Genomic DNA, 115,343 nt, shown 5'->3' with positions numbered 1-115,343 from the left:
TTTTTTAATCTTTTCTATTTGATTAGCTACAAAAGTACCCTCATCAGTATCTGAAAATGCTCTATATATCTTAATTTTATTTCCAGCTTCTTGTTCAGTTCTTAATACCTTACTCTTTCTAGTTGAATTATTTACTATAACAACATTGGCTGCATTTAAAATATTTGCTTTTGAACGATAATTTTGCTCAAGCTTTATAACTTTAGCTTCTGGATAATCTTTTTCAAATCCAAGGATGTTTTTAATATCTGCACCACGCCATTGATAAATGCATTGATCATCATCCCCTACAACACAAATATTTCTATATTTAGCTGCAAGTAATGTTACTAATTCATATTGAGCTCCATTTGTATCTTGATACTCATCTACCATTATGTATTGAAACTTTCTTTGATAAAATTCTAATGTTTCAGGATTCTTTTTGAATAACTCAACAGTTTTGAAAATTAATAGCAATAGGTAAGCTTTTGAGGTTATCTCCATTTAATGTCTTCGACCACTTTTCCCCTGCTTCACACCGTACGTGAGACTTTCACCTCATACGGCGTTCCATCATTCTTATTTAGCGATAATCACTTTACTATTTCCGATTTTGTTACGCAATTTATTTAGTTTCTTTAAACCTTTGTCGTCTAAATTTAACTCATTTAAATATTTTGCAATCACATCTTCTCTTACAACATGGACTAATTTGTGTACACTTTTTTGAATTATTACCAAGTTTTTATACTCATTATTCTTTCTATTCATATCAATATGGTGCACCTCCATGTTAAGAGGATTAATATTTAGTCCTGACACAGCACATTTTCCGCTTTGAGCCACGAACAATGATATTCTGTTGTCATTAAATTCAGTAGGGTTATTTTTATTTGTGCTTTCCATAACCCACTTAATCGTATTACTACTTATTTTTCCTACCTTTTTATGTATCAAATTCCTACCCTTTTCTGTGTAATCACATATTTCTTGACTAAAGCACATAGGATTTCTCATCTTCACACCTGTTATAGGAAATATTTTTACATTTGCCACATTAACTACGCCATTTTTGTAGTTAGAGTAGTATTTATCAAATGCTTTACTAGTAACACCCTTTTTACTAAAAACTTTCTTTAACCGGTTGTATAAGGTTCGATTTATGGAATATCCAATCTCTCTAAAATCATAACTAACATTGTTGGCTACACTATAATAATTGTGTATACCTAAAACCGCTGCGTTGTATTTTACCACAGTCTCGCTCTTAGTATTCTCTGCTATATCTTTTATTTTTGATTTTAAAGTTTTTCTTATCTTCTTTTTAGCTTTTTAGCTAACATTTGACTTAATTACGAGTCTACCGTTTTTCTTCTTTAACTTGAATTTAAACCCCAAAAATTCACTATTATTCTTTCGCAAGTTTGTAATTTTACTCTTCTCTTCACTTACTTCTAGACCCAATCTTTCATTTAACCAACTTTTGGTTGCTATGAACACTCTCCTTGCATCATCATAGTTACTACACATTATTTTAAAGTCGTCAGCATATCTCACTATAAACATTTTTTTCAGATTACTTTTTACTTTTATAGCATTAGCAGTCCTTTGTCCATACGGTTTGTTTACGTCTGCTGACTTATATCTCACCGTATCCCTTTTGAAGTTTATAGTCTCCCATTGATTACTAATCCACCAATCTAATTCGTTTAAAACTATATTCGCTAGTAAAGGGCTTAATATACCCCCTTGTGGTGTTCCTTTCGTCGGAACCCCAATTCCTTCTATCTCTGCTTTTAATATCTTTTTAATTACACATAATAAGTTCTTATCTCTTATGCCCAAAGACCAAATTTGCTTCAATAGTTTGCTATGATTAACATTATCAAAGAACCCTTTAATGTCTATATCCACACAGTAGTGTAAGTTAAACATGTTAGCTAACGCTAAAAATCTTCCTACCGCATGCTCTGTTCTCCTATTTGGTCTAAATCCATAGCTATGCTTATGAAATTTAGCTTCGCATATAGGCTCCATGATTTGCTTAATGCATTGTTGAATTAGTCTATCTTCTATCGAGGGTATACCTAATGGTCTAGTTTTCCCATTTTCTTTTGGTATCTCAACCCTGCGAACTTTATGTGGTTTATATCTTGTTAACCTATTTCTAACATATCTAATTACTTCTTCTGAACTCATATTTTGAATATGTCTAATCGTATGACCGTTAACTCCCTTAGTGTTTCCACCATTATTATTCTTGATACTTCTATATGCTAACATTATATTGCTCTCTGAAGTTATCAAACTCATTAAGTCTTTAAACACTTCCCCTTTTTGACTTCTTTCATATAGTTCGTCAAATAAGTCTTGTGTATCATAATATTCATTAAATCGTAAACTATTTCTCTTTTGCGTTTTAAAACTCGTTATAAGTCAATCTTCCTCTCTTTTATTATTTATACATAATCTTTGAGATTGGATTTCTTTTAGTCATATTAGAACCTTATAATATAGTAAATAATATATTCTAAATAAGAATTGACTAAAGGCTATCGCTCCGTAGTTTATTATCCCTACCTCATTGCTACTATGCCTTCACTCTCACTAGCATAAAACTTAGTTATGTCTTCCTAAGTAACGTATCATAGACGGTAATTTTCTCCTCGTTGCTAGCTTTCCACGTTCCTGTAATTTTATCTGTACATATACCCTTAGGTTTCCACTTTAGACCTACTTGCTTGATAGTGCCTATAACACTATAAGGAATTTCATAACGACCAATTTTACTTTACCTCACAAGTTGCACTCATGTGCCATTCACATTTCTATGAATTCTTCGTATAGACCCGTACATTCGCAGATTCGTCAGTCCCTACTTAGGACATTCTAACCATAGGTATTTTATAGACCTCAGACCTATCAGCACTCGACCACCTCTGGTTCGCATTTCGTGTAATCTTACTCTCCAATACTACTCATATTAAATTTCTTATTACTTACGGTGTTTCTCAGCCATCTTCACCGAGCTTACCACCCCTTGTAAATTACCTTACAAGACGCAGTTCGGAGTATTAAGGAGTCGTTTCAAGGCGTTACCCTATCATTCCGACTATCAAATTACAAGTTCTATTGTAAATTTACTTCTACAACGCTTAACCTTTTCAGTTAAGAACGTGTCGCACAATCATCAAAATCTAATGCATTATTTTCTTTTAATCTTTTTTGATACATTTTATAAACTTCAGCAATTTTCTTTTCTCTAAAGTTTGATTCATGTTGTCTATAATAAGCATCAGCACTTTGCATATTATCTTTTGCTCTACTTATTTTACCCATTATTTCTTGTTCAGTAATTTCTTTATCATTAATTTGAAGAAGTTTTATACATTCCTTTATAAGAGTTTTTTGATCAGTTGAATCATATATAGTAAAATTCTTTTTATATCCAAGCTTTTCAATTTCTCTTCTTAATATTCTCACACAAGTAGAGTGAAATGTAGATATCCACATATCTTTAGCTCTTTCACCTATAATTTTTTCAACCCTCTCTTGCATTTCCCTAGCAGCCTTATTAGTAAATGTAATAGCTAATATTTTATATGGGAAAATATTAAGCTCCTCTATCATATGTGCCATTCTATAAGTTAAAACTCTAGTTTTTCCTGAACCCGCTCCTGCTAAAATAAGTACAGGACCTTCTACAGTTACTGCGCCTTCATATTGTTCTTTGTTTAATAAAGCTTTTAAATCCAAAAGAACATCCTCCCTTCAACATATAAATAAAATACCTTCTAATTTTAATCGAACGTATAATCTATCTAAAATTTATTATAACATAACAGTATATATTATTTCCTGAAATTTAAAATTTAATTGCCACATGTGGCATTATTTGTCTAATATTAATAAATTTATAACATATTATACAGATACATAATATGTAAATAAAAAATTACGCAAAAAAAACGCAACCCTTGGGGCTAGGTTGCGCTTCAGCAATAAGCAATAAATAAAAAGGGGGCTATTTAATTCCTTTTATTTATCCTTGCATTAATATTATAGTAAAGAAAAATTCATATTGCAATACTTTTTGAAAAATATCTTGCTTATTTTTATTCAATATGAATGTTTTTACATCATGTATAATCTCTAAATTAAAAACTCTTTAAAATTGCTAACTCTTCTTCTGTAAGTTCTCTATACTCTCCTTCTTCTAAATCTTCATCTAAAGGTAAAGTTCCAAATTCCACTCTTTTTAAATAAATAACACTTTTACCAATAGCTTCAAACATTCTTTTAACTTGATGGAATTTTCCTTCTTGAATTGTTACAATAATTTCAGAACCATCTTCAGATGCATTTAATATTTCCAATTTAGCTTCTTTACATAAATATCCATCATCTAAAGTAATACCAGCTTTAAATTTAGCTATATCTTCTTCTGTAACCTTCTTATCTATTTTTGCATAATAGACTTTATCAACTTTCCACTTTGGTGAAATTAATCTATGATTTAGTTCTCCATCATTAGTTAATAATAATAATCCAACTGTATCTTTATCTAATCTTCCAACTGGGAATGGTTCAAACACTTGATGATCAACTTCTAGTAAATCAATAACAGTTTCATCCCTATTATCATAAGTTGCTGATACAACACCAGCTGGCTTATTCATCATTAAATAAATAAACTTTCTATAAAATATCTCTTCGCCATTTATTACTATTTTATCATTTTCAGGGTCAACCTGCATTCCACTATCTTTAGCTATTTCCCCATTAACTTCTACTAATCCATTTCTACAAATTTTCTTAAGTTCTTTTCTTGTGCCATAGCCTAAATTAGCTAACACCTTGTCTAATCTTTCCATAAAACACCTCGTTAAATTTTCTCTATGTACTTTACTTCTATAGCTTATTCTATTATTAATATTGTACAAATGCAACAAAACAAAAGTCATCTCTATATGAAACTTACTCTCTTAATTCATATTAGAAATGACTTTTATTTTTTATTTTACTTCAAATTCTATTAAATCATAATCTTCATATGGAATATTTTTATGAAAACTTTTAGCTAAAACTAAAACTCTATAATTTCCTTCTTTAAATGGAACAAAGGTATAATATGCCTTTCTACTATAACCTTGTGACAATACCCATTCACCATTTATCATTATATAAAATTCATAACAAACTTCTTTTCCACCATGTGATTCAGCTTCGAATGTAACCTCTTCTCCCACCTTAAAGCTATTAGAATAAAGCTTAAGTTTAGTAGAATTAATAGGGGGCACTTCATGTACATAAATTGAAACTTCCTTTTTACTATCATATTCTTCTGTAGAGTTTAAATTTTTTGCATAAATCACAAATGAGTATTTACCTGGACACTTTGGTTTTATCTTTATTGATTTTTCTGATATAAATCCTGTATTTTCAACCTCATATCCATTAATTTTTGTAACAAACTTTACTAATACATCTTTTGTATTTTTAACAATTGCCTCAATATTAATTACATCATCTACTAAGTAAATTTCTTTACTATTTAATAATATATAATCAATATCTGCTGCAACATAAGATTTTGCTTCTATAACTAATGAAGTTGATGCATCACATTTTCTTGATGAAAATTCATCTTTAACTCTTATATCTATTTCATACTTTCCTGCTTCTGTTGGTATAAAATCAACCCAGTTATTTAATCCATATTCAATTGCTTCTTTTTGTATTCCATCTTTATAAACTACAAATTTATAAAGTGGTTTTGTTCCACCACTAGACTTAACTTTAATATTTATAGGCTCTCCAATTACACATCTTCTTCCTTTATTACATTTAACCTCTGATATTCTAACAGGCTTTTCACCTTTATTAAAAATTTCATATTGTATAGAAGTTACATCTTCATAATCTCCTTCAAAAGATATATCCTTTACTTTCAAAGTTATTTTATACTTACCTTCACCCCTTGGTTCCCAAACACATTCATTTCCTCTAATATATCCACTATCATCACAAACTGGCCCCTCTATTATATACCTATATAATAATTCTCTTCCTCCACTAACATCTGCTATTAAATTAATAACAGTACCTACTGCTTGTGGTGATTTAATATCACTTTTAAAGCTTTTTATTTTTACTTCTTTATAAGGATCAACATTATATAATATTATTGCTCTATCATCATAAGGTTTAGATGAAAACATATCCCTTACTAAACATAATAATTTATATTCACCTGGAACCTTTTCCTTAAATGTAACTATGCTTCTTGATGAAAAATCCTGAATACAAATAACTTTTCCTTCCTTATTTACCTTTAAAAACTTATATAATAACGGTCTATTTTCTTGATAATTAACCTTAACTTTAAAAGCTAATTCCTCATTAATTAACTTATTATTAGTTAAACATTCAAAATCAGTTATTTCTATTTTTTCTAATTCTACAACTTCAATTTTTATAGTAGTAAAATCATCAACATTTTTTTTTGAATTAATTCTTTTACATTCTACTAATATTTCAAAGCTTCCAGCTTTTATTCCTGTAAAAGTGAATTTATCTTCAGTACTATAATCTCTTAAAATTTCCCAATCATTTTCACCATTAATCCAAAATCTATATAAAACTAACTCTTCATCACATCCTACACTTATTGTAGTCTTATCACCTACATTTATTTTATTACGTGAAACCTCGACTTCTCTTATTAATTTTTTATTATCTATTACTTCATATTCTGATTTTCCAAGATAATCATATGATTTTTTAGATTTACTAGATTTACCTTGTACCATAATCATATATTTTCCTGGTTTAGAAGGCTTCCAATTACAAATATTTTCACTTGAAAAATCTTTTATAGTTTTCCATACACCTTCTAACCCCTCTATAAATTTATACTCAACATCATCATTTTCAGTTAAAAAAGCTGCAATATTTACATTTTTATTTAAATCAGCAGGGCTTTTATTATCAAAGTCAATTACTACCTCTTTCACCTTTTCTTCCCCCTTACCCTCATATGTATAGTTAATATTTTCTCATTTTACATAAATTTCTATTATAATTATACTATTTACTTTTAAAAATAAAAACTGAAATTTGTCTATGAAAGTATAAAAAAAAGAACAAACTGTAGATATTTTTCTACAGTTTATTCTATATTTTTCTTTTAACTAAATTTAATTAATAAATTTTAACTATTTAAGTCTTGCTTCTAGCTCAGCCTTTAACTCTTCAAATCCTGGCTTACCAAGTAAAGCAAACATATTTTTCTTATATGCTTCAACTCCTGGTTGGTCAAATGGGTTAACACCTAATAAGTATCCACTAATTGCACAAGCCTTTTCAAAGAAATATATTAATTGTCCAAAATAATAAGGATTTAATTCTGGAATATTTAAAATCATGTTAGGAACTCCACCATCACAATGAGCTAATAATGTTCCATTAAATGCTTGTTTATTAACAAAATCAACTGTTTTACCAGCTAAGAAGTTTAATCCATCAATATTTCCTTCAACCTCTTCTATAGTAAGTTCTTTTGAAGCCTTTTCTACATTAAGAACAGTTTCAAACATTATTCTGCTACCATCTTGAATAAATTGTCCCATTGAATGTAAGTCTGTTGAGAAATCAACTGCTGCTGGGAATATTCCTTTTTGATCCTTCCCTTCTGATTCTCCATATAATTGTTTCCACCATTCATTAAAATAATGTAATGAAGGTTCATAGTTAACTAAAACCTCTACATTCTTACCTTTATTATATAATGCATTTCTCATTGCTGCATATTGGTAACATTCATTTTCTTTTAATGATGGATTAGAATACTTTTCTCTTGCATCTGTAGCACCTTGCATCATTTCATCAATGTTAATTCCAGCAACTGCAATTGGTAATAAACCAACAGCTGTTAAAACCGAGAATCTTCCACCAACATCATCAGGAACTACAAAAGTTTCATATCCCATAGTATCTGCTAATCCCTTTAATGCTCCTCTTTCTTTATCAGTAGTTGCAAATATTCTTTCCTTAGCTCCTTCAACTCCATATTTCTTTTCCATGAAGTCCTTAAACATTCTAAATGCTATAGCTGGCTCAGTAGTTGTACCAGATTTAGATATAACATTAACTGAAACATCTAGCCCTTCAATAGCTTCAAATAAATCAGTAATATATGTTGAGCTTATATTGTTTCCTACAAAGAATACCTTAGGTGTCTTTCTTTTATTATTTGGTAACATATTATAGAAGTTGTTTGTTAAAGCTTCTATAGCAGCTCTTGCTCCTAAATATGATCCACCAATACCAATAACTATTAATACATCTGAATTTTCTTTAATTTTTTCAGCTGCAACTTTAATTCTTTCAAACTCTTCCTTATCATAATTTACAGGTAGGTCTAACCATCCTAAGAAGTCATTTCCTGCACCTGTCTTTTCATGCACTGTAGTGTGTGCATAATTTACCATACCTTCCATCTTATCTAATTCAGATAAAGATGCATATGGTTGAACTTTTGATAAATCTAAACTTAACCCATTTCTCATAATTTTACCTCCGAATATTGTGGTACTTTTGACATTACTTATTATATCATAATTTATATTATGCTACCATTTTATCACAATAAATTAAATATTATTTTTACAAAATTATATTTATTTCCCTTGTATACTTATATACTATTAATAAATCAAAAAATTATTTTCCCTAATATTAATAATAATTAAATATAATTTAAATATTCATTTAAATTAATGCAAATTTGAAATTATTCTACTTTTAATTATTTAATAAATTTATAGCTTTTTGTACATTTACATCATTTAATGACTTTGCTTTTCCAATTGTTCCTCCTAATTTTGACCATACATAATTATGAACTTTTACCCCATTAGAAAAATCACCATTATTCCATTTATTTAATTCTTTATTAAGATAATCATCTCTTCCATTTAACTCATATAAAACTTTCTCAATTCGCTCCTTTGTTATTTCATCTTCACCCCACTTATTCCCGTCCTCAGGTATTATTATAGTATTTGCCATACGGTGAACTTCTTCATATACTATATTAATATCTACTTGTTGACTTTGTACACTTTCTTCACCTTGAATATTTTCATTTGTATTATTATTTAAAGTATCTTTTGATTGATTAGACGATTGAGAAACCTTATTTACTGCAAAATTAACAATTTCATATCCATTTATCAATAAAACAGCAACTATAGAACATGATAATATTAGTATAATAATAATCATTATAGCCTTTTTACCCTTTGCTATTTTTTCTTCATATTCATCATCTTCTTTATAATCACCATCATCACATTCATTATTTTTATCTAAATTTTTTGTTTCAATTTTATCGATATTTTCATTTTCATTATCTTTTAACTCCTTAAATTCTTCTTTACTTTCTTTCTTATACTTTCCCATAATGTTATACCCCTTAAATTTTTAATAGTTTCAATTAATACTTTTTTTTAATTTTTCTATTTTAGATTTAACTTCTTGAATATATTCCTCAAAACAAATTCCCCTTTCCATAATTTCCTTTGCTATATCAATATCTCCAATATATCTAAAATGCCATGGCTCATAGTTATATCCAGTAATATTTTCTTTTCCCTTTTGATATCTAAGAATAAATCCATATTTATAACAATTATTAACAAGCCATTTAAATGTATCTGTATTTTCAAAACCTTCATCTAAATAAGGATAATCTGTTTCAGCTATATCAATTGCTAATCCTGTTTGATGCTCAGATGCTCCTGGTTCTGCTGTATATTGTCTAGTTTTTTCTAATCCTTTTAATTCTATCCTTGAATTATATAAATTTTCTTGAACATAATAACTTCTATATCCAGATACTGCTATCATATTAATATTTTGCTTTAATGCATCATCAAACATTTTCATTACTGCTTCATTTGTTCTCTTATCTAATTTCTTACATTCAATATAATCTTCAAATGGAATATCAGCTTTAACTAATGTGCTTGGTTCATAATCAGCTTCAAGTTTATTATTTTGATTAACAAGTATAAATAATTCATTATTTAAAATTTCCTGTAACTTTTGAATTTCTATTCGTATACTTTCTTCTTCTTTTAAGCTTATATCTCCTTTTGATAATAAAATTTCTTGTTGATTTTCATTGTTTTTATTTAATTTTCCCCCATTGTTAATATTTATTTCATTTTTTTTCACACTATCAATTCCAATTGAAACCACAATAACAATAATTATGGAAATAAGCATTATATTTAATGTACTATCTCCCTTTTTTATATCCATACCAGTCTCCTAACTAATATTATTTTTTTACTTATCTCTTATTATAATAATACTTTCGCTCATATTTTTCCATTACTAAAAAAAAAGCAGATAAGAATTTCTCCTACCTACTTTATAATATTCAATATAAATATTATGCTTATCTAATAATATTAATTATTCAAATTCAATAGTTGCTGGTGGTTTACCTGTACAATCATAGAATACTCTATTTACACCATTAACTTCATTTACTATTCTAGTTGTAACCTTTCCAAGCACTTCCCATGGAAGATCAGCTGATTCAGCTGTCATGAAATCACTTGTAGTTACTGCTCTTAAAGCAATTGCATAATCATAAGTTCTTTCGTCACCCATAACTCCAACTGATCTCATATTAGTTAAAGCTGCAAAGTATTGCCCTATAGATTTATCTAACCCAGCCTTAGCTATTTCTTCTCTATATATAGCATCTGCATCTTGAACAATTCTTACCTTTTCAGCAGTTACTTCACCAATTATTCTTATTCCAAGTCCTGGTCCTGGGAATGGTTGTCTATATACTAAATGTTCAGGTATGTTTAATTCTAATCCAGCTTTTCTAACTTCATCCTTAAATAATAATCTTAAAGGCTCTATTATTTCTTTAAAATCAACATAATCAGGAAGTCCTCCAACATTGTGGTGAGACTTAATTACTGCTGAATCACCTAATCCACTTTCAATTATATCGGGATAAATTGTTCCTTGAACTAAGAAATCAACTGCTCCAATCTTTTTAGCTTCTTCTTCAAATACTCTTATAAATTCTTCACCTATAATTTTTCTCTTAGTTTCTGGATCCTCTACTCCAGCTAACTTTTCATAGAATCTTTCTTGAGCATTAACTCTTATAAAGTTTAAGTCATATTGTCCTTCTGACCCAAATATAGCTTCAACTTCATCACCTTCATTTTTTCTTAAAAGTCCATGGTCAACAAATACGCAAGTTAATTGCTTACCAACTGCTTTTGATAAAAGTACAGCTGCAACAGATGAATCAACTCCACCTGATAAAGCACATAATACCTTACCATTTCCAACCTTTTCTCTTACTTCTTCAATTGTTTTTTCAACAAATGAATCCATTTTCCAATCTCCAACACAATTACAAATGTTATAAACAAAGTTAGATAACATCTTAGTTCCCTCTTGAGTATGCATAACCTCTGGATGGAATTGAACTGCATATAAATGTTTATCTGCACATTCCATAGCAGCTACTGGACAAACAGGAGTATGCCCTATAATTTTAAAACCTTCTGGAGCTCTTTCTATATAATCAGTATGACTCATCCAACAAATTGTTGATGGTGCAACATCTTCAAATAATTTTGATTCAACATCTACATCAACTTCAGTCTTACCATATTCACTTACTGGAGCAGTAGCAACACTTCCTCCTAGTACATAAGACATAAGCTGAGAACCATAACAAATGCCAAGTATAGGTATTCCTAATTCAAATATAGCCTTATCACATAAAGGAGAATTCTCTCCATATACACTATTTGGTCCTCCAGTAAAAATTATTCCTTTTGGATTCATTTCCTTAATTTTTTCAACACTTAAATTATAAGGATGAACCTCACAATATACATTACACTCTCTAACTCTTCTTGCAATTAACTGATTATATTGACCACCAAAGTCAAGTACTAATACTAATTCTCTATTCATTAGAACCCTCCTAATGTTTTTTCTTTATTATCTCGTAAAATTATACATTTTTCAACAAAAATATAAACATTTAACTAATTTATAGCTAGTGACAAGTTATAAGTGGCAAATGGCAAGTTAATGATGAAACTCCTTAATGAATTTCTTAAATTTTATACTTTCTAAAATTCAGCACAATCTGAATTTTTTCCTTAACTTATCACTTATCACTTGCCACTAACTTCTAACTATTTTCTAGTTTTCTCTTACACTATAATTTGGTGCTTCTTTAGTAATATTTATATCATGTGGATGACTTTCTCTTATTCCTGATGCTGTTTGAACAACAAATCCTGCATTTTCAAATAAATTTTCTAAAGTTGGAGCCCCTAGGTATCCCATACCTGACTTTATTCCTCCAATTAATTGGTATAATGTATCAGCTACTGGACCCTTATATGCAACTCTTCCTTCAACACCCTCTGGAACAAATTTCTTAGTTCCATTTTGGAAATACCTATCAGAAGAACCTTTTGCCATAGCTCCTAAAGAACCCATTCCTCTATAAACTTTATAACTTCTTCCTTGATATATTTCCATTTCACCTGGAGCCTCTTCACATCCAGCAAGCATTGATCCCATCATACATACAGATGCTCCACCAGCTAACGCCTTTACTATATCTCCTGAATATTTAAGTCCTCCATCAGCAATTACTGGAATTCCATATTTTCTTCCTTCTTCTGCACAATCCATAACTGCAGTTAACTGTGGAACTCCTACACCTGCAACTATTCTAGTCGTACAAATTGAACCTGGTCCTATACCAACCTTTACACAATCAGCACCTGCTTCTATTAAATCTCTTGTAGCTTCTGCTGTTGCAACATTACCAGCAATTACTTGAAGTTCAGGATACTTAGATTTTATTTTTTTAACACCATCAATAACTCCCTTTGAATGACCATGTGCGGTATCTAATGTAATAACATCTACTTGTGCATTAACTAATGCATCAACTCTTTCCATCATATCATTAGTTACTCCAACAGACGCTCCACAAAGTAATCTGCCCCTTGAGTCTTTTGCTGCATTTGGATAAGCCCTAACTTTTTCTATATCTTTTATTGTTATAAGCCCTTTCAAATTATTTTCAGAATCAACTAAAGGTAATTTTTCTATTTTGTGTTTTTTTAATATTTCTAAAGCTTCTTCTAATGTAGTTCCTTCTGGAGCAGTTATTAATGGACTTTTAGTCATAACATGCGATACTATCTTGTCATAATTTGTTTCAAAAACTATATCTCTATTAGTTATTATTCCAACTAGCTTAGTTCCCCTTGTTACTGGAACACCAGAAATTCTATATTGAGACATTAATTCTAATGCTTCTCTTACAGTATGATCTTCATTTAAAAATATCGGGTCTGTTATTACCCCATTTTCCTGTCTTTTTACCTTATCAACTTCTTTAGCTTGATCTTCAATGGTCATATTTTTGTGTATTATTCCAATTCCGCCTTCTCTAGCCATTGCAATTGCCATTTTAGATTCAGTAACTGTATCCATACTTGCACTCATTAACGGTATATTTAATGTTATTTTTTTTGTTAATTTAGTTTTTAATGAAACTTGATTTGGTAAAATTTCCGATTTATTTGGTACTAATAATACATCATCAAATGTATACGCTGTTTTTAATATTCTTGCCATTTCTACACTCTCCTACCATACTTATTTTTATCTATATATTTAATAAATTTATTTTATATGTAATTACTAATTATGAAGCTTAACCAAAATAAAAAAGCATATTAAGTTCATTATTTACAAGTGAACATTAATATGCATTCAACCTATATATTATTCGTATATAAGTAAATATATCAAATTCACTCATAGATGAAAATTTAAGGTTTTCAGTAGAAACACCCTGCCATATCCAAGGTTTATATGAGTCATTTTATTATTCGTGTTTTTTCATTTTTTATTATTATAATTTATGAAATTTCCATTGTCAATATAATAAATTAAAACATACTTAAATAAATATTTTCTAAGGTACTTCCATATAAGCAAGCTACTGTCGCACCAATTGCTAAATATGGTCCAAAAGCAATTTCATCCTTTTTATCTTTTAAATTTAAAAATAAAATTACTAATGCTACTACTCCACATAAAACTATTGCTAAGAATAAGGTAACTATAATTCCTCTTTCACCTAAAAATAATCCACATATAAAAGAAATATCAATATCACCCTTTCCCATTCCTTGTGTTAAAAGCACTATAAAATATATAACTCCAAATCCTATAAATGCTCCAAGTATATAATCTAATTGTATAACTCCACTTTCACTCGAATTTAATAATGCAAATAATACTCCAAATATTACTCCAAAAATAATTGTTGAATTATAAACATATTTAGTTTGCAAATCAATCATTCCTATTACTATTAAAAGTGAAATAAATAAACAAAACTTAAATAAATTTAATGTAAATCCAAATTTAAAATAAATTAATAAATATAAAATTGCATTTAACACCTCAATCATAGGATATTGAATTGAAATTTTTTCATTGCAATTTCTACACTTTCCTTTTAAAAAAATATAACTCACTACTGGAATTAAATCTACTTTCCTTAATTCATATCCACATTTAGTACAATGTGATGCTGGAAACACAATTGATTTTTCACTTGCTATCCTATAAATACATACATTTAAAAAACTTCCTATTACCAACCCTAAAATTATAATAAAAAAGATTTCCATTATTCCTCCTAAAAATAACCTCACAAATTTTTTATCATTAGTTTTATTATTTTTTTTATATTATAACCATTCTTAAAATAATAAAACAAAAAAATAAAAATAAGGTTGACACTAACACTATTTAAGTTAATATCAACCTTATTTTAAATATTAATTTTTATTTAAATTAATACATTCCGTCCATTCCACCCATTCCTGGTGCACCTGGCATTGGAGCTTCTTTTTCTGGTATATCTACAACTGCAGCTTCAGTTGTTAAGAATGTAGATGCTACAGAAGCAGCATTTTGAAGTGCACTTCTTGTAACTTTAGTTGGGTCAACAATTCCTGCCTTAATCATATTTACATATTCATCATGTAATGCATCATATCCCATTCCTGCATCACTATTCTTAACTTTTTCAATAATTACAGAACCCTCAAGTCCTGCATTAGTAGAAATTTGTCTCATTGGTTCTTCTAATGCTCTAACTATAATATTGATACCAACTTGAGTATCAGCAACATCAGATTTTAATTCTGCAATCTTATTGATTACATTAACATAAGCAGTTCCACCACCTGGTACTATACCCTCTTCAACAGCAGCCTTAGTAGCAGCTAAAGCATCTTCTATTCTAAGTTTTCTTTCCTTAAGCTCAGTTTCTGTAGCAGCTCCAACCTTAATTACTGCAACACCACCAGCAAGCTTAGCTAATCTTTCTTGTAATTTTTCTTTGTCAAATTCTGAAGTAGTTTCTTCTATTTGAGTTTTTATTTGACCAATTCTTTCCTTGATAGCATTACTATCACCCTTACCATTTACTATTGTAGTATTTTCCTTAGTGATTTTAACACTTTCTGCTTGGCCTAGCATATCTATAGTAGTTTCCTTTAAGTCTCTTCCTAATTCTTCAGAAATTACTTGACCACCAGTTAATATAGCTATATCTTGAAGCATTTCTTTTCTTCTATCACCAAATCCAGGTGCTTTAACAGCTACACAGTTAAATGTTCCTCTTAATTTATTAACTACTAATGTAGCCATTGCTTCTCCTTCAATATCTTCAGCTATTATTAATAACTTCTTACCAGCTTGAACTATTTGCTCTAATACAGGTAATATTTCTTGTATATTACTTATCTTTTTATCAGTTATTAATATAAGTGGATTATCTAAAACTGCTTCCATCTTTTCTGTATCAGTTACCATGTAAGGAGAAATATATCCTCTATCAAATTGCATACCTTCAACTACATCTAATTCAGTTCCCATTGATTTAGATTCTTCAACAGTAATAACCCCTTCATTTCCTACCTTTTCCATAGCATCTGAAATAAGCTTACCTATTTCATCATCTGCAGCTGAAATAGCAGCAACTCTAGCTATATCCTCTTTACCATTAACAGGCTTAGATATTTCTAATATTCCCTTAACAGCTTCTTCAACTGCCATTCTTATACCATTTCTAAGTAACATAGGATTTGCACCAGCAGTTACATTTTTTAACCCTTCTCTTATAATAGCTTGAGCTAAAAGAGTAGCTGTTGTAGTACCATCACCTGCAACATCATTAGTTTTTGTTGCAACTTCTTTTACTAGCTGAGCTCCCATATTTTCATATGGATCTTCTAATTCTATTTCTCTTGCTATTGAAACACCATCATTAGTAATAAGTGGTGAACCAAATTTCTTATCTAAAACTACATTTCTTCCTTTAGGTCCTAAAGTTACCTTTACTGTATCAGCAAGTTTATCAACACCAACTTGCATTGCTCTTCTAGCTTCTTCACCAAATTGTATCATCTTTGCCATAAAAAATTACCTCCTAATAAATTACTCTACTATTGCTAGTATATCGTCTTGTTTTAATATAATATATTCTTCGCCTTCAACCTTTACATCTGTTCCAGCATACTTTGAATATAATACTTTATTTCCAACTTCAACATCCATAGGCACTCTCTTTCCTTCAACTAATGCCCCTGGTCCTATTGCAACAACTGTAGCTTCTTGTGGTTGTTCCTTAGCACTTCCAGTTAAAACTATCCCACTTTTTGTTGTTGTTTCCGCTTCTAATTTTTTTATTACTACTCTATCACCTAATGGTCTTATATTCATAAATAAACCCTCCTATATTTTTTTTTAGCACTCACTAATATAGAGTGCTAATACCTTTATATTTATAATATAATTTATAAAGTAATCTTTCAACAATTACTTTCTATATTATTACCTTACTAAGGCCAAATATTACTAATTAGACTAATTTATTTTTAATTTACTTTGTTTTCCATTATTTTTCTTACTATTACTTTTACTACTAATATATTAATATTTTATTTAGTTGTAAAATACAGTATTTAGTTTAAATTTATAAAAATTTAATATCTTAAAATTATTTTTCTAAATCAGATTCTCTTTCTAAATTTACTCCTTCAAACTCCTCAAGAGTTTTATTTTTAAGTACAGACTTTATAGTAGTTCCATTATTTATTTTAGTAAATGCAACTTTAGCTCTCATTGGTGGTGCAATTACACCCGCACCATTTATACATCCACCTTCACACATCATTCCTTCAATAAAGTTTCCTGGAAGTCTTCCTACCTTAGCAAGCATCATAGTTTTCTTACAGTCAAGTCCTGATGTTGGTATTGGTTTAAATTCAACTTCATCAACACCACTATCAGCAATATAATTTTTAATAGCAGCAGTTAACCCTCCAGAAGCACCAAAATTTCTTCCAAATACAGATGCATCATTAACATTTTCCTCTTCACATTCAAATGGATTAACATTAAAAGCTTCAAACAAAGCAAGTAATTCTTCAAATGTTAAAACATAATCAACAGCATCACTTACTCCTAATCTAACAGCTTCACTTTTTTTAGCAGTACAAGGACCTATAAATACAACTTTAGCATCTGGTTCATTTTTCTTTATATATCTTGCAGCTGCAACCATTGGTGATACAGTTCCTGAAATTTTATCTTTTTCAGTTGGATTAATCTTTTCAATAAAATTTAAGAATCCAGGACAACAAGAATTAGTCATGTACTTATCTCCTCTTTTCATTCTTTCAACAAATTCATTTGCTTCATGAACAGTTACTGCATCTGCACCTAATGCAGCTTCTATCATTTCTTCAAATCCTAATGTTCTAATAGCATTTCTAATCTTACCATAATTCATAGTTGGACCAAATTGTCCTGTTATTGCAGGCGCTACTACAGCATACATTTTTCTCTTTCTTGCAAGTCTCTTTGCAACTGGAACAATTAAGCTCTTATCTGAAATTGCTCCAAAAGGACATGCTCTCATACAAGAACCACAATTAACACATAATTCTTCCTTAATCATAGCTCGTCTATCATTAGGATTAATATCTAATGCTCCTGTTGGACATGATCTCTTACAGGGTCTCATAACTTCTGATATTGCATCATATGGACATGCTTTTTTACATGAACCACATTCCTTGCATAACTCTTGATTTATATATGCTCTTCCATTAACAATTGTAATTGCCCCAAAATTACATGCTTCTTGACATCTATGAGCAAGACAATTTCTACAAGAATCTGTTACATTAAATTTATTTATAGGACATCTATCACATGCTGCCTCAATAACATATATAATTTGTTCATCTGGTCTAATATCAATTAAATCCGGTTCTGGATTATCACCATTTGCTAAATATCCTGCAGCAAGCTTTGCCCTTTCTAAAACAATAGCTCTTTCCTTATAAACACAACATCTATATTGTGCAACATCCCCCTTAATAACTTCATAAGGGACCTTTTCAATACTTTCTAAACTAATTTCATCATTTTTTGCAAGTCTTGCAACTTCTGTTAACACTTCATGTTTTAATTTTTTAAGCTGAGTTTCAAACTTAAACATCTCACCACTCCCCCTGTATTGTATACCACTTTTAATTATACAATATTTTACCATTTATTCCATCTATTTAATGATGTCTTAATAAATATTTTTACATATAAACTTCAACACTAATCATCAAATATTTATTTTTTTACTAATTAATTAATAAAAAAAGTAGCAATGATTTTTTGAATTCAGCTGCTCCCTGTCTACTTAACAAGGAGTAGTTCAAATTTTTCATTACTACTTTTTCCTAATTATTTAAAATAACTTTAATTTATCTAGTTTTAAAACTTTAATAAATTTTATTATCATTTTTTATTATAAAATCAACTAATGCATCTTTTATATTCTCAATTAATTTACAATCAACTATAGACATATTATCATCTTCAGTATGTACAATTTCTGTAATTCCATCCTGCCCTATTATTAATGAAGCATCATTTGCCCTTCTAAATGACATGTGATCGCTACTTCCAACAATTACACCCTCTTCATTCATTGCATAAGGAACAATTTCATAATAAACTTCATTTTCATCTAAAACTTCAATAAAATCATCATATAACTCTTGAGATAATGGATCATTATTTTTTACTGCTAATCCATTATTTCCCCTAACCCCAATGCAATCAATATTTATATCATACCATTTATCATATTTATCTCTAAATTCACTTACAAATTTTCTGCTTCCTATTAATCCAAGCTCTTCAGCATTAAATGCAGCAAAAATTATATCATAAGGCGGCTTATTATCATTATAATAAGCTGATAATTCCTTGGCTGTTTCAAGTAAAGTAGCCACACCAGATGCATTATCTATTGCTCCTTGTATTTTATTAACTGAAATTTGTTGTGACTCAGTATTAGTAGCAGCTTCTTCTAATTTACTTCTTATTGTTACATGATCAAAATGAGCCGAAATTACAATTGCCTTAGAACTATCTTCACCTTTAATCACTCCAATTATATTATCAACCTCATTTTTATTATCCCCAGCAGGATTAAAAAAAGACCTCATTTCATTATTTAAATCAACAACTTCAAGATAACTTTCATCATTAAATGGCTCCAATCCAATTGCTTCATAATAATTTTGTATAAATTGAGCTGATTTAGTATTTGCATCAGTTCCTACTAGTCTTGATAAATATTCTTCACTAGTAAGCTCATTCATTATTGCTTCAATATTTAACTCTTCTGCATTGCTACCAGGCTCTTCATAAATCTTTTGTTCTTTTGTTAATATACCTTTACTAAGTACACTTTGACTTAAATTACTTCCACATCCAGTAAAAATTAAACTTGCTATTAATGCACTAGAAATTAATGATATTAACCTTTTTCCTAAATACATAGTGACCTCCCATAAATATGTTACTTCACTTTATATTTACCCTATTATTCCAATAATATACGCTTAATTCAACACTATTCTACTTTTATATTATTTTCTCTTGCATAATAAAATAAGTATTGTTGAGCAAGTCCTGCTAACTCTCCAAACTTTTCTCTACCAAAGACTCTTATTTTATTTAATGACACATCTGGTGCTAAATAAAAATGTATCATTGCCCTCTTTATCCAAACATCTACTGGAAATGCTGAATGCTTACTCATTGAAAATAACATTATACAATCAGCCACTTTTGCTCCAACTCCCATAAAGTTTTGAAGTGCCTTATGGCATTCATCAACAGGTAATGATTTTATATATTCTAAATCAAATTGTTGTAATTCATCATTTAATGTTCCATTCCTTTTAGCTTCATTTGCAGCATTTACTTTTGCAATAGTATCTACTATGTATTTACTTCTAAAAGATGCACCTGTTTCTTTTATTTCATCTAAAGTTGCTTCTTTTAATTGTTCAGGAGTTGGAAAAGCATAATATACATTCCCATTATACTCAATTTTATCTCCCCATTTTTCAGATATTTTTTTAATTGTCTTCATTATTGAAGGAATACTATTTCTTGCTGAAATTATAAAACTTATTAACATTTCAAATGGATCTTGATTTAATATTCTTATACCATATCCAAATTCAACACTTTTTCTTAAAAGCTCATCTTTCGATAATTCTTCCTTTATTTTTTCATAATCAACATTTAAATCGAAATAATTTTTCCAAATTTCATTAAAATCCTTCATATTAGTATTAATAATTGTTACTGTACTTCCATTTTGAATTACTTCAATTACTCTTCTATATGCAATTATTACATAATTTGTATCACTAATTCTTTCCCATCTAAAGCATTGTCCACACTCAAGTATTTGCTTTATATTAAAGTCTTTTACATTTTCTAATATTATTGTGTTATCTTTTTCTATTAAATTTGTATAATTCATCCTTACACTCCCTGTTATAAAAAAATATAAATCTTTTCTTTATATTTTTTATTTTTTCTAACTTAATATTTTTATATTCTATAAATAATTCTTATTAAATGATAATATTTATTTTTTATATTATATTAATAAATCAACTTTTTCAACATTATCCTATATTGCTATTATTTATACTAAAATGAAATTATTTTTTATATTTAAATATATAAATGTAATTATTTTATCTATTTATAGAATAAATCGAACTATATTCATTTATTATTTCTTGCAACAATTCTGCAGATACCATCATCATTTTTGAACACCTATTTTCTAAATCATAATAGTTTTCTTTTAATGATATACAATCCAATGAATTCATCTTCATATTAAATTCATTTAAAAATTTACTTGTCATTTCCTTTACATGTGGACTTTTATGCCCCCTATCATTTGTAAACATTAATGCTAAAACTGATATAGCTCCAGTTGCTGCACCACACACACTTCCAATTGCCATTCCACCACCAAAAGAAGCCATAGTCATTAAAGTTTGTTTTGAAATATTTAAATCATATTCTTCATTTGCTGCTACTAACATACACTCTGCACAATTTAAATCATATTTTTTATCATAATATTTGTTAACTAAATCAACTAACATAATATACTCATCCTCCAATATTAATAAATTTCTATTATATATTTAATTTTATTAATACTTATTATTTATGTAAAGTTTATAAATAATAAGGAGTAATTACCTTCTAGCAATTACCCCTTATCAATTATAAATTAAGCATTATAGTTATAGAATCCTCTTCCTGATTTTCTTCCTAACCATCCAGCTCTAACATATTTTCTTAAAATACTGCTTGATCTATATTTTGTATCTCCTGTTTCATTATATAAAACATCCATAATTGCTAAGCAAACATCTAATCCAATTAAATCACCTAATGCTAAAGGTCCCATTGGATGATTTGCACCATATTTCATAGCTGTATCTATATCTTCTACTGATGCAATTCCTTCTTGAAGAATAAATGAAGCTTCATTAATCATTGGAATAAGTATTCTATTAACTACAAATCCTGGTGCTTCTTCTACTTCAACAGGCTCCTTTCCAATTGCTACAGATAACTCTTTAACTGCATCAAAAGTTTCTTGTGATGTAGCCATTCCTCTAATAATTTCAACAAGCTTCATTACTGGAGCTGGATTAAAGAAATGCATTCCTATAACCTTTTCTGGTCTATTAGTCGCTGATGCAACTTCTGTTATTGACAAAGAAGATGTATTTGAAGCTAAAATAGTTTCTGGCTTACAAATCTTGTCTAACTCTGCAAAAATTTCTTTCTTAATTTTCATGTTTTCAATTGCAGCTTCAACAACTAAATCGCAATCTGCAGCTAAATTCATATCAGTAGTTCCTGAAATTCTAGATAAGATATCTTCTTTAGTTTCTTCAGTCATTTTTCCTTTTGAAACTAACTTTGATAATCCATTATTTATTCTAACTATTCCACTTTGAACAAGTTCATCTTTTATATCTCTAACTATAACTTCATACCCCTTTTGAGCAAAAGCTTGAACTATTCCAGAACCCATAGTTCCTGCTCCTAATACAAAAATCTTTTCCATAATAACCTCTCCCCTTTAATACAATATTTAATTATGCCCATAAGTGCATACATTTTAACAGTTAACAGTTTCTACTGATACTTCTTTCATTTCTTTAAGTCTATTAATCATTTCTGGAATTACTTTATTTAAATCTCCAACAATTGCGTAATCTGCAACCTTCATTATTGGAGCTGTTTCATCCTTATTAATAGCAATTATCATATCTGATTCTTGCATACCAGCTACATGTTGAATTGCTCCTGAAATACCACAAGCAATATAAATAGAAGGTCTTACTGTTTTACCTGTTTGTCCAACTTGGTAATCTCTTTCTATCCATCCCTTATCTACAGCACCTCTTGAAGCTCCAACAACTCCTCCTAAAACATCAGCTAATTGTTGTAAAAGTTCGAAGTTTTCCTTAATTCCAACACCTCTACCACCTGCTACTATAACCTTAGCTTCTCCAATGTCAACGATATCTTTATTAGCTTTAACAACTTCTAATACAGTAGTTCTAATATCTGCTGCATTTAAATTAACATTTACATTTTCTACATTAAAATCATATTTCTTTTCAGTAAGCTTTGAAAATACTCCTGGTCTAACTGTTGCCATTTGTGGTCTATGATTTGGACAAGCAATTGTTGCCATTAAGTTACCACCAAATGCAGGTCTTGTTGCAAGTAAATCCCCATTAGTAACATCTACTGCTAAAGATGTACAGTCAGCTGTTAATCCTGTTGAAAGTCTTGCAGCAACTCTTGGACCTAAGTCTCTTCCTATAAAAGTAGCTCCAATAAATAGTATTCCTGGCTTTCTTTCATTTACTAAATCACAAATAACCTTTGTATATCCATCAGTTGTATACTTATCTAATTCAGGATGCTCAGCAACTAATACTTCATCAGCACCATGTTCACCTAAAGTATCTGCTAAATCTCCTACATTATTTCCTAATAATACTGCAGTAAGCTTAACTCCTAATTCATTAGCTAATCTTCTACCTTCACCTAATATTTCTAATGAAACCTTTTGTAATTCTCCACTTCTTTGTTCAGCAAATACCCAAACACCATTATATTCTGCCATATTCATCTTCAATTACCCTCCCATTATCTTAAATATAGTGTTTTTCCTGTAATTTTCCTAAAACATATGCTACTGCTTCTGGAGCTGATTCTTTAACAATTTCTCCAGCACCTTTAGCTTCCTTAGTCATAGACTTCTTAACCTTTGTAGGAGAACCCTTTAACCCTAATTCTTCTGCAGGTACATCAAGATCATCTGCAGTCATAATCTTAATTTCTTTATCTACCGTATCAAAGATATATTTAACGTTCATATATCTTGGTTTATTTAATTCTTCAATCGCTGTTAATAGTACAGGTTCTTGAACTTTTATTAATTCATAACCATCTTCTAAAGCTCTATTTACTAATACTCCATCTTCTTCAATCTTAACATCTTGTACGTATGTTACTTGAGGAATTCCTAAATGTTCTGCTATTTCTGGCCCTACTTGAGCAGTATCTCCATCAATAGCTTGTCTTCCACCAAATATTATATCGTAATCTAATTTTTTAATTGCTGCTGCAATAGTTTTTGAAGTTGCTAATGTATCAGCTCCTCCAAATGCTCTATCTGTTAAAAGAATAGCTTCATCTGCCCCCATGCATAAAGCTTCTCTTAAAGCATTTTTTGCTTGAGGCGGCCCCATACTAACTACAGTTACATGAGCTCCATGATTATCTTTTAATTGTAATGCGGCTTCTAAAGCATGCTTATCTTCTGGATTTATTATTGAAGGAACACCATCTCTTATAAGAGTTCCTGTTTTTGGATCAATTTTTACAACTGTTGTATCTGGTACTTGTTTTAAGCAAACTACTATATTCATTATCAAATGCCTCCTTCTATCTTAATGCTGCGCCTGAAATAACCATCTTTTGAACTTCTGAAGTTCCTTCATAAATTTCAGTTATCTTAGCATCTCTCATCATTCTTTCAACTGGATAATCCTTAGTGTAACCATATCCACCATGAATTTGAACAGCCTTAGTTGTTACTTCCATAGCTACTTCAGCAGCAAATAACTTAGCTCTTGCAGCATCAACTCCATATGGAAGTTTATTTTGTTTAAGCCATGCAGCCTTATAAACTAAATGTCTTGCAGCTTCTATCTTTGTATTCATTTCAGAAATCATCCATTGTAATCCTTGGAATGCTGATAATGATCTTCCAAATTGCTTTCTTTCCTTCATATATTTAACAGCTTCATCATAAGCTCCTTCTGCAATTCCTAAAGCTTGAGCAGCTATACCAATTCTTCCCCCATCAAGAGTTTTCATTGCTATACCAAATCCCTTACCTTCTTTTCCTACTAAGTTTTCCTTTGGAATTACACAATCTTCAAATATAAGTTCAGTTGTAGAAGATGCTCTAATTCCTAACTTGTCTTCTTTCTTACCAATTGAGAATCCTGGGAAATCTTTTTCAACTATAAATGCAGATATTCCTCTAGTTCCTTGAGACTTATCAGTCATTGCAAACACTATAAAAGTATCAGCTACTCCACCATTAGTAATGAATATTTTTGATCCATTTAAGATATAATTATCTCCCTCTAAAATAGCTGTAGTTTGTTGTCCAGCAGCATCTGTTCCTGCTCCTGGTTCTGTTAAACCAAATGCACCTATTTTTTCTCCTTTTGCAAGTGGTACTAAGTATTTTTCCTTTTGTGCTGGAGTTCCATTTTCATATAATAACGAAGCACAAAGTGAAGTATGAGCTGAAAGAATAACCCCTGTTGTCGCACAAACTTTTGATAATTCTTCAACAGCTATTATATATGATAATACATCGCCGCCAGATCCACCTAACTCCTTAGGGAATGGAATACCCATCATGCCTAGCTCGCCCATTTTCTTTACATTTTCCATTGGAAATCTTTCTGTTTCATCGATTTCAGCAGCTATTGGTTTTACTTCATTAACTGCAAATTCTTTAACCATTTGTCTCACTAACTCTTGTTCTCTAGTTAATCCAAAATCCATTACTTTTTTACCTCCCTGTAATACCATCTTTATGCGTGAAATACAAAATTTTCTGCAATACACATCTATATATTTAAATTTAATTTAATTTACTTGTTTTTAAAGTTCTTTTCTCTTCTTTCTAAAAATGCAGTCATTCCTTCTAATTGGTCTTCTGAATCAAAGCATTGTCCAAAATCATTTGCTTCAATTTCAATTGCTTTATCTATATCAACTTGCATTCCTCTATTTATTGCATCTTTGCATTGTCTTACTGCTATTGGAGCATTTGCACAAATAACATCTGCCATTTTCTTTGCTTCATCCATTAAATTTTCTAATGGAACAACCTTATTAACTAATCCAATTCTTAATGCTTCATCAGCCTTAATCATTGCACATGTGTAAATCATTTCTTTAGCTTTTCCTAAGCCAACTATTCTAGGTAATCTTTGGGTTCCACCAAACCCTGGTGTAATTCCAAGTCCAGCTTCTGGTTGAGCAAACTTAGCTTTTTCTGAAGCAATTCTAATATCGCAAGCCATTGCTAATTCACAACCTCCACCTAAGGCAAATCCAGATATCGCAGCTATAACAGGCTTATTTAAACTTTCAATTTTTCTAAAAACTTTATTACCTAAAACCCCAAATTCTTCTCCACCTTTTGCATCTAAATCCTTCATTTCTGCTATATCAGCTCCAGCAACAAAAGATTTTTCTCCTGCACCTTTAATTATTACACAATAAATATTATTATCATTTTCAATATTAGTAATTGCTGAATCTAGTTCCTTTAAAGTTTCTGAATTTAAAGCATTTAATGCTTTAGGTCTATTTATTGTTACAATAGCTAATTTACCTTCCTTTTCAAGAATTAAATTTTTTAATTCTTGTTCTAAAATAACATTTTTGATTTCCATAAATTCTTCTTCCCCTTTATACCCATTTTTTCACATAAACACCCTTTTCTTTGTTATATTATTAACAAATCAATTCAAAAAAACATTCTTTTTCCTCATCTTTGGTTAGAAGATTCTGAATAATCATAACCTACTTTTAATTATAATATCTAATTTTACCATTTGCAATTAATATTTTACTATTCGGTATAAATATTACATTTTTTCAATTTATTTCTTGTTAATGTTTGGTTTAACTATCTTAATTTTATAATTTCAATTATAAAATTAATAAAACATTTATTAATTTATATAAACTTTTAAATGTTATCAATCTTATAGTTTTAAATTTTCATATACATTAATATTGATAACTTTAAGCTATGAAAAATTTTATACTTTTGTAGATAAAAAAATAACAAATTAAAATTAAGTTTTTTCAAAACTTTTTTTTAATTTGTTATTTTTTTAAATTTATTCTTATTTCATTAAATATACTAATGTCAATAAACTTTCAGATAAATGAACATTTTCAACCTTAACATCGTCTGGTACTACTAAATCTACTGGTGCAAAGTTCCATACTCCTTTTATTCCACCCTTAACTAAAAGGTCACAAACCTTTTGTGCATTAATTCTTGGAACACAAATAATTCCAATATTAATATTATTATTTTCTAAATAATTACCTAATGTATCAATATCCTTTATTTCTACATCCCTTATTCTCATTCCAATAAGTTTTGGATTTGCATCAAATATTCCATCAATAGATAATCCTAATTCTGAAAATCTGCTATAATTAGCAATTGCTTGCCCTAGGTTACCAGCACCTATTATTACTCCAGTATATTCTTTATCCAACCCTAAAATTAAGCTAATTTGTTTATACAATTCCTTTACATTATAGCCATAACCTTGTTGCCCAAAATCCCCAAAATTATTTAAATCTTGTCTAATTTGAGATGCTGTAAATCCTATTTTTTCACCTAATTCTTTTGATGAAATTCTATCTACATCATTTCTCATCAGCTCTTTCAAATATCTATGGTATTTTGGTAATCTTTTAATTACTGCCATAGAGACATTTTTCTTTTTTTCCATAGTATATGAATCTCCTTAATCTATTCAATAATTTTCCTTTTACTAAACTTTGATAATATAATAACATACTTTTCACTTTTAATCTATTAATTTAATAATTTGTAAAAAATTTTATTTACATTATAAAATTTCATTTTTTTCTATTTTTAAATTTAATTAATACTATATTAATAAATATAGTATTAACAATTTTAATATATCTTATTATTTTTCCTAAAAACAGAGACTTATGTATAACGTAGCAGATGCGTTATACATAAGTCTCATAAATATTCGTAGTCAAGCTTAAAACCTTTCTACTTTGCAACAAGAGCTAAAATGATCTTGTACACCATTCCCTTTTGCCTAAAATTTTTCTGGACTTATTTAATTATAATTATCTTATTATAATTTGTCAATATTCATCGAATTATCCTCATTGAATTTAATACTGCTAATAAAGTTACTCCAACATCTGCAAATACAGCAGCCCACATATTTGTTAATCCTGCTACAACTAATATCATAACAACAACCTTTATAAATAATGAGAAAATTATATTTTGCCATAATATCTTATTTGTTTTTCTTGATATTCTTATAGCATCTGAAATAGATTCTATTTTATCTTTCATTAATACTACATCAGCTGCTTCAATTGCCGCATCAGATCCTACTCCTCCCATGGCAATTCCAATATCTGCTCTAGCTAAAACTGGAGCATCATTAATTCCATCACCAACAAATAATACTTTACCATTTCCTACTTTTTTATTTAAAACTTCTTCTAATTTATTTACCTTATCACTTGGTAATAATTCAGAGTATACTTCATCAATTCCAATATCATTTGCAACTTTTTCAGCAACTTCCTTACTATCTCCAGTAAGCATTACAGTCTTTTTAATTCCTGCATTTTTTAATTCTACTATTGCTTCTTTTACATTTTCCTTTATTTCATCTGAAATTATTATATTTCCTTTATATTCTGAATTAATTGCAATATGAACTATAGTCCCAATTGTATTTACTTTATCATAAAAAATATTATTTTTAATCATTAATTTTGAATTTCCTAATAAGACATTTTTCCCCCTTATTATTGCTTCAACACCATGACCAGCAACTTCTTTATAACTTTCAATTTCATTTTTATTAATTTTCTTTCCATATGCTTCTGCAATAGATACTGCAATTGGATGGTTAGAATTTGCTTCACCTAATGCTGTTATTTCTAATAATTCATCTTTACTAATATTTTTTGCGTTAATGCTTGTAACCTTAAATACACCTTTAGTTAAGGTACCAGTTTTATCAAATACTATTATTTCACTTTCCTTAAGTGCTTCTAAATAATTTCCCCCCTTAACTAATACACCTTTCTTAGATGCTGCACCTATACCTGAGAAAAATCCTAATGGAATTGATACTACTAATGCACAAGGACAAGATACAACTAATAAAGATAATGCTTTATATAACCACTCTGAAAATACTGCACCTTTAATAAAAATAGGTGGAATAATAGCTACTAACACTGCTACTAATACAACAATAGGTGTATATATCTTTGAAAACTTTGTTATAAATTTTTCTGTAGGAGCCTTTTTATTTGATGCATTTTCAACTAATTCTAATATTCTTGCAACAGTTGATTCTCCATACTCCTTAGTTACTCTTACTTTTAAAACGCCACTATTATTTATTTCACCTGATAAAATTTCATCTCCAGCTTTAATTTCACGAGGCACTGATTCACCAGTTAATGCTGAAGTATCTAAAAAACTTTCTCCACTTAAAACCACTCCATCTAATGGAACCCTTTCTCCTGGCTTTATTAATATTACTTCATTTAAACTTACGTCCTCAGGAGATACTTTAACTTCATTATTACTTCTTAAAACATTTGCATAATCTGCTCTAATATTCATAAGAGAAGAAATAGATTTTCTTGACTTATTTACAGCATATCCTTGGAATACCTCTCCAATTTGGTAAAATAGCATTACTGCAACAGCTTCAGGATATTCACCAATAAAAAATGCTCCAATTGTAGCAATACTCATAAGGAAATTTTCATCAAATATTTCACCATTAGTAATATTTTTTAATGCAGTTAAAATTACTTCTCCACCAATTACAAGATAACTTGCAATAAATAATATTATAGATACCGAATTATTATTTCCATTGTAAGCTAATGCAACTAAATATATTAATGTTCCAATTATAAGCATTATATTTTCTTTTATATACTCAATTACTCCAGCATTATTTTCACTTAAACCATTACTATGTGTATGATTATGTGTCTCATTTTTATTAATTTTTGTTTTTTCAGTACATTTTTTTACTTCACCATTTTCAAAACTTGTAGAACAACAGCTATCTTTACATTCACTAGTTGTATTTTTAATTACCGTATTATTTAATTTTTCCTCTACTTTTACATCTGGCTCTAATTTTTTAACAATTGATTTTATTTCATTTATTATTTCACCCTTTAAGCTTTCTTCTTTTATTTCAGCTATTAATAATGTTGTTGAAAAATTAACAGTTGCTTCTTTAACTCCATTAATTTTATTAACTTTAGTTTCTATCTTATTAGCACAATTTGCACAGTCTAATCCATTTAAAACTAACCTTATTTCCAATTTACTATCCCTCCCATAAAAATTTTATATTTTAAAATCTCTATACTTATTCAGTAATATGATGTAATCCAGCATCAAATATTTGCTTGATATGTTCATCATCTAATGAATAATAAATTACTTTTCCAGCTCTTCTAAACTTAACAAGCCTTGCTGATTTTAATACTCTTAATTGATGTGAAATAGCTGACTGACTAATATTTAATAATACTGATAAATCACATACACACATTTCTGATTCAAATAATGAGCATATTATTTTTATTCTAGTACTATCACCAAATACTTTAAATAATTCGGCTAAATCATATAATGTTTCTTCTTTAGGTAATTTATTTTTAACATTTTCAACTACCTCCTTATGAATTACGTTACATGAACAAGATTCTGATTTATTTTCCATATTAATTTCACGTCCCTAACTATATTGTTTATATTAAAAATAATTTTATAAATTCACCCCATAAACATATGAATAACTGTTCATATGTTTATACTTTTATTATATGCTTATCTTAGTAAATTAGTCAACATTTTTTTAGAAAACTTTAACTTTATTTTTTATCTATAATTTATGAAAATAAATACTTATATTAAAGTAACTTTTATTTTAAATTTATAATTTTATATCCTTTAACTTATCTTTTGTAAAATCTTATAAAAAATCCTATTTAATAAAATTATCTCTATATAACATTTAAATTACTGTATTTTTATGGTACAATAATTATATAAACCTACCAGGCATAAATAGGTTTTTAAACAAGGGTAGTCTGCTAATGCCCTTGTTTTTCTTTTATATAAAACAAATTAACTTTTACCTATTGATTTATAATTTTTATCATACATATTTTCTTTTATATAAATAATTTAACCCCAAAAGAAATAAATTACTTTTGGGGTTAAATTATTTATATTATTAAATTTTACATTAAATATTGAATTAATATTGTTGCTAATCCTAAGAAAAAGAAAAATCCTAAAACATCAGTAAATGTTGTAACAAATATTGATGATGCTAATGCAGGATCCACCTTAAACTTCTTTAAAACAATTGGAACTAAATATCCTGTAATAGTAGCTACTATCATATTTAATATCATTGCAACTCCAATTACTATTCCAAACATGAAATTACCTTCCCAAATAAATCCTAAAATTCCTATAATAACTCCAATTACTATTCCTGATACTAATCCTACCCCAACTTCTTTTAAAAATACTTTTTTCATATTTTTAAAATTAAGTTCTCCTAAGGCTAATCCTCTAACTATTATTGTAAGTGTTTGTGTTCCTGCATTTCCACCCATTCCTGTAACTATTGGCATAAATGTTGCCAAAGAAACTACAGTTTGAATTGTTCCTTCAAAAAAGCCAACTACTGCTGAAGCTAAAATTGCAGTAAATAAATTTATAATTAACCATGGTAATCTACTTTTAACAGAATCCCTTAATGCCCCATCAACCTTTTCACCTTCATCTACTCCACCTAAACGATGTATATCTTCTGTAGTTTCATCTCTTAATATTTGCATAACATCATCAACTGTAACAATACCTAAAAGTCTATTATAACTATCAACTACAGGCATTGTTAAATATCCATACTTTTCAAATCTATGTCCTACTTCTTCTTGATCAGTGTTAAAAAGTACACCTTCTACCTTTGTATGAATTATATCTGATATTTTTGTATTGAAATTATGAGTTACTAATTCCTTTAATGATATTACACCCTTAAGTCTATCAAAACTATCTACCACATATAAATCATAAATATTTTCACTTTCTTCACCACAGCTTTGCAGATACTTTAATGTTTCCTCTACAGTCATATTTTCCTTAAGTGAAACAAATTCTGTTGCCATTATTCCTGCTGCAGTATCTGGATCATAACTTAATAATTGACGTACCTTTCTTGAGTCTTCATCTGTCATTTTTGCTAATATTTTATTTACTTGTTCTTCATCTAACATTCCAAGTAAATCTGTTAATTCATCTGATGACATTTCTTCAACAATATTTTTTTGCTTATTTTCTGAAAATTCCATTAAAATTAAATATTTTTCATCATCTTCAGCTTCATCTATAATATCTGCAATTAATTCTTCTGGTAATCTATTTAAAATATCTTTTTTATCTTTTGGATAATCACGTAAAACATCTAGTATATCTACTGGATGAATATTTTCTTCATATTTAATAATACTAGATTGTGGTGCATGCAATAGAAATTTTCTAAGCTCTTCTTTATTCATATTTAATTTCATGGCATTTCCTCCCAATTTATATATAGGAAGTTGTAAAATTTTTCTTATATAAATTCTATAATTCCCTTTCCTAGTTTTCCAATTCTAGCTAATGAATATACATCATATCCTTTTTTATCTAAAATATCTCTTCCTGGTTGGAATGATTTTTCTATTACTATTCCAACTCCTCCAACTTTAGCTCCTGCTTCTTCAACTAATCTTATTGCTCCTAATGCAGCTTCTCCATTAGCTAAGAAGTCATCTATTATTAATATATTATCATCTTCTGAAATGTAATCCTTAGATAAAGTTAATTCATAATCTGATCCCTTAGTAAATGAATGTACAGTAGTTTGATATACATTTCCATTTAATATCTTAGAAGATTGCTTTTTTAATGTAACCATTGGAAGTTCCATTTGCATTGCAGTCATTACAGTAGGTGCAATTCCTGAACTTTCTATTGTAAATATTTTTGTTATTCCATGCTTCTTATAATACTCTTTAAAACAACTTCCTATTTCATACATTAATTTTGCATCTACACCATGATTTAAAAATGAATCAACCTTTAAAACTGTTTCGCTTAATGCTTTTCCATCTTGTAATATACGTTCTTTTAAACTTTCCATTTGTATTATCTCTCCTAAATTAACATTAATAAAAAAATAACACTTCTAAATATATTAGAAGTGTTGAATATCCAATTTCACATAATTTTATGCATTTAACAACACCTCGTAGTCTGCTAATTAAGGTCAGCAGGTAGAAACTTTCGGACCGATTACCGATTTTATACGAGTTATTTTTACAAATTCACTTATTGGTATTATACCATGAAGATTTTCTTTGTAAATACCATTTTTTCTTAAATTTATTAATGTTTTAGTTATATTTAATAAAAAGATCTTATCAAATTTATTTCAAATAATTTAATTTGATAAGATCTATACCATTTTATTTATAAATTAATACTTACAAATTATTGTTGTGTGTTCTTCTATATTATCGTAAATAGCTTTTGCTACACCATATGTCATATTTACACATCCATGTGAACCATTAGTCTTGTATATTGATCCTCCAAATTGACTTCTCCAACTTGCATCATGAAGTCCAATGCCCCCATTGAAAGGCATCCAAAAGTTTACTGGTGAAGCATATCCTTGCCCCCTTAACACATAGTCTTTTGCTTTCCAATCTAACTTATATACACCTGCTGGAGTTGCATGACCTTGACTTACATTGCCTGTTACTACATTTCCTTGAGTTATAACTTCACCATTCTTATAATATATTACAGTTTGATTTGTTAAATCAACTTCAACAAATGTATTAAGAACATATTCATCAGTTGCAGTTGGTGTTTTGAATGTTAAATCCTTAGTTACAGATTTTCCACTTTTAATTGCATCTTCAATTTCTGAAATAGTTGTATTTCTATCTACATAATAAATTCCTGGAGTTGTACTAATTTTAATTTGTTCACCAGACCATCTAGTAACTGTTCTTGTTTCTCCAATGTTATCATACTTGTCTCCTAATTGGTTTGTATATTCTCTAATAGCATCTTCATTTAAAGAAACATTAAAATCTTCTCCTACAACTATCCATTGACTAATCATATTACCATCAATATTCTCAGAATTTCCATTAACATTAAATGTTATTTTTGCCTTTACATATTTATCAGCAGTATCTTTTGCTGCAATAACTTCCTTTGATTTAGATGTATAAATAGGACTTTCATAACATCCTTCTTCATCTAAATTTAATGTTTTATTTGCACTTATTATTTTTTCTAATATTTTTGAATTTAATAAATCCCTATTTACTTTATTTCCTATATCTTCTTTTATTATTTCATATTTACCATCATTATAATTAAGCTTTGCATTAACAGGATTAGTTACCATACTTTCGTTAAGTGCATCTAATTCTGAAATATATTTATTTAATAAACTTTCATCATAATTAATTCCATCAGTAAACTCATAATTTTTATGTCTAAATATTGATGATATCCATAAAAATGGATTTTGACTTTTTAATATTCTATCAATATCATTAGAAAAATCATATTTAAGTGATATACTTTCTCCAGTTATTGTTTCTGTTTTATTATTTCTTTCTTCAATAGTAAGAACATATTCATTTGCATTATCACGCATTAATTCTTGAGCAGATTTATTACTTTTTCCTGATATACTTATATTATTAATTGATGTTCTAAAGAAAAAATGACTATTAAAATACAATGTCATTAATAAATAAACGCCTAAAATACAAGATAAAACACAAGTAGTTATAATTAATCCCTTATTTGAAGCATTTTTCTTATTTCCTTTTAATTCATTATTTCCATTAGGTTCTGTGTCTAAATCTACAGTAGATACTTCAATATTTTCCTTTGGATCAACTTCATTTATAACATTACTATTTAATACTTCTGTTTCTTTTACTATTTTATTTTCATTTAATTCATTTTTTGTATTAATAACTTTTTCATCATTTAATTCATTTTCTTTTAATTCTAACTCATTAGTATCTTTTAAATTTTCTTTATTTAATAACTCATCTAATTTTTCAATATACATATTATAGTCTTTAATACTTAACTTATTTGCAAATAAAATTAAATTTTCCTTTGCCTTAACTATACTATCATTTGTACTAGTATTTAATGTTTTATAATATTCATTTAATAGCTTTTCTTTATAATTATGAATATTGTTATATCCTAAAAATTCACCTAATCTTTCTAATTCATTATCCTTATCTCCATACTTATATAATAATGCTTTATATATATTTTCATTATAAGGATTAAGTTGTATTATCTCTTTAATTGTTGCAATTTCTCTTCCCTTTGAAACTTCATTTTTCAATAATTCTTTAATTAATTTGTTAGATTTTTTCATCTTTTTTATATCACTATAATTTTCTACATCTTTTACATTATTATCATTTAAAAAATCTATAATTGCAAAATTAATATTAAATATACTTTCCATCATTGAATTTGAAAGCTTATCTAAAATTTCATTAGAAATATTGGATTTAATTTTTTGTTCATTAAATTCTATTTCTTTTTCTTTAATTTCATAAGGAGTTTTTATTAATCCTGAACTAATATTTAACTTAGGTAATATTATATTACTTTCATCTTTAGATGACTTCTCATTATTTTTTATTTCATTTATTGTATTTTCCCAAGTATAATACTTTAATAAATAATAATCTTTAAAAAATTCATCTTCATTTATATTTTTTACATTAAAATCCTTTATAATACCAATAGCTTTTGATATATATTGTTTTAAATATTCATATCCAAAAGCTTCTGCATCCTTTTTTACTTGTTCATTATCATTAAATTTTTCTTTGAATTTATTTCTAAATGTAGAAACAGAGTTAAGAGCCTCTTCTAAAAATATACCCCTTATTTCATTTAATTTAACAAATTCATTTGAAAAATTAATATTATCATTTAATATCTTAAAGTTCATACCTTCCTCCCATATATAGCATAAAACTTGTTATCTCACTACTTTCTTTTACATTTATAATAATATTACCATTTTGTTAATTTATTACAATTTTAACATACTTTTAAGATATTTGGTATTTATATTTCACACTTTAATCAAATAAATTTTAAATTATTATGTAATACTATAAATTCTTTTTTTAATTTAATATTTTATAATATATTAATTTTCTATATATAGTTGTGTTATATTAAATTATTGTTGACAACATTTTGATATAACACAACTATATAGTAATAAAGCTACATTAATATACTTCACCTTCTCCCTTAAACTATAAATTTTACTTTTTAAATTAAAATATAATAAAATTTTTAACTTACTTCAAATAAAATCAATTACAAATAAGCCATTATCAAATTTAGACAATAGCTTCTTTCTAAATTAAAACTTATCATTTAAAATTTATATTACTAAGTAATTTTTAAATACAAATAACCTTTTCTTTTATTTTATTCCAAGATAAATAAGTATTAATTTCAGCCTTTACATTAATATTAAAATTAATTTTTTCTATTATTGAATTATTCCTTGTATATTCAATACTATTTTTATATTCAAAGGCTCTCCAATTTAAATAATGATCTAAATATTTACTTGCAACACCTTTAAATTTAACTAGCCACCATTTTATTTTATTAGAATACCCCTTATCAATTTCATTAATTTCCTCTTTATTAATCTTTACCTTATTAACTACATTAAGTGCTCTACAAAAGTTTTTTAATCTTCCATTTATAAATCCTACGGTATAAGCTTTTTTATCTAGTCTTGGTATAAGATTATCCCTTAATTGATTAGCTCCAAAAAACTTTCTTCCTCCCATAATTGGAAGAATTTCAATTTTATCATTTAATGCATTTATAACTATAATTTTATCTCTCTTTTCTTCATGGAACTTTCTATCGCCCTTAAAATTTTCCAAAGTAACAAATTGAGTAAGCTCAATATATGGCCCTGATATTTTTTCTTTATAATTTTTCCTAACTAAATCATGTAAAAATCTATGTCTCCAAAAAAATGCTGTAACTAGTGTAATTCCAGTCTTTGCAGCACAAATCCTCAAGGGTAGCCCTTGTATAAAAAATTCAAAATACTTTTCGTAATTTTTTCTAAACTTTTTAGAATATCTAAAAGGATTATTTATGCTGGCTGTAAAAGTCTTTTTGCAAAGTTCGTTTTTACATCTAAATCTTTGATGCCCATTAAAAAAGCCAAACTTTATTATTTTTTCACCCTTGCAGTAAGGACATTGTTTTCCTTCTTTAATTTTATTTTCTTCAACACTCTTATAATATTTCTTGTAATTTAATTGTTCATTGCTTAATTTAGGACTAGTTTTAATTAAAGTTTTATAAAATCTACTATTTATCATAATCATCACCAGTTATGATTATTAACTTATCCTCATAAACTTAAACAAAATTTTAGTAACTATAATATATAAATTTTAAAATAATAAAAAATATCAGTAACTCAATTGAATCGTTCCCTATCAAGTAGACAGAAAATAATTCAAAGATTGAACTACTGACATTTTTATTAAGCAACAATAATATTACTATCTTCATTTACTTCATATTTTTTAATATTTTTTCTTCCAAATAATAAATTTAGTACTAAAGCAGTTATAGTTCCTATTGATATTCCTGATGAAAATACCATCTTAAGTCCTTCTGGAAGCTGTCCAATAAATTCTGGTCTAAAAGTAACACCTAAACCTAAACCAATAGATGTTGCAATTATTAATAAATTGGTATCATTAAGCTCTATTTTACTTAATGTTTTTATACCTGATGCAGCTACAGTACCAAACATAACTATACCAACTCCCCCTAAAACAGGTTGTGGTATTTCAGTTATTAAAGCTGAAATCTTAGGAAGAAACCCAAGTATAACTAATATAAAACCAGCCATAACTGCAACATGTCTACTAGCCACCTTTGTTAATGAAATAACTCCAACATTTTGGCTAAATGAAGTATTAGGAAATGATCCAAGTACTCCTCCAATAATACTTCCTATTCCATCTGCTAAGACACCTGCTCCTACTTGCTCTTCTTTCATCCCTATATTTGAACTTTCTCCAACAGCTTTTAAACATCCTACAGTTTCAATTGTAGTAACAAAGTATGCTGGTAAAAATGCTAATACAGCTTTTAAATCAAATTTTACCCCATACTCAAATATTCTAGGAATAGATACCCAACTTGCTTCTTTAATAGACGTAAAATCAACCATTCCTAATGGTATACAAATTACATATCCTATAATCATTCCTATAAGTATAGAAGCACTACTTATCATTCCTTTTCCATAAATATTTAATATAAGTGTTATAATCAAAACAATCCCTGCAATACTTATATTTTTTAAATCTCCATAATTTACTGCCCCTGATCCACCTGCAGCCCAATCTATTGCTACTGGCAATAAAGTTAATCCAATTAAACATACAACTGTTCCTGTAACTAAAGGTGGAAATAATTTCATTAATGGTTTTATGAAAAAACTTAAAATTATTTCTAAAAATGCACCTAATATAGTTGCTCCAATTATTCCTGGTAAACCTAAAACAGTTCCTACTGAAATAGATGGTGATACAAAAGTAAAGTCAGTGCCCATTATACATGCTACCCTTGAACCAATTTTTCCTACACCCCTAGCTTGTATTATTGTTGCTAATCCAGAAGCTAATATAGTTGCACTTATTAATGCAGTTGTAGTTTTTACATCTAATCCAAGAGCACTTGCTATTACTAATGGAACAACTATTATTCCTCCAAATGCTGCAAATATATGCTGAATTCCAAATATAATTTTCTTTGAAATGCTCGGATTATCATCAACACCATAAACTAACTTACTGTTATCTAAATAACCTTGTTCATTGCTCATTTTTTAACCATCTTCTTTCTTTTAAAAAATTATTATAATAAAGTAGCCATCGACACGCCCACTTCTAAGTATAAAACTTATAGCTTTGAATCTTTAAGTTCATTGCTATAACTAGCTTTACAACTTCAAATATTTTAATATCTTCCTAAAAATAAAAATAAAAGCAGCACCTCAAATTAAATTTGAGGTGCTGCTTAAAATATAAATATTTAAATACTATTTATTATTTATAAACACAACTCCTCGTAGTCTGCATATTTAAGGTTAGCAGGTAGAAACTTTCGGACCATATTACCGATTATATACGAGATTATTTTACTCTATATACACATTATAGATACGAACATTTAATATGTCAATAATAAATTTCGTTTGTGTTTTCTTGTTTATTCCATATTTGTGATGTATATACTCCTTTTTTTCCTGAAATAAAAACTTATAATATACAAACCATAAGTGCAAAAATCATGTTATTAAATCCAAAAATCCCTAAATACATCATAAAAGCTGCTAATGGAGTATTGTTTGCTCCAGAAAATACCCCAACAACTCCTAGTGCTACAACACTTTCATTTATATTTTCAACTATTCAAATATAAAAAAAATTAAAATATATTTTTATAAAAATCATCTTATATTTCAATAATAGCTTTATTGAAATATATAGTTACTTATGATAAAATCAAAAAATAGGGAATGAAGTACTCCCTTGATACTTATCAAAACCGCTTAACAAGCTAATGACTTCTACAACCTTTTTTGTTGTAGAAATCATTAGCTTTTTTTAATTTTATTTTAGGAGGATTATTTATGTTAATTAAGTTTTTAATAATTATAATTAGTTTAATATTAATAGGTATATTAGCTAATTACAGTGGAAAATTAGTAGAACTTATAAAACTTCCACCCCTTATAGGAATGATTTTATTAGGAATGTTTATAGGTCCATCATTTTTGAATATTATCCCTCAATCAACTTTAGATATATCACCATATATTAAAGATATTGCCTTAGTAACAGTATTATTTATAGGTGGATTAGGAATAAGTATAAATCAAATGAAGCAAATAGGTAGACCTGCCATTTTATTAAGTATAATACCTGCAACATTAGAGGGATTAACAATTGCTTTTTTATCAATGCTACTTCTTAATTTTACTTTTATACAAGGTGCAATATTAGGATTCATAATAGCTGCTGTAAGTCCCGCTGTTTTAGTACCATCAATGGTTGATTTAATTAAAAAGAAAATTGGGCAAGATAAAGCTATTCCTCAAATGCTTTTAGTTGGTGCTTCTGCTGATGATACTATAGCAATAACTTTATTTACAACATTCTTAGGAATTTATTTATCTAATGTAAATGGAAAAAATATTTCAATAACAAAAGAATTAATTTCAATACCTGTTACTATTTTAATTAGTATATTTTTAGGATGGATTCTTTCCATTTTAACAAAAAAAATATTATCTATTTTCAAAAGCATTAACTTCAAAATTTGTTTTTCTTTCTTAATTTGCTTATTACTTAGATTTGTAGAAAATACCTTTAGCTTAGAATTATTTAATTCCTTATTAACTATAATGATTTATGGATTCTTTTTAAGTGCACTTTTAGGTGACATAGCTATTAAGATTCAAGATGGAATAAATGTTGTTTGGAAATATGGAAAACTTTATTTATTTGCATTTGTAGGAATGGCTATTAATCCTTATCTTGTTGGAAAATATTTATGGATAGGAATACTTATGCTAATTATTTCTTTAAGTATAAGATCTATTGGTGTGTTAATTTCATTAATTGGAACGGATTTATCTTTTAAAGAAAGGATTTTTTGTATAATTGCATATTTACCTAAGGCAACTGTTCAATCTGCTAAGGCTGGAATCCCATTAAAGATGGGTGTAGCTGGAGGAGAAATAATGCAAGCTTTAGCCATATTAAGTGTTTTAATTACAGCTCCTATTGGTGCCATTGGAATTAGAATTACTTCTCCAATACTCTTAAATCAAGGAGTAACTAATAAGAAATCTCAAATAATTTAAAATACTAAAAGTTTATAACTCAAAAGGGGCTGTCGCACTAGAACTTTTATACACAATATATTGTTTTAAAAAATAAAAATTAATACAACATATTGTAGTATTTATTCTTAATGCGACATCCCCTTTACTAATTAATATAAAAAATAAAAGTACAAAATTGAATTTAACATAAAACCCAACTTCGTACTTTTAACCTTCCATTAAATAAATGCTCCAAATTCAGGAGTTTCATTAATATCATTAAGCAAATGCTTAATTTCCTGATCCTTATCTTTATCCATAACAAGTATAACATCTCCTGCATCAACTACAACTAAATCTTTAACTCCAAATCCAATTATAAGCTTTTCATTCCCTCCAAATATGGAGCAATTTTCACAATCCTGTATATAAACATTATTGCTTATTTTATTATTTCTATACTCATTTAAATATCTGCTTAATGCATTAAAACTACCGATATCATCCCACTTAAAGTCTCCTTTGATTACATAGGCCTTTCTTGTTCTCTGCATTACTCCAAAATCTATAGAGATTCCATCAATTAATCCATATTCCTCTCTTGTTACTTCTTCCTCATCTTCTTCCCCTATATGCTGATATATATTCATTAATGATTTATACATCTTAGGAATATATTTTTCAATTTCTCTCAATATAACATCTGCTCTAAAAACAAACATTCCTGAGTTCCATAAATAAGTTCCCTTTAATAAAAAATCCTTAGCTACTTCAATATTAGGCTTCTCAGTAAATCTTGCTATTTTATAAGCTTGAGCTCCTGATGGTATCCTTTCTCCCATTTCAATATATCCATATCCTGTTTCAGGTCTTGTTGGATTAATTCCTATTGTTACAATTCCTCTACGCCTATTGGCTATTTCAATAGCTTCTGATAGTGTATCTAAATAAGCCTTTTGCCCCTCAATATGATGGTCAGAAGGTAATACTACCATTACAGCATCATTATCTTTCTTTAACAACTTAATAGCTGATAACCCTATACAAGTAGCAGTTGTCTTATTAGGTCTATTGGTTCTCTACTCTATAATTAACAATATATTACTATGATATTCTTGCATATTTAAAATAAAAATCAACTTTCTTTTTGCCACCTTCAATTTCTGTTACTTCGATTCTATCTATTAATGCTTCAACTAAACTACGATCTATTTCATCTAAATTTAATAATCGATCTATTTCATCTTTATATATATCATAATAACAATTGTATTCATTTTTACTATTTATTTTTTCTAATTCACTTTTTCTTTGTAACAGTTTTTCTTGTTTAACCTGTATATCCTTTAATATATTATTTGAATTTCTTTCATTTATTAATCCATTTAATCTATCAGAATATACTTGATTAAATTTTACATCTAATGAATCTAGTTCTTTATTAATATTATTCAACTCTTTTTCAAAAGAATTCTCTATTTGAATTTCATCTATTTGTTCATAATACTTGTCCTTATTTATTGTTTTTTTTATATCATCTTGTACAGATTGTTTCATCATATTTATTAAATCCTGAGCCTTTACACTGTGTGGAGTACATCTTTTAGCGCCCATCTGTGAACTTGTACATTTATATCCCTCATATTTCTTTCGATAGGACATACTGCCACCACATCCATTACATTTTAATACTGTTGAAAAAGGATGAATATTTTTTCCTTTGTATCTGTAATTTCTACTTTTTCTTAATAGCCTTATTTCCTGAACCCTTTCAAATGTATCTTTATCAATTATGCCCTCAAAACTTCCGCCATCAATCCATTCGGATTTATCAACCCTTTTTATTTTCTTACTCTTATAACTCACTTTCTTGTATTGTCCTTGTAACATATATCCTGCATATTTGGCATTATCTAAAATACTTATAATTGTATTAGCATTCCATAGTCTAAATTTAGTACGTCCAAAATTTTCTATTCTAGTACTTGGGGGAGCAATTCCTTTATCATTAAGATAACTTGCAATTTTTCCTCCTCCCCATCCCTTTATATAAAGCATATATATTTCTTTTATAACCTCTGTAGTTTCATCATTTGCCGGAACAAGAATTTTCTTTTTAATTTCTCCTTCAAAAACATCTTCTATTCTATATCCATAAGGTGGTTTGGATGCAATTGAAGACCCTCTCTCCATTCTTGACTTTAATGAACCTTTAATCTTTTTACTACAATCTTTTATATACATTTCATTAAAAACATTCCTAAACGCTACAAAATCATCTAGTTCATCTCTTGTGTCTACATTATCGTGTGCAGCAACATATCTTATATCTTTAATCTTAAATTCCTCTTCTATTAAATTACCAGCATTCAAATAATTCCTAGACAATCTTGATAAATCTTTAGTTAAAACCATATTTATTTTACCTAAATCAATATCATCTAACATCTTCTTTAATGCATCTCTATTTAAATTTGATCCTGAGAATCCATTATCTTCATAAATATCTATAATATTATATTTTGCATTTTTATCACTTTTTCTTCTATCTTCAATCCACTTTTTTAAAATAGCAACTTGTTCTGCTACTGAAGTTTCTTGTGATTCACTAGCACTTGATACCCTTGCATAAATTCCTACATTCCATATTTTCCTCATTTTTTATCCACCTCATTACTTTTAATATCAGTGGATAGATAGTATTCATCTTTATTATAGCGCGTTATACTACCATTTTTTATACCCATAGTTACTATTTCTTTTTTTTGCTCAATTAATTTATCAATAATCGCTTCTAATTTTATTCCTTTGTCATTATAGAATAAATTAAATTCTATATTACTCACTTAAACACTCCTCCGAGTATATTACTACTAATATTAATTTTAATAATATACTCTCCATTTTATTCGTTTCTAAAGAAGTTTATATAACATTAACTTCTTTTTCACACTTAACAATAAGTGAGTTTTTTTATTTTGATAAAAATTTTTTCATGTAATTTATTCCAATTTTAATTTGTAATGAAAATTGGAATTTTTTTTTATTCCTTCAATAATATGAGTGACCAAATACAAAGAAAAGAGGGCATTAAAAAATTTAAAATTGAAGGAGGTGAAATAATGGATACATTAAAATTATTTTTACAAATTAAATTGGATGTTAATTTACTAACATCTAAAAAAATTAAATGGAATAAATTTAGAAGTGAAAAAGGAACAATTTATAACTGTAATTACAATGGAGTTAGATTAGTTTATTACTATAATAAATTTGCTCTTACCTTAGAAACTTCTGTAACTAAGTTTTTATATGGAGACAATAGTGTAGATTTTAATTTAAATAATTTAGATAAGTTATTTAAGGAATTAGACTTTACTATTAGAATTGCAACTAGCCAAAAAATTATAAGCGTTAAAAAGTGGACAGTAACTAGATTATATTTGGTAAATAATTACTTGTGTAACAATGAAAATGATAAGATGGTTTATTTAAATATGTTAAATGGACTGTTTTTTTCTAATTGTAAAAAACACAATATAAACATCTACCCAACTTCTATCCACGCACATAATAAATCTATTGTTTATAATATGTATAGTAAATCTCATGAGAATAACTCTTGTGATAACAGAATCTTAAGAGTTGAATTTCAATACAAAAATAAATCTCTAAACAGATTAAAAAATACAGGCTATGTTACAAGTAAAAACTTTGAAGATGTTATTAGCAACACATCTTCTCTTAATAATATTTATCAAAAAACTTTATGTAGATTAGGATTAAATAAGAAGTTTTTAACGAAAAGAGAGTTAGAATTGTTTCTTAATAAACTATATAAAAATAACCTTATTAAGGAACGTCTTTTTAGAAATATGTATAATCACTTTATTACTGAAAGTATTAGTATATCAGCGACAACTTTAAACTCTTATAAAAAGATTTTGTCTAAATATAATTATAGTCATTTATTATTAGATAATAGACCAACTAAATATATTGATTTTTTAAGATTTAATTTATTTGACCAAACAAGACCTGATTTTAATAAAACAAATATCTTATATTTATTACTTTTATTATTAACTATAGAAGTAAAAACACCTTTTTATTTTACAAAATCACAAAATTATACAAATCAAATTTTTAACTTTCCTGCTTTTTTTGATGATGGCTGAATTGAAATAGTAAGTATTAACACTGACCTAATAACATACTTATCTTTTTTACAATTTAATAAACCTTATAGAGGATATAATTCTATTAATTTAAAAATTAATAAGGAGTATATCCTATTTGTGTTTCCCTTTGAATCTAATTTAATCTTTTAAGAAATAATTCTATCTCGTTCTCTTCTGAAACCTCTTTAAATCCGCCTCTCTCTAGAAATTCTTCTTTAGTCATATTATTTTCTTTAATATAAGTCTTTGCTTTTACATTTAACTTAGTTAATTCTGGTATGCTATATTTAATAAATTCTTCATTTGTTTCTATTAATAACTCATCTACTCCAAAATACCAATCAATAATTTCATCACTCTTTATATTTACTCTATATATTATTTCACTCTTTAAAACAAGTTGTAATAATCCATACTGCATAGATTTAACATTCCCATTTCGCTCAAAATACCAACTACTTAAAATATGTGAATCTCTTATCAATACTTCTGGAGTAATATTTATACACTCCCCCTGTAAGTTCCATGTAAGCATTCCATTTACTATTTCACATGAATTTATAAATATATCTACTTCTTTAAGTTTCTTATATTTTTCTATAATTTTATCTGCATTATATATGCAACATACTCCATTATTTAAATAGATCTTTACTGTATAATCTTCTCTTGGTTCTAATTTAATTATTTTAAAATCATCATTCATCTCTATACTCCCTTTTATAAAATATTTTAATATACTATTTCACATTCTCCTAACAACTAACTTTTCACCAGATTTTATACTGTATTTTTTCAATCAACAATCTACTTCTACTTTATTGATCATTTAAGCCTCAATAATAACTTTATCATTATAAAATTCAATAAAAATATCTTTAAATCAATTTAAATGCTATTAAAGTAATTTATACCTAATGAATAGCATTTAAATGAGTATTTTTTAATAATTAAGGCATTACCGATACTAAAAGAGACATTATCCAAATACATTTGGACGTTACCTTCTCTATAAGAAAACCGATTTTTGAATCTATTTTTTGTGTTTACATTTACCTTAATATTATATTTACAAAGATTATTTCAAATTTTATTAATAAAAATTTGAAATAATGTATAGTTTTAAAAATAATATATTATATACCTAGGAAACTATTTTTCTATTTAAATAATTAAGTACTAACATAAGTTAATACTTTTATAGATGTATATTTTTATAATAACTTAATTTAATAACTAAATATTTACTTATTAAATTAAGTTACTATTAATCTAATAAAATAAGGAGGTGTACTAATAATGGAAAGTACATATTTTAAAATAAGCAGAGATAACGTAAAAAGTTTAACTATTAATATAAATGACACTATACTATCATTACCTTCTCATATAAAAAAGGGGGTACACAATTTAGCCTTAGAGCATATGATGGAAATATTTATTTACAGCGTAAATGTTGTGAGTGTAAAAAAGTATTTGATGTTGAAATTTTTGATACTATTGAAAAAATATTTTTACCTATAGAGAATAGTAAAATCAAAGTGACAACTAATAATTTTTATAATGACAGATGTATTCATTGTCAACGTAAAAAGGATACTAAGAGTTTATCAATAGATTTTTCTACACCTGTAAAAAAATTAACACCTACATCCGATTCAGAATTATGTCAATTAAATATACTTATTAGCGCTAGAGATAAACAACAACTTAAACTTTACAGTTTATTACAAGGACGAACTTTAAAAGAAGAAGTATCTAACGCCATTAAGTTTTATATAGAACATATTGAAAAAAATGAAAATCCATAAGTAGTATTACTTACTTATGGATTTTTTCAGACTGTTGACAAAGTGTCATCAGTCTTTATTTTTATCCAAATATGTAATATAATTTAAAATATATAAATTTGTTACATAGAGGTTTTATTAATGATAAACGAAAGAAAAGAAGCACAAAGTGAAATAGAAGTAGTAATGTTAGAAGAATTAGTCCCACAAGACCATTTATTAAGGAAAAGTGATAAATATATAGATTTTTCATTCATTAGGGATTTAACTAGGGATTTGTATTGTCATACAAATGGTCGACCAGCTGTTGATCCAGTAGTATTATTTAAAATGTTATTTATAGGATATCTTTATGGCATACGCTCCGAAAGGCAGTTAGTTAAAGATATAGAAGTAAATTTAGCATATAGATGGTTTTTAGGATATTCAATTACAGAGAAAATTCCAGATTCATCTACAATAAGTCAGAATAGAATTAGAAGATTTAAAGGTACTGATATTCCACAGAAAATATTTGATAATATAGTTTTTCAAGCTATGGAAAAAGATTTAGTTGGATGTAAAATTCTTTATTCTGATTCAACTCATATAAAAGCAAATGCTAATAAAAGAAAGTTTGAAAAAGTTGAAGTAGACGTAACTCCTAAGGAATATATAGAACAGTTAGATATTGATGTTAATGAAGATAGAGAGAATCATAATAAAAAGCCTTTAAAACCAAGAAAGTTCAAAAAAGAAACAAAAGAAATTAAGAAAAGTACAACTGATCCTGATAGTGGATATATGATGAGAGATAATAAACCCGAAGGCTTTTTTTATTTAGACCATAGAACTGTAGATAGTAAAAATAATATAATTATAGATGTTCATGTTACCCCTGGTAACGTCAGCGATAGCGAACCAATATTAAAGAGAATAGATAGAATTAAAGAAACATTTAATATAAAACCTAAGTATCTTGGTTTAGATGTAGGATATTCAACTAATCCTATTTTTAAAGGAATAATAGATAGAGATATAATACCTGTTGTTGCATATAGACGTTCTCCTCATAAAAAAGGAATGTATACAAAGAATAAGTATATATATGATTATGATAAAGACATGTTTGGGAAAATCATAAAGACGATAATAAAAATTTTCTTAAAACCGAGAAGGGAAAAGGTATTTACAATAGAAGAAAAGAAACGGTTGAGCGAAGCTTCGCAGATTCAAAAAATCTGCATGGGCTTCGCTATGCTCGCTTCCGTGGACACGAAAAAGTGTCCGAACAATGTCTGCTAACTGCAGCAGTACAGAATATGAAAAAGATAGCAACAAGACTATCTTTGTTATTTTCATATTATATTAGTAATTTTAATTATATTATGTATTTCAAACTTTATCCACAACTAGTAAACAAAAACCCTCTGCTTTTTTAACAGGGGGGTTTTTCAACAGTCTGTGAATAATAGCCTTTAATAAAGGCTATTATTCTTCACTAATCTCCTTTATCATTTTAAACCACTCGACTATTTCTTCATAGGCTTCTATTTCAATCAGTGAATCTTTAGTTATCTCCTTTGCAACTCTACCATTTAAAATACTTTTTATAGCCGAAACCTTCATGCCTTTACTTTGACCATATTTTGATGTTACTAATTCAGGTACATCTATGACACTCCATATTTGTTTTTTTTCTTCTTCAATTTCAATCTTTAATGTCTCTTCTATTAATCTAGGTGGTATATAATTCTCCATTTCTAATCTCATAGTATTTATCCCCCACCTTCTACCATCAGGGTTATTATTCATTTCATTTACTTTTTTAACATAATCATCGACATCACTATCATATATATGAAACTCCTTTACATTAGAGTCTTTAAAATAATTTTTATCTATCCATACTTTCAAATTCCCACCTATCATAGGTATTAAAGGTATTTGCTTTTTTTCTAAATCTACTATATCTTTAAAACACTCCAATTTAGATATATTTTTTAAAAATGATATATCATTCTCACCTTCTACACATATAACTAGTTTAGATTTTATATCAGGTAATATACCTAATGTTTCTATTACTCCATTTATCTTATCATTTTCATCATTAATGATACAAGGTTCTTTATTTTCATTTCTTTTTATAAATATTATTTGATTAGGTCTTACCATCTTTGCGATTTGAGGAGTATGTGTGGTAATAATAATTTGATGATTAACATCATTAGATATCTCTTTAAATGATTCAATAATCATTTTTTGATAATCTGGATGCTGCGCTGTCTCTGGCTCTTCTATAGCATAAATAGTGCTTGTCTTGTTAGTTTCATTCATCAACCTATCTGCTTCTGCCCTAAAATAACTTAATAACATAAGTCTTCTTACTCCACTACCTCTTTTATTAAGTGGTATTCCTCTTCCATCAATCAACTCAAATGAAAAAACACTATCCCAAGGCTTCATATTAAGTTCTGTCGTCAATTGACTAGCAATGTCTGCATCCATCTCTTGTAGTTTCTTTATTGTATTGTCACCTATAGTCTTAACTGCATCTTGTATTCTTTCTGTTATACTATCTAACTCACTTTGTATTTCCTTTAATGCACTTTTAGTTGCTATTTTTAACGGATTTTGAACTTCTGAATCTGAATCCATATTACTTCTATCTGATTTAAACAAAAAGAACATTGGTAATGAATTATTTATTCCACTCCAAATATCTTTGATATCCTCCTTAGAAATATCTATTAATGTCTCACTAAAATCACATGAATTGTCTATGTAATATTTATATATACATTTTCTAATATCTGAACTGACTGTTTTATTTATTTCACCATAATTATTTATTTCATCTTTAATTGAATCCATAACTTTTTTTAACTCAGAAATCTTCATATTAATTAAAGGCTTATCACTTATATTAGGATAAAACGCATTTATATATATCTTTAAATCTGATGCTCCAATTTTCTCTTTAGAACAATTCCATACTTTAGTTATCTCTAATAATCCCTTTTCATTTAAAAGAAACTCCTCTTCCAAACTAGTCCTTCTAGTTGAATCTAAAACTATATCATCATATACCTCAAAAACACATGTAATCTCTATAGTTTTATTTTGTTGCTCATCAATATTTAAATCATTTACTTCCATTTTAACTTTTGAATTTGAAGCACTATTAAAAAATATATCTAAAGCCTCCATTATTGTAGATTTTCCAATATCATTTTTACCTATAATAACATTTATATTTCCATCAAAATCTACTGATATATCTTTATATCCTCTAAATCTCTTTATTTTTAATCTCTTTAATTTCATCTTTATCCTCCAATACCAAATATTACTCTTTATCATCAATATCCATATTTTATACTTTATCACATTAAAATATCTTTTTTACATATTTATTATATATAATTCCACATATTTTTTCATTAATTATTATAATATAATTACATAGGTGTTTCTATGAACAATATATTAGATAAAAATAGTAACACTTTAAAAGGTGCTGCTATCTGGCTGCGTACAATATCTCAAGATGTCGGATTAGAAAAACACGATAAAAAAGTTGTAATACAAGCATTTTATGATTTCTTAGATTCCTACCCTGAATTATCAAATACAATTTCTGAATGTGAATCAAGAAAGATAAGAAGGAATCTCAAAATAGTTAAATAAAAAAACTGTAAAGAATTTATCGTTTTTTATTATTTAAAGTTTATTTATATTCTTCAATAAGGAACACTATTTGAGATGCAACTAAATTTATTTGCAATTGTGCTTGTGCTTTGGTAACAAGAATTTCATTAGTTCCTTTACCATGAGGTCCTAATTTGTTTCTTATTGTTAGTGTTGGACTTATGATTCCCTCATACCAATTGGGAGATTGGCTTTTCTCTATAATATTTTTTATCAATGGTAATCCTGTTGCATTCTCTTTATACTCCCACTTTTTAATTGAACTAATTATCTTCATCACACTTTCTAAAGCACAACAACAACTTGCAATAGATTCTTTATATCTTTTATGTTTATAATGCTCCAATCCTTCTAAAAATTCATTATTCGCATTTTTAAATCTATCATCCGTTAATAATTTTATAACAGGTTCTATTATCTCTGAATTAATAAAAATATCTTCCTTACATATTATTATAGGATATGTAGTCGATTCTAATTTCCTCCAACGCTCTTCAGAAATCCAATATTCTTTATATGGTGTAAGTTCAAATTTTACATCTTCAATTGTAAATACATAATTAATATCTTCTATTAATTTATTTTTCTTGTATTCCCCAACCTTAGAAAATTCATATGTCCTAAACATATCCTCTATAAAATCTAGAAATATTTCACCCTTACAATTTAATAAAAAGTTTAATACTCCATTAGCACTTCTTGAGTTGCTAGTAACTATATCAAATTTCCCACTTCTAAACATTAAAGTTTTTAATATTTCCTCACAAAAACTATCTATACTAAACGGATTGCCACAATGATGCCACCCACTATCATTATAGTTATTTGGCAAATTTATTAATAGCATAAAAATTCTATTTCTTACTTCACAACTTATTTTTATTTCTTTACCTATTTTATTTCTTTTTGAAAACACATTGAATATGTCCTTTATCTTTAACATAGAACCCCTCTTTATCATTTAAATTTTTAATACGATATTATTTCCCATTAATTTTATTATATAGAAAAAACCAACTATAAACTAGGTAGTTTACTTAATACTATCTATCCACTTTTATTATCTAGAACCTATGACCTTCATAAAGCAGTTTCCTTATTTTCAGGTTCAGTAAATATATTTTTAGAATTAACATCAGATAACTCACCTCTTATTTTACTTAAATAATCTTGGTTAGTTATCACATAAATATTATCCTTCTTAATTAAAGGAGTAATTCTTTCAACAGTATTTACTAAAAAACTCTTATTATTAATAACCTTTAAGAATTGCTTTGGTTGATTTGCCCTTGATAAAGGATATAGCCTTGTACCTTTTCCCCCTGCTAAAATTAGCGCGTATATCACACAATTCCACTCCACGTAGTACTATGCTTTATTATATGAGTGATTTTTCACAATTGTGAAATCTTAATATGAATATATAATATAAGCCCATTTAAATTTTCAAAATCTAAACTTTCACAATTGTGAAGTTTTAGCATTACTTCATTATCCTTTTAACTAAATTCAACTTATTTTTATAAGGTGCAAATCTAATATTAAATTCAATAAAAGTTCCTCTTTTCATAACAGATTTATTATGAGTAAATGTTTCAAAACTTTCTTTTCCATGATACTTTCCTACTCCACTACTTCCCACTCCTCCAAAAGGTAAGTTAGGATTAGCTACATGAATAATAGTATCATTTATAGTAACTCCACCAGATGTAGTTGATGTTAAAACATATTTTATTTTCTTCTTACTTTCTGAAAAATAATATAATGCTAAAGGCTTTTCTCTATGATTTATAAACTTAATTACATTATCCAAATCCTCATAAACCAATATAGGTAATATAGGTCCAAATATTTCATCACTCATAAGAGGTGAATTTAAATCTGGTTTAATTATTAATGTTGGCTCCATATATAAATTATCTTCATCTATATTTCCTCCATAATAAATTTTTCCATCATTTAAATACCCACTTAATCTTTCTAATGACGATTTATTAACTATTCTAGGGTAATCTTCACTATTCCTTACATTTTCACCAAATTGAATCCTTATTTCATTTATTATTAATTTTAATAATTCATCTTTTACAGATTTATGCACACACAAATAATCAGGGGCAACACAAGTTTGTCCTGCATTTAAAAATTTTCCCCATACAATTCTTTTAGCTGCAAGTTTCAATTTTGCATCAGAATCAACTATACAAGGACTCTTTCCTCCAAGTTCTAATGTTACTGGAGTTAAATGTTGTGCTGCCTTTTGCATAACTAACTTCCCAACTCTAACACTACCAGTAAAAAATATATAATCAAATGGTTTGTCTAAAAGAAGTGAAACAGTTTCTTTTCCTCCTAATGGATTTACTACTCTTAAATATTCCTCTGGAAAATTTTCATTAATTAACTTTTCCAATAATAAAGCTATATTTCTTGAATTTTCAGATGGTTTTATTATTGCTGTATTTCCAGCTGAAATAGCCCCAATTAATGGAGCTATAACTAATTGAAATGGATAATTAAATGGCCCTATAATCAGTGTTACACCATATGGCTCTTTATATATATAACTTTTAGATGGATAATAAACTATAGGAGACTTTCTTTTCTCTTCACTACTCCACTTTTTTACGTTTTTTATATGAAAATTAATATCATCATATAAAATTCCTACTTCAGTTACATATCCTTCAAAATTTGATTTTCCTAAATCTTTTTTTAATTCACTTAAGATTTTATCTTCATTTTTTTTAATTATATCATTTAACTTTTTTAAGTTTTTAATTCTATAATCAACATTTATAGTTTTTCCAGATTCAAAAAATTCTTTTTGATTCTTAAATATTAAATTTATATCTTCCATAAAATATTCTCCATAATATATTTATACTTTATAATACTTCATAATACTTCATATTTTCTTTAATAATCTTATTAGGTATAACAAATTCTGAAATTCCTGATGCATAAGGAGCTATTTCATATAATTCAAAATAAATTACAAGCTTCTTATTTTTAATATAAAAATTTTGATTTTCATTTATTCCATTAAACCCATCTTTTCCAGTAAAATATCTATCTGGATCCTTTTTTATTTGTCTTGAAATTTCATTATTTATTACATCTTTATAAAGAAAATCTTTTTTAAAAATATCTTCAAGCTTCAATTCATTGCCTGTTGCAACATCTATATTATATGCAACTCTATTTGTAATTCCATGAGCTCCCCCAGTAAATTGATAATAATCTATATAAAAACTTATAATATCATCTTTATTAGTAATTTTATATCTTGCATATAATTGATAACTTATTAACGGTGAAGGATTATCTTTAAAATACTCATCTGCTATCCCCTTAGCCTCCCCTATCCAAAGTTGTGTCCACTTTATAATCTTATCATTAATAATCTTTTCTTTTTTATTATTATTTAACCCCTTTATTTGTGGAATTATTACATTAATATCTAAATAGTTATTTTTAGACTTATATACTTTATCCACAATTTCAATATTAGAATTATCCTCAGTTATACAGATAGTTTTTAACATAGCCTGTGGATAACTAATATTTATTGTTAATATTGTTAATATTATAAAAATGCATATTTTTAGGCGTTTCATAAAACAATCCTCCTCTAAATTCGCTAATAATCACACTCTTTTTATTATTATCTACAATATTGTTAATAATTATTAACTTATATATCAACAAATTTTTAACAAGTTATCCACAGACACTTGTGGATTATGTGCGTAACATCTAGTTTTTGTTAATTTTATAATTTTTTTCATATTTTTAACTATATTCTTTTATAAATTTATAACTTAAGCTTATTTATACACAACATAAAAAATAAATCTTAATTTAAAATAAAACTCCAAAAAAAATAGGAACTATCGCACTAAAACTTTTATACACAATATATTGTTTTAAAAAATAAAAATCAATACAATATATTTTAGTATTTATTCTTAATGCGACATCCCCATATTATAATACTTATTTTCTTAATTATTACTATTGATCAACGTCCTTAGTTTTACCTGATGTTAAAATAAGTTCATTTAAGCCCTTAAGCTCATTATATGTAAGCTCTCTCCATTTTCCAATTTTTAAATCACTTAAATTTATATTCATAATCCTAATTCTTTTAAGCTTTACAACTTCATACCCTAAAGATTCACACATTCTTCTAATTTGTCTATTTAAACCTTGAGTTAAAATTATTCTAAATGTATTATTTCCTTCTTTTTTAACATAACATTTTTTTGTAACTTGCCCTAAAATTCTGATTCCGTTACTCATTTTTTTAACAAATTCATCATTTATAGGTTTATTAACAGTTACTATATACTCTTTTTCATGATTGTTTCCAGCCCTTAATATTTTATTAACTATATCACCATCATTAGTCATTAATATTAATCCCTGAGAATCTTTATCTAATCTACCTATAGGAAATATTCTTTTTTTATGATTTACAAAATCAACAATATTGCCCTTTACCTTATGTTCTGTTGTACAAGTAATTCCTACTGGCTTATTAAGAGCAATATAAACTAATTCCTCTTCCTTAGAAATTAATATTCCATTAACTCTAACCTTTTGTCCCTTTGTAACTTTAGTTCCCATTTCAGCTTTAAGTCCATCAATAGTAACTAATCCACTTTGTATTAATTTATCTGCTTCTCTTCTTGAACAAAAGCCTGATTCACTTATATATTTATTTAATCTTACACTATCCCCTCTATCATTATGAACAATTACATTTTTATTTTTTACTGACTTTTGTTTCATATAAACCTTCCTTTGTTTTTATTTTATAAATTTTTAGACCCTTAGAGTCAAAAACTCCAAAGGCCTAACCTTTATCATTCTAATTTACCTTATGCTCTAGGCCCGAATTATTAAATCTAACCTTTAAATTTTTTCTATAAATAAAATCTTCTGTTTTTTCCAATGAGTTGTGCTTTAATTCCTTTCCTGTAACTGTTACAACTATACCTGTTGATTTTACCATTTGATTTTCATTAGCATATTCTATAATCTTATATATTGCTGTATCAATGCTTTGATCTAAAAGATTAGTTTCCTCAATTAACTTTGCTCCTTTTTCTGTTGAAGATGAAATATTTAAAACCCTATTAAATCCATTTATATCTAACTTTATAGTAGAAGTTGTGTCAATTACTATTGTTCTGGTAACAACATTATACCTATATATTATCGCCATTGAAAAAACTAATATAAATACAACTAAAATTGATATATATATTTTAACATCTTTTAGTGTCTTTTTTTCATTAGCATTAATTTCCTGACCTATTAATACATCTTCATTTAATTTAACCTTTTTAAATTCACCTAAAGCTGTAAGAAGAATTGCATCTTTTTTATTTTTCCATACAACAATACCATTAACAGTTAATCCAGCTTCATATTCTACTATATCTTTTACATCACTATTCTTACTATCATCAACACTAGTTTCAACCATTTGTAAGTAATCTTGAATATTTTTATATTTATCATTTCCAAAAATTAATGTATAAACAATTATATAATCCCTATATTTCTCAAGAAACTTCTTATTAACTCTTGTAAACATCTGTAACTTACTAAATGGTATTTCAATATTATTTATAAAACTATCATATAGCTCAAAATTAGCTGCTATATACATTGATATAGTTACCAACTCATTTCTTTGAGAATAACTTACTTCTCTTGAAATTAAATCTTTTATAAGAACCTTATATTTTATTAATTCATCTACTAAGATATTAATTTCTTTGCCTCTTTCTCCTATTACATAATTACCAATTAAAAATAAAGGCTTTACTGATGAAAATTTATACTTACCGCTTTGAAATTTATCCATTTATTCCCCCTAGTTATCATTTCTCACTTTTATCAATAAGTCTTCCTGTTACTATAACCCTTCTCTTTGATCCAATAGTACATGTTATCAATGTAATTTTTTCATAATCTGCAGTGTCTAAAACTTCTACTTGCTCTGGTTCTACAATAAAACTTTCATCAACTTCATATGTATATTTTCCACTTTTAGTAGTTACAATTACCTTATCTCCAGGCTTAACCTTATATAAATTTATAAAAGCATCTGTAAAATCAGAAACTCTATGTCCTGCAACTGAAAAATTTCCAACCTCTCCTGGCATTGCTGATTCTGGAAACTTACCTAAAAAATACTTTATTACATCTTCAGTTACCCCTTCGACAACAGGCTGCTTTAATCTAATTGATGGAATTTCCATTATTGCTATAGGAGTATATCCATTTATTGAATCTAAATTTACATCCTCATGACTTTCATTATTTGTATTATCTTCTTTTAACTGATTTTCAAAACTCTCTAACACTTCATTTTGCTTATTAGAAGTAACCATTTTCTTATAAACTACTGTACCTATTATACTAACCCCTATAAGTATAAGCAATATACCTATAAACCTTCTAAACTTATCCAATAAATCAACCCCTTAATTAAATTTTATCTTTATTTCTCTAAATTTGTACATATATAATTTTTTCTACATATATTATAACATAAGGACTAAAAACATTAATATATTTTAATGTAAAGTATATGGGGGGAGTTTTTTATGAAATATAATAAGGATAATATTATTTATATTGATTTTACATTTAAAAGGAAAAAAATTAATTCTAAGCCTCATTTATTTTTATATAAACTTTACTCAAGATTGATAAAAATTTTTCCATTTAGATTTACATCTAATAAAAATAAAAATCAATCTATATACACAAACAGAAAAACATCAAATTATTAATTTTTATTATCCCATTATTATTTTGAAATAAAATCTTATGTTAAAATATATATAATACATTTAAATCTTTAATATTATTATTGCTTTGCAATAAAATTAATAACTATATTTTAATGAGGTGATTTGATGAAAATAGGAATGGGATATGACGTACATAAATTAGTAGAAAATAGAGATTTAATTTTAGGCGGAGTTAAAATTCCATATGAATTAGGATTACTTGGTCATTCTGATGCTGATGTACTTTTACATGCTATAATGGATTCTCTTCTTGGAGCTTCTGCTTTAGGAGATATAGGAAAACACTTTCCTGATACAGATGAAAAATATAAAGATATTTCAAGTATTGAATTACTAAAACATGTTGGTAAGCTCTTAGAACAACATAACTATATAATTGGAAACATTGATGCAACAATAATAGCTCAAAGACCAAAAATGGCACCTCATATACCTGATATGAGAAAAAATATAGCTAATGCATTAAACATTTCCCTTGATCAAATAAATGTTAAAGCCACAACTGAAGAAGGTCTTGGCTTTACTGGAGAAGGTCTTGGAATATCTTCACAAGCTATTTGTTTAATTCAAAATAAAAATTAAGTTTTATAACATTAATTATAATCAATAAACTTAACGAATTAAAAATTAAAAGTGGTAAGCTATTAACTTAATTCTTATAACTTACCACTTTTTATATGTAATTTATTCTTAAAATTTTTTATAATTTCTTAGATATAAAAAAAGAAGTAATAAAAATTACTTCTTCTTGGTGCGCCATCAGGGGATCGAACCCGGGACACCCTGATTAAGAGTCAGGTGCTCTACCAACTGAGCTAATAGCGCATAAATGGAGCGGGTAGTGGGAATCGAACCCACCTTTCCAGCTTGGAAGGCTGGAGTATTACCGATATACGATACCCGCATACTTGACAATATAATTATACTTAATAAAAATTATATTGTCAATATTTTATATAACCTCAGTAAGATTTTTTTGTAATACGTTTCTAAAAAGCTCCCCTGATTTTCTATCAGTTGTTGCATTTTTACATATATCTAACCATGTTTTAAGTTCTTTATCAGTTTTCTTATTAATTTCTTCTTGTCCACTTGACATATAGCTTGATTCTAAAACAAATTTTCCAAGCTCCTCTGAAGTTTCAAACATTTTTATATAAAGAAATTCCCTACTATCACCATACCACGTCCTATTAAATTCTCTTAAAAATTTTTTTACTTCTCTTATAGCTTTATCATTTGGAAAATCCCAAAATCTCTTTAAATCAGAAACATTTTTTCTCATTTTATCTGCTTCTTCTCTTGTAATTTTTTCAGAACTTTCACCATCATTTATTATTTCCTCTACTGGCTTTATTGGAACGTATGAAATAGGACCATACTTACAATTTATCCAAGTATAAAATGCTTCTTGTAAAAAAGAATATTGTATATATCCAATAAATACTTTAATATTAGGGAAATATGCCCATATACTATTTAATCCACCATATTTAGAAAAAATCAAAGTATGCATATAAACACTTTTATCAGTAGGCAAATTTTTCATAAACATATGACCTCTTATGGTCCTATTTTCCATAATAAAGTTTTTCCAATACTCAAAAGAATTATAATTTTGTCTCATACTATCACCTTCCTTAACAATGTTAAATATAATATATTATATTTATAATACACCACTTAATGGTACTGCATAACTTATATTTATTCATCAGTATATTTAATATTACATTTATAATATACCACTTAATGGTAGTTCTAATCAACTAGAAAACGTTTTTATAAAATGTAAATTTGATATTTTACTTTATTTAGAATATAATATAAGTAGATATTTATATAATTCTAAAGAATTAAAAGGGGGCAATCTATTGTACAATTGTGAAATATGTGGAGATAAAGCTGATGTTCATCATATAGTTCATAGAAGTGAAGGTGGTTTTGATATTGAACTTAATTATAAGCATCTTTGTGCTTTTCATCATCGTGGTAAAAATGGTCCACATCAAAATCAATTTGTTGATCTTCAATATAAAATTGAGATGCAAAATAAATTGTACAATACTTTAAAAAAGGAATATTATTCACCAAAAGAAATTTCTCAAATCTTAGGAGTTCATAATAATTCCTTAAAAAGATTACTAAAAAATTTAAAAAGATATAAGGAAGGCTATAAACGTGATGATATAATTTTTACTCTAATGGGTTGTGTGAAATATAATATAGATACTCTAGAAGAATTAGCATTAGATTTATTGGTTGAAGTTTTATAATAATTATACGGAGTTGTTTTGCTAAAAATTAGTGTACAACTCCTTTTTCATATAAAATAAAAAAAGTTAACTATTTCTAATTAACTTTTTAATAATTGGGTTTCTTATCAATATGGAGCGGGTAGTGGGAATCGAACCCACCTTTCCAGCTTGGAAGGCTGGAGTATTACCGATATACGATACCCGCATATTTCATTTTAGTTATTTCTGAATAACTAACCTCTTGAACAATTATCATTATATTCTATAATACTAACCTTGTCAACAATTTTTTTAATTTTTTTATTTTTATATTATATTTTGTACGCAATTATAACTTGTTTTATTCAAATATCCATATCTAATTGCACAAAGTAATCTTTTGTTAGCTTTAAATCAATTGATATAACTAGCTTTACAAATTCAAATTTTTATAATTTCCCATAAAAAAAAGATGTGGCTGTCGCACTAAAACTTTTATATACAATATATTGTTTAATATTATTTAAAAAAATAAAAATCAACAACAATATATTGTAATATTTATTATTAATGCGACACCCCCATACTTTTAATGAATTATTCAAATTTAAATATTAATTCAAATTTTCCTGTAACACTTCCACCAATAAAATTTTTACCATGTTTACTTGTAAAACCTATACTAGCTTCTTTTGGTGTATCACTTCCAGTTTCTTTAGCTGGTAATACACCTAACTCTTTGTTTATCACATTAACATTATCTCCAATAAACTCTTCAATTGTTCCAGTTCTTAAACTTGGCTCTTCTGAGTCTTCTGGAAAATCTGGATTACCTGTATTACTATTTTGTTTATTTGTTGATAACCATAAAGGATTGTTTGGTTCATTATAATTTGACTGAGCTAAGGATTTATCCTTTATATAAATACCCAATGCCATTTTTGTCATGGAATCTTGTTCACTCATGTTATCCCAATCACAAGAATTTGGTCCTACAATTTCAAGTTCACCAGAATTAACTTTTTTAGCAAATGATTCAACTTTAACTCTTACTGGACTAGTATTATTATTCTTTATTTTTAGTACTCCAGATACAAATTGATCATTCTCTTGACTTCCATCTTCATTTGGTATTAAGTTTGTTACTATTTGAAATGGAAGTTTAGTAGGTACAGTTACATTTATAGTTCTAACAACCTGTATATTTATTTCCTTTTCTGTTGAATTTCCATATAAATCAGTTGCCCTATACCTTGCTTTATAATTACCTTCAATGCTAGGATTAACATCATTGCTTAAAAGTTCTAATATAGTTTCTCTTTCATAAAGAGAATCATCTTCATCAGTTGCCCTTACAGCTTTCTTTAAATATTCATTAATAGCTTCTGATTTATTATCTATTGAATCTAATTCTATTATCGTCTTATTAGTTGATTCAATTTTGGGCATATCATATACAATTATTGTACTTGACTTTCTAGCAGTACGATTATTACTATTAGTAACTGTATATATAGCTTCATATAAACCAACAACATTAACATTTACATCCGAATAATCAAACTCTATTTGGTTAGTAAGTGGTCCATCAATACTATCATCTGCTGTTACACTTCTTTTTAGTTCTTCATAATTTATTTCTGTACCCTTTAATACTTTTTTATCCATTACTCCCATTATTCTAGGTGCTGATTTATAAATTGCTTCTAAGCCATTTGGTGTTAATTTAAAAACAGCTTCAAGTAAGTTCAAACTATTATCTACACCATCATAATAATTTTCTCTTGCTCCTTCTATATTACCCTTTATAAGCAATTTTTTAGGTGTTCTATGAGTCATAGTTAACGTGTCACCATATACATAATTAAAGTCATTAAATTGATTTAAAACACTAGCATCATTTCCATTTTGATTTCCATTTAAGGTAATTAATCGTTTCCTATTTCCTTGTTCACTTTTTAACTCCATTGTAAATACAGTAGTTGATACTGTACTATCAAGTAAAGTTGTATTTTTATCAACTACAGCAATACTACCACCATTATTTCCATTTGGAGTAATTTTAATCTTAATAGGTATTTTTTCTGGTGCTACTAATTCTATTAAATTTTCATTTACATTTAATTTATCAACCTCTGGCTCCACATAAATTGCCCTTAATCCAGAATCAGTAATTTTAAACACAGTATTTACAATATTTTCTGGATTTTGAACAAAATCAGAGTAATCTTCAGCAGAATTTCTAACTGGTCCATTAATAGAAAAATATTGTGGATGTCCTGCGTAAATTTCAATTATTGTATTATACGGAATCTTCATATTTTGAAGTGCTCCTAAAACTTGAATACTTGGTCTAGCACTTCCCATTAACTCTAAGTTTTGAGTAAGAGTATAATCACTGGAACTACTTGCTGTTGTTCCCTCTCTAGGTTCATATACCTTTATTCCATAATATTTAAAATTAGAATTACTAGATGCAAAATATTCCAAACTATTGTTAACTGTAAAATTTAATTTAACACTATTTTCATCACTAGTATCTTTAATAAAACTTAAATTCAATCTATCATTTAATCCAAATTTAATTTTATCTTCAAAGATACCATTTTTCAAATTTACTATTCTTTCAGCAGTATTACTTCTTCCCCAAGAATCTGTTACTATATACTGTAAAACATTTCTTCCTACCCTTTGCTCACCTTCTACAATTACTTCATCTTTAACTTTTTCAATTTCATCTTCTTTACCTACAGATTTATTTAAATTAATTTCTTCACCATTATTAGATGGATTCCAAATAACTTTTACATTACTCTTAGTTAAAATATCATGGTCATCAAAAATCTTTACTCCCCTTAAATAATTAAAATCATCTCCTTTAATCCCATCAAATACTTCTTCATTTCTATTTTCAACAATAATACCATTTAATTTAACTTTTTCATCTATTTGTATTACTGGTGCATTATTATATACTGCTTCTAATCCTAAATCAGTAAACTTAAACCTAACATTTTTTATTTTATCAATATTAGTAACTCCATTAAAATAATCAATTTCTTTATTTACAACAGTTCCTAATATCTTTATACACATTTTATTTAATTCAGTTACATTTTCTATAGCAATATACTGTCCATCTTCGTATATAAAATTTTGTATTCCACTTTCCTCATTATATAACTTTTCTTTTATAGTAGTTGCATTATCGTTACCCAAAATCTCTATAGATTTTAATTCATTACCATTAAAATCATAAATTTTTATAGTTGCAAAAATATCACTTAAGCTATTTGGATTAAAAGTAGTATTTAATTCTTCATTAGTATTAACCATAATTTTATTTTGATTATTTATATTATCTCTAGCAAAGCTTATAGAAACTCCTTCTATTCCATCAATAGAATAAATATTTATTATATTACTATCCATGGCAGATCTAATTTCAATACTTCCTGGCTTTGTAGCACTTCTACCCCAAGAATCTTCAGCAATATATGTTATATTTTGTATTCCTAATGTATCATAATCAACTTCATCATCATTTATAGTTACTTCATTTCTACTTATTTTATCATGATCATCAGTAACTTCTATATCACTTGGAACAAGTAATAAACTTCCCTTATAATATGGAATAGGATCATCTCCACCTATTATCTTAGGTGCTTCATTATAAACATACTTTAATCCATTAGATAAAATCTCAAATCTTCCATTTTCCATTTTATCCTTACTTGATAAACCCTCAAGTTTATTTTGCTCACTATTTATTATTTCACCTTGCAACTCTAAAGTTTCGTTTGGCTCCTTAGCCCATATACTCAAAGCATAACCTTCTTCATAAGAAAAATTATTAATTTTACTTATTATAGAATTATCAATCAGTTGATTTCCCCTTAATGCAATAGTTCCCAAGTTCTTTCCCACAGTATCATAAGCATTTATTTCAAACACTTGATTTTTATCAATAAAATTAATACTAGTATTAAGCTCATAATCTAATACTCTAAGTTTTTTTTGTATTGAATCAAAACTTATTATAAGTATATTATTTCTATTATCATCTCTTACATTAAGCTTTATATTTTCCAAATTATTTCTAGGTAAAACTGTTATTGTCCTATTAATAACTTCTTTAATTCCCCAGCTATTTGAAATGATATATTTTACAATATAAACCCCTTCCCTTAACTTTTTAAATTGTGTCTTATCTTGATTTTCTGTTCCATTTTCAATTACTTCATCACTAAAATTCACATCACTAACTTCAGTTACTACTTCATCTATACTAATTGTATAATCCTCATTATTATCATCATTAACGTTTACAGTAATGCCACTTAAAAGATTTAAAGTATCCCCTCTTTTTATAGTTAAATTATCTACACCAGTTACACTTAAAGGTTTTGGTGTCATTTCCTTAAGGCCATCATCTGTTATCTTAAATCTAACATTAGAATAATTTTGAATATCTCCAAATCCATTTAAATACTTTTCACTATATATATTATTTTCATCATTAGATTCAATTATAACACCACCTATAATTCTTACAGTTGTAGATGTTTCTCCTTTTAAACTTATAGTGTCATACTTGCTAAATGATACATTATTTAAACTTGCTAACTGTAATTCATCATGCTCATTATCACCATTTAAAATCACTTTAATTTTTTCATTTCCCCTTAAATCTCTTAAAACCATCTCAAAATAATTATTTTCACTTAACTTATAAACATTACTTGTTTCATTTTGTAATATATCACTTCCTCTTAATACAAACTTATTTTCATTAGTATCAAAAATAATTTTAAATGATAAGTTTCCATCTACCCCATAAACTTCTATTTCATTTTCTCTTACCTTTGATTCCACATTTATGCTAGCTTCTTTAAGAGTTGCCCTTCCCCAAGTATCATAAAGTTTATATTCCACTTTATAAGTTCCTAATTTGTTAAAATCATAATTACATATATTAGGATTTTCATTTAAATGTGTTACAAGATTATCATTTACATATACAAATACAAATTCTTTAGAAATATTTTCATCTATTTCATCACTTACATTTATATCTGCTAATAAATCTATAACACCTTTGCTAATAGTTCTGTTCTTTCTAACTCCTTCAATATTGGGCGCCTTATTATACTTAGCTATTAATCCATCATTACTTACTTTAAATCCAGTATTTTTCATATAATCTAACTTATTATCATCATCCATATTGTCATTTTCTCTTGGCTTATCACCAAATATAGTTCCAGTAATTTCAATGCAAGATAAATTACTTCTATATACTCTTATAATATCCCCATCAGCATATTGCAACTTATTAAGCTCTATTAATTTAGGAGAAGTACCTCTATCATTACCATTTAAAGTAATATTAGCTTTTTCATTTCCCTCTGAATCTTTAATTTCAATAGTAAATGCAACATCACTTAAATTATTTACAGACAACTTTTCATTACTTTGATTAAATACCTTATATGTATTTTTAACTGTATCAAATCCAATTTCAAAAGCTAATTTTCTATTAACATTTTCTGAATTAATTATATTTAAAGTATTATCACCTTCTAAATTAATACTTTCATTTTGACTTATAGCTTCATTACCTTCTTGCATATTATTAACTTCTGAAAATATTTTAAATATATTTTTATATAAATTAGGTCTTACTGTAATTTTTCTATTTACTATTGTAGTTTTATCCCAACGGTCAGTTGCAGTATAAGTTACTGTATAAGGTCCCAATTGATTTGTATTAACAATATCACCTGAAATACTTGTTCTTAAATGACCACTATCAAAATCATCAGTATAAGTTACACCCTCACCACTAACAAATTCTTCACCTTGATAAACATCCTTATCTTCAGCTCCATGTATCTTAGGGCCTTCATTATATATAGATTCTAATCCATCAGGAGTTAATCTAAACACAACATTATTCATATTATCAATATCATTAACACCATCACTATAATCTTCCCTTGCATTTTTTATTTTACCTTTTATAATTGACCTAGCTGGTTCTATATGCCATAAATATAAACAATCATTATACTCAAAAGGAACATTATTCCAATTCCTATCGTTTTCTCCATTATTAGAATTAGTAGTGGACATATATGTTGAACCTTCCTCACGCCCATTAAACTCTGTTCTTTTTTTAATATGTCCATCACTTCCTATAAGAACCATTTTATAAACTACTTCATTTCTATCTGATAAAACCATTGTTTCTGTTACATCAACTACTTTAAACATTTTTTGTTCAAAATCAATTTGAATTTTAAATGGAAACTTTTCTGGTGCAACTGGACCAAATACAACTTTATTATTTGTTATATTATTTTCATCTGGATTAGTATATATTGATTTTAATCCACTTTTTGTAATCTCAAATTTTACATTAAGTAAGTTTTCTGGATTTTGTACACCATCAGTATAATTCTCTCTTTCATCAGTTACATTACCTATTATAGAAAATCTATTTGGATGTCCATGATAAATCTCAAAATAATCTCCATATTTAAATGTATAATCCTTTAAAGTTTGTAAAGTACTATCTGTAACTCTTTGTGATACATCAATGCTTATTTGTGGAACAATAGCAGTTGCCCCAACACCATTTTCATTTGGTCTATATACTGCAATTTTTACATAACCACTAACTCCCCCATTACCAAAAGACTTATTATAAGTAATTACATTTAATTTATTATTTTCATGATTAAAACCAATTTTTATTATCTCTCCATTTTCACCATTAAATATAATAGTATTTTTATCAACACCATTTTTTATTATTAAACTTCTTTCAACGCTACTTTCTCTTCCCCAGCTATCTTGAACTGTTAATCTAACTGTGTTATTTCCTATCCTTAAATACTTCTTCTCTTCCTCTACAAACTTCTCTTCTTCTGTTTTTTCCTCAACATTACCGTTACTTAACCTTCCATTATCCTGTTCATTATTTTCAAGATTATATCCCTGAACTGTGGAGCCATTATCCTCATTGCTATCTATAAAACTAACCTTTATTTTATTATTATCAATAATATGATTATTTTCAGGATTATCCCTATCATCAACAACTTGTATATTTTCTGTGTAATTAATAGGATCACCTGCATATACAGTAAGAATATCATTACTTAAAAACCTTATTTTAGGTGGCTTATTATAAATAACATGTATTCCATCTTCTGTTAAATTAAATCTAACATTATCAATATAATCATTACTAGTTATAATTTGAGAATAATCCTGCTCTCCATCTCCATCTTCACCCAATTCATTATTTCCTGTCATATATCCATTTATTCTTAACCTAACTAAATTACTGCTCCATAAACTAAAATAATATCCATCATAAACAGTAATATCTTCTAACCTTTTTTCAACTTCTTCCACATCCCTTGATTCTGCTTCTGTTAATTGAATTTCACCAACCTTTTCTTCATCAACATTAAATACAGTTAACTTAAATACAATTTCATTTTGTTGTTCTTCAAAATTCTCTTCATTAACCATACCACCTTTTACATCAAATATATTTGATATTGGATTATAATTAATAGAAAACAACTTATTATTGCCGTCTGCACTATAAAATTCAATATCATTTGATGCAGATTTTGATATTACAGATACATTCCTTTGATAAGTAGCACTTCTTCCCCAAGCATCAGTAACCTTATAATTTAAAATAAAATCCCTAATTTCATCAGTTTCTACATAATCATCACTACTTTTATTAAAAATCTTAAACTTAAATTTTTCTTTAGCTTTACTTTCATCTTCTCCTTTAAGTTTACGTCCATCTACATCAGTAATTTCTATACTGCTAAGACTTATTTCATCTGTATCATCTTTTACTTCAATCCCATTAGTTGCAACTTCTTGAGTTATATCATCATTTTTATATACATATAAAATTTTATTTAACCCTATAATTACAGGTGCTTCATTATATATAACTTGTAACCCTTCAGATTTAATTTCAAATCTAGTATTTTCCATCTTTTCTTCATTTTCAAATCCATTTAAAATAATATCTGATTTACCAGATATAAATATCCCATCTTTTGAATCATAACACCATAAAGAAATATATCTAAAGCCTTTATATGATAAATTGTTAATCTTATTAACTACTTCATTATTTAATAAATCAGAATTAGTTAAACTTATAATAACTTCCTCTTCACTTTCACTATTATTTCCATTAATTTTAGAGCCTTCAGCTTTATTATCCTTAATAAGCTTAAACTCAAATATCTTATCATTTTCCTTTAGCCTACTTGGAACCTTACTTTTATCAATTTTATCTACTACAAAATGTTTATTTTCATCATCAAATCTAATAGTTAATATAACTTCATCAGTTTCATCATTTTTAATTGTTATATAATTATATTCTAAAGGACTATATGGATAAACAGTTATCTTTCTTTTTATCATAGAACTTCTACCCCAGCTATCCACAACACTATATTCAATTTCCTTTTCTCCAATTGTATTAGTATCAAAATCGCCAATTACAACCTTTTCATTTAAAGTATTTCCATCATGGTCATCTTCCACTCTTAAACCTTCCATTAATTCCTCTCTACTTAAACTTCCATTTCTATTAACTTCTAAATTAATAGAAGAATTTATTATAAACCTTGGGGCTTCATTATAAATATAAGTTAATGTACTTTCCCCTATTTCAAATCTTACATTTTTCATAAAATCTGAATTATCAATTCCATCACTATAATCTTCACCATTTTCCCCTTCATCTTCACTTGATGAATTTTTGTCCACACCACTAATAACTATATTTTTAGGATTATTTGACCATAACTCTATACAATCACCTATAGCATATTGATAACCATCAAATCTTTTTAACATAGACCTTAAATTATCAGTTCCCTTAATATTTAAAGTCTTTTGCAATACACCATCATTTGTATATATCCTTAATTTAAATATAGATGATGATACAGATAAATCTATAGCTTCATCTTTTACATTATCTAAATCATCAACTAAAAATTGATTTTTTACAGAATCAAACTTTATTTTAAATAAACTTTCATCACCATTTTTAAATTCTATAAATTTTTCATCAAGAGGATTTGTTGATTTAACTATTAACCTCATTTCAGCAGTATTAGACTTTCCCCAACTATCAGTAACAGTATAAACTATAATTTGCTCTCCTACCTTAGAAGTATCAAAAGAGCTATAAGTTATTGAAACAACTTTTGAATCTAAATTATCCTCTGTAAATTCATCAAAATCATCAGTTATTTTTCCATTTTTTATATAATTTAATGGCTCAAAATCTGTGCTTCCTCTTATTATTTCAACAGGTGCTAAAGGTGCTATTTGTGGAGCTTCATTAATTACCTCCTCCAATCCACTATTTTTAATTCTAAATCTACGAGTTGAAATATCCTCTTGTGGTACCCCTTCATTATAATGCTTAACTTCATTAGTACTTACTAAATCACCAGATGAATTTTTACTTAAAACCCTTATGTCTCCATTTATTTTAAGCTTATCTTGAGATTCTGCATGCCATATTCCCACATAATCTCCCTCTTCAAAAAGATAATTTCTTATATCATTTAATTTATCAGTATCACTCTTATCAGTACCTAACAACGTAACTGATGATTTTATATTCATATCTTTATCATATAACACAAATTTAAAATACTCTCCATTTATAGAATTACTCATTTGTCTTCCATCTTCATCCATTATTTGAATTTGATTTGCTATAGTATCAAACCTTAATCTAAATCTTCTAACTTCAGTATCATAATAAGGAGTTCCTTCTACTATAATTTCATTTTGTGTTAATTGGTCAGAAGCATTTTCTATATTTACATTATTAGGGGTAGGTAATTCTTTATCACTAATAATTTGTTCTTCCTGATTTTCAGGTTCATCTATTAACTTTGAAATACTTTTAGGAAATATCCTTCTTGACCCAATAGTTTTTCTTCCCCAACTATCTATAGCAATATATCTAACTTCTAATATGCCATCTTGAAGCTGAATTACTTCAATTTCAAGCTTAGAATTATCAATAATTCCATCATGGTCATCCTTTACTGATATTCCTGTAAATATATCATTATTAGGATTTTCAGAATCTATAATATCATTAAGACCACTTATAACTGGAGCTTCATTATATATTGAATTTAGATGGTCATCAGCTATTTCAAATCTTACATTTTCAATATAATCATAATTATCAATGCCATCAAAATAATTCTCTTTTTCTTTAGTTATATCACCTTGTATATTACCAGTAATCTTTAATACATCCTTTTTATTTACAGGTATTATTTGAACAAAATCACCAATTTCATAACTTAAATTTTTTAATGGTTCCAATTTTTTAGAATTTCCAGTATCACTACCATTAAGCTCAATTGCAAGCTTTTCCTTTCCCTCCTTATCATAAAGCCTTATTTTATACATTACTTCTTCTGGAGTTTCTTCTGATATATTTTTATCCAATTGATTTTCTACAGTAAATTTCTTTTCTAATATGTTAAATCCAATAGAAAATAATAAATCATTAGTTTTATTAATATATGCACTAAATTTAACTTTATCAAGCCCTAATTCTTCTTCATTATTTTGAATACTTATTTCTGGGCTTTCTCCTTTAATATTTTCATCATAATTATTTATTATTTTATTATTATAATTACTGCATATTTTTTCATTTTTACCAACAATGCTTTTTTCAATAGCTGATGTAATTATGCCTTCAGGTAAATTTTCTATAAACAATATAACTATACAAACAATAATAATTAATCTTTTTTTCATATATTAGATTCTTCTCCCTTCCATAATATATAAACTTATAATCTTATTATTTCCCTAAGTTACTAATTTTCTTCATTTTGTTTTAAAATTAGACAAAAAAAATGAAGTTGAATTAAATTGAATTTTTTAATTCAATTTAATTACAACTCCATAAATTTTAGTTAATTATTCAAATTTAAATATTAATTCAAATTTTCCTGTAACACTTCCACCAATAAAGTTTTTACCATGTTTGCTTGTAAAACCTATACTAGCTTCTGCTGGAGCAGAATCTCTCGTTTCTCTTCTTTGTAGAACTCCTAATTCTTTATTTATTACATTAACTTCATTTGCATTAGTATCTTCAGTTGTTCCAGTTCTTGAACTTGGTTCTTGTGAATCATCTGGAGAATCTGGGTTAGCTGTATCACTATTTTGCTTGTTTGTTGATAACCATAAAGGATTATTTTCAGTATTATAATCTGACCCTGTTAATGAATTATTCTTTATATAAAGGCCTAATGCCATTTTTGTCATGGAATCTTGTTCATTCATGTTATCCCAATCACAAGACTTTGGATCTACAATTTCAAGTTTTCCTGAATCAGCTTTTTTACCAAATGATGCAACGCTAACTTTTACTGGACTTGTATTGTTATTTTTTAATTTTAATACTCCAGATACAAAGCCATTAGTTGTTTCATCTACTGTTGAGTCTTTATCTTCACTTGGCATTAAGTTTGTTACAACTTGGAATGGAAGCTTAGTTGGTACTGTTACATTTATAGTTCTAACAACTTGTATTTCTTTTGTTTCTGTTGTTGACCTTCCATATAAATCAGTAGCAATATACGTTGCTTCATATTTACCTTCTTTATTAGGATTAACATTATTACTCTTAACTTCTAACTTTGTTTCCTTACCATAAAGTTCATCGTCTCCATCACTTACATCTACAGCTGTTTTTAAATAATCTTTAATAGCCTCCTCTGAATCATCTATAGAATTAAGTTCTATTGTTGCTTTATTATTTTTCTCAATTTCAGGTAAGTCATATACAGTTATTGTACTTGATTTTGTTGTGGTACGATTATTACTATTAGTAACTCGATATCTGTATTCATACATACCAACTTTATCGGTGTTTATGCTATTATCATCTAAATATTCTATATCTTCAATTGTTCCATCTATATTATCCTTAGCAGTTACACTACTTTTTAATTGCTCGTAATTTATAGTTCCACCCTTTATTACTTCCATATCTAATATTCCCATTATTTTAGGTGCTGATTTATAAGTTACTTCCATACCAGTTGCAGTTAACTTAAATACTGCTTCTGTAAGATTTAAACTGTTATCTACACCATCAGAATAATCTTCTCTATTACCTTTTATATTACCTTTTATAAGAACTTTTTTAGGTGTTGTATGAGAAATAGTTAATGTATCTCCATATTCATATGTTAAATTTCTAAATTTCTCTTTAACACTATTATGATTACCATCTACATCTCCTTTAATTTCAACTACTCTTTTAGTGCTTCCATTAACTCCTTTTAATTCCATTTTAAATACAATACTGTCTACTCCATTCTCTATTCTTGTAGCATTACTATCTACAATAGAAAAACTTCCTCCACTACTTCCATTATTACTAACCTTAATTTTAAGTGGTATTTTTTCAGGAGCTACTAATGAAATTAAATTCTCATTATCATTTATACTATCAGTTCTTGGAGTAACATAAATAGCTCTTAATCCTTCATTTGTAATTTTAAATACAGTATTAACAAGATTTTCTGGATTTTGAACTTTATCCGAATAATCTTCTTTTCCATTTCTAATAGGTCCATCAATAGAGAATAACTGAGGATGTCCAGAATAAATTTTAAGTATTGTTCCATAAGGAACTTTTAATTCATTAAATGAGTTTATCTCATCTTGAACATCTTGTGGTTTCTGATTTCCTCTAAAAACCAAATTTTTAAAACATGAATATCCATTAGTTCTATTGTTAGATAAAGTATTATCAGGTACCCATACCTCTATCTTATAATACTCAAAATCAGCATCACTTGTTGCAAAGTAATTATTATTGTCATTTGCCGTTAATTGTAATTGAACTTTTTCTTCAGTATCATTTGTAACTTTATTAAATTTTAAACTTAATTTATCATCCCCATAATTACCATTACCAAATTTAATATTATCTTCAAAAGCACCATTTTTTAATTTTATATTTTTTCTTTGCGCAAAAGTAACTCTTCCCCAAGAATCTGTTACTTTATAATATAGTATATTTTCACCAACTTTTTGTTGACCATATACTTTTATTCCATTTTCTATGGACGTAGGCTCTTGTTCTGAACTTTCTGATGAAGCAGTTTTTTCAGTTGTTTTATAATCATTTGTATCACCTATAAACTTTTCATTCCACTTAACTTCTACATTTTCTTTAGTTAATGTATCATGGTCATCAAATAAAGTTACACCTCTTAAATAATTAAAAGTATCACCTTTAGTACCATCAGCATCTTCCTCATTAGAAATTTCTGTTCTTTGAGATGAATCTCCTCCTATATTAGAATTAGTTTTTCTTTCAGTACCATCTAATTTAATATTTTCATCTATTTTTATTACTGGTGCATTATTATAAACTGCTTCTAATCCTAAGTCACTAAACTTAAATCTAACATTTTTAATTTTATCAACTTCACTAACACCTATGTTATAGTCATCTTGCTTATTAACAACAGTTCCTTGGATTTTTACAGAACTTTTTGTTGCCTCAGTTACACCTTCTATAGCAATATATTGCCCATTAAAGTATTCAAATTCATTATTATTTAAATTACTTCCCCCCTGAGAGCTTTCATCATCTGTATCTTCCTGATCATCTTTTCCTGAATCTGAGCCTGTATTAATTTGTGCTTCTTCTTCAACCTCATCTTCTTGATCTGGATTTTCACCATTATCTTTATTGCTATTTTTCAATGCAGCTTCTATTTTTTCTTTTGCAGTTATCCCAGTATCTTTTCCTAAAATATCTATTGATTTTAATACTGTTCCATCAACATCATAAATTTTTATTGTCAAGAATGTTTGTTCAGAATTATTTGAGTCAAATTTCTCATCCTTTTTTGTTCCTAACTCAACTTTAATTCTATTTTTATCACCTTCTCTAACAAACTTTATAGAAAATCCACTATTTTTAACAGTTTCATTATCTGGAGTTGTAGGTCCGTCAGAAGCACTACCTGAAGTATTATTTCCACCTTCTGGAGCTTGAGTTATTCCATCTGTTACTGTTCCTCCAGTCTCTGGATTAGGATTAGTACCTTCACTAGTATTTCCATTTTCAATACTTCCACTATCACTTTCAATTTCAGTAGTTCTAGTTTGAGGTGATTCTCCTTGTGTAGTATCTTCTGGATTTGGATTAGGTTGTTGTATACCTTCTGATGTAGTTCCACTAGTTGTTGAATTTTCTTTTGGATAAATATCTATACTATTACTATCCATAGAAGATCTAATTTCAATTTTTCCTGGTTTTGTACCTTTTCTTCCCCAACTATCTTCAACAACATATGTTATATTCTGAAGTCCTAATTTATCATAATCAACTTGGTCATCATCTATCGTTACTTGGCTAGAACTTATATTATCATGGTCATCCTCTACCTTTAAATCACTTGGTATACTTAACAAACTTCCCTTATAATATGGTATTGTTTGCTCTCCACCAGTAATTGTAGGTGCATTATTATAGATATACTTTAATCCATCACTTAAAATTTCAAATCTACCATTTTCCATTTTATCTTTTTTATCATCTAATGAAAGACTTGTTTTATATATACTTTTTTTACTTTCTTCCGTAGAATTATTATCAACTTTTATAGTACCTTCTATATTTATTCTATTTTCTAATTCTTTTGACCAAACACTTAATGAATAACCTTCTTCATAACTGAAAGCATTTATTCTATTTATTATTTCTTCATTTATAGTTTGATCTCCCTTTAAAGCAATAGTTCCTATTGTTTTTCCTAATGAATCAAATGCATTTATTTCAAAAACCTGAGAGCTAACTAAATAATTAATACTTTTCTTTTTATATTCTATAACTCTAAGTTTTCTTTCTATAGAATCAAATCCTATTACAAGTATGTCTTCTCCCTGATAATCTTTTACAGTTAACTTTACAGCTTCTAAGCCTGTTCTAGGGTCAACTGTTATTTTTCTATCAACTGTAGTAGTAGCACCCCAGCTATTTGTAACAGTATATTTTATAGTATAAGTTCCTTCTTTTAATTTAGTAAACTTAAATTTATCTTGAGATGTGATTCCATTTTGATTTGAATCATTAGTATCGCTTTCATCATCTGTTATAATCACTGCTTTACCATTAGATGTTATTTCTTCTACTGTTAATTCATAATCCTCATTATTTTCATCATTAACATTTACTGATACACCTTCTAAAAGATCTAAGGTATCTCCTCTTTTTATAGTTATAGGATCTGCTCCATTAATTCTTAAAGATTTTTTTGTCATTTCTCTAAGCCCATCATCAGTTATTTTAAATCTAACTTCTGAATACTTTTCAACTGTATCAAATCCATTTGAATAGTTGGTAGTAATTGATTTAGTGTTTACTTCTGAAACAACATCTCCTTTAATTTTTACAACTTCTGGAGTTTTACCATATAAACTTATAGTATCATATCTATTAAATTCAAATTGATGTAATGCTTCTAGTTGCTTCCTATCATGATTTTCTTCTCCAGTTAATGTCACCTTTTTTCTTTCATTACCTTTGGCATCTCTTACAATCATTTCAAAATATTTTTCACTATTTGATTGATCTGAATATGTATCTATTGTACCTTCTTGATCATTACTTTCTTCTGATGAAGAATCATTCTCTGTATTATTTTTACCTTTTAATACAAATTTATTTTTATTTGTATCAAATGTAATTCTAAAAGCTAAATCATTATTAGGTCCATAAACTTCAATTTCATTTTCTCTTACTTTTGATTGTACATTTATTGTAGATTCTTTAAGCGTTGCTCTACCCCAGCTATCATAAAGTTTATATTCTACTTTATAAACGCCTACTTTATCAAAGTTATAATTACATACATCTACTTGCCCTGATTCATGTTCTACCAATTCTTCATTTACATATACAGATACATATTGTTTCGAAATCTCTGTATCAATATCATCACTTACATTTATTCCATCTAATAAATCTACAGTACCTTTACTAATAGTTTTAGTTTCTTCAACCCCAGTTATAATAGGAGCCTTATTATATTTAGCACTTAAACCATCATTACTTACTATAAAACCTGTGTTATTCATATAATCAAATTTATTATTAGCATCATTCATATCATGCTCTTCTCTAGGAATATCTCCAGTTATAGTTCCAGTAATTTTAATCCCTTTTAAATCACTTCTATATACTCTTATAATATCCCCTTCTTCATAAGTTAAATTATTAAGTGCTAATAATTTAGGGGAAGTACCTCTATCATTACCTGTTAAAGTAACTTTTATCTTTTGATTTAAATCTGAACTCCTAATTTCAATTGTAAATGCTTCACTTTCCATATTATTTATGGACAGCTTTTTATCTGTAGTATTATATACTTTATATTTATTAGTAATAGTATCAAATCCTATTTCAAATACCGGTGTTCTAGTATTATTTTCAGGTGTATTTTCTCCTGGATTGTTTGACCCAGAATCCGTATTTCCAGAGTCTCCAATATCCGAATTTGAACCCCCTATACTAGGTTCTTCTGGAATTGATTGAGATGAATTATCCTCATCTATTGAATCTTCACTTTTAGTAGTTGTTGATGTGTTATCACTCTCAGAAAATACCTTAAATACATTTTTATATAAATTAGGTCTTACTGTAACCTTTCTATTTACTGTTGTAGTTTTATTCCAACGATCTGTTGCAGTATAAGTTACTATATGTACTCCTGGTTCATTTGTAGTAAAATTATCACCTGAAATATTTTTTGTTAAATTATCATTATCATGGTCGTCTGAATAAGTTACTCCTTCACTAGAATTAAATATTTCACCAATATATATATCCTTATCTTCTACACCTTCTATTTTAGGTGCTTCATTATATACAGATTCTAATCCAGTTGCTGTTAATCTAAATATAACATGGTTCATATTATCTATATCATCAACACCATCACTATAATCTTCTCTTTCATCTGTTATAGTTCCTTTTATAATAGATCTTTTAGGCTCAGCATGAGATATGTATAAGTAATCTCCATAATTAAATTCCTGATTGTTCCAATTTTTTTCACCTCTATTATTATTCTTATTCATAACAACACTACCATCGTCTGTCCCCCTGAAAATTGTTTCTCTTTTTTTTCTTTTATTAGGGTCCAATAGAACAATCTTATAAACATCAGCGCTATTTCCATATATAATTTGTGTTGCTGTTGTTTCTATTACCTTGAATCTCCTATCTGAAAAATCAATTTGAATTTTAAATGGAAATTTTTCTGGTGCAACTGGTCCAAATACAACCTTATTATCATTTACTTTATCTTTATCAGGATTAGTATATACAGATTTTAAACCACTTTTTGTAATTACAAATTTTACATTAAGTAAATTTTCAGGGTTTTGTACACCATCAGTATAATCTTCTCTTTCATCAATTACACTTCCTGTTATAGAAAATTTACTTGGATGTCCATGATAAATTTCAAAATAATCACCATATTTAAAAGTATAATCTTTTAATGGTTTTAACATCTCTTCTGTAATAGTTGTTCCTACGCCTATGCCTATCTGTGAAACAATAGTTTCCGGTTCACTACTATTTTCTCTTGGTCTATATATAGCTATTTTCACATAATTCGAAATACTACCACTACCAAACGTATTTCCATATTGATTTACTTTTAATTTATTATTTGTATGATCAAATCCAATATCTATTATTTTTCCATCAGAACCATTAAACACAATATTATTTTTATCAATACCATTCAATATTTCTACTTTTCTATTAATAGTTGTAACTCTTCCCCAACTATCTTTAACAGTTAAACTAACAGTGTTTTCACCTATAACTAAATCTTCTTCCTTCTTTTTAGTACCATCTTCTTTTTTACCAAAGTCAACTTCTACATTGCTATTATCAATAACTCCATCACGGTCATCTTCTATTAACATATTATCTGTATAATCAATAAGATTTCCAGCATACTCAGTAACAACATCCTTATTCCTTCGAATAAAATTTATTCTAGGTGCTTTATTGTAAATAGCATGTATTCCATCTACTGTAAAGTGGAATCTAACATTATCAATATAATCACTCTTTATTATATTTTCTGAATAATTTTGCTCTTCTTTTCCTGATTCACCTAACTCATTATTCCCAGTCATATAGCCCGTAATTTTTATTCTTTGTGGTTTATTACTCCATACACTAACATAATATTCATCATAAATAGTAATATTATCTAACTTACTTTTAATATATTCTATATTTTTTGTCTGTTCTTCAGTTAATCCAATTTCTCCAACTTTTTGTTCTTCAACATTAAAGATAGTTAACTTAAATACAATTTTTTCTTGTGGTTGTTGAATATCATCACCAGAAGAATCATTTTCAGAATCATCATCTGTATCTCCTTCTTGTGAACCGTTACCGTCTTGCTCAGGTGTATTTTCACTTGAAGGACCATCTCCTTGTGATGTATCACTGTTACCTTCATTTAAAGTGCCATCTTCAACTTGTAACTCAACATCACTTTCATCTGATTCTACTCCACCCACATTTTCTGGAGGTTCTGATTCACTTGGATTTTGATTTCCATTTGGTGGTAATATAGGTTCACTAGGTTGATTTCCTGCTGCTGGCGGTGCTTCATCATCTTTCGGATTAGTATCTACTTTGTTTTCAGTTACATCAAATATATTCGATATTGGATTATATTTAAGCGAAAATACTTTATTATTGCCATCCTCATTATAAAATTCAAAATCATTTGATACAGATCTTGATATTACAGATACAGTTCTATTATACGTAGCACTTCTTCCCCATGAGTCTGTAACTGTATACTTCAATATAAAATTCCCAATTGTACTAACTTCGTCATGTAAGTCTTTAAGTGGTTTATTGTCTATATTTGTAATTAATACTTTCTCATTAGAAATTGTATTATCTATATCACTCGTTACAGTTACTCCTTTTAATGCATACTCTTTTGTTATATTATTGTTTTTATATACATATAAAGTATCGTTTAATCCATTAATTACAGGTCCTTTATTATATATTTTTTCTAATCCTTCAGACTTTATTTCAAACCTAGTATTTTGCATTTCTTCTTGATTTTTAAAACCATTTAAAAGGATATATTTTGAAGAGTCTTCTTCTGAAATACTATTTCTTATAAATTTTTCTTCTGAAATTAAATTTGGATTTTTAGATATAGATATACCATCATTTGAATTATAAACCCATAAAGAAACATAATCAAAACCTTCATATGATAAATTATTAATCTCATTAACTTTATCACCATCTATTAACTCTTTTTTAGTTAAACTTATAGTTTTTACTTTAACATTATCTTCATTACTTCTAGAGTTTATATCTTCCTTTTTTATAAGTTTAATTTCAAATACTTTATTATCATTATTTAAACTACTTGGTATTTTACTTTTATCAACTTTATCAACTACAAACTTCTTGTTAATATCATCAAACCTAATCTTTAAAATAGATTCACCTGTTTCATTATTTTTAACATTTATATAGTTATATTCTAAATTATTATAAGGATATACAGTTACTTTTCTTTTTATAAGTGAACTTCTTCCCCAGCTATCTATAACTCTATATTCAACTTCTTTTTCACCAATAGTACTAGTATCTAACTCTCCAACAATAACCTTTTGAGTTAAACTATCACCATCATGATCATCATTAACGGTTAAACCCATCATTAAATCTTCTTTATTTAAAGTTCCATCTCTATTAACTTTTAGTTTAACACTATCTTCTACTTTAAATTCAGGCGCCTTATTATAAATATACTTTAGCTTATCAGCTCCTATTTCAAATCTTACATTTTTCATGTAATCAGAATCATCAATTCCATCTTCATAATTTTCTTGATAACTTTCTGCTTGATTTGTATTGCCTGCTCTAGTTGTTAATTCTAGAGCTTGTTCTCCCCCACCATTTTCTGGTGTTTCACTTGACCCTCCATTAGGTTGTTGTTCCGTATTTCCATCTGAAGGTTCAGTTGGTGTTTCACTTGGATTTTGTTCAGGAAGCTTATTTTCATCTCTATCTACACCATGAATTATTATATTTTTAGGATTATTTGACCATACTTCTATACGATCACCAACAGTATATTTATAACCATCAAACTTCTTTAATACTGATTTTAAATTGTCAGTACCTTTAATGTTTAATGTTTTTTGTAATACACCACCATTTGTATATACCTTTAACTTAAATATAGATGATGATACTGATGAATCTATAGGTTTATCCACTATATTTTCTAAGTTATCTACTAAAAATTTATGTTCTACAGAATCAAATTTTATTTTAAATAGACTTTTATCTCCATCTTTTAATTCTATATACTTTTCATCAATTGGATTGCTTGATGTAACTATTAAATTCATTTGTGCAGTACTAGATTTACCCCAACTATCTGTAACAGTATATGTTATAGTTTGAGTTCCAACTTTAGAATTATTAAAATCACTATGACTTATTGAAACAACTCTAGCATCTAAATTATCTTCAGTAAATTTATCAAAGTCATCTGTTATTTTATTATTTTTTATCTCCTTTAATGGATCAAACTCTCCACCTCTTGCTATTGTAACAGCATTTAAAGATTGTATTTCAGGTGCTTGATTAGTTACTTCTTTTAATCCACTTTTTGTAATTCTAAATCTTCTAGATGAAATCTCTTGATTATCCATCCCATTAGAATAGTTTTTAATTTGTCCATTTTCAGTTAAATCACCTGAATCATTTTTGGATAAAACATTTATTTGTCCATCTATTTTAAGCTTAGGAATAAATGAAGGGGAACTTGGATTATTTTCTGGATCACTTTCATTATTTGTTCCATTCTTAGTTTCTGCATGCCATATTCCTATATAATCCCCTTCTTCAAAAAGATAATTATTTATAGCATCTAATTTATCAGAGTCACTTTTGTCACTACCTAATAAGGTTGCTGAAGTTTTTACATTCATATCCTTATCGTATAATACAAACTTAAAGTATTCTCCATCAACTGAATTACTTAACTTTCTTCCATCTTCATTTGCTATTTGTATTTGATTTGCTATAGTGTCGAATCTTATTTCAAATCTTGCTATTTGACTCCCATAATATGGTGTCCCTTCAACTGTTATTACATTGGCAGCTAATCCAGTAGCAGTTTGACTTGTATTACCACTTGAACTTCCAGTACGTAAATTAATTTCTTCCCTAATAATTTTTGGCTCTTCTTGTTTTACTTCTTCTTGTTCCACTTTTTTAGGTGAAATCTTTCTCTTACCAGTTGCTTTTCTTCCCCAGCTATCTTCAACAGTATAACTTACCTCTAAAACTCCACCTTCAAGTTCTGTTATTAAAGGCACAATTTTAGAATTATCAATATCCCCATCATGATCATCCTTTATTGATATTCCAGTAAGAATATCATTCATAGGATTTTCTGATTCTTCAATATCTGTAAGTCCATTTATAACTGGTGCTTCATTATATACAGTTTTAAGGTGATCTTCTTCAACTTGGAATCTTACATTTCCAATGTAATCATAATTATCAATTCCATCAGAATAATCTTCCTTTTGCTTGTCCACATCGCCTTGAATATTACCAGTAATCTTTAATACATCCTTACTATCAGTAGGTGTTATTTGTATAAAATCGCCTACTTCATAGTTTAAACTTTTTAATGGCTCTAATTTTTCAGAATTTCCAGTATCCTTACCTTTAAGTTCTACTGAAAATTTCTCTTTTTGCTCTTTATCAAATATTTTTATAGTATACATTGTTTCTTCTGGAGTTTCTTCTGATATATTCTTTTCAGATTGTTCACTAACAGTGAATTTCTTTTCTTTTTCATCAAATCCAATAGAAAACAATAATTGATCAGTTTTATCTATATATGCATTAAATTTAACTTTATCAAGTCCTAATTCTTCTTCCTTTAACTTGTTGTCTTGGCTTGTCTCATTTTCATCTTTAGAACTTGATTCTTCACTATTAGAATCACTTTTATCCTTATCAACTTCACTATTTAAACCTTTTTTAATAAATGCATCTTCAATTGTTGTTGCAATTGCATTTGTTGGCAAGGTTTGAGTAAATAATGCCGCTGCACAAATAATGGACACTAACCTTTTATTCATTTGTTTTTTTCACTCCCTTCTATTTAATTAAATAAATATAAACTTTTTATATTTATAGATAATTAAAATATTAAATTCACCCTCCCTTCATAGATTGTGATATTAATATAAAGAGCATTTTTAATGCTAATCGTAAAGATAGCATTATACTTTTATTATTTTACACTAATATTTAAATTTTTGTAGCTTTTTGTCGTAATTTGTTTTATTTTATTCAACTTATGCTTTAAATAATTAATTCTTTAAAAAATTAATCATTACTAGTTTATTGACATAATTAATTTAGATATTTATAATTATTGTTAAATAAAACTTAAAAATGGAGTCATCAAATTAAAAATTATATAATATATTATTTTTATAATTAAAAATTAATCTAATATATTATAGTATTTATTTTTAATGAAACAACCCCATAAATTAAATCTATGAAGAGACAAGTAAATTAAACCTTCATTTTCAGAGAGAAAATACAATAGCTGAAAGTATTTTTATATGAAATTAATTGAAAACTACCTCTGAGAGACTCTAATCCAGTCCGTTGCATCACGTTACGGTGTTTTCTTAAGAGGCCTTTATTTTATAGGCAATTAAGGGTGGAACCGCGGGAATTATAATGCTCTCGTCCCTTTTCTATACTATTTGTATAAGAAAAGCGACGACGAGCTTTTTTTATACATAAACTTATTAACAAAATTAATTAAGTTTAAATTTGCATTAAGGTTAACCTCAAAACGCTACACACATATTTAACCTTTTTACAACATTATTATTAACTAAAAACATAAAAATGAAGGGAGTTATTAAAAATGATTAAAATTACTTTAAAAGATGGATCTATTAAAGAAGTTGAAAATGGATCTTCAGTTTTAGATGTTGCTAAAGCAATTAGTGAAGGTTTAGCAAGAGTTGCACAATGTGGAATAGTAAATGGAAATGTTGTTGATTTAAGAACAACTTTAAATGAAGATTGTGAATTAGAAATTTGCACTTTTGATGCTCAAGAAGGAAAAGATACTGTAAGACATAGTATTTCTCATGTTCTTGCTGCTGCAGTAAAAAGATTATTCCCTGAAGCAAAAATTGCTATAGGTCCTGCAATTGCTAACGGCTTTTATTATGATTTCGATGTAGAAAAAGCTTTTACAGCAGATGATTTAGATAAAATAGAAGCTGAAATGAAAAAAATAATAAAAGAAAATCCTTCAATAGAAAGATTTGAACTTCCAAGAAATGAAGCTTTAGAACTTATGAAGGATGAACCTTATAAGGTTGAATTAATAAATGACCTTCCAGAAGATGAAATTATATCTTTCTACAAAATTGGTGATTTCACAGACCTTTGTGCTGGTCCTCACGTAATGTCATTAAAAAATATTAAAGCCATAAAGCTTTTAAGAACTGCTGGTGCTTACTGGAAAGGTGATGAAAAAAATAAAATGCTTTCTAGAATTTACGGAACAGCATTTTTAAAGAAAGCTGATTTAGATGCTCACTTAGAAGCTTTAGAAGAAGCTAAAAAGAGAGATCACAATAAATTAGGAAGAGAACTTGGAATCTTCACAACTGATGAGAAAGTTGGTCAAGGTCTTCCACTATTTATGCCAAAAGGAGCTAAATTATTCCAAACTCTTCAAAGATGGATTGAAGATGAAGAAGAAAGAAGAGGCTATGTATTAACTAAAACTCCATTTATGTCTAAAAATGATTTATTTGTTGCTTCTGGACACTGGAGCCACTATAAAGATGGAATGTTTGTATTAGGTGATGAAGAAAAAGATGCTGAAGTTATGGCATTAAGACCTATGACTTGCCCATTCCAATTTACAGTTTATAATGCAGAACAACATAGCTACAGAGATCTTCCTATAAGATATGCAGAAACTTCTACTTTATTTAGAAAAGAAGCTTCTGGTGAAATGCATGGATTAACTAGAGTTAGACAATTCACTTTATCTGAAGGTCATATAATTTGTACTCCAGAACAATTAGAAGATGAATTTAAAGAAGTTGTTGATTTAATAAATTACGTTATGGAAACTTTAGGTATATCTGAAGATATTTCTTATAGATTCTCTAAATGGGATCCAAAAGATACTGAAAAATATATAAACAACCCAGAGGCTTGGGAAGCTACACAAAATCAAATGAGAACTATATTAGATCATTTAGGAATTGATTATGTTGAAGCTGAAGGTGAAGCAGCATTCTATGGTCCAAAGTTAGATATTCAAGCTAAAAATGTTCATGGAAAAGAAGATACAATAATCACAGTTCAAATTGACTTTGCTTTAGGTGAAAGACTTGGTATGACTTACATTGATAAAGATGGAGAAAAGAAAATACCATTTGTTATTCACAGATCTTCAATTGGATGTTATGAAAGAACTATTGCAACTTTAATTGAAAAGTATGCTGGTGCTTTCCCAACTTGGATGTCTCCTGTTCAAGCTAAGGTTCTTCCACTATCTGATAAGTATGCTGAATATGCTGATGAAGTAGTTAAGACTTTAAGAAAAAATGGTGTTAGAGTTGAAGTTGACCACAGAGTTGAAAAGATTGGTTATAAGATTAGAGAAGCTAGACTTGAAAGAGTTCCTTATATCTTAGTTGTTGGTGAAAAGGAAGCTGCAAACAATGAAGTTTCTGTAAGAAGCAGAAAGAATGATGATGAAGGTGCAATGGCTTTAGATGCTTTTGTTTCTAGAATCACTACTGAAATAGCTAACAAAGAAAGATAGTTTTATAAAATAAATTAATTTAAATAAGAAAAAATCTAATGTAATCTGCACATTACATTAGATTTTTCTTTTCACACAACTTATTTAAAGTTACAAGTTTCAAGTTAATATAAATTTTAGTTTTATTTGTTAGTTATAATAAAATCAACTTTAATATCGTGGATTTCTGATTTAATATTTTCTACTATTTGCAATTCATATGCTAGGGCTAATTTAACACATTTATCATTAAGTTTTGAAATATATTTATCATAATACCCTCCACCATAACCAATCCTATTTCCATTCTTATCAAAAACTACACCAGGCATTATTATTAAATCAAACTTATCTCCAATTTTACTTTTATCCACATGCTTTGGTTCAAGTATACCCAATTTATCCACATTCATGTTATTTAAACTGTTAATTTTTATTGCTAACATTTCTTTATTAACTTTATCTGTTTTAGGAACATAAATATCTTTATTATCACTTATAGCATAATTTATAAATTTCTTAGTATCTACCTCTGAACCAAAGCTTATATAAGTAAATATTTTTTTTGATCTTTTATAAATATCACTATTTATTAATTTTTTAAATATTACCTTATCATATTTACTTTTGTTATCTAATTCTAGATAATTTCTTCTTTCTAATATTTCTTTTCTTAAAATATTTTTATCCATAATACCCAATTAATCCTTCTTGTCTTGAGATAAAATTGTTAATAATTGAATACAAGTTATTAATAATGAACTTTCCTTTTTGTATGCTATATATTTATCATCCCACTTACTTGCATACTTATCTTTAAACTTCTTTAACCCCTTAAATGAATAAATAAAGTTTCCATTATTAAATATTTGATATGCTATTTTTTCTCTTATAAATGAATAGTTACTTTCACCTACATCTGCTAGTGGAACTAATCCTAAATTAAAGAATTCATATCCATTTTCTTTACCATACTCAAATAAGTTTACAAATATAAAGTCCATTATTCCATTTAACTCTATATTCTTAAATCTCATAAGATCTATAGATAATGTCTTATTACCATCATACATAGGCATTATATTTGCAAAAGCTTTAATTTCACCTTCACTATTTCTAACTATTGCTATTTTATCCATCTCCATATACTCTTTGTTAAAGTATCCTACAGCAAATCCCTTTTCCTTTTTTCCATTTAACCATTCATCAGATACTTCTTTTAATTCTTTAAATAATTCATCTGTAAATGGAGGTGTTTCTATAGAAAAAGTATATCCAGCTTTATCAATTCTAGATACAGCTTGTCGTTTACTTTTATTTTTATTTCCTGCTAATGAAAATTCATCTAATTTTACAAGTGCATCTTGACCAAGTTTAAGGAAATCATATCCCATGTCATGAAGTTCTGGAAATATATTCATATCTACACCACTAAATACTAGCGTATAACCATACAAATCTGCTAAATCATAAAACTCCTTAATTGCTTCAGAAAATGCTTCTCTATTCCCTATAGGGCCGCCTAAAACTATTATTTTATCACTTATAATTTGATATTGGAAAAATACATCTTCTTTTTTACTTATATGAACATATTTATCTCCAACAAAAACATAATGCGCTAAGCTTGAACCACCATATTTAGATATTAATTCAATAATTCTTTCTTTATTTAATTTTTGTGCAGGGAATTTATTAAATTTATTTATATTAAGTAAAATTATAATTAATGATATTGATATTATTACACCTAAAAATACAGTAATTAATACTTTATCTGCATATACATTTGGCATTACAAAATCAAATTCTTCTATTCCTTCAAACAATTTTACATCTGATGGTTTAATAAATACCATTTGTAAGTTTAATATAAGTAATACTAAAACTGATGCTATACCCTTTATTGCATTATTCCATGTAAATATAAAACCTTTTTTATAAAATCTTTTTTTACTTAAAATTATTAATACCCATGCAATTGCATTTATTATACATGCGTTAAAACTTTTAACAACAACTAGTGAATATATTGTTATTATAGAAAAAGATGCTATTAAAATATAATATACTTTTTTAGTTTTAGTACTTAAAATTGGTGCTAATGCTACTAATAAGAATCCTAAAATTATACTTAAAGATATAGCAAAATCAAATATATCCATATTAAATATTGTAGTTTTATGTATAAATGCTGGTATATCAATTGTTATCCAAAATATTAAACCTATTCCAGTAATATAAACCATTAATATTAAAAGTGTAGTTGATATTTTTGAATTAACTCTTGATATTAATTCTCTTGTTTCAACATTAGCCTTTTTATATACATCATCTATATATAATATTGCCCCTATAACTAAAGGAACTATATAGTAACTTATTCTATATAATAATAATAATAATAATATTTGCTCTGATTGAACATTAAAACTTTTTAATCCTGTAAGTAAAGTTAAATCAAATGTACCTACTCCACCTGGAATCATACTAATAATAGCTATTATTATTGCTTTAATATAAACAGGGAAAAATTGAATTAATGTTACCTTTATCCCTATGATAAGTATTAATCCATAAATTAATAAAATTGTTGTTGCCCATTCAAGAATTGAAATAAATGATATTTTTATAGTAGCTAAATATGCATTTTTGTCTTTATCTTTAATAAACTTATAAGTACTGAAAATTAAAACACCTATAATATATAATCCCACTAATGTTGAACCATAAAAAACTATGTCAAACTTTTTAATGGTAAATGCACACCATATGCTATATATAAGACATATTAAAGAAAAACCACTTAAATTTAATCCTACAACCTTTAAATTTTCCTTTGTTAATTTTGATTGGTCATCTACATGATTTTTATAAAAATAATTTTTTATAAGAATTGCAGAACTACCACCAAATCCAACAATATTTGAAATAGAAGTAGCAATCCAAGAGTATTTATATACCTTCTTTACTGGCAAATCTATTGGTATGCTCTTCCTTGTAATTAAATCATAAAATGACAATGGCATATAAGAAACTATTCCTAATAATGCAATTATTAACAAGTTAGGAGCTGTTAACCTATCAGCATATTTCTTAAATAAATTTATATCTATATCTACAAATATTTTATATAATTCTTTAAAAGCTAGAAAAAATATTGTTACTATGATTATACTTTGTATTATCTTAAATAACTTTTTATTTATTTTCATTTTTTTACCCCTTTTTAACTATAATAATTATCAATTTACTACATCTTTTTGCCTTATATAATTACATATAAGTTCATAACATACTCCACATAAAGGAACCCCAACTATTACTCCTAAAATACCAAATAAACTTGAAAAAACAATAACTATTAAAACAATATATAATGAAGAAAGTCCTATTGAATTTCCCACAACTATTGGATAAATTATATTCCCTTCAATTTGTTGCATTAACACAACTATAAAAATAAATAGCAATATGTTTTTATACCCAGCTATAATCATAATAATAGTTGTTATTATAATACCTATAAATGGTCCTAAAATTGGTACTGCTGCACATAATCCAAGTATTAAACTTATAAATAAACCATATGGAATATTTAAAATTGCCATACTAACAAATATCATTATAGATAATATAAAAGAATCAATTGTTTGCCCAAAAATATATTTTTTAAATTTGCTATAAGTCAATTTTATTGTTTCTATAACATATCTTTTATGTTTATCTTTCATAAACTTACATATAATAGTTTTAATTTGAAATTTTAGACTTTCTTTTTCTAATAAAATATATACAGATATTACCAAACCTAAAATTAAATTAATTAAAACATTAGTTATTCCTAAAGTAATATTTAAAATTCCTGAAAATGAAGTTTTTAGTATATTATTTACTATACTCATAATATTATTATCTACTTTATTGAACTTGGAAAATATAGTTTCTAATATATAATTATTATTGCTATTTTGAGTTAAAAATTTTTCTATATTTTTAATTTGTTCAGGTGCCTTTTCTATAAAAGTATATAAGTTATGTAAAATTTCAGGTATTACTACATTAATAACTAATGTTCCTCCAATAATAAGTGTTAAAAAAACTATTACTAATGACATAGCTCGACTAATTGTAAATACTTTTTTTTCATTTAAATTAAATTTTTTCAGTAATATTCTAATTCTCTTTTCTAAAAAGCTCATTGGCATATTTAAGAAAAACGCTAAAACACATCCAAATATAACTGGTAAGATAATTTCTATTAAATTATCAATAACATGTGATACATACTTTAAATTACTTATTAAAAAAAACATTATTAGTCCATAAGTTACTATTAGTATATTTTCTTTAAAATATTTCTTATTCATTTCCCCTCCTTATAAATCAAAATTTTAGCTTTATATATTAAGTTAATAATAAAAATTATTCATTTTCTCTATATATTGCCTTACACATATTATAAAAACATGTTTCTTCTTCTATATTAGGCATATGTGCTGATGCCTTAAACTTGTATATTTGCTTTTTAGGTGCATTTATAAAATTATAATATTCTTCTACTATCTTACTAGGAGTATGGTAATCATTATCTCCACAACAAAAATATATTGGAATTTCAAACTTATTATTTGTATTAAATAAGTTTATACATGACATTTCTGAATACATATATCTATTTGAAATAATAATTCCACCTAAAAATTTAAACCAATCAAATAAGTTATAGTATTTAAAGGAAATACTTTTTAACATAAGGGATATCTTGCTAAATTTAAAAACATCACCTTTATACTTTTGTATTAATTTATTTAATTTATTAATACTATCTTGAGTTTTGTAAGGTGGTTTTCCTATATTTTTTAAAATTTTGATTCCCTTTTGATAATTTTCATTATTAACTTTTTTTAATAAAATTTTATAAATAAATTTATCTCCTTCATTTATATTAACAACTTGGCCTATAGATATATATGCCTTTATATATTGTGGTATCTTTTGTGATAAAATTATTCCTATCAAACTTCCAAAAGAATGCCCTACTAAATAAATACGATTTTTTTTAAATCTATCCCTTAATATTTCTATTAAGGAAATAGCATCATTAACAATATTATTTATTTTTAATTCATCTTTTGAAAATATCTTTGTATTTGATTTTCCAGCACCACGTTGATCCCAATTTACAACAAGAAAATCTTCTTCTAATTTGCTTTGATATTTTCTTATAAAACCACTTTGAGATACTCCTGGTCCTCCATGTAGAAATAACATTAAAGGTCCTTTTTCATTACCTGTTGCAAGAATATATTGTTTAACTCCATTTAAATTTACATATTCGCTTATTTCTAACATGAAATCCACCTCCGTTTTCACTAATTAATATAATTTTTATATTAATTTATATAACATGTTGTATATAAAAAGGTTATCATTTATTATATAAAAAAAAGCAGAGGTTTTTTACCTCTGCTTTGGTGCGCCTTCAAGGACTTGAACCCCGGACCCCCTAGTTAAGAGCTAGGTGCTCTATCTTCTGAGCTAAAGGCGCAAATATCTTATGACATAATATTATATCATTCGACTTTCTTTGTCAATACTATTTTCAAAAAAACTTTTAAACATTTTTAAATATAACAAAGTGGCTACCGCCATGCCCTATTCGTGATATCAATTTTACTGCTTAAATATTAAAATTCATTGATATAATTAACTTTATAAGTTTAAATTTTTATAATTTCCATATATAAAAAAAGCAGAGGTTTTTTTACCTCTGCTTTGGTGCGCCTTCAAGGACTTGAACCCCGGACCCCCTAGTTAAGAGCTAGGTGCTCTATCTTCTGAGCTAAAGGCGCAAATATCTTATGACATAATATTATATCATTCGACTTTTTTTGTCAACACTTTTTTTTATTTCTAAATAAATAAATTTCTTGTATATGCTACTTTATTTTTTCATTATCTTCAATATAAAATTATTAGTATTAGTAATAGTAAAATATATGTTATAAATTTTATATAATTAGGAAATAATTATTTTTTATCTGAAATGTGCTGTCCATCTCCCATCTTCTAAAATGGGAGATGGACAGCACTTGACGATAGTCAACAAGAATAGTACAATATAGTCAGTATTAAATGATAGAAATGAGTAATAATAACGGATTTAGACACTAAATAAGCTTGGGTAAACTTGTACCGTTAGGTATATTGACTAAGAAGCTCCCACTTCTATAAGTGGAGAGTAGTTCACCCCTAAAATTAATAGTCAATAGGAGATGTAAATTATGTCAACTGAAATTAATTCTTCTAATTTTATAAGAAATATAATAGTAAATGATTTAGAAAGTGGAAAACACCAAGAAATAATAACTCGTTTTCCACCAGAACCAAATGGATACCTTCATATAGGTCATGCAAAGTCTATTCTTTTAAATTTTGGATTAGCTGAAGAATTCCATGGTAAAACACATCTTAGATTTGATGACACTAACCCTGTAAAAGAAGATACAGAATATGTTGAATCAATAAAAGAAGATGTAAAATGGCTTGGTGGAAATTGGGATGAACTTTACTTTGCATCTGATTATTTCGATGAAATGTATAACAGAGCTGTTCTTTTAATAAAAAAAGGATTAGCTTATGTTTGTGACTTAACTCCAGAAGAAGCTAAAGAATATAGAGGTACTTTAACTGAACCTGGTAAAGAAAGTCCTTATAGAAACAGAAGTGTTGAGGAAAATTTAGATTTATTTGAAAGAATGAAAAATGGTGAATTTTCAGATGGAGAAAAAGTTTTAAGAGCTAAAATTGATATGTCTTCTCCTAATATGAATATGAGAGATCCTATAATCTATAGAATTGCTCATGCAACTCACCATAACACTGGAGATAAATGGTGCATCTACCCTATGTATGATTTTGCTCATCCATTAGAAGATGCCATAGAAAAGGTAACTCACTCTATTTGTACTTTAGAATTTGAGGATCATAGACCTTTATATGATTGGGTTGTTAGAGAATGTGAAATGGAAGCTCAGCCTAGACAAATAGAATTTGCTAGATTAAACATGACTAATACTGTTATGAGTAAAAGAAAACTTAAACAATTAGTTGATGAAGGTGTTGTTGATGGATGGGATGATCCAAGAATGCCTACTATTTGTGGCTTAAGAAGAAGAGGATGTACACCAGAAGCATTAAAGAATTTCTGTTCTGCTATTGGTGTTGCTAAAGCAAATTCTACAGTAGATTCTCAAATGCTTGATTATTTTGTAAGAGAAGATTTACAATTAAAGGCTCCTAATGCAATGGCTATTTTAAAACCTTTAAAATTAGTTATTACTAATTATCCAGAAGGGCAAACTGAAATGTTAGAAGTTAGCAACAATGCTAAAGATGAATCATTTGGAAAGAGACTTGTTCCATTTTCAAGAGAATTATATGTTGAACAAGAAGACTTTATGGAAGTTCCAATAAAGAAATATTTCAGATTATTCCCTGGTAATGAAGTTAGATTAATGGGTGCTTACTTTGTTAAATGTAATGAAGTAATTAAAGATGAAAATGGCAATGTAACTGAAATTCATTGCACTTATGATCCTGAAACTAAAAGTGGTTCTGGATTTACAGGAAGAAAGGTTAAAGGAACTATTCACTGGGTAGATGCAAATAACTGTGTACCTGCTGAATTTAGATTGTATGAACCTTTAATATTAGATGATGCTCCTGAAAATGAAGGTAAGCATTTCTTAGAACAAATAAATCCTAACTCTTTAGAAATTTTACAAGGATTCATTGAACCAACAGCTGTTGAAAATGCTAAACCTCAAGATAAATTCCAATTAGTTAGAAATGGTTTCTTTAATATTGATACTAAATATACTACTAATGATAAATTAGTATTTAATAGAATTGTACCTTTAAAATCTTCATTTAAATTAAAATAAAAAAAATTAAAGAAAGGCAATTTGCCTTTCTTTAATTTTTAATTAGGTATAGTAAGTGTTCGTTGAGGTTTCATACACAGTAATTTTTTATAATTAAATGCACACTGAACCAAGTCTTTACTTATATAATTATGTATAACGCATTTTGTAGATACACAAGCTATAAAATAGTTAAAATATTGAACTAGTCTTATTTTTTATCACATTGGTCTATACTCCTGAAACTCTTAACAATATTATTTTGCTCGCTTTTATTAATTTAATACTAGAAGTTATTTCTATAAATTATTTTTAAATTGATTTCTATTAATATTATTTAATTTTATGATCACATCCACATTTATTTTCTATTTCTGATTTTGCACTTGCAGGTGATGCCCATTGATTATTTACTGCTGTTTTTTGTCCTTCATGACATCCACATCCAGTGTGTGAATTGTGCTCTCCTTTACCTTCTTTATGACATCCACAGTTTGAATTATTACTCATAATATTTTCCTCCAATGTCCTATTAAATTTAGCCCTGATACAGCCAAGTCTATACTTAGTTCTACCACCGCTACAATAATAGTTTGTACACTTTATTTTCTTTAATACCTTGTATTAATTTCATTTTGGACCAAGTTGTGAATTTAAATTAAAATAATGAAAAAAAGCACATTTTTTTCTATAATTTTATAACTTTATTTTTTACTAATCTAATCATAAAAAATACTGTATTTAGACTAATTCTATAATCTAAATACAGCTCTTTTTTCTTATAGATAAAATATAGCATTTTTTCTAGTTAAAAATCTTTTAATTTTTATAACTCTAAAAATCTATTAAATCTTTCTCTAACCTTTTCTTCTCCTATAATTTGCATTATAGTATAAAGATCTGGAGTATTTGTTCTATGTGATAATGCACTTCTTACTGCACCTGCAACATCAGAAATCATTCCCTTATAAGCTTCTGGGTTAGCCTTAAATTCTTTTCTATTTGCACAATATCCAAGTTCTGCTCCAATTACTTTTAATTCTTCAAACCAGTTTTCTTGACTTCCTATATTAAAAGTAAACTTTTTAGCATATTCTTCAATTATAGCTTTAGCATTTTCTAATAATAAAGTTTTTGGTAACTCAACCTGCTCTGCAGTTTCATTATAGAATAATTCATCAAAGAAATAGAATATCTTATCCTTAACTTCATCCCACTTTGCAAAGTCTTTTCTTGGTTTTGGACCTTCTTTATCTATATTAAATATTTCTCTTGCCATAGCTTCATTTGAAGTTACTAAGTTATACATTTCTTCATCATATTGTTTAGCCCATGCAGTATATTGTTCATATACTTTATCTGCTGGCATTCTAGCTATAACATCTTTAGAAACGTCATTTAATTTAACTAAATCAAATAATGCTCCGCTCTTACTCATTTTTTCTAAAGCAACATGGAATTCATGATAATCAGCAATTGGATTTTCTGCTCTCCATTCTTCATAACTTGAATTTACTATGTTTAATAAGTATTCAATAACACATACTACTGGATATCCAACTTCATTATAATAAGAAACAGCTGCTTCAGCATCTTTTCTCTTAGAAAGCTTTCTCTTAGATCCACCTTCTTGTTTCATTATTGTTGGAATATGAGCATAGTTTGGTCTTTCAAATCCTAATACTTCAAATAATTGAACGTGTATTGGAAGTGATGATAACCACTCTTCTCCTCTTATTACATCTGTAGTTCTCATTAAATAATCATCTATTGCATGTGCAAAGTGATATGTTGGAAGCCCATCTCCTTTTATTAAAACTACATCTTGATTATTTTCTGGGAAAGATATATCTCCCTTTATTAAATCGTGGAATTCTACTCTATTTTCAATATTTCCTGGTGATTTTAATCTTAAAATATAAGTTTCACCATTGTTTATTCTTTCAATAGCTTCTTCTTCAGTAATATTTCTATATTTAGCATATTCTCCATAGTATCCTGGAGTTATCTTATTAGCTATTTGCTCTTCTCTTAAAGCAGCTAATTCTTCTGGAGTACAAAAATCTGGATATGCTAAACCTTTTAATAATAAATCTTTAGCAAAAGTTCTGTATATTTCAGCTCTTTCACTTTGTCTGTATGGGCCATATTCACCTTTTGAAGTTTCTTGACCAGTCATTCCTTCGCTAAAGTCCATTCCAAAATTGTGCATAGTTTCAATTGTATCTTCAATAGCACCTTCAACTTCTCTCTTTTGGTCTGTATCTTCTATTCTTAAATAAAAAACTCCTTCACTTTGGCTTGCTAATCTTTCATTGATTAATGCAGCAAAAACTCCACCTATATGTTGAAATCCTGTTGGTGATGGTGCATATCTAGTTACTCTAGCACCTTCTTTTAAGTTTCTTTTTGGGTATTTTGCTATATAATATTCTCTATCATGTTCAACATTAGGGAATATTATTTCAGCTAATTTTTCAAACGCCATATTTAATGCTCCTTTATATATAATATATAAAAAATGGTTGTTCCACGGAGGTACACCCATTTATATCCAAATAAAAAAGTTTCCATCCCAAATATTATTAGGACGAAAACTTATATTCCGCGTTACCACCTAAATTGGTTAATATAAATTATTAACCCACTCAAATACTTATTAATTTTTATTGCTCCAAGGTTTCCTTCAATAGTTTTAAATTTTAGGCTTACACCATCCCTAAATCGCTTTAAGTTAAAATTTTATTTACTGCTCCTCTTCAATGCAATCTACTGTATTAGTTTTAACAAATTACAAGTTAATTATACAGACTGCAATTATTATTGTAAAGTTTTATTCATTATCTTACTGCAAAATATATTATAAATAATCCTGATAAAACATACATAACTGGATGAACCTTTTTAACTTTTCCCTTAAAAGACATAAGGACTACATATGCTAAAAATCCACATGCTATTCCCTCCCCAATGCTATAAGTTAATGGCATTAATATTACAGTTAAAAATGATGATATTGAAACTTCTGGTTTATCCCATTCAATTTCCTTAAGACTACTACACATTAATGACCCAACTATAATAAGAGCTGGTGCAGTTACTGCTGAAGTAATTACTGTAAGTAATGGTGAGAAAAATAATGAAATTAAAAATAAAATTCCTACTACAACACTTGAAAATCCTGTTTTTGCTCCCACTGCTACTCCTGATAATGATTCAACATAAGAAGTTGTATTAGTAGTCCCAAATATTGCTCCTATACAAGTAGCAACTGAATCTGATAATAATGCTTTAGAACCACCTTCAATTGATCCATCATTTTTTAATAATCCAATCTTAGACCCAACTGCAACCATTGTCCCTGCTGTATCAAAAAAATCCATAAATAAAAATGTAAATATAACTAATATCATTTGAGGATTAAATATATTTCCTATATTTTTAATTGCAACTCCAAATGTAGGTGCAATTGATGGTGGCATTGATATTATTTTATCTGGAAAATTTATTAAACCAAAAATCATTCCTACAATTACCGTTGCTACCATACCAATAAATATTGCTATATTAGACCCTCTAACCATTAATATTGCTATTACAATAAGACCAAATACAGAAAGTAATACTGTTGGATTTGTTAAATCTCCAAGACCTACAAATGTTGATTCATTTGCCACAACTATTCCAGCATTCTTTAATCCAATAAAAGCTATAAACAATCCAATTCCTGCACTTACAGCAAATTTTAAATTTGTTGGTATTGCTTTTATAACTATTTCTCTTATTCCTGTAATTGACACTATTAAAAATATAATTCCAGATGCTAATACACCTGATAATGCTGTTTGCCATGGAATATCCATTCCTATACAAACACTATATGTAAAGAAAGCATTTAATCCAACCCCTGGCGCTAATCCCATTGGAAACTTTGCAAATATCCCCATAATAAAAGTCCCAATTGCAGCTGCCAATGCTGTTGCAGCAAACACACTTTTTTCTGGCATTCCTGCATCACCTAAAACACTAGGAATTAAAAATAATGCATATGCCATTGTTAAAAATGTTGTTACTCCTGCTACTGTTTCTGTTTTCAAGTTAGTATCCTTTTCTTGAAAATTAAAATACTTAGATATTAAATTTATCACTTAATTACCCCCTCATTATTTTGCAATATATCTCCTCCCATAAAATCAACAAATATAATTCAATGTTTACATAATTAATATTATTAACAAACAAATTATATGAATAATATAATATATTTTTTAATATTTGTCCATGTTTTTTATTATTTTTTTATATTTTTAATTACTTTTAAAAAATATTGTTCGTGTTTTTGTTTATTAACCTTTTTCTAAAGTAAACTATTAAATAAACTAATAAATAAACTAATAAAAGGAATACCTTAAAAGATATTCCCCTTATAACTAATAAAATTATAAATTTATATAAATAATTAATTAATCTAAATTCTTAGTATCAATCCAAGACATCATTTCTCTTAACTCTTTACCAACCTTTTCAATTGGGTGTTCTGCTTCCATTCTTCTCATTGCATTAAATTGAGGTCTTCCTACTTGATTTTCCATTAACCAGTTTCTAGCAAATGTACCATCTTGAATTTCAGTTAATACTTTCTTCATTTCCTTCTTTGTTTCATCAGTAACTATTCTGCTACCAGTTACATAATCACCATATTCAGCAGTATCTGAAATAGAATATCTCATTGCAGCCATACCACCTTGATACATTAAATCAACAATAAGTTTCATTTCATGTAAACATTCAAAATAAGCATTTTCAGGAGCATACCCTGCTTCTACTAAAGTTTCAAAGCCAGCCTTTATAAGTGCAGTAACTCCACCACAAAGAACAGCTTGTTCACCAAATAAATCTGTTTCAGTTTCATCCTTAAAAGTAGTTTCTAATACACCTGCTCTAGCTCCACCAATACCATTAGAATAAGCTAATGCAACTTCTTTAGCATTTCCAGTATAATCTTGTTGAACCGCTATTAAGCAAGGAACTCCTGAACCTTCTGTATAAGTTCTTCTTACCATATGTCCTGGTCCCTTTGGTGCAACCATAAATACATCAACATTAGCTGGTGGAACAATTTGTCCATAATGAATGTTAAACCCATGAGCAAATGCTAAAGCATTTCCCTCTTCTAAATATGGAGCTATTTCTTCCTTATATAATTTAGCTTGCTTTTCATCTGGTACTAAAACCATAACTACATCTGAAGACTTAACTGCATTTGCAACTGTAGCAACTTCTAAGCCAGCTTCCTTAACCCTATCCCAAGACTTACTGCCTTCATATAATCCAACAACTACATCAACTCCACTTTCATGAAGATTTAATGCATGTGCATGTCCTTGGCTACCATAACCAATAACTGCAACCTTTTTCCCTTTTAATAACCCTAAATTTGTGTCCTTTTCATAAAACATTTTTGCCATATTTAATACCCCCGACTTATTTATTTTTTATCTATAAAAATTTACTACCATTCATATTTTGATAGAAATTTAAATTAACTATTTAATTGCTGTTTTTTTATTTTCCTTCTAAATCTTCTTCATTAATAATTTGATGAATTGGTGCCCCTGGAGCAACCATCGGAAATACCTTCTTATCACTATCAATTTTATAATCTATTATTACTGGCCTATTTACAGATAAAGCTTCCTTTAATACACCATCAAGTTCATCTCTTTTTTCTACTCTAAATCCAACTCCTCCAAAAGCTTCTGCAAGCTTAACAAAATCAGTTGCCCTATCTAATGTAGTTTGAGAATATCTTGCTTCATAAAATAAACTTTGCCACTGTCTAACCATACCCAATGCATTATTATTCATAACAATAATTTTAATTGGAATATTATACTTAACAGCTGTTGCAAATTCATTGCAGTTCATTCCAAAGCTTCCATCACCAGCAATATTAAATACAATTTTATTTGGACTAGCAACTTTTACTCCAATTGCTGCTCCTAATCCAAATCCCATGGTTCCAAGACCACCTGATGAAATTAATGTTCTTGGAGTTTTAAAATTAAAATATTGTGCTGTCCACATTTGATGCTGTCCAACTTCTGTTGTCATGACAAAACTGCCATCATCTAAAGAACTAAGCTTTTCAAATAAAAATCTAGGTGTTAATTGTTCACCATCATCACTATTATTTTTAGTAATAGATAAAAGCTTTAATTCTTCCACAGTTTTTAACCAATTTTCATTTCTTTTTTCATTTATTAATGGCATTAATTTTTGTAATGCAACTTTAATATCTCCAATAATAAATGAATCAACCCTTACATTCTTATTAATTTCTGCTGGATCAACATCTATTTGAATAATTTTAGCATTATTTATAAATTCCTTATCACTAATTACCCTATCACTAAATCTTGCCCCAAGAGCAATTATTAAATCACATTTAGTTGCTAAAATATTTGATGCATTACTTCCATGCATTCCTATCATTCCTGTACTTAATCTATGTTCTGAAGGAATTGCACCTCTACACATTAATGTTGTTGCAACTGGTGCATTTATCTTTTCTGCAAAATTAATTAATTCTTCAGTAGCATCTGAGTTTATAACTCCTCCCCCTGCATAAATAAGAGGTTTTTCTGAATCATTAATATACTTAGCTGCCTCATTTAATGAAGTAACAGTAATATGCTTACTTTTTGGCTCAACTGGTAATGGACTTAATCCCTTATATTCCGTCTTATCAGATGTTATATCCTTTGGAATATCTATTAATACCGGTCCTGGCCTTCCTTCCTTTGCAATATAAAATGCCTTTCTAATAGTTTCTTCTAAATTATTAATATCCTTAACAATAAAATTGTGTTTTGTAATTGGCATTGTTATTCCTGTAATATCAACCTCTTGGAAACTGTCCCTTCCAAGCAAACTCTTTTGAACATTTCCTGTTATTGCAACTAAAGGAACTGAATCCATATATGCCGTTGCAATACCAGTTACAAGGTTTGTTGCACCTGGTCCAGATGTTGCAATACATACTCCAACCTTACCTGAAGATCTTGCATATCCATCTGCTGCATGTGCTGCTCCCTGCTCATGGCAAGTTAAATAATGCTTTATTTGCTCTTTATATTTGTATAAATAATCATATATATTTAAAACAGCCCCCCCAGGATATCCAAAAACAGTATCAACACCCTGATTTAATAAAGACTTAACAAGAATTTCAGCACCTGTCAGTAACATTTAAAACACCCCCATTTTTTAGTGACAAGCTTATTCAGTGACAAGCTTATTCAGTGACAAGTGGCAAGTTTAGGTATAAATTCAGCTTAGGCTGAATTTAATAAATATATTTTTCAGAAACTCCCCAAGGAGTTTCCTCCTTAACTTGTCACTTGAAACTTGTCACTTGTCACTTAACTATCCACTATCTAAACACTGCTCCACTACTTGCAGAGCTTACTAACCTAGCATATCTTGATAAATAGCCTTCTTTAACCTTTGGTTCAAATGGCTTTAAATTTTCTTTACGCTTAGCTAATTCCTCATCTGTTACAAGTAAATCTAAATTTCCATTTGAAATATCAATAGAAATAATATCTCCATCTTGTACTAAAGCAATATTTCCACCATCAGCTGCTTCTGGAGAAACATGTCCTATTGCTGCTCCTTTAGTTGCCCCACTAAATCTTCCATCAGTAATAAGTGCAACGCATGAATCAAGTCCCATTCCACAAATTGCAGAAGTTGGTGATAACATTTCTCTCATTCCTGGCCCACCCTTTGGACCCTCATATCTAATAACTACAACATCACCTTTTACAATTTTCTTTCCTAAAATAGCTTCTATAGCTTCTTCCTCAGAATCAAAAACCTTAGCTGGTCCTTTATGTGTAAGCATTTCCTTTAAAACTGCTGATCTTTTAACAACTGCGCCATCTGGAGCTAAATTTCCTTTTAATATTGCTATACCACCAGTTTGGCTATATGGTTCTTCTATATGTTTTATTACTGAATAATCTAAAACCTTAGCATCTTTAATATTTTCCTCAACAGTTTTACCAGTTGCAGTAATACAATTTAAATTTAATAAATTCTTTTTATTTAATTCACTCATTACAGCTTTAATTCCACCAGCTGCATATAAATCTTCAATATGTGTATCAGATGCTGGTGCTAATTTACAAAGATTTGGTACCTTAGCTGACATTTCATTTATAATATCAAGATTCATTGGAATTTTAGCCTCATTTGCAATAGCAGTTAAATGAAGAACACTATTTGTTGAACATCCAAGTGCCATATCTACTGTTAATGCATTTTTAATAGAATCCTTTGTTACTATATCTCTTGGCTTAATATCTTTTTCTAATAAATTCATTACAGCCATACCTGCATATTTAGCAAGTCTTATTCTTTCAGAATAAACAGCAGGAATTGTCCCATTACCAGGTAATGCTAAACCTAAAACTTCACATAAGCAATTCATAGAATTTGCTGTAAACATCCCTGAACATGAACCACATGTAGGGCATGCCTTTTCTTCTAATTCTGCTAAATCAGATTCAAGCATTAAGCCACTTTCAACTGATCCAACTGCTTCAAACATTGTTGATAAAGATACTTCCTTACCTTTAAATTTCCCTGCTAACATAGGTCCACCACTAACCATTACTGATGGAACATTTACTCTTAATGCCGCCATAACCATACCTGGAACTATCTTGTCACAGTTTGGTATAAATACTAAAGCATCAAAAGCATGAGCATTTGCCATACATTCAACAGAATCAGCAATTAGTTCCCTTGTTACAAGTGAATATTTCATTCCTTCATGTCCCATTGCAATTCCATCACATACACCTATAGTTGGAAATACTAATGGAGTTCCTCCTGCCATTAATACTCCCTTTTTAACAGCTTCAACAATCTTATCTAAGTTAATATGTCCAGGAATTATATCATTTTGAGATGTTACAATTCCTATTAAAGGCTTATTTATTTCTTCATCAGTTAATCCTGATGCTTTAAACAAAGCTCTATGAGGAGCCTTTGCAACTCCCTTCTTAACTACATCACTTCTCATTTATATCACCTCTATGGTTTAGTTTATAGTTTGTAGTTTAGGATGGGGATGTCGCACTAAAAATTTTATACACAATATATTGTAGTATTTATTCTTAATGCGACATCCCCTTAAATTTATATTTTCTAAAACTCCTAACTACTCACTACTAATTCCTAACTATCTTAAATTTTTTCTACAACAAGTTGTCCCATTTCTTTTGTTCCAACAAGTGTAGTTCCTTTACTTTTTATATCTCCAGTTCTATACCCTTCTTCTAATACTTTAATTACTGCATCTTCAATATCCCTTGCTTCTTGTTCTAAATTAAAGCTATATCTTAACATCATTGCAGTTGAAAGAATTGTTGCTAATGGATTGGCTATTCCTTTTCCTGCAATATTAGGAGCTGAACCATGAATTGGCTCATACATGCCTAATGTACCTTCTCCTAATGATGCTGAAGGAAGCATTCCTATTGAACCAGTAATCATTGAAGCTTCATCAGACAAAATATCACCAAACATATTTGAAGTAACAATTACATCAAATTGTTTAGGGTCTCTTACTAATTGCATTGATGCATTGTCAATATATAAATGATTTACTTCAACTTCAGGATATTCTTTAGACATTTCCTCAACAACACTTCTCCATAATCTTGAACTTTCCAATATATTAGCCTTATCAACACTAGTTAATTTTTTATTTCTCTTCATTGCTGTTTCAAAACCAATTTTAACTATTCTTTTAATTTCATTTATGTTATATCTTTCTGTATCATAAGCAGAAATAACTCTATCAACTACTTCCCTACCTCTTTCACCAAAGTAAATTCCTCCAGTAAGTTCTCTTACAACACAAATATCTATTCCATCACCAATTATGCTGTCTTTTAATGGAGATGCCTCCTTTAATGGTTTATATAAAAGAGCTGGTCTTAAATTACAATATAAATTTAATCCACCTCTTAATCCTAATAATGCTTGTTCTGGCCTTATCTTTGCATTAGGATTATCCCACTTAATACCTCCAACTGCTCCTAAAAGAACAGCATCACTTTCTTTACATCTTTCTAAAGTTTTTTCTGGAAGTGGCGTTCCCATAGAATCTATTGCACAACCTCCAGCTTGTAAAAATTCAAATTCAAATGTATGATTATACTTTTCCCCAATCTTATTTAAAACCTTTATTGATTCGTCTATAACCTCTGGACCTATTCCATCCCCTGGTATAACTGCTATATTATAATTCATATTTATAACCCCCCGTTTTTTCAGTTTCAAGTTACAAGTTACAAGTGACAAGTTCTCTTTCAGTTTCAAGTTACAAATTACAAGTTTAGGTGTAAATTCATCTTAACCTGAATTTAATAAATATATTTTTCAGAAACTCCCCAAGGAGTTTCCTCCTCAACTTGCCACTTGTCACTTGCCACTTGCCACTTGTCACTTACTAATCTCCTAGCTATCCCTTGTTCCTAATGTATCCTATAAGCCCATTATTATTTATTATATTTTGCATGAATTCTGGAAAGGCTTCTCCTTGATACTGCTCATTTTTAGTTAAATTTTTAATTAATCCTGTATCGAAATTAACTTCTAATTCATCATTAGCATCAATATTCTTAACTGCTTCATCACATTCTAAAATTGGCAATCCAATATTAATTGCATTTCTGTAAAAAATTCTTGCAAATGTGGATGCTATAACACAACTAATTCCACTTTCTTTTATTGCTATTGGTGCATGCTCTCTAGATGAACCACATCCAAAGTTTTTATTTGCAACAATTATATCTCCCTTCTTAACCTTCTTAGAAAAATTTAAATCTATATCTTCCATACAATGACTTGCTAATTCCTTTGGATCTGATGTATTTAGATATCTTGCTGGTATTATTACATCTGTATCTACATTATCCCCATATTTAAAAACTTTTCCTGTTACTTCCATATTTACCCCCCTTAAAGTGTTTCTGGATTAGTTATTTTTCCTGTTATTGCTGAAGCTGCTGCAACCGCTGGACTAGATAAATAAACTTCTGACTCAACATGCCCCATTCTTCCAACAAAATTTCTATTTGTTGTTGAAATTGCTCTTTCACCTTTAGCTAATATCCCCATATGTCCACCTAAACATGGCCCACAAGTTGGAGTTGAAACAACTGCACCTGCTTCTATTAAATCTTTTATTATTCCTTCTTCTAATGCTTGTAAATAAATCCTTTGAGTTCCTGGAAATACTAAACATCTAACTTTTTTATTTACCTTTTTTCCCTTAAGAATATCTCTTGCCACTCTTAAGTCTGAAATTCTTCCATTTGTGCAAGAACCTATAACAGCTTGATCAATTTCTACATCTCCAACTTCATCAATTGTCCTTGTATTATCAGGTAAGTGTGGAAATGATACTGTTGGTCTTAAAGAAGATAGGTCTATTTCATGAACTTCATCATATTCTGCATCTTCATCAGCTCCATATACTCTCCATTCCTTCTTACCATGTTCCTTTAAATACTCAATAGTTTTTTCATCAACTGGGAAAATTCCATTTTTTCCACCTGCTTCAATAGCCATATTTGCCATTGTAAATCTATCATCCATTGATAAATAATTTAATCCATCTCCTACAAATTCCATAGATTTGTATAATGCTCCATCAACACCAATCATTCCTATGATATGAAGGATTATATCCTTACCACTTACCCATTTTGCTGGTTTTCCTTTTAATACAAACTTTAATGCTGAAGGAACCTTAAACCAACACTTACCTGTTGCCATTCCAGCAGCCATATCTGTAGAACCTATTCCTGTTGAAAAAGCTCCTAATGCCCCATATGTGCAAGTATGAGAATCAGCTCCTATAACAACATCCCCAGCAACCACTAATCCTTTTTCTGGTAATAAACAATGCTCAATTCCCATTTCTCCAATTTCAAAAAAGTTAACTATTTCTTTTTCTCTTGAGAACTCCCTAATAAACTTGCATTGCTCTGCTGCCTTTATATCCTTATTTGGAGTAAAATGATCTGGTACTATTGCTATCTTTTCCTTATCAAATACATCTTTAACTCCAAACTTTTCAAATTCTTTCACTGCAACTGGTGAGGTAATATCATTCCCCAATACTAAATCTAAATTTGCTTCAATTAATTGTCCTGCCTTCACACTTTCTAAACCAGCATGAGCAGCTAATATTTTTTGAGTCATTGTCATTGCCATAAAAATTTCCCCCTTTAAAAATACGCTTTTGCTTTTCTTTCAATATCCTTTATAAGTTTATATTCCATTGAATCTACTAAAGCAATCCAACTTGCCTGAATCACATCTTTAGACACTCCAACGGTACTCCAACTTTCATTTCCATCAGTACTTTCAATCAAAACTCTAACCTTTGCCCCTGTTGTACTTTCAGAATCTAAAACCCTAACTTTATAATCAACAAGCTTTACACTTTTAAGTTCTGGATAAAAAACTTCTAACGCTTTTCTTAATGCTTTATCCAATGCATTTACTGGGCCATCTCCTTCTGCTGCCGTCATTTCTCTTTTTCCATCAACTGTTATATTTATTAAAGCTGTTGAAGTAAAATCATCATTATTCCATGGATTTTCACCTATAGTCTTAAAATGATTTAATTTAAAAAACGGCTTGTACTTTCCAATTGTTTTTCTTATTAAAAGCTCTACAGTTCCTTCTGCTCCCTCAAATTGATAACCTTCATACTCTAATTCTTTTAACCTTTTAGTTACTTTTTTTACTTCATCTCCATCCTTTTTAACATTAGGAAAAATCTTGTGTATTTCTTGTAAAACTGTACTTTTTCCACTTACTTCTGATAATAAAAATCTTCTTTTATTTCCAACCACCTCTGGTTTTATATGCTCATAAGACTCTGGTATTTTACAAATTGCATCTATATGCATACCTCCCTTATGTGCAAATGCTGATTTACCAATATAAGGAGTTGAATCTTCCAACTGAATATTAGATATTTCTGCAATATGCCTTGCCTTTGAAGTTAAATCTTGCAAATGTTCATTTACCCTTAATTTACATCCCATTTTCAAAGCTATAGTTGGAATTAGTGTACTTAAATTTGTATTTCCACACCTTTCACCAACACCAATAAACGTACCTTGAATATGTATTGCACCTGCCTCTACTGCCATAATTGAATTTGCAACAGCCATTCCTATATCATTATGACAATGTATTCCTATAATATTTCCAAACCTATTAACTACTTCACTTGTTATTTCAAATATTTCATTTGGCAAAGTCCCACCATTTGTATCACATAAAACCAACCTACTTGCTCCAGCATCCATAGCAACTTTTAAAGTCATTATAGAATACTCTTTATTTTCCTTATATCCATCAAAAAAATGCTCTGCATCAAAAATTACTTTTTTATTTTTTTCAACTAAATATTCTATTGTATCTCTTATCATCTCTAAATTTTCATCTAATGTTGTTTTTAATATATCTGTAACTTGAAATCCCCATGACTTTCCAAATATAGATACAAAATCAGTTTCTGCTGATAATAGGCTTTTTATATTTATATCTTCATTAACATTTGAATTTGGTTTTCTTGTTGAACCAAAAGCAACTATTTGAGAATTTTTAAGTTTTATATCTTTTATAACCTTAAATAACTCCATATCCTTAGGATTAGATCCTGGATTGCCAGCTTCTATATAATCAATGCCCATCTCATCTAATATCTTCACTATCTTTGTTTTATCCTCTAATGAAAATGATATTCCTTGCCCCTGAGCACCATCCCTTAAAGTTGAATCAAAAATTTCAATATTTTTATTCAAATTAACCCCCCTTTTTTGCAGTTTCAAACTGCAAGTTACAAGTGCCAAGTTCTTTTTCAGTTTCAAGTTATAAATTACAAGTTTAGGTGTAAATTCATCTTAACCTGAATTTAATAAATATATTTTTCAGAAACTCCCCAAGGAGTTTCCTCCTCAACTTGCCACTTACCACTTACCACTTACCACTTGCCACTTGCCACTTGCCACTTACCACTTGCTAACTAATTAAAGATTTCGCAATAGTCTGTAATATCGTTTGCCCCTCTTTCTAATGCACATACTCCTGTTCTAACTAATTCTTTAATTTCATATTCTTCAAGTAATTTAATATGAGCATTAATTTTACTTTCATCACCAGTAAGTTCAATTGTTAAAGTTTCAGGCGAAATATCAACTATTTTACTTCTAAAAATCTTAACAATTTCATTAATCGAAGCCCTTTGCTCTGCATCAGCCTTAACTTTAATAAGTACTAATTCCCTATAAACCGAGTTTTCTGGCTTTAAACTTAATACCCTTAAAACATCTTCTAATTTATTTAATTGCTTTGTAAATTGCTCTAATTCTTCTAATCCCCCATTTAATGCAATTGTCATTCTTGAAATTTCCGAATTTTCCGTTCTTCCAACTGTTAAGCTGTCAATATTGAATCCTCTTCTTGAAAATAGTCCTGAAACTCTTGTAAGTACACCAGAAGAATTTCTAACTAAAACTGATAAAACATACCTTGCCATTTACACACCCCAATTCAAATATTTTCAAGTTATTCAATAAAATGTATTTATTTAGATAAAAAAATCCCACCCTTAATGATAAAATCATAACGGTGGGATAACATTCCTCATCATTAATATCACTAGGCTCAAACAAACCCTTGCCTTTAACGGTGCTTACCGGCAATCTCTTAATTATTAGCTTTTGACTAATGTTCAGAGTGCAGCTCAAGAGTGATTATTATCTAGTAAAAGTATCCATTCACACCATCCATGGACTCTCTGTAACTTTTTTCTCTAAATAAGTGTCTCTATCACAGCTTTTCTTCCCTAAGCGGGATTTCCAAAATATTCTATTGCTAATATATTACTCTCTTTCTTAATATACTGTCAATACTCTCTTTTAATTTTTACTAATTTAATTGTAATTTTATGTTAAAATTGCTTTATTTTTATAATTAACCATTTTTTATATAAATTTATTAATAATCTAGTATTTTTATTTTATTCTTATTAACTTATTAATAATATTTTTTATCTTTTCATAACATTAATTATTTTTAATAATTTTTCAAAAATCAAATTAGCTATCATAATGTCTATTTTGTAATATAGAATTTTATAGTTTTAAATCTTAAAATCAATCTCTATCACCACTACTTACAAATTCTATTTTATCACCTCTACTTAAATTTTAAGTATTGACATTAATCAGTATCAATTATTTCATTATTTTAAAAATTTTATATTCTACCATATATAAAAATATGGTGTATTAAAACTAAAAAATTAATTTTAATACACCATTAAATCAAAAATACTTATATTTATTATATTTTACTTAATATTAAATTAGCAATTTTATGTGCCATTTCATCTATTTCTTCTTGGTTTTCACCTTCAAGCATAACTCTTACTAATGGCTCTGTTCCAGATGGTCTTATAAGAACTCTTCCAACACCATTTAATTTATCTTCTACTTCTTTTATAGCTGCAATTATTTCAGCATCTTCTAAATAAATGTTTTTCTTTTCATTTGGAACTTTTGCATTAACTAATACTTGTGGTAACTCCTTCATTACTCCAGCTAATTCACTAAATGATTTTCCACTTTCTTTAAGAATAGCTGCAACTTGTAATGCAGTAACTAATCCATCACCAGTAGTATTATGATCTAAGAATATAATATGTCCTGACTGTTCTCCACCTAATACATAATTATTCTTAAGCATTTCTTCAAGAACATATCTATCTCCAACTTTAGTTTTTACTAAGTTAACCCCTTCTCTTTTAGCAGCAATATCTAATCCTAAATTGCTCATAACTGTTACAACTAAAGTATCATCATTTAATTTACCTGATTCTTTTAATGCTTTTGCACAAATAGTAAGTAGGAAATCTCCATTTATCATATTTCCTTTTTCATCTACAGCTAAACATCTATCGGCATCTCCATCAAATGCAAATCCAATGTCACATTGTTTTCTTACAACATAATCCATTAACTCTTCCATGTGAGTTGAACCACAATTTTCATTTATGTTATTTCCATCTGGATTATCATTTATTACATATACTCTTGCACCTAAAGCTCTAAATGCCTTTACAGCAGCTTTATAAGCAGCACCATTTGCACAATCTAATGCAACTCTAAGACCTTTTAAGTCTGTTTTTATTGTGCTTAATGAATAATCAATATATTCTCTTAATGCTGTTTCTTCTGTATATGATCTTCCAACATCTCCTCCAACTGGACTAGGTACACCTTCAAATCCACTTTCTATTACAGCTTGTATTTGATCTTCTAAACTATCTGATAATTTATATCCTTTTCCATCAAAGAATTTAATTCCATTATACTCTACTGGGTTGTGAGATGCTGAAATCATAACTCCTGCATCTGCCTTATATTGTCTAGTTAAATGTGCTACTGCTGGTGTTGGAACAACACCTAATATTACAGCTTCTGCACCAACTGAAAGTATACCTGCAACTAATGCAGCTTCAAGCATATCTCCTGATATTCTTGTATCTTTAGCAACTAAAATCTTAGGTTTATGCGTACCTTCTGTTAATACATAAGCTCCTGCTCTTCCTAAGCTATATGCTAAATCTGCTGTTAGTTCAGTATTAGCTATACCTCTAACACCATCTGTTCCAAACATTCTACTCATATATAAAATACCTCACTTTTGAATTTAAATATAGTCATTACTTTATTAGTATAGTATTTATTCCGTTTTTTTACAATATAATATTCTTTAGTTATATTTCAACTAATAATTTATTTTATAAACTATTTAACATTTTATTTTGTCTAAAAATAAACTAGGTGAACTACTCTCCACTTATAGAAGTGGGAGCCTTCTTAGTCAATATTCCTAGTGGAACGAGTTTACTTCAAAATATTAATTATTATTTATAGCTAATTTTCACCTTCCTTAGCTTTTAATCTTTCTAATACTAATCCATATCCACCTTGACCATAATTTAAGCATTTATTTACTCTACTTATAGTTGCTGTACTTGCTCTAGTTTTTTCTGCTATTTCTGTATATACATTTTTATCTGTAAGCATTTTTGCAACACATAATCTTTGTGAAATTGCTCTTAATTCATTTATTGTAGCTATATCTTCAAAAAATTTATAACATTCATCTATATCCTTTAATTCTAAAATAGCATTAAAAAGTATATCTAAGTCTTCCTTAAAATCCAAATCCTTTAGACTCATATAATCACCCCTATTTTTTTACATGTTTTATTTTAACAATTTAATACACTAAAAATAACATGCACTTAAAATTTTCCTTGGTTTAATATTCTTTTTCATCTTCATTATAAAATAATTCTCTTTTCATGTATTCATCATAAATACTTTTTACATCTAAAATCCACACTCTCCTATACCACTATAAACATTATTTACCTCTTCGACAAGTTCTTCATCAATTATTTTTTCATATTTTTCTTATTCTACTTTTATATTAGAACTAATTAATATTTGAAAAACAAGATTCTCCTTGCATTTGTGAAACTAAAGTAGGTTTATTTTTTATAGCTATATTACTTCTCATATAATTTTTACATCCTATACTTTTATACATTATATCTTAATCTTATCCACTTTAACTTATTTTAAAAATTAATCCCTTGAAAAATTTAATAACTAAATTTTTCAAGAGATTTTTATAATTGTAACTTTAAATATTATTAGATTTTACTTATTATTTTAAACTATTCACTAAATCTTCTGGTTCTAAAACCTCAGTAATTTTAATTCCAAAATTTTGATTAGAAATTACAACTTGTCCGTATGCTACCTTTTTACCATTTACAAGTATTTCAACTTCTTGATTTTCTAAAGTATCAAGCTCTATTAAAGAACCTCTTCCTAATTCTAAAATTTCATTTAATGACATTTTTGTTCTACCTAAAATAGCAGTTATTTCTATTGGAATATCTAAAACTCTAGATATTTTTTCATTCATATATATATCTCTCCTACCTTATAATATCAGTAATTTCTACTCCATTTTTACTTCCTAATATACCTGGCTTAGCTTTATATGCTTTAGCATCACCAATATTTACTGTAATGTCTTCATTTATTTTTTGATCTAAAATTATAACATCACCAATCTCTAAATTTAATAAATCATTTATACTTACCTTGGCAGTTCCTAATTGAGCAGTTACATTTAAATCAACATTTTTTATATATGGATATATTTCATAACCCTCAATATGTCTTTCACTTTCCTCCTCCTTAATATCGCTACTATTTGCTCCTCTTGTATTAAAATCATTTATTATATCCTTTGTGCTTTCATAAGGAATACAAAATCTCATATATCCAATTATATTATTTTGTAATGATATATTTATTAATGAAGTAAAAATCATATCTTTTGAATTAAGATTTTGATATTGAATTTTATTTGTGTAAACTTTGTTTATTTGAATTCTGTCATGTTGAATAGGCATATACATTCTAGTTAATAAATTGCTAAATAAATATTTTACTAATTCTATATCTATATTAGTTGGCTCTCTATCTTTATCTTCAATATTTCCATTTCCACCTAATAATAAATCAACAATACTTAAAATTGCAACTTTATCTATAAATAAAGTTAAATTGTATATAGTTGGTAAAATTGAGTATTCTATTACTATATTGTCATTATCTATACTTTCAATAAATTCCCCATAAGTACTTTGCATAGATTTATTTACTGACATTCTTAAATCATTGCTTTTAGTTTCATAATTAATTTGCATATTTGAAGTTTTACAAAATTCTTCACACATAACAGTTAAATTTCTTATGTTTTCTAAAGAGAATTTCTTACTTTTTTTAAAATCATATAATCTTATATCATCCATGCTTTATCCTCTTTCTTACCTAGATTGTAAATTATTAATCATAGACCACATTTCATCAGCAACACTAAATCCCTTACTATTTAATTGAAAAGCTCTTTGCATTGATATTAAATCAGTAAATTCTTGTGCTGTATTTACATTAGACATTTCGATATAACCTTGATGTATGTCTCCATTTGCTTGAATTACTTGAGCTCCATCATTAATAATAAATAAATTATTACCTGTTGATAAAAAATCATTGTCACCAGTGGCCTTATATAAATTAATATTTCCTATCCTTTCATCATTGACATAAACTTCACCCTTTTTATTAACAGAAAAATTATTTTCTTGTATTCCAGAATTATCATAATTTTTCCCATTAATAAATTGAATATCAAGAATATTTCCTGAATCATCAACAATCTTTCCATTTCCATCAATTGAAAATTCACCATTTCTAGTATAAGCATATGTATTATCAGATTTAATTACCCTAAAAAACCCTTCTCCATCTATAGCTAAATTAGTCGCTATACCACTATTTCTTAATGAACCTTGTGTAAAATTTCTTAATTCCGTAGTGCTTTTTACACCAGTACCTACTGTAGTATTATCAGCATTTACTGGATACCTTTCTTTTGAAATTCCATTTCTAAGTAAATCCTCAAATCCAACCTCTAATTTTTTGTATCCAGTTGTATTTGCATTAACTACATTATTTGAAATAACATTAATTTTATTTTGAGTTGCACTCATTCCAGTTCTACTTACATTTAAAATACCATACATATCTTATACCTACCTTACTGTACCTATTTCATTTGCTATTTTACTTAAAGTAGAATCCATAATTTGTACTACCTTTTGATTTGCTTCAAATGCTCTTAAATTTGACATCAAATCTGCTGTTGATTGAATAATATCAACATTTGAGCCTTCTATTTGCATATTTTTCACTATATAATTATTTGTAGCAGTAGCACCTTCACCAGTATATAAATTTGAACCTACTTTATTTAATGAATTATAATCTTGAAAATCTACAATATTAAATCTATGTACTGCACCGGATGATAAAACAACATTATTATTAGTATCAACTGATACACTGCTATTGCCAACATATATAGGCTGGTTATTTGAATTTAATACAGAATAACCAGATGATGTTACTAAATATCCATCTCTATTTACCTTAAAAGCTCCATCTCTAGTATAAAATAAATTTCCTTCATTATCTCTTACAGTAAAAAATCCTTTTCCATTTATAGCAAAATCAGTTTGATTTTCAGTTTCCACTAAACTTCCTTGATTATAATTAGTTTTAATTTCATCTATTTTTACTCCAAAATTTAATGTACCTAACTCTTGATAATGACCGACTCCATTAGAATATCTATCATTATTGCTAATTAATACATCATCAAAGGTTTTAGACATTAATCTTTCTTCCTTAAATCCTGTTGTATTTACATTAGCAATATTATTAGTTATTACAGTTTGACTACTTTGTAAATTTACCATTGCTGATATAGATGTATACATTCCTCTTAACATTTTACCCCTCCTTAACTTATTTTATAGTTTAATTTTTTTATTGTATTTCTTAAATTAACTATTGCTCTACTATGTAATTGAGATACCCGTGATTCAGAAACTTCTAAAATATATCCAATTTCCTTTAAGGTAAGCTCTTCATAATAATATAAAGCTAAAACTAATTTATCCTTTTCTTTAAGCATATCAATTGCCTTAGTTAATATTTCTAACTTTTCTTTTTCTTCAATTATACTTTCAGGTGATAATGAGTCATCTTCCTTTATAGTATCTATAATACTAACTTCATTATTTCCCTGAAAAATAACTGTATCTAAAGAAGTAGTACTCATTAAATTAATAGTATTTTCAATTTTATTAACTTCTTCACTTTGTATATTTAAATACTTTGCTATTTCATCAGCCTTAGGCTCTCTTAATAACTTATTTTGAAGACTTTCTACTGCACAATTATATTCATTAACCTTAGAAACATCCCTTCTTGAAATTGGAGAATGTCTTCTTATTTCATCAATAATTGCAGCTTTTATTTTTAATGAAGCATAAGTTGAAAATTTACAATTTTTATCTTCCTTATAACTATTAGCAGCTTCTATAAGCCCCATAGTTCCATAACTAACTAAGTCTTCATATTCAATTCCAATATTCTTAGTAAAATACCTTGATGCCATATATCTTACTAAATTCATATTTTCTAGTATATATTCCTCAGTTTTTTCATTAAGCATTTTAACTCTTCCTCACTATATATTTACTACTGCTTGTGCTTTTATTTGAATATCACTTGGTATTTCATTTAATGATAATATAGAAACATTAGGAAATACCATTTCAACTAGTTTTCTAAATGGTGCTCTTATTTTAGGAGAAACCAAAATAACAGGCCTATTATTATAAAAATCTGTACTTTCAATAATTTCCTTTATACTATTAAAAATTTTATTAGTACTATCTGGATCAACTGCTGGATAAGTTCCATTAACAGATTTTTGAAGATTATTTGCAATTAATCTTTCTACATCATTTGATAAAGTTGCAACTGTTATAGTATTATTTTCATCAACAAAGTCAACTGCAATACTTTTATTTAATGCCATTCTCACATATTCAGTTAATAACTCAATATCTTTAGTATTTACAGCATTATCAGCTAAAGTTTCTAATATTGTAACTCTATCCTTAATTGTTACCTTTTCTCTAAGAAGATTTTGTAATACTTTTTGAACTTCTCCTAAAGTCATAATATCAGGTATTAATTCATCAACAATTACACTATACTTTTCCTTAGTTGCATCCATTATAGCTTTAACTTCTTCTCTTCCCATAAGCTCATGAGATTTTTCCTTTATTATTTCTAATAAATGAGTAACTAATATAGTAGATGGGTCTACTATTGTATATCCTCTTAATTCTGCTTCTTCAATATTATCCTTGCTTATCCATAATGCTTCTAATCCAAAGCTAGGTTCAACAGCTTTTATTCCTTCTAAATCTAAACCTAAGCCCATTGGATCCATACATAAAACCATAGTAGGCATAAGACTATAAGTTGCTACTTTATTTCCCTTTATTTTTATACAATATTGATTAGGTTCTAATTGAAGATTATCTCTAATTCTTATTGGTTGTACTATTATTCCCATGTCAATTGCACATTGTCTTCTTATTGAAGCAATTCTTTGCAATAAGTCTCCTCCACTACTTTCATCAGCTAATGGTATAAGTCCATATCCAATTTCAACTTCTAAAACTTCAACATTAAGCAATTCTGTAACATCTTCTACTTCTGTTGCTATAGCTGCAGCTTCTTCTACAGCAGCTTCCTCTGATGCAGCTTCCTCAATTTCCTTCTTTTCACTATTATTTAAGGTTATCCCTATTCCAACACAACCTCCACCTAATGCAAAAAATGATAATGTTGGCAATCCAGGCATAATACCTAAAATAAATAAAACTACCCCAGTTATCATTATCGCCTTTGGAATTGCTGTTAATTGTTGACCAGCTAAACTTGCAACACTTTCATCACTATCAGCTCTGGTAACTAAAATACCTGCTGCAGTTGATATAAGAAGTGCAGGAATTTGGCTTACAAGCCCATCCCCAAT

77 protein-coding genes, 5 tRNA genes, 3 pseudogenes, 4 riboswitches and 2 other annotated features (2 of these 91 cut by a window edge) are annotated in these 115,343 nt (G+C 27.6%); of the genes and pseudogenes, 11 read left to right on the top strand and 74 right to left on the bottom strand.

Annotation, left to right across the window (positions count from 1 at the left end; genetic code table 11):
• The 31 genes and pseudogenes from ACUN06_RS01925 to ACUN06_RS01775 all read right to left on the bottom strand — a co-directional run.
• Positions 1–486, bottom strand: the 5' portion of a protein-coding gene (locus tag ACUN06_RS01925) for a 3'-5' exonuclease (protein WP_449390027.1). The gene continues 1,299 nt to the left of window position 1, outside the view; the window shows 486 of its 1,785 coding nt (coding positions 1–486); it begins with the start codon at positions 484–486; its stop codon lies beyond the left edge, outside the window.
• A 75-nt stretch (positions 487–561) separates the two neighbouring features.
• Positions 562–1,239, bottom strand: coding sequence for an HNH endonuclease signature motif containing protein (locus ACUN06_RS01920; RefSeq protein ID WP_449390025.1), 678 nt, complete (start codon positions 1,237–1,239; stop codon positions 562–564).
• A 75-nt stretch (positions 1,240–1,314) separates the two neighbouring features.
• A complete protein-coding gene (gene ltrA, locus ACUN06_RS01915; protein WP_449390024.1) occupies positions 1,315–2,265 on the bottom strand; it encodes a group II intron reverse transcriptase/maturase in 951 nt (316 codons plus the stop codon).
• A 903-nt stretch (positions 2,266–3,168) separates the two neighbouring features.
• Positions 3,169–3,738: pseudogene (locus ACUN06_RS01910) on the bottom strand (ATP-dependent helicase); the annotation flags it as partial.
• Between the two features lie 401 nt (positions 3,739–4,139).
• Complete coding sequence (locus ACUN06_RS01905; RefSeq protein WP_449390023.1) at positions 4,140–4,856, bottom strand: pseudouridine synthase; 717 nt, start codon at positions 4,854–4,856, stop codon at positions 4,140–4,142.
• Positions 4,857–4,997: 141 nt separating this feature from the next.
• A complete protein-coding gene (locus ACUN06_RS01900; RefSeq protein ID WP_449390022.1) occupies positions 4,998–6,998 on the bottom strand; it encodes a triple tyrosine motif-containing protein in 2,001 nt (666 codons plus the stop codon).
• 201 nt (positions 6,999–7,199) lie between these two features.
• Positions 7,200–8,552: a glucose-6-phosphate isomerase gene (locus ACUN06_RS01895; protein ID WP_294368193.1), complete on the bottom strand. Its 1,353-nt coding sequence runs from the start codon at positions 8,550–8,552 to the stop codon at positions 7,200–7,202.
• A 235-nt stretch (positions 8,553–8,787) separates the two neighbouring features.
• A complete protein-coding gene (locus tag ACUN06_RS01890) occupies positions 8,788–9,447 on the bottom strand; it encodes a DUF6241 domain-containing protein (RefSeq protein WP_449390021.1) in 660 nt (219 codons plus the stop codon).
• A 30-nt stretch (positions 9,448–9,477) separates the two neighbouring features.
• On the bottom strand, positions 9,478–10,311 hold the full coding sequence (locus tag ACUN06_RS01885) for a M15 family metallopeptidase (RefSeq protein WP_291731753.1): 834 nt from the start codon (positions 10,309–10,311) through the stop codon (positions 9,478–9,480).
• Between the two features lie 156 nt (positions 10,312–10,467).
• Positions 10,468–12,009, bottom strand: coding sequence for a glutamine-hydrolyzing GMP synthase (gene guaA / locus ACUN06_RS01880; RefSeq protein ID WP_294368187.1), 1,542 nt, complete (start codon positions 12,007–12,009; stop codon positions 10,468–10,470).
• 234 nt (positions 12,010–12,243) lie between these two features.
• Entirely contained in the window at positions 12,244–13,701 is a 1,458-nt protein-coding gene (gene guaB, locus ACUN06_RS01875) for an IMP dehydrogenase (protein WP_291731757.1), read from the bottom strand.
• A gap of 166 nt (positions 13,702–13,867) precedes the next feature.
• A riboswitch (purine riboswitch) is annotated at positions 13,868–13,965 on the bottom strand.
• Positions 13,966–14,018: 53 nt separating this feature from the next.
• Entirely contained in the window at positions 14,019–14,768 is a 750-nt protein-coding gene (locus tag ACUN06_RS01870; RefSeq protein WP_302538372.1) for a prepilin peptidase, read from the bottom strand.
• Positions 14,769–14,934: 166 nt separating this feature from the next.
• Positions 14,935–16,563: a chaperonin GroEL gene (gene groL, locus ACUN06_RS01865; RefSeq protein WP_449390020.1), complete on the bottom strand. Its 1,629-nt coding sequence runs from the start codon at positions 16,561–16,563 to the stop codon at positions 14,935–14,937.
• Between the two features lie 21 nt (positions 16,564–16,584).
• A complete protein-coding gene (gene groES / locus ACUN06_RS01860) occupies positions 16,585–16,869 on the bottom strand; it encodes a co-chaperone GroES (RefSeq protein ID WP_291731764.1) in 285 nt (94 codons plus the stop codon).
• Between the two features lie 277 nt (positions 16,870–17,146).
• The gene (locus tag ACUN06_RS01855) at positions 17,147–18,655 is read right to left on the bottom strand and encodes a 4Fe-4S dicluster domain-containing protein (RefSeq protein ID WP_294383461.1); all 1,509 of its coding nucleotides are present in this window, start codon (positions 18,653–18,655) and stop codon (positions 17,147–17,149) included.
• Positions 18,656–18,932: 277 nt separating this feature from the next.
• Positions 18,933–20,000: a M28 family metallopeptidase gene (locus ACUN06_RS01850; RefSeq protein ID WP_449390019.1), complete on the bottom strand. Its 1,068-nt coding sequence runs from the start codon at positions 19,998–20,000 to the stop codon at positions 18,933–18,935.
• Between the two features lie 74 nt (positions 20,001–20,074).
• Positions 20,075–20,998 (bottom strand): DNA-3-methyladenine glycosylase family protein, encoded by a 924-nt coding sequence (locus ACUN06_RS01845; protein WP_291731770.1) that lies wholly within the window; start codon positions 20,996–20,998, stop codon positions 20,075–20,077.
• Between the two features lie 220 nt (positions 20,999–21,218).
• Positions 21,219–21,641, bottom strand: coding sequence for a C-GCAxxG-C-C family (seleno)protein (locus ACUN06_RS01840; RefSeq protein ID WP_294383455.1), 423 nt, complete (start codon positions 21,639–21,641; stop codon positions 21,219–21,221).
• Positions 21,642–21,772: 131 nt separating this feature from the next.
• The gene (locus ACUN06_RS01835) at positions 21,773–22,621 is read right to left on the bottom strand and encodes a 3-hydroxybutyryl-CoA dehydrogenase (protein ID WP_294126437.1); all 849 of its coding nucleotides are present in this window, start codon (positions 22,619–22,621) and stop codon (positions 21,773–21,775) included.
• Positions 22,622–22,675: 54 nt separating this feature from the next.
• Complete coding sequence (locus tag ACUN06_RS01830) at positions 22,676–23,701, bottom strand: electron transfer flavoprotein subunit alpha/FixB family protein (protein ID WP_294162115.1); 1,026 nt, start codon at positions 23,699–23,701, stop codon at positions 22,676–22,678.
• Positions 23,702–23,723: 22 nt separating this feature from the next.
• Entirely contained in the window at positions 23,724–24,503 is a 780-nt protein-coding gene (locus tag ACUN06_RS01825; protein ID WP_291731780.1) for an electron transfer flavoprotein subunit beta/FixA family protein, read from the bottom strand.
• A 16-nt stretch (positions 24,504–24,519) separates the two neighbouring features.
• Positions 24,520–25,659, bottom strand: coding sequence for an acyl-CoA dehydrogenase (locus tag ACUN06_RS01820; RefSeq protein WP_294162095.1), 1,140 nt, complete (start codon positions 25,657–25,659; stop codon positions 24,520–24,522).
• A gap of 89 nt (positions 25,660–25,748) precedes the next feature.
• Positions 25,749–26,558: a short-chain-enoyl-CoA hydratase gene (locus tag ACUN06_RS01815; protein ID WP_346968193.1), complete on the bottom strand. Its 810-nt coding sequence runs from the start codon at positions 26,556–26,558 to the stop codon at positions 25,749–25,751.
• Positions 26,559–27,017: 459 nt separating this feature from the next.
• On the bottom strand, positions 27,018–27,641 hold the full coding sequence (locus ACUN06_RS01810) for a redox-sensing transcriptional repressor Rex (protein WP_294368173.1): 624 nt from the start codon (positions 27,639–27,641) through the stop codon (positions 27,018–27,020).
• Positions 27,642–28,042: 401 nt separating this feature from the next.
• A complete protein-coding gene (locus ACUN06_RS01805) occupies positions 28,043–30,274 on the bottom strand; it encodes a heavy metal translocating P-type ATPase (protein WP_294162089.1) in 2,232 nt (743 codons plus the stop codon).
• A gap of 46 nt (positions 30,275–30,320) precedes the next feature.
• The gene (locus tag ACUN06_RS01800) at positions 30,321–30,677 is read right to left on the bottom strand and encodes an ArsR/SmtB family transcription factor (protein ID WP_291734505.1); all 357 of its coding nucleotides are present in this window, start codon (positions 30,675–30,677) and stop codon (positions 30,321–30,323) included.
• A gap of 523 nt (positions 30,678–31,200) precedes the next feature.
• Positions 31,201–32,544, bottom strand: a complete 1,344-nt coding sequence (mgtE, locus tag ACUN06_RS01795) for a magnesium transporter (RefSeq protein WP_302740338.1) — start codon at positions 32,542–32,544, stop codon at positions 31,201–31,203.
• Between the two features lie 44 nt (positions 32,545–32,588).
• On the bottom strand, positions 32,589–33,158 hold the full coding sequence (locus ACUN06_RS01790; protein WP_303188883.1) for a xanthine phosphoribosyltransferase: 570 nt from the start codon (positions 33,156–33,158) through the stop codon (positions 32,589–32,591).
• An 89-nt stretch (positions 33,159–33,247) separates the two neighbouring features.
• Positions 33,248–33,347, bottom strand: a riboswitch (purine riboswitch).
• A 147-nt stretch (positions 33,348–33,494) separates the two neighbouring features.
• Entirely contained in the window at positions 33,495–36,035 is a 2,541-nt protein-coding gene (locus ACUN06_RS01785) for a L,D-transpeptidase family protein (protein WP_449390018.1), read from the bottom strand.
• A gap of 466 nt (positions 36,036–36,501) precedes the next feature.
• Positions 36,502–37,452: an IS1/IS1595 family N-terminal zinc-binding domain-containing protein gene (locus ACUN06_RS01780; protein WP_449390017.1), complete on the bottom strand. Its 951-nt coding sequence runs from the start codon at positions 37,450–37,452 to the stop codon at positions 36,502–36,504.
• Positions 37,453–37,619: 167 nt separating this feature from the next.
• Positions 37,620–38,975 carry a uracil-xanthine permease family protein gene (locus ACUN06_RS01775; protein WP_412857338.1) on the bottom strand — a complete coding sequence of 452 codons (1,356 nt, stop codon included), beginning with the start codon at positions 38,973–38,975 and terminating at the stop codon, positions 37,620–37,622.
• A gap of 226 nt (positions 38,976–39,201) precedes the next feature.
• A riboswitch (purine riboswitch) is annotated at positions 39,202–39,303 on the bottom strand.
• 139 nt (positions 39,304–39,442) lie between these two features.
• Between ACUN06_RS01775 and ACUN06_RS01770 the strand changes: the two genes are divergently transcribed.
• On the top strand, positions 39,443–39,574 hold the full coding sequence (locus tag ACUN06_RS01770; protein ID WP_291736284.1) for a hypothetical protein: 132 nt from the start codon (positions 39,443–39,445) through the stop codon (positions 39,572–39,574).
• Positions 39,575–39,658: 84 nt separating this feature from the next.
• A riboswitch (Fluoride riboswitch) is annotated at positions 39,659–39,732 on the top strand.
• A gap of 53 nt (positions 39,733–39,785) precedes the next feature.
• A complete protein-coding gene (locus ACUN06_RS01765) occupies positions 39,786–41,021 on the top strand; it encodes a cation:proton antiporter domain-containing protein (RefSeq protein WP_449390016.1) in 1,236 nt (411 codons plus the stop codon).
• Between the two features lie 200 nt (positions 41,022–41,221).
• On the opposite strand, the pseudogene ACUN06_RS01760 reads toward ACUN06_RS01765, so the two are convergent.
• From ACUN06_RS01760 to ACUN06_RS01750, 3 genes and pseudogenes are all read right to left on the bottom strand, one after another.
• Positions 41,222–42,046, bottom strand: a pseudogene (locus ACUN06_RS01760) (mannose-1-phosphate guanylyltransferase); the annotation flags it as partial.
• 40 nt (positions 42,047–42,086) lie between these two features.
• Positions 42,087–43,640, bottom strand: coding sequence for a recombinase family protein (locus tag ACUN06_RS01755; RefSeq protein WP_449390015.1), 1,554 nt, complete (start codon positions 43,638–43,640; stop codon positions 42,087–42,089).
• The gene (locus tag ACUN06_RS01750; RefSeq protein WP_449390014.1) at positions 43,637–43,828 is read right to left on the bottom strand and encodes a hypothetical protein; all 192 of its coding nucleotides are present in this window, start codon (positions 43,826–43,828) and stop codon (positions 43,637–43,639) included. Before ACUN06_RS01750 ends, ACUN06_RS01755 begins: the two co-directional genes overlap by 4 nt.
• A gap of 276 nt (positions 43,829–44,104) precedes the next feature.
• Between ACUN06_RS01750 and ACUN06_RS01745 the strand changes: the two genes are divergently transcribed.
• Entirely contained in the window at positions 44,105–45,160 is a 1,056-nt protein-coding gene (locus tag ACUN06_RS01745; RefSeq protein WP_449390013.1) for a hypothetical protein, read from the top strand.
• A 136-nt stretch (positions 45,161–45,296) separates the two neighbouring features.
• On the opposite strand, the gene ACUN06_RS01740 is transcribed toward ACUN06_RS01745, so the two are convergent.
• On the bottom strand, positions 45,297–45,869 hold the full coding sequence (locus ACUN06_RS01740; protein ID WP_449390012.1) for a hypothetical protein: 573 nt from the start codon (positions 45,867–45,869) through the stop codon (positions 45,297–45,299).
• Between the two features lie 835 nt (positions 45,870–46,704).
• On the opposite strand from ACUN06_RS01740, the gene ACUN06_RS01735 reads away from it, so the two are divergent.
• Together ACUN06_RS01735 and ACUN06_RS01730 are read left to right on the top strand one after the other, a co-directional pair.
• Complete coding sequence (locus tag ACUN06_RS01735) at positions 46,705–46,974, top strand: hypothetical protein (protein WP_449390011.1); 270 nt, start codon at positions 46,705–46,707, stop codon at positions 46,972–46,974.
• Between the two features lie 120 nt (positions 46,975–47,094).
• Positions 47,095–48,374 (top strand): annotated as a pseudogene (locus ACUN06_RS01730) (IS1182 family transposase).
• Between the two features lie 49 nt (positions 48,375–48,423).
• On the opposite strand, the gene ACUN06_RS01725 reads toward ACUN06_RS01730, so the two are convergent.
• Positions 48,424–50,262: an ATP-binding protein gene (locus ACUN06_RS01725; protein ID WP_449390010.1), complete on the bottom strand. Its 1,839-nt coding sequence runs from the start codon at positions 50,260–50,262 to the stop codon at positions 48,424–48,426.
• Between the two features lie 150 nt (positions 50,263–50,412).
• Between ACUN06_RS01725 and ACUN06_RS01720 the strand changes: the two genes are divergently transcribed.
• Complete coding sequence (locus ACUN06_RS01720; protein ID WP_449390009.1) at positions 50,413–50,625, top strand: hypothetical protein; 213 nt, start codon at positions 50,413–50,415, stop codon at positions 50,623–50,625.
• Positions 50,626–50,665: 40 nt separating this feature from the next.
• Here the strand turns inward: ACUN06_RS01720 and ACUN06_RS01715 are convergent, their stop codons facing one another.
• The 7 genes from ACUN06_RS01715 to ACUN06_RS01685 all read right to left on the bottom strand — a co-directional run bounded on the left by ACUN06_RS01715 (position 50,666) and on the right by ACUN06_RS01685 (position 57,137).
• Positions 50,666–51,589, bottom strand: a complete 924-nt coding sequence (locus tag ACUN06_RS01715) for a DUF7014 domain-containing protein (RefSeq protein ID WP_449390008.1) — start codon at positions 51,587–51,589, stop codon at positions 50,666–50,668.
• Between the two features lie 137 nt (positions 51,590–51,726).
• On the bottom strand, positions 51,727–51,993 hold the full coding sequence (locus tag ACUN06_RS01710; RefSeq protein WP_449390007.1) for a sugar phosphate nucleotidyltransferase: 267 nt from the start codon (positions 51,991–51,993) through the stop codon (positions 51,727–51,729).
• Positions 51,994–52,129: 136 nt separating this feature from the next.
• The gene (locus tag ACUN06_RS01705; RefSeq protein ID WP_449390006.1) at positions 52,130–53,506 is read right to left on the bottom strand and encodes an aldehyde dehydrogenase; all 1,377 of its coding nucleotides are present in this window, start codon (positions 53,504–53,506) and stop codon (positions 52,130–52,132) included.
• Positions 53,507–53,534: 28 nt separating this feature from the next.
• Positions 53,535–54,266: a DUF3298 and DUF4163 domain-containing protein gene (locus tag ACUN06_RS01700; RefSeq protein ID WP_449390005.1), complete on the bottom strand. Its 732-nt coding sequence runs from the start codon at positions 54,264–54,266 to the stop codon at positions 53,535–53,537.
• A gap of 397 nt (positions 54,267–54,663) precedes the next feature.
• A complete protein-coding gene (rluF, locus tag ACUN06_RS01695) occupies positions 54,664–55,443 on the bottom strand; it encodes a 23S rRNA pseudouridine(2604) synthase RluF (RefSeq protein WP_449390004.1) in 780 nt (259 codons plus the stop codon).
• A gap of 79 nt (positions 55,444–55,522) precedes the next feature.
• Positions 55,523–56,527 (bottom strand): anti-sigma-I factor RsgI family protein, encoded by a 1,005-nt coding sequence (locus tag ACUN06_RS01690; RefSeq protein ID WP_449390003.1) that lies wholly within the window; start codon positions 56,525–56,527, stop codon positions 55,523–55,525.
• Between the two features lie 16 nt (positions 56,528–56,543).
• On the bottom strand, positions 56,544–57,137 hold the full coding sequence (locus ACUN06_RS01685; protein WP_291735108.1) for a class D sortase: 594 nt from the start codon (positions 57,135–57,137) through the stop codon (positions 56,544–56,546).
• A gap of 135 nt (positions 57,138–57,272) precedes the next feature.
• Between ACUN06_RS01685 and ACUN06_RS01680 the strand changes: the two genes are divergently transcribed.
• Together ACUN06_RS01680 and ispF are read left to right on the top strand one after the other, a co-directional pair.
• On the top strand, positions 57,273–57,461 hold the full coding sequence (locus ACUN06_RS01680) for a hypothetical protein (protein WP_291735104.1): 189 nt from the start codon (positions 57,273–57,275) through the stop codon (positions 57,459–57,461).
• 126 nt (positions 57,462–57,587) lie between these two features.
• Positions 57,588–58,064 (top strand): 2-C-methyl-D-erythritol 2,4-cyclodiphosphate synthase, encoded by a 477-nt coding sequence (ispF, locus tag ACUN06_RS01675; protein ID WP_291735103.1) that lies wholly within the window; start codon positions 57,588–57,590, stop codon positions 58,062–58,064.
• 167 nt (positions 58,065–58,231) lie between these two features.
• Here the strand turns inward: ispF and ACUN06_RS01670 are convergent.
• From ACUN06_RS01670 to ACUN06_RS01660, 3 genes are all read right to left on the bottom strand, one after another.
• A tRNA-Lys gene (locus tag ACUN06_RS01670) sits at positions 58,232–58,307 on the bottom strand.
• A 5-nt stretch (positions 58,308–58,312) separates the two neighbouring features.
• Positions 58,313–58,386 (bottom strand) — tRNA-Gly (locus tag ACUN06_RS01665).
• 48 nt (positions 58,387–58,434) lie between these two features.
• The gene (locus ACUN06_RS01660) at positions 58,435–59,109 is read right to left on the bottom strand and encodes a hypothetical protein (protein ID WP_291735101.1); all 675 of its coding nucleotides are present in this window, start codon (positions 59,107–59,109) and stop codon (positions 58,435–58,437) included.
• A 247-nt stretch (positions 59,110–59,356) separates the two neighbouring features.
• On the opposite strand from ACUN06_RS01660, the gene ACUN06_RS01655 reads away from it, so the two are divergent.
• On the top strand, positions 59,357–59,758 hold the full coding sequence (locus ACUN06_RS01655) for an HNH endonuclease signature motif containing protein (RefSeq protein ID WP_291737193.1): 402 nt from the start codon (positions 59,357–59,359) through the stop codon (positions 59,756–59,758).
• A gap of 113 nt (positions 59,759–59,871) precedes the next feature.
• Here the strand turns inward: ACUN06_RS01655 and ACUN06_RS01650 are convergent.
• The 3 genes from ACUN06_RS01650 to ACUN06_RS01640 all read right to left on the bottom strand — a co-directional run bounded on the left by ACUN06_RS01650 (position 59,872) and on the right by ACUN06_RS01640 (position 82,036).
• Positions 59,872–59,945: transfer RNA gene (locus tag ACUN06_RS01650), tRNA-Gly, on the bottom strand.
• Between the two features lie 371 nt (positions 59,946–60,316).
• Complete coding sequence (locus ACUN06_RS01645; RefSeq protein WP_449390002.1) at positions 60,317–70,582, bottom strand: immunoglobulin-like domain-containing protein; 10,266 nt, start codon at positions 70,580–70,582, stop codon at positions 60,317–60,319.
• Between the two features lie 165 nt (positions 70,583–70,747).
• Complete coding sequence (locus ACUN06_RS01640; RefSeq protein WP_449390001.1) at positions 70,748–82,036, bottom strand: hypothetical protein; 11,289 nt, start codon at positions 82,034–82,036, stop codon at positions 70,748–70,750.
• A 419-nt stretch (positions 82,037–82,455) separates the two neighbouring features.
• Positions 82,456–82,669: a binding site (T-box leader), on the top strand.
• Positions 82,670–82,845: 176 nt separating this feature from the next.
• On the opposite strand from ACUN06_RS01640, the gene thrS reads away from it, so the two are divergent.
• A complete protein-coding gene (thrS, locus tag ACUN06_RS01635) occupies positions 82,846–84,777 on the top strand; it encodes a threonine--tRNA ligase (protein ID WP_294398866.1) in 1,932 nt (643 codons plus the stop codon).
• A gap of 122 nt (positions 84,778–84,899) precedes the next feature.
• Here thrS and ACUN06_RS01630 read toward each other — a convergent pair whose 3' ends face one another.
• From ACUN06_RS01630 to ACUN06_RS01605, 6 genes are all read right to left on the bottom strand, one after another.
• A complete protein-coding gene (locus ACUN06_RS01630) occupies positions 84,900–85,448 on the bottom strand; it encodes a 5-formyltetrahydrofolate cyclo-ligase (RefSeq protein ID WP_449390000.1) in 549 nt (182 codons plus the stop codon).
• A gap of 9 nt (positions 85,449–85,457) precedes the next feature.
• Complete coding sequence (gene mprF / locus ACUN06_RS01625; protein WP_449389999.1) at positions 85,458–87,971, bottom strand: bifunctional lysylphosphatidylglycerol flippase/synthetase MprF; 2,514 nt, start codon at positions 87,969–87,971, stop codon at positions 85,458–85,460.
• Positions 87,972–88,001: 30 nt separating this feature from the next.
• Complete coding sequence (locus tag ACUN06_RS01620; protein WP_449389998.1) at positions 88,002–89,126, bottom strand: AI-2E family transporter; 1,125 nt, start codon at positions 89,124–89,126, stop codon at positions 88,002–88,004.
• A 55-nt stretch (positions 89,127–89,181) separates the two neighbouring features.
• Positions 89,182–90,111: an alpha/beta hydrolase gene (locus ACUN06_RS01615; protein WP_449389997.1), complete on the bottom strand. Its 930-nt coding sequence runs from the start codon at positions 90,109–90,111 to the stop codon at positions 89,182–89,184.
• A gap of 120 nt (positions 90,112–90,231) precedes the next feature.
• Positions 90,232–90,307: transfer RNA gene (locus ACUN06_RS01610), tRNA-Lys, on the bottom strand.
• A 228-nt stretch (positions 90,308–90,535) separates the two neighbouring features.
• Positions 90,536–90,611 (bottom strand) — tRNA-Lys (locus tag ACUN06_RS01605).
• A gap of 432 nt (positions 90,612–91,043) precedes the next feature.
• On the opposite strand from ACUN06_RS01605, the gene ACUN06_RS01600 reads away from it, so the two are divergent.
• Positions 91,044–92,705, top strand: coding sequence for a glutamine--tRNA ligase/YqeY domain fusion protein (locus ACUN06_RS01600; protein ID WP_294125515.1), 1,662 nt, complete (start codon positions 91,044–91,046; stop codon positions 92,703–92,705).
• Between the two features lie 312 nt (positions 92,706–93,017).
• Here ACUN06_RS01600 and ACUN06_RS01595 read toward each other — a convergent pair whose 3' ends face one another.
• The 19 genes from ACUN06_RS01595 to flhA form a co-directional block, all read right to left on the bottom strand.
• Positions 93,018–93,194, bottom strand: coding sequence for a hypothetical protein (locus ACUN06_RS01595; RefSeq protein ID WP_291734569.1), 177 nt, complete (start codon positions 93,192–93,194; stop codon positions 93,018–93,020).
• Positions 93,195–93,510: 316 nt separating this feature from the next.
• Positions 93,511–95,172, bottom strand: coding sequence for a glutamate--tRNA ligase (gene gltX, locus ACUN06_RS01590; protein ID WP_294161637.1), 1,662 nt, complete (start codon positions 95,170–95,172; stop codon positions 93,511–93,513).
• Positions 95,173–95,267: 95 nt separating this feature from the next.
• Positions 95,268–95,456, bottom strand: a binding site (T-box leader).
• A 68-nt stretch (positions 95,457–95,524) separates the two neighbouring features.
• Positions 95,525–96,832: an NCS2 family permease gene (locus tag ACUN06_RS01585; RefSeq protein ID WP_449389996.1), complete on the bottom strand. Its 1,308-nt coding sequence runs from the start codon at positions 96,830–96,832 to the stop codon at positions 95,525–95,527.
• 315 nt (positions 96,833–97,147) lie between these two features.
• Complete coding sequence (ilvC, locus tag ACUN06_RS01580) at positions 97,148–98,152, bottom strand: ketol-acid reductoisomerase (protein WP_412344358.1); 1,005 nt, start codon at positions 98,150–98,152, stop codon at positions 97,148–97,150.
• Positions 98,153–98,249: 97 nt separating this feature from the next.
• The gene (gene ilvB / locus ACUN06_RS01575; protein ID WP_449389995.1) at positions 98,250–99,935 is read right to left on the bottom strand and encodes a biosynthetic-type acetolactate synthase large subunit; all 1,686 of its coding nucleotides are present in this window, start codon (positions 99,933–99,935) and stop codon (positions 98,250–98,252) included.
• A 184-nt stretch (positions 99,936–100,119) separates the two neighbouring features.
• On the bottom strand, positions 100,120–101,778 hold the full coding sequence (ilvD, locus tag ACUN06_RS01570) for a dihydroxy-acid dehydratase (RefSeq protein WP_346967743.1): 1,659 nt from the start codon (positions 101,776–101,778) through the stop codon (positions 100,120–100,122).
• Between the two features lie 164 nt (positions 101,779–101,942).
• On the bottom strand, positions 101,943–103,013 hold the full coding sequence (leuB, locus tag ACUN06_RS01565; protein WP_449389994.1) for a 3-isopropylmalate dehydrogenase: 1,071 nt from the start codon (positions 103,011–103,013) through the stop codon (positions 101,943–101,945).
• Positions 103,014–103,224: 211 nt separating this feature from the next.
• Entirely contained in the window at positions 103,225–103,713 is a 489-nt protein-coding gene (gene leuD / locus ACUN06_RS01560; RefSeq protein WP_291736230.1) for a 3-isopropylmalate dehydratase small subunit, read from the bottom strand.
• A gap of 11 nt (positions 103,714–103,724) precedes the next feature.
• Positions 103,725–104,984: a 3-isopropylmalate dehydratase large subunit gene (leuC, locus tag ACUN06_RS01555; RefSeq protein WP_449389993.1), complete on the bottom strand. Its 1,260-nt coding sequence runs from the start codon at positions 104,982–104,984 to the stop codon at positions 103,725–103,727.
• Between the two features lie 14 nt (positions 104,985–104,998).
• Positions 104,999–106,591: a citramalate synthase gene (gene cimA / locus ACUN06_RS01550; protein WP_449389992.1), complete on the bottom strand. Its 1,593-nt coding sequence runs from the start codon at positions 106,589–106,591 to the stop codon at positions 104,999–105,001.
• 221 nt (positions 106,592–106,812) lie between these two features.
• Positions 106,813–107,325 carry an acetolactate synthase small subunit gene (gene ilvN, locus ACUN06_RS01545; RefSeq protein ID WP_291735557.1) on the bottom strand — a complete coding sequence of 171 codons (513 nt, stop codon included), beginning with the start codon at positions 107,323–107,325 and terminating at the stop codon, positions 106,813–106,815.
• An 809-nt stretch (positions 107,326–108,134) separates the two neighbouring features.
• Entirely contained in the window at positions 108,135–109,478 is a 1,344-nt protein-coding gene (gene glmM / locus ACUN06_RS01540) for a phosphoglucosamine mutase (protein WP_294368112.1), read from the bottom strand.
• A 251-nt stretch (positions 109,479–109,729) separates the two neighbouring features.
• Positions 109,730–110,038 (bottom strand): YerC/YecD family TrpR-related protein, encoded by a 309-nt coding sequence (locus tag ACUN06_RS01535; protein WP_294368109.1) that lies wholly within the window; start codon positions 110,036–110,038, stop codon positions 109,730–109,732.
• 493 nt (positions 110,039–110,531) lie between these two features.
• On the bottom strand, positions 110,532–110,795 hold the full coding sequence (gene fliN, locus ACUN06_RS01530) for a flagellar motor switch protein FliN (protein ID WP_291735566.1): 264 nt from the start codon (positions 110,793–110,795) through the stop codon (positions 110,532–110,534).
• Positions 110,796–110,808: 13 nt separating this feature from the next.
• Positions 110,809–111,693, bottom strand: coding sequence for a flagellar motor switch protein FliM (locus ACUN06_RS01525; protein WP_303188603.1), 885 nt, complete (start codon positions 111,691–111,693; stop codon positions 110,809–110,811).
• Positions 111,694–111,708: 15 nt separating this feature from the next.
• Entirely contained in the window at positions 111,709–112,467 is a 759-nt protein-coding gene (locus tag ACUN06_RS01520; protein WP_294162758.1) for a flagellar hook-basal body complex protein, read from the bottom strand.
• Positions 112,468–112,476: 9 nt separating this feature from the next.
• Positions 112,477–113,235, bottom strand: a complete 759-nt coding sequence (locus ACUN06_RS01515) for a flagellar hook-basal body complex protein (protein WP_294368104.1) — start codon at positions 113,233–113,235, stop codon at positions 112,477–112,479.
• A gap of 11 nt (positions 113,236–113,246) precedes the next feature.
• Complete coding sequence (locus ACUN06_RS01510; protein ID WP_291732739.1) at positions 113,247–113,963, bottom strand: sigma-70 family RNA polymerase sigma factor; 717 nt, start codon at positions 113,961–113,963, stop codon at positions 113,247–113,249.
• 15 nt (positions 113,964–113,978) lie between these two features.
• Positions 113,979–115,343 carry the 3' portion of a flagellar biosynthesis protein FlhA gene (gene flhA, locus ACUN06_RS01505; protein ID WP_294125542.1) on the bottom strand. It continues 687 nt past the right edge of the window, so only the last 1,365 of its 2,052 coding nucleotides appear in the window; the start codon falls outside the window, past its right edge; it ends in the stop codon at positions 113,979–113,981.

This window comes from Clostridium sp. ETTB3, from assembly GCF_053571985.1.
This window is presented reverse-complemented; position numbering and strand designations above follow the sequence as displayed.

Bases quoted from the DNA above. Each gene is read 5' to 3' on its own strand.
- ltrA (WP_449390024.1), bottom strand. From the start codon at position 2,265: ATGTTAGCATATAGAAGTATCAAGAATAATAATGGTGGAAACACTAAG.
- ACUN06_RS01905 (WP_449390023.1), bottom strand. From the start codon at position 4,856: ATGGAAAGATTAGACAAGGTGTTAGCTAATTTAGGCTATGGCACAAGA.
- ACUN06_RS01895 (WP_294368193.1), bottom strand. From the start codon at position 8,552: ATGAGAAATGGGTTAAGTTTAGATTTATCAAAAGTTCAACCATATGCA.
- ACUN06_RS01890 (WP_449390021.1), bottom strand. From the start codon at position 9,447: ATGGGAAAGTATAAGAAAGAAAGTAAAGAAGAATTTAAGGAGTTAAAA.
- ACUN06_RS01885 (WP_291731753.1), bottom strand. From the start codon at position 10,311: ATGGATATAAAAAAGGGAGATAGTACATTAAATATAATGCTTATTTCC.
- guaA (WP_294368187.1), bottom strand. From the start codon at position 12,009: ATGAATAGAGAATTAGTATTAGTACTTGACTTTGGTGGTCAATATAAT.
- guaB (WP_291731757.1), bottom strand. From the start codon at position 13,701: ATGGCAAGAATATTAAAAACAGCGTATACATTTGATGATGTATTATTA.
- ACUN06_RS01870 (WP_302538372.1), bottom strand. From the start codon at position 14,768: ATGGAAATCTTTTTTATTATAATTTTAGGGTTGGTAATAGGAAGTTTT.
- groL (WP_449390020.1), bottom strand. From the start codon at position 16,563: ATGGCAAAGATGATACAATTTGGTGAAGAAGCTAGAAGAGCAATGCAA.
- groES (WP_291731764.1), bottom strand. From the start codon at position 16,869: ATGAATATAAGACCATTAGGTGATAGAGTAGTAATAAAAAAATTAGAA.
- ACUN06_RS01855 (WP_294383461.1), bottom strand. From the start codon at position 18,655: ATGTTTAAGTTTGAAACTCAGCTTAAAAAATTAAAACATGAAGTGTTA.
- ACUN06_RS01850 (WP_449390019.1), bottom strand. From the start codon at position 20,000: ATGTATTTAGGAAAAAGGTTAATATCATTAATTTCTAGTGCATTAATA.
- ACUN06_RS01845 (WP_291731770.1), bottom strand. From the start codon at position 20,998: ATGAATTATACAAATTTAATAGAAAAAGATAACACAATAATATTAGAA.
- ACUN06_RS01840 (WP_294383455.1), bottom strand. From the start codon at position 21,641: ATGTTAGTTGATTTAGTTAACAAATATTATGATAAAAAATATGATTTA.
- ACUN06_RS01835 (WP_294126437.1), bottom strand. From the start codon at position 22,621: ATGGAAAAGATTTTTGTATTAGGAGCAGGAACTATGGGTTCTGGAATA.
- ACUN06_RS01830 (WP_294162115.1), bottom strand. From the start codon at position 23,701: ATGAATATGGCAGAATATAATGGTGTTTGGGTATTTGCTGAACAAAGA.
- ACUN06_RS01825 (WP_291731780.1), bottom strand. From the start codon at position 24,503: ATGAATATAGTAGTTTGCTTAAAACAAGTACCAGATACAACAGTTGTA.
- ACUN06_RS01820 (WP_294162095.1), bottom strand. From the start codon at position 25,659: ATGGATTTTGGATTAACTAGAGAACAAGAGTTAGTGAGACAAATGGTT.
- ACUN06_RS01815 (WP_346968193.1), bottom strand. From the start codon at position 26,558: ATGGAAATCAAAAATGTTATTTTAGAACAAGAATTAAAAAATTTAATT.
- ACUN06_RS01810 (WP_294368173.1), bottom strand. From the start codon at position 27,641: ATGGAAAAAAAGAAAAATGTCTCTATGGCAGTAATTAAAAGATTACCA.
- ACUN06_RS01800 (WP_291734505.1), bottom strand. From the start codon at position 30,677: ATGGAAAATAAATCAGAATCTTGTTCATGTAACGTAATTCATAAGGAG.
- mgtE (WP_302740338.1), bottom strand. From the start codon at position 32,544: ATGAAATTAAATATGAATAAAGAAGAGCTTAGAAAATTTCTATTGCAT.
- ACUN06_RS01790 (WP_303188883.1), bottom strand. From the start codon at position 33,158: ATGGAAAGTTTAAAAGAACGTATATTACAAGATGGAAAAGCATTAAGC.
- ACUN06_RS01785 (WP_449390018.1), bottom strand. From the start codon at position 36,035: ATGAACTTTAAGATATTAAATGATAATATTAATTTTTCAAATGAATTT.
- ACUN06_RS01780 (WP_449390017.1), bottom strand. From the start codon at position 37,452: ATGATAAATAGTAGATTTTATAAAACTTTAATTAAAACTAGTCCTAAA.
- ACUN06_RS01775 (WP_412857338.1), bottom strand. From the start codon at position 38,975: ATGAGCAATGAACAAGGTTATTTAGATAACAGTAAGTTAGTTTATGGT.
- ACUN06_RS01770 (WP_291736284.1), top strand. From the start codon at position 39,443: ATGTTATTAAATCCAAAAATCCCTAAATACATCATAAAAGCTGCTAAT.
- ACUN06_RS01765 (WP_449390016.1), top strand. From the start codon at position 39,786: ATGTTAATTAAGTTTTTAATAATTATAATTAGTTTAATATTAATAGGT.
- ACUN06_RS01755 (WP_449390015.1), bottom strand. From the start codon at position 43,640: ATGAGGAAAATATGGAATGTAGGAATTTATGCAAGGGTATCAAGTGCT.
- ACUN06_RS01745 (WP_449390013.1), top strand. From the start codon at position 44,105: ATGGATACATTAAAATTATTTTTACAAATTAAATTGGATGTTAATTTA.
- ACUN06_RS01740 (WP_449390012.1), bottom strand. From the start codon at position 45,869: ATGAATGATGATTTTAAAATAATTAAATTAGAACCAAGAGAAGATTAT.
- ACUN06_RS01725 (WP_449390010.1), bottom strand. From the start codon at position 50,262: ATGAAATTAAAGAGATTAAAAATAAAGAGATTTAGAGGATATAAAGAT.
- ACUN06_RS01720 (WP_449390009.1), top strand. From the start codon at position 50,413: ATGAACAATATATTAGATAAAAATAGTAACACTTTAAAAGGTGCTGCT.
- ACUN06_RS01715 (WP_449390008.1), bottom strand. From the start codon at position 51,589: ATGTTAAAGATAAAGGACATATTCAATGTGTTTTCAAAAAGAAATAAA.
- ACUN06_RS01705 (WP_449390006.1), bottom strand. From the start codon at position 53,506: ATGGAAGATATAAATTTAATATTTAAGAATCAAAAAGAATTTTTTGAA.
- ACUN06_RS01700 (WP_449390005.1), bottom strand. From the start codon at position 54,266: ATGAAACGCCTAAAAATATGCATTTTTATAATATTAACAATATTAACA.
- rluF (WP_449390004.1), bottom strand. From the start codon at position 55,443: ATGAAACAAAAGTCAGTAAAAAATAAAAATGTAATTGTTCATAATGAT.
- ACUN06_RS01690 (WP_449390003.1), bottom strand. From the start codon at position 56,527: ATGGATAAATTTCAAAGCGGTAAGTATAAATTTTCATCAGTAAAGCCT.
- ACUN06_RS01680 (WP_291735104.1), top strand. From the start codon at position 57,273: ATGAAATATAATAAGGATAATATTATTTATATTGATTTTACATTTAAA.
- ispF (WP_291735103.1), top strand. From the start codon at position 57,588: ATGAAAATAGGAATGGGATATGACGTACATAAATTAGTAGAAAATAGA.
- ACUN06_RS01660 (WP_291735101.1), bottom strand. From the start codon at position 59,109: ATGAGACAAAATTATAATTCTTTTGAGTATTGGAAAAACTTTATTATG.
- ACUN06_RS01645 (WP_449390002.1), bottom strand. From the start codon at position 70,582: ATGAAAAAAAGATTAATTATTATTGTTTGTATAGTTATATTGTTTATA.
- ACUN06_RS01640 (WP_449390001.1), bottom strand. From the start codon at position 82,036: ATGAATAAAAGGTTAGTGTCCATTATTTGTGCAGCGGCATTATTTACT.
- thrS (WP_294398866.1), top strand. From the start codon at position 82,846: ATGATTAAAATTACTTTAAAAGATGGATCTATTAAAGAAGTTGAAAAT.
- ACUN06_RS01630 (WP_449390000.1), bottom strand. From the start codon at position 85,448: ATGGATAAAAATATTTTAAGAAAAGAAATATTAGAAAGAAGAAATTAT.
- mprF (WP_449389999.1), bottom strand. From the start codon at position 87,971: ATGAAAATAAATAAAAAGTTATTTAAGATAATACAAAGTATAATCATA.
- ACUN06_RS01620 (WP_449389998.1), bottom strand. From the start codon at position 89,126: ATGAATAAGAAATATTTTAAAGAAAATATACTAATAGTAACTTATGGA.
- ACUN06_RS01615 (WP_449389997.1), bottom strand. From the start codon at position 90,111: ATGTTAGAAATAAGCGAATATGTAAATTTAAATGGAGTTAAACAATAT.
- ACUN06_RS01600 (WP_294125515.1), top strand. From the start codon at position 91,044: ATGTCAACTGAAATTAATTCTTCTAATTTTATAAGAAATATAATAGTA.
- ACUN06_RS01595 (WP_291734569.1), bottom strand. From the start codon at position 93,194: ATGAGTAATAATTCAAACTGTGGATGTCATAAAGAAGGTAAAGGAGAG.
- gltX (WP_294161637.1), bottom strand. From the start codon at position 95,172: ATGGCGTTTGAAAAATTAGCTGAAATAATATTCCCTAATGTTGAACAT.
- ilvC (WP_412344358.1), bottom strand. From the start codon at position 98,152: ATGGCAAAAATGTTTTATGAAAAGGACACAAATTTAGGGTTATTAAAA.
- ilvB (WP_449389995.1), bottom strand. From the start codon at position 99,935: ATGTTACTGACAGGTGCTGAAATTCTTGTTAAGTCTTTATTAAATCAG.
- ilvD (WP_346967743.1), bottom strand. From the start codon at position 101,778: ATGAGAAGTGATGTAGTTAAGAAGGGAGTTGCAAAGGCTCCTCATAGA.
- leuB (WP_449389994.1), bottom strand. From the start codon at position 103,013: ATGAATTATAATATAGCAGTTATACCAGGGGATGGAATAGGTCCAGAG.
- leuD (WP_291736230.1), bottom strand. From the start codon at position 103,713: ATGGAAGTAACAGGAAAAGTTTTTAAATATGGGGATAATGTAGATACA.
- leuC (WP_449389993.1), bottom strand. From the start codon at position 104,984: ATGGCAATGACAATGACTCAAAAAATATTAGCTGCTCATGCTGGTTTA.
- ilvN (WP_291735557.1), bottom strand. From the start codon at position 107,325: ATGGCAAGGTATGTTTTATCAGTTTTAGTTAGAAATTCTTCTGGTGTA.
- glmM (WP_294368112.1), bottom strand. From the start codon at position 109,478: ATGAGTAGAATGTTTGGAACAGATGGTGTTAGAGGTATAGCTAATACT.
- ACUN06_RS01535 (WP_294368109.1), bottom strand. From the start codon at position 110,038: ATGAGTCTAAAGGATTTGGATTTTAAGGAAGACTTAGATATACTTTTT.
- fliN (WP_291735566.1), bottom strand. From the start codon at position 110,795: ATGAATGAAAAAATATCTAGAGTTTTAGATATTCCAATAGAAATAACT.
- ACUN06_RS01525 (WP_303188603.1), bottom strand. From the start codon at position 111,693: ATGGATGATATAAGATTATATGATTTTAAAAAAAGTAAGAAATTCTCT.
- ACUN06_RS01520 (WP_294162758.1), bottom strand. From the start codon at position 112,467: ATGTATGGTATTTTAAATGTAAGTAGAACTGGAATGAGTGCAACTCAA.
- ACUN06_RS01515 (WP_294368104.1), bottom strand. From the start codon at position 113,235: ATGTTAAGAGGAATGTATACATCTATATCAGCAATGGTAAATTTACAA.
- ACUN06_RS01510 (WP_291732739.1), bottom strand. From the start codon at position 113,963: ATGCTTAATGAAAAAACTGAGGAATATATACTAGAAAATATGAATTTA.